This window comes from Epilithonimonas sp. (genome assembly GCF_056329745.1).
Genome location: NZ_JBWEYV010000018.1, coordinates 1 through 81,684, shown reverse-complemented (window position 1 = coordinate 81,684; position 81,684 = coordinate 1). Strand labels below are relative to the sequence as shown.

Below are 81,684 nucleotides of genomic sequence, written 5' to 3'. Positions count from 1 at the left end.
TTACAAAGTAACTAAATATGGCGCTGAGAAAGCTACCGAAGGTTTAGTTCAACATTGTATTGGCAAAATGCGGGGCTTAAATCAAAGTTGAACTTTTGGTATTTTTTTCACGCAACTGCTTTTCAATTCCGTATTTTTTTGTAAGTTTATTTCATTGAAAAAGCATTTGCTTCGTTTGGTTGAAACTGAACTTTTCGTTTATTTTCGCCCGCACTTCGCCAATACTTTTTCCGTTAGCTGCAATTACAGAAAAATTCAACGTTAATTTCACAATCCGTATAAATTTTGTATTTTTGTCCGTATAAAATATTATTATGGATACAAAGCTGACTTTAAAACTTAATGAAAGTGTTATTGAACGAGCTAAAAAATATGCTTCCAATAAAAAATTAAGTTTGTCGAGATTAATTGAAAATTATCTAGATTCATTAACTAAAGAACAAGACAATGATTTTGAAATTTCTCCATTTGTAAAAAGTATTGCAACTGGAAAAAGCATTCCTATTGATGTTGATTGGAAAGAATTGAGAGATAAATATTCGGATTATTTAGATGAAAAATATAAGTAAATGCAAAAGATTTTTTTAGATACGAATATTGTACTCGATTTTCTTGGTGAAAGAGCCGAATTTTACGATTCCGTTGCCAAAGTTTTGACTTTAGCAGACAAAAAGAAAATTAAAGTTTTTACATCTCCAACATCAATTGGAAATACTTTTTATGTATTAGCAAAGTATGAAAATGCAAAAATCGCTTTAGAGAAAATTAGAAAGTTTAAATTGCTTTGTTCAATTTCAGTAATGGACGAAGAAGTGGTAGAGAAAGCCATAAACTCAGATTTTAAAGATTTTGAAGATGCAATGCAATATTATAGTGCAATCTCAGCTAATTGCGATTTGATAATAACAAGAAATGAAAAGGATTTTAAGAATTCAATGATACCTGTAATGAACGCGGAAAGTTATTTACAAACTGTTAAAAAGTAACTACAGCTAACATTGGTAACCGTTGCACAACTTCAATTTTCAGAGAATAATAAAATATATCGCCTCGTTTAAGCCGTTTTAAGCGAGGTTTTTTTGTGGAGTAACGTGGCTGGGATGGTGGATTTTGTCACGATTTTTGGTCAAATAGACGCGCCAAAGTCTTTTGGTTCTTTTTTCTCCCCCGGTTGGCACCGGAGGCTTTTAACAGGTACGCCTACGGCCTGCGGAGTGGTGTTTTTTTGTGGGGATTATGGGAAGGTATAATTCTAATGAAAAGAAATAGTAATTTGGTTGTGGAAAAATATTGGCTGTGTTTAGATGAAATTTGACTTTGGTTCATTTTTGCACGCCGAGCCAGTACTTTTTCAGTTATCTGCAACCCGATTTGATAATTTTCCGTAAAAGCAACTTGGATAATATACCAAAACTTGGTATATTTGATTTAGTAATTAAATTGAAAAATTATGGCTAAAAATACTTCGATTTTATTGGGTGATTATTTCGACAATTTTATCAATTCGCAAATAAAAAATGGAAAATATTCTTCTGCAAGCGAAGTTGTACGAGCAGCATTGAGAATGTTTGAACACGAAGAAACTAAAAAAGCTGAATTAATAAAAGAACTTAAAAAAGGTGAAAAATCTGGATTCTCAACCAGTTTTAATCGTGAATCTTTTAAACAAAACTTACATCAAAAATATTCTGCTGAATAATGAATTACAAATTAAGTATACAAGCAGAAATTGATTTAGAGAATATTTGGCTTTATACTTTCGAAGAATGGTCGATTGAACAGGCTGACTATTATTATGATTTAATAATGGATGAAATTGAATATATCTCAACAAATCCAAAATCCGGAACAGATTATAATTGTCTAAGAAAAGGATATTTGAGATCTCGAGTAAAATCGCATTTTATTTTTTATAAAATAAATTTAAGAGAGGAAAAAGTAAAAATTATCAGAATTCTACATCAACAAATGGATATTGAATCAGATATAAATATATAACAAACTGCGATTCTGGCTGCAGATAACATTGGTAACCATTGCACAGCTCCATTTTCAGCGGAAAATAAAATGTATCGCCTCGTTTAAGCCGTTTTAAGCGAGGTTTTTTTTTGGATGATGTGGCCGGGATGGTGGATTTTGTAACGATTTTTTGTCAAAAATTCGCACAAAATCTTTTGGATTTGTGGTTCTTTTTATCCCCGGTTGGCACAAGGGGCTATTAACGGGGCACACCTACGGCGTGCTAAGTTTTTTTTATAATGTAGAAAAGTGTGATGGGGATTGAGGGCAATTTGGGTATATTTCGGTGTTAGCTGCAAGCAAATTCAAAATTGCGAATATTATGAAATCAATTGATTTAAATAGAAAAAATTGGTGGGAAAACAAAAGAAAATATTATAATATTGGATTTGTATTTGCTGGAATTATTGCATTTATTTTATACGTTTTTTTTGGTAATATTTTAATTATGCCTTATGATCCAGAATTTGAAATAAGCTTGTTTACAATTATTTTTCTAGGAATCGGATATTTATTCATGATTTTATTTGCTAATTTATTTTATAGTTTAGGAAATGTCGTTGATAAAGAGTTGAATAAGGAAAATGATGAAAAATTCCGAAAAAAATTATTTTATTCAGGCTTTATTTTTTCTGTTTCCTTAGCTTTTCTAATTCCGATAATGATTGTTATATCATATTTCATTGAATTTACATAAACAAAAACAATTTTGCCTGCAGCTAACATAGAACTATGGTAACTACCGAAATTTCTATGCAGAAATTAGCGAAAAATTTTCGCAATACGACTTCCAAGATTTCGGAACGCGAACGATTGTTTGAGCAGCGAATGCCAAATGGCAGAAGTAAGGTGGTGAAATTAATAGATGATTCAGTATATTTGGGAGTTGTCAAAAATTTTAAACCTACACGCGTCACAATGAGATTTATTATCATTTTTCTTGGAATTTCTACATGTTGCTTTTCGCAAAATTTCAGTTTCATTTATGAGACAAAATACAAGCTAAATTCACAAAATCCTGATGGCATTAATTCAGATCATATGATTTTGGATTTAAAAAACAATACCTCCCTATTTAGAGAATCACAAGATAAGAAAGCGGATTCGTCAAGACTAAATAATGGAAGAGTCATGTTTAAAATGGGTGTTGAAAACCAATTCTATGTCAAAAAAAATCTGGATGAAAAAAAAATTGAAAAAATAATATCGTACTTGAGAACAGATTATGTTCTTCCTATTGAGGAGGTGCTGAATTGGAAAATCAGTTCTGAGCAACAAGTAATTGGAAAATATAAGGCTCAAAAAGCAGAAACTAATTATGGAGGCAGAAACTGGATTGCCTGGTTTACGACAGAATTACCTTTTGGTGATGGTCCTTATGTCTTCTGTGGTTTGCCTGGGTTGATTGTTTCTATTCAAGATTCAAACAACGACTATTCATTCAATTTGATAGAAGTTAAAAAAGGCGGAAATCTTTTTGATGCACGTAAAAAAACAATTACAATTGATTGGAAAAAGTATGAAACCCTTGCTCAATCATTTTATAATGATCCATACGACGTGAAGTCAAAAATAGCAATGGGGAAAACAGTGACATTTACAGACCCAAAAGGTAATACAGTGGATATTGCTATAAAAAATAAGGAAATGCAAAATAGTATTTTACAAGACAATAATCCAATTGAATTGAATCACAAACTAAAGTATTAAATAACCTTCTACTAATTATAATGGTTTTTTTGTGGTATATTTTACATAATAATACAAATCTTCTTTAGCTTCAGCTCCTTCAATTTAGCTTTGTATCATAGAGAAATGAAAAACCAAGCAGTAAAAGCTGTTCTTGTTCTATAACTTTGCTTAGGATTAACTGGGAAGCTACGTTTGGGTAACAATGATGCTAGAACATTTTTGTAGTGTAATTATGAAGAGTAGAAGCAGCTACATCTTTTTCAATATATTTTATTCAACCGTGGCTACTCATATAGTTTGGAAATAAAAGGCAAATTGTTTAAAGCTCATTGTGAGATAATAGTGTAATGGGTTGAAATGGTTTGTTTTGTGAGAAAAAAGCACTCCTGAATAGCTTTTTTAAGTTAACAATAATTTTTATAAGCCCTTCTTGAAAGGCTTGGTAAAAGTATGATTTGCATAATATTTAAATTAAATTTGTATTGTGAAAAAGATTTGATATGAATAAGAATTTACTATGTGCATGTCTGCTAGCAAGCTGTGCAATAAGCTACGGCCAAGTGGGTGTTAACACCAATAACCCACAAGGGGTCTTCAACGTCGATGCAAAGAAGAATAATCCAACATCCGGTTCAAGTTTTTCTGAGGAAGAACAAGGGGATGATTTTGTGATTACCAATAGTGGGCAAGTAGGGATTGGAACAATAAATCCCAGCCAGAAATTGGAAATCCATACAGGTGGAACACAGGCATCACCGGTTACGGGGTTTAAGCTTGTAGATGGCAACCAGTTTAATAGTCTTGTTTTAACATCAGACAGTGATGGTGTAGGAACCTGGAAGCCGGTAAGTCTTACAACGGTAATGGGGGTTATACCTTCGGGCCCAGGGGCGGGCGATTACGCCTTTCAGTCTAATGCAACCTGGCAGTCAACCCACTCTTCCATCAAGTTGCCACAAGGTACGTGGAAGGTGGAAGTAACAGAGCTTTTGAGATATAATGGCAGCGTAAATCTAGATGCTGCCGACTATATGTGGGTTCGTTTTACTTTTGCAGACAGCGATGCGACCTTTCCTAATGATGATGGACTTACAAAAGACCTAGTAGGGTCTACCAAGTTTATCAGTGGTAATATTTTGGGTCCGTCAACAGGTGCCCAAAAGTATGGTTTAGCGCAGGGTTCTGTCATTATCAAAAATACGTCGGCCGTCGCAAAGACTTATTACCTTTTGGTAGGAAGTTCAACGTCCTCGGTCACAGATCCCAAAAAAACCATCAGCACAGTTGGTTCATCATCTTGGGGTGAAAACATCATAACGGCATTTCCTATAAGCCAGTAAGCCAATCTAATTTTATCGTTAATTACCATTCATATTGGTTTTAGAGCAAAGAAACCCCTGCCATTATTAAATGGTAGGGGTTTTTTCTAAAAGGACTTACAATTTTAGCGAATAGTTTTATTCAGATTTTTCTCAATCACTCAGAAACACAATTGCAGTTCTATGATGATTCTCCGGTAAAGTGTACCAATATAATTGATGGTTTTATCAATTTCAAAATCTAAAACTTCTTTGATTATAGAGTGCTTATTCTTGCAGGATATTCTCTATAATTGTTCACATTATGTTAACCTCGGCTAGGGCATAAATAGATTAGTTTTGCAAAAATTTTTGTAATTATTTAGCCAACTTTAATTTAAATCAATTTCTACATGATTAAGAAGTTTATCTATTTTTTGTCATTATTATTTTCTACACTTTCTTTTGCTCAGCTTTTCCCGTCCAATTACTATGACAAAGCTATCGGTTTATCTGGCTATGCCTTGAAAGACTCGTTGCACAGTATTATACACCTTGTAAATGCTAACTATAATAATAGTAGCGGATTATACAACATGCAGTCAATAGGTTATGGCTCGGGATCCTGCAAAACCGCCAATAACCCTGGGGTTTGGGGGGCGTACTGCGCCAAGAATTTGGTGATAAACGGTATAACTGTTAACAACCCGTTTATTGATAATTATTATGAAAAAGATGGCACCATCCTAGACGTTTATGAGGAAATATCCACTAAGCCGGATGTTCATCTCTACATACCGGGTTATCCTGGTGAGTTTACTGCCAATAATGGCGATATCTCTGGACCCAAAGGTGGCATGTCTAACCCGCCTAATGCTGATGGTAAATATTATGGTTATCAGCAGGGTAGTGGCGCTAATGGTTGCTCGGGTGGAGAAGGGAATTGTTATAACAGAGAGCATGTTATCCCCAAATCTTTGTGGAGGTTGACAAAGCCGGAAGGGTCCACCACGCCAGGAAATACCAATACAGCTCCGCAAATTGCAATAGGCCATGATCTGTTCTATGTTTGGCCTACCGATATGTCTGCCAATTCTACTCACAGTAATTTTCCCATTGGGAAAGTTATTCCTAATCCATATGGCATTCCTTCTGATCCCACTTATCAGGATCCTTACTCCAAGTCAGCCAATGGAACAAGGCTGGGCGCCATAGATCTTAAGTGCTATTCTGGTATCACACCCGTGAATGGAGGAAATATGCGATATACAGGTAGTGTTTGGGAGCCTACTGATGAGTTTAAAGGTGACTTTGCCAGATCTTACCTCTACTTTGCCACACGCTGGGGCAAAGATAGCACCATTACTTGGGACAGCTCTGTGCAGATTTATGATATGTTGCGTGCAGACCTTAATCAGGATCAATTCTGGAGTGATCAATTCCTAAACATCCTTCTTGCCTGGAATCAAATGGATCCCGTTTCTCAAAGAGAGAAGGATATGAATGATTTTGTTTATAATTATGTAGGAAGGGACGGAAACTCTCAAAAAAACAGAAATCCCTTTATCGATCATCCAGAGTGGGTGACGGCAATATGGGGTCAACCGCAAACGGGTATAGGGGAATTATGCCCCAATTTATCAACTGCGGATAACAGTATTTATCAAAACCAAAATGATATTTTGATTTATCCTACGCTTATTAAAGATTATCTGGTAAATATTAAGCTCACCAACAGTTCTAAGAAGATTAACCAAATTATGATTTTCAACCTATCAGGTCAGCTTGTCAAAACAATTGAAACCAACCTTTCCCAGATCGATAATATCGCCATGCCTTATGAGAAAGGTGTTTATATTATCAAAGTGGTAGGTGTTGGCCTAGAAGTTAACAGAAAGGTTATTGTGGAATAATCCACAGATATTGCTTAAGAGCTTATTAATCTAGCAATAGCCTTATGACACCAGCCTCTTCTATCAAACAGAAGAGGCTGGTTTTTTAGGTAGAATTGCATACAATGTGTGCCCATGATAAAACTTAAGATTTTAGTTGATTTTACTAGTTTTTCATTTCAGATTTAAAAAGATGACGAAGAGTTTGTGGGCAGTTTATCTCAAATATGTCGCCCATAACTGATTTTTACAATTTTCTATTAACAAGAATTAAATAAATTTGTAGCTAATATATAGACGTGGTTAGATATGGAAAGCTATACGGTTGTATTAATTTTTATTTCTCTGATGATTATCGTATCGGGAATTGCGGACAAGATCAAAATCTCTGTTCCTGTGGTGCTACTGATTGTAGGTATTTCCATAGGTTTTGTGCCAGCTATGCCTACAGTAGAACTGAATCCTGAAATCATCATGCTTCTTTTTCTACCACCATTGTTGTATGATGCCGCGTTTAATATCTCGTTTAAAGATTTTAAAACGAATGTCAATACCATCAGTACATTGGCTATTGGACTTGTATTTATCACTACTGCTGGTATTGCCACAGTAGTCCATTATATGATACCAGGTATGAGTTGGCCACTGTCTTTTGTGTTAGGTGCAATCCTTTCGGCAACGGATGCGGTGGCTGCCATTGGTATTACAAAAGGTTTGGATCTGCCCAACAAAACGGTTACCATCCTAGAAGGTGAAAGTTTAATTAACGATGCTTCGGCATTGGTTGCTTACCGTTTTGCCGTGGCGGCTGTTTCGGGAATGGCCTTTGTATGGTGGAAGGCTGCCGGAGGATTTGTACTGGTCATGGGTGGTGGATTTTTGATTGGCCTTATCACTGCCAAGATATTAGGTGTGTTACTGCGGTTTTTCAGAACCAACGAAATGGTCGTTATCAGTCTTACTTTACTTACGCCATTTGTTACCTACCTTATTGCAGAACACTTTGATGTTTCTGGCGTTATTGCAGTGGTAGTTTTGGGCTTGGGAATGTCTAGGCTAAGCCGTGAAAAATTTCCGGAGAGTATCAAGACCCAATCCAAACATTTTTGGGACATCATCATTTTTTTGCTTAACGGTTTCATTTTTTTATTGATAGGGCTTCAGTTTCCTGTGGTATTGGACAGAATGAAACCCGATGAAATAGGACTGTACATCGGATATGCTGCAATAATCACCATTGTAACGCTGGGGATACGGCTGATAAGAGTCTATATGCAGCAGTTTAACCTGGAGAGGGCTTTTAAAAAGATTCGGGGGCGGCGAAAAATCAGCGAAGATGCATTATTCGATTCCAAAACAAGTTTTATTATTACCTGGTCCGGCATGCGGGGAATTGTTTCTTTGGCCATTGCCATAGGTTTGCCGGTTACAGTAGATGGCACAGCACCTTTTCCTATGCGTAATGAAATTATTTTTTTATCTATCGCAGTGGTGTTGTTTTCCATTTTAGGGCAAGGTTTATCGCTTCCTTGGGTGGTTAAAAAGTTCGGTAATGATGATGTATCAAAATCTGAATCTTAATAAAAAGCAGCATGGTTATATACAAAGGAGTTTTAAAGACAGAATCATCAGATGGTGAAAGGCTTGTTGTATGATAGCTGCCGACAGGGCTGGTACTTTACGAAGATTTTTTCTTAATGCTTGGATCTTATGATTAGTAAAGTTTGCCACTAATTATTTCTTAGGCCCTTATATGCTTCTCATAAAAAATAGTGTGCTAGCAATTGATAACATAATGACCACGGAGGCCAAAAGTAGTAAGTAAGCGCCTGATAAAAATGGCACCAACAAAGCAGAACACACTCCTGATATTACTAAAATTATTTCGTTTAAAATAATGCCGGAGCCTAAACTGTAGATGGCAATGGTGTGGAGTAGCGCTGTTCTTTTTTTCTGATACTCCAGCATTTTCCATATCAAGAAAAGACTGATACCCATCAATAAAACAAGATGCAGATAAGCTATAATAATATTAATATTGCTGAAGGCAAAAGCACCTAAAACAGGTATTGCTGAAAAAAACTGACATACAGACTTCAGTAACAATGCCAATCCCGCAATTTTTAAGATCACACACTGTACTTTACTAAATTGTTTAGCAATGACCGACCATTGTACTTTTAGCACCCACAAAAGTTTCCCGGCGCTGTACAGTTGTAGAGCAGCCACCGCAAGAAAGAGTAAAGACCAACGGTTAATGTCCTCTATCCAAAGTAGGGATAACCCATACCCTAAAAATGTGCTGATTAGCAAACCGCTGAAAATGATCCTGTTTTGTTTCTCTGCAATGTAAATACCATGTTGTTTAAGTGTAAACAATAATATTCCGATGCATGAGAAGATAAAAAAACCATTGTACTGATAATGCAGATAGAAATAGGTAGAAGCGCGATATAGCACTTGTAATTCATCCTTTCTAGACGAAAAACAGGCCAACCCGGCTATACCTATGGAAGACCAAATGGCGAAAAAGGCGCCTGCCAGTAACCATTTTACTGCAGTATGGGTAATGTTCCTGGTGTCCCTTAGCAGCATAACAAAGTATGTAAAACTGCAAAAAAGAGCCACAGCTGAGAAAACGATGGATAACCAATAATAGCCATGATAGAGGAAAGTGACTAGCATACCGTAGGAAGCGATCTGGTTACAAAGCATGAGAACCTGGTAACGTTTGGTAGCGATTACCGGATTTTCCTGCTTAAGCCATTGTGCGACGAATAGGTAGATGGAGGAAGTCACCCAGCCATAAAATGCGAAGTGTGAATGTGACTCCTGCCAATAGATCTGCACCATGCCGGGCAAAGAAAAGGCTAGATTATACCGCATTACTACGCCTAAAATTGATACCACAAGAAAATTGAAAAGGTTAATCCTGATCCATATTCCAATATTCTTCATGACCCTGTGTTTTGTTTTTACTTTTTAGCGATGGTGTCGCATTTTTGTAGATCACCTGTTTTTATCACAGAAATATCCTGATAGAGCACCATGCCATTACTGGACTCTTCAAACTGTTTTGCCTTTTTATTGGCATATTCCGGGGTATAACCTACGCCCATTACCACTTTGTGTCCGGCGCAAGTTCCCATGGCCAGGTAAAGTAAATCCCCTCTTTTAGGAGCAATTTGTCCATTCATATTTTTTAAAATTTTGATGATTAAATATTAGTTTCCCATAACAATAGCAAACCTTTTGTAAATCGCCCTAGAGCGTCATGATTGATTCCAAAACTCATCGGGATAATCTTCTTCCTCTTTAGGATTTTTTGCAAGAGATGCTCCTATTTTCTCCAATTCAGATTGGGATAAATTTGCTTCATAATCCGGAAAAAGAACACGTTCTTCGAAACGGATATGGGCATGAAGTAGCTTTGCAAAATCCAGTAAGAGCTGCGGATCTTCAGATTCATTGATTTTTATAATCAAATTCCTGATCTCGTGATGCTCTTTCTCCATCTGCCTATAAAGGGCTTCATTTTTTAATTCGGGGAGTGCCTCATCTTCTGTTGCAAAATGCTTTTCCAAATGATGATCCCAGAAAAAACTGATGTAATCACGGATTCTGTGATATGAAATCTCCTTTTCAACACCCTGCTGAATCTTCCAGCAAAAGAGAAGTCCATAATGGTGATCCCTGGAAAGTGGTATTAGATTCTTATTTCTTTTCATTATATTCAATTATAAAAGAACTGCCGCCCGGTAGCGGCAATTCTTTTGATTTTAAGATCGATTATCTTTTCTCTTTCAAAGACCAACCGGTTTTGAGGCCTATGATAAAGATGACCAGCAATAATTCTCCTACAGCGAGCAAAATATCGCCTGGAACCCTTAACCAGCGAAGCGTATGCATGATGTCCGTTTGCATAAATTCTGCAGAACGTGCATACCAGTACCCCTCTTTAATAGAAGCTGCAGCTTGCATAATACCAATGGGCAACAAACTAATGGTTACCATTACCAGCAACCCAATATTGGTGAGCCAAAATGCCCAACCGATGAGTTTGTCATTCCATTGACGATCAGGGTAAAGCCCCCTCAGCATAAACAGCATTAGGCCGATTCCCAAAATGCCATACACCCCAAATAATGCCGCATGACCATGTACGGCCGTGGTATTAAGCCCCTGGATGTAGTACAATGCAATAGGTGGATTAATAGCAAAACCAAATATGCCCGCGCCTAAAAAGTTCCAAAAACACATGGCAATAAAGCAGTAAATCGGCCACTTGTAAGCTTGGATCCACTTGGTAGATTTGCTAATTTGATAATTCTGGTAGGCTTCAAAGCCAATGAGTACCAGCGGCACAATCTCCAGCGCACTGAAAGTGGCACCTAATGCCAATACTGCGGTGGGCGTTGCACTGAAGTATAAGTGGTGGAAGGTTCCCACGATACCGCCAGCCAAAAACACAATGGTAGAAAATAGGACGGCATTTGTCGCTGATTTCAATTTCAATAATCCCAGCCTTGTGAATAAAAATGCTGCTACTACGGTCGCAAAAACTTCAAAAAAACCTTCTACCCATAGGTGTACTACCCACCATCTCCAGTACTCTGCAATGGCCATATGTGTTTGCCTGCCATACATAAGGCCTGCACCATAAAATAGGGCTATCGCTACAGCAGAAAGTGTAAAAAGCAACAAGAGATGGCGATCACCGTCTTTGCGTCTGAGGGCTGGTAACAAAGCTCTTACCATCAAAACAAGCCACAAAATAAGACCTACCAAAAGTAACACCTGCCATACCCGGCCCAGCTCTACATATTCGTACCCCGAATGGCCCCAGAGGAAATTATCCACGTAGCCCAATTTCTGCATCACGCCCAGCCATTGGCCAGTAAGCGAACCCAAGACAACAATAAGTAGCGCAACAAAAAGGATGTTAACACCTAGTTTTTGATATTTTGGTTCGTAACCTGATACTGCAGGTGCGATATAAAGTCCTGTGGCCAGCCAAGAAGTCGCTATCCAAAAAATAGCCAGCTGTACATGCCAGCTTCTAGATACAGATTGTGGCAGAACCTGATCCAGAGGTAACCCGTAAAACGCACTTCCTTCTACACCATAATGCGCTGTAATTACACCGGCAAGCATCTGAACAAGAATCAAAAGTGCTACAATCCAAATATATTTGAGGGTTGCTTTCATCGATGGTGTAGGCTTCATATTCCTCAACGGATCTTCCAGCGGTAACGCTTCGCTGATTTCCTCCTCCTTATTACGGGCGTGGTAGAACACCAGCAAACCAACACACGCCAATAGCATGAGGACACTGAAACCAGACCACAGATGAAGTGATGTGGGTGGTACATTACCTACCAATTCGTCGTGTGGCCAGTTATTGGTATAGGATACATCGTCTCCGGGACGGTTGGTGATACAAACCCAGGCCGTCCATGCAAAAAAGGCATTCATCTTCGCCATGCGGTCTGGTGTTTTCACCGTGTTTTTAGGAATTGCATAGTGATCACGCAGTTCATCCATCTCTTTGCCACTCATAAAAATTTTGGCGTAGTATTCAGCCAATTCTGCCTGAACTTTTGCACGTTGTGGTGAAATAATTATGGTATTAGTAGCTTTGTTAAATGTATTGGTTCGCAATTCTTTTTTTAGTAAAATCTGATATTTGGCCTGCTCATCATCTGGCAGTTTGGTGTAGACTTTACCGTCTTTCTGAGCCAATTCATCCAACAACAGCAAAGATTCTCTGTGGAGATAGTCCGCGCTCCAGTCTGGGGCGATGTAGGCACCATGCCCCCATATACTTCCAACGGTTTGCCCGCCTATAGACTGCCAGACATTTTGTCCGTCTTTGATATCCTGTCCGGTCGTCACAACGGTACCATCTGTTGTGACGACTTTATCCGGAATGGGAGGTACCTGGCGGTAGATCTCCGTGCCATAGAAGATGAGAATGGCAAAAGACCCAACAATAACGGCTGCTAGCCATATCCATAACTTTTTTGGTGTCATAATCAATAATTAATGTTCAAAAACTGAGAATTCTTTTTCTAACCGAATTGCTTTTGGGAATAGAATATTATTTTCCAGATGGATATGGCGGTGCAAATCTTCTTCAAAATCCTTTAGCATGGCAAAAGCTACCCGGTATGTGTTGCATGCGTCTGCAGGAGGATTGTAGCCATCAGTCAGTTTTGAAATCTGGCGAAATCGTTCGCCTTCTTGGGAATGCTCGTCCATCATCATATGCACAGGATTTTGCACCGTCCCAAAATGAGGCTGCTCTATGGCAGTGCCACTTACTTTGGCCTTCACCATATTTCTGATAAACGGAAACAGTATCAATTCTTCTTTTTTTAAGTGCGCGCCCAGTTCTTTGGCTGATTCATCAAAAAGCGCTTTGATCTGGAACAGTTCTGGATGTCTGCCGCCGTGTACCTTACAAAGTTTATCCAAAAAAGCCTGTATAACAGGCGTTTTTTCCTCTACGTAGCGGTGATGTGTTTTTTCCACGTAATCTGCCAGCAAGTCCAGTGGCCAGCTTGTGAAATCTATTGTAGAACCATCACTTTTTGGAAGGTTTTTGATATCTTCCCTTATAGATGCTGCATCGATATTTTTGGAATCGCAGGCGTCATCAATTGTTCTGCCACCTTTGCAGCAGAAATCAATTCCGTTTTTTTTAAATATTGCAGCCGTTCTAAAATCCTGCGCTACAATGTCGCCAATATGGTCTGTATTAAGATTCATAATTAAATACCTTTTTATCTTTTATTAATATAAATTTTTTTAACTTTTTTTGAGAGAAAGAATATATTTCACCATCAGTTTCGCATTATCCTTAGTCAATCCGGCATGTGGTGTCATTGGAACTTCTCCCCAAACGCCCTTGCCACCGTCAATTACTTTTTGAGCCAGATGATCTACATCTGCATCGGTGTATTTTTTGGCTACATCCTGATAAGATGGGCCAACCAGTTTAGCATCCATCTTGTGGCAGGACAGGCAGTCTGCCCCTTCTATCAGCTTAAGGCCTTCGGGTTGTGCAGTTGTGCTAGACTGTGGTGCTGCCGTGGACTGGGCATTGCTGGCTGCCAATGCAGCGCTATCTATGGCAGGTGCCGCAGTAGTTTCGGTATTAGACGTTGTTGCTGACTGAGACGCTTCTGTTTCTTTTTTATCTGAACAAGAAACCAATGTGATGGACAGTACTAATGCTGTCATAATTACGTTTTTCATTACTATAGGATTTAAAGTTTAATTTGATTTTTAATTTCTTCTGCTGTAGCATCGTCACCGGTATCCAAGCCTTCTTTTTGAAAAGCGAGTTTACCATTTTTGGAATAGACACTAATGATGTTGGAGTGTGAAAACTCTATCGGTGTTATTTTTTTATATTTGATAGCCATTACGTTGGCCAGCGTTCGGGTATTTTCTTCGCTGCTTCTTAGGAAAAGCCATTCTTTTCCAGAAAATCCATTAGATTTGAGATAATTGCTCATAACCTCGGGCGTATCGGTGTCGGGATCAATGGATATCAGTACATAGCGGATATCCTCGGGATCTGTATCTCCCACTTTTTTTGCGATGTTCCGCATTTCGGCAGTCAGCCTGGGGCAGGCCGTTTTGCAAGATGTAAAAATCATGGCTGTTACCAATACCTTACCTTGTAAGTCTGCCAGTTTGATTTTGCTGCCATCCTGAGTTTCCCAACTGGAATCTACATTGTAAATAGAATCCGGGCTAATTTTTTGATTTTTCTGATTGCAGGAAAGCATCACTACAGCCAAAATTATATAACATATATTTTTCATTTTATTTATTTTTAGCACATCTGAATCCCAGATTATTAAGTGTGTAATTCGCTTTTATACTACCGCGAAGCGCATATCTTACAAAGGCAGCATAATTCCTTAAATCCGAAGATGTTACGGCAGCCCCTGCGCAAAAAAGTGACTCGTTGGCGGTATTGTCCTTTCTGGATTCGCCGCTCATCATCACCGAATTGAAATCATAAGTCCATTCCCAAACAGCACCGTACATATCGTAAACGCCGTAGTAATTGGGCTGGCCTTGCTTCACCTGTCTTTTTTTGAGTGATTTATCCTGATAAGCTTTCAAGATACTGTCTGTAAAAGATGGATCTTCTGATGCGTTTTTCCGATGTTCATCGGCAAGACCTACAAACTCCCACTCATCAATTGTTGGCAGCCTTTTACCAGCACTTTTTGCATAAGCTTCGGCCGCAAACCAAGAGACATTAGTTACCGGTGCGTTGGGAAGATGCCCTTTGGGGATTTCAAAATCGTTGTTCCAATCTTTGAGGTAGGTACTGTCCGCATATAATCTCAATACTTTGCTTCTGGTCCATTGGGGATTTTTTCTAAGAAAAACCAGGAATTCTGCATTAGTCACCGGTGTCTCATCTATGTAAAAGGTAGCTACTTTCACAATTCTCCCCGAGTCTTTCCCTATAAATGCTTTATAACTTCCGCCTTGTATCTCAACCATTTTTTTATCTGTGGAAATGAATCTTAAAGGTTGAATATCTGCATGTTTTTTCTCTCCTGAATCTGTTTTTGAAATACATCCAAAAGAAACAATGCTGAAAAAAATGAGGCCGAGTAGATTATAAATTTTCATTGTGTAAGTAATAAAATCCCCAGTTATGACCAGATTATAATAATAATTAAAGATCCTTATTAAGGTTTAGTCAGCTATTTATCTTTTTTGTATACGCCTGGATTGTCGGGGCCTGTAATTTTTATTTTGCCCAGAGCACCCTTGTTAAAAGCACGGAATAAGGCGTGGTCCACAATCACATACTCGCCAGGTACAGTGGCTTTGAACTCCACGATTGAGGCTCCTCCTGGAGGAATAACGGTAGTTTGCACGTTCTCATTGATTTTGCTTCCACCTTCCATGTAGACCCGATCAAATATTTCTCCGATGACGTGGAATGACGAGGTCAAATTTGGTCCACCATTACCTACAAAGAAGCGTACCGTTTCGCCGGTTTTGGCCTGCAATTCTTTATCACCTAACAATGAGGCTGTATTCCCATTGAAAACAACATATTCCGGACGTTCTGCAATAGCTTTATCCATGTCAAATTCCTGAAGGCCTTTATCCCCAAATTTTCCCTTGGTATAGAAGTCCCCCTGCATGATATAATATTCCTTATCCACTTTGGGCAATCCTCCTTCTGGCTCAATAAGAATTAGACCATACATCCCGTTGGCAATATGCATTCCCACTGGCGCTGTTGCACAATGGTAGACAAACAATCCGGGATTCAAAGCTTTAAAGGTAAATACCGCTTCTTTACCAGGTGCTACAAAAGTAGCTTCGGCTCCACCACCAGGACCGTTTACCGCATGAAGGTCGATATTATGTGGGAAAGTGTTGTTCTCATTGTTTTTAAGGTGTAGCTCTATCTGATCCCCAACTCTTGCACGAATAAAACTTCCGGGAACCGAACCATTAAAGGTCCAAAAATTATACTCGGTACCATCCGCAAGTTGTCCCACTTTCTCTATAGTTTCCAAATGAACCACTACTTTTTTTGCGGCCCGATCGCCAACTGGAGGTGGTACATTGGGAGGAGCTACCAGTTTTTCTTGCTGTGTTGTACCGTCGGTTTTAATGAGCTCCGTATTCTGAGAGCCAGAATCTGAAGTAGAAGAATTCTGTTTGCAACCAATCATTCCGAAAAGAATAAGATGAGCAGTACAGATGATAAATGATTTTTTCATGATGAAACTATTTTTGTTTTTATTTAATACTTTTTTGTCTTTTATTATAGTAAAATTTTTTTAACGGGTCAGAAATGTAATTTTAAGATCAAGATCTTCCACAAAGTGTTCAATTTTAGATTGCTCAAGCATCTCCTTTATGTCGTTTCTGATTTTTTTAAAATCATTATGAATAGGGCATGGGCGTTCTTCTGAACATAATTTAAGCCCTAAACCACAACCTGCAAAAAGCTTGTCACCATCAATATCCCTAACAATATCCGCAATTGAGAGATCCAGGTTTTCTGCATCCATATAGAAACCACCATTGGGACCCTTTGCCGACTGTACAAAACCTTTTCTGCTGAGGTCTTGCAATATCTTTGCAATAAAATATTCTGGTGAGTCTATGCCTGCAGCAATATCCTTGATACCAATCCTGCTGCCATCTTTTGATTTCTGTGCGATAAAAATCAACGCCCGTATTGCGTACTCACAAGTTTTTGAAAACATTTATTTCTCTTTTGCTGATACAAAGTTAGCAATAATTTTAAAATAAAAGATAAAAAAGTATTTTATTAAGATGATTATTATCATTGCCCATTACACAGCGTTTTGGTTGCGTCAGGTGTCAAGCAACAAAAAATAAAGGATAATAAACAAAAGAGGCCGAATAACAGTCTATGTCAATCGGCCTCTTTTTTATTGGATACTAAAAAATGTCTATTTAATGCTCTTGGAAAGATCTAGCATGGCTTCTATAGGTTTCAGGGCTTTGAGTCTCAGCTCTTCATCAATAATGATTTCTGGAAGTTCATATTTCATACACAGATAAAGTTTTTCCAGCGTATTTCGCTTCATGTAAAAGCACTCTGAGCAGTTGCAGCTCTCGTCAAATACTAGTGCGGGAATCAACGTTTTATGAGGCGCACGCTTCTTCATCTCATGTAGGATGCCCTCTTCTGTAGCGATGATAAACTCTTGACAGTCATCTTTTTCTACATAGTTGAGCAGGGCAGAGGTGGAACCTATAAAATGTGCCAGTTCCAAAACAGGCGCTTCGCTCTCGGGATGTGCAATGAGTTTTGCATTGGGGTGGTCTGCTAGTTGTTTGGCGATACGCTCCATAGAGAAAGCTTCGTGTACAATACAACTGCCGTCCCAAAGAATCATCTCCCGACCCGTTTTTTTGCTCAGGTAACGCCCCAGGTTCTTGTCCGGTGCAAAAATGATAGGCCTGTCTTTTGGTAAGGCTTCTATAATAGTTTCTGCATTGGAGCTGGTCACAATAATGTCACTTTCCGCCTTGGTTTCTGCGTTACAGTTGATGTAAGTGGCTACCAAAGCATTAGGGTGTTTTTCACGCATTTTTCTAAGGCCTTCTCCGCTGCAACCATCTGCTAAGGAACAGCCTGCCAGCGTATCAGGCAAAACCACTTTCTTATTGGGGTTCAGTATTTTTGCGGCTTCTGCCATGAAGTGGACACCACAGAAAGCAATCATGTCTGCATCGGTATCTTTGGCCTGCCTCGCCAACTGAAGGGAGTCACCAAGGAAATCGGCAATATCCTGTATGGGACCCGGCTGGTAATAATGGGCCAGGATAACGGCATTTTTTTCTTTTTTAAGATCAAGGATCGCTTTTATAAGATCATCGCCCGTTGGTATTTCCAGACCTTTAAGATCCAAAAAGCCTTTTACAGGCATATTGTCTACGGCAGTATCAAGTGTGTCTTTCATCTCAGTAATTTTCAGATTAATATAAAGAACGTTGTAATTAAGGAAACTAATGATTGATAAACTGGTTAATCACCTGCTCCACTTCGCTTTTAGCCTTTGCCAGATCGGTATTCACAATGATGGTGTCAAACTGGTCTTTATAAGCCATTTCTTCTTCTGCTTTGGCAACTCTGGTTTGGATTGTTTCGGCAGAGTCTGTTCCTCTGGAGATCAATCTCCGTTCCAACTCGGCAATGCTTGGTGGCATAACGAATATGGAGAGTGCGTGTTCCCCGAAAATCTTTTTGAGCCGGATGCCGCCTTTCACGTCCACATCAAAAATAACCACCTTGCCTTCGTCCCAGATCCGTTGAACTTCAGACTTCAGGGTACCATAATATTTATCGGTATAAACCTCTTCGAATTCTACAAATTCCTGTTCCGTAATTTTGGTTCTAAATTCCTCCGGTGTCAGGAAATAATAATCCTGAGCATGTTTTTCTTCGCCCCTTGGTAATCTGGTTGTAGCGGAAACCGAAAAGCTTAGTTGGGGCACTACAGATAAGCCATGCTTTACCAGTGTGGTTTTCCCGCTTCCTGACGGTGCCGAAAAAATAATTACTTTTCCCATACGCAATTGGTCATCATCTGATTATCAATTATCAATTATCAATTATAATATATTAAGTGTCTGTTCTTTGATTTTCTCTAGGTCGTCTTTCATTTCAACCACCAGTTTCTGGATTTGGGAATGGTTGGCTTTGGAACCCAACGTATTGATTTCGCGTCCCATTTCCTGAGCAATAAAGCCTAGTTTTTTACCATTAAAATCTTCGTTGTTCATCACATCCAGATAGTAGCGGATGTGTTGCGCCAGCCTTACTTTTTCTTCGGAGATGTCAAGTTTTTCTATGTAGAACATGATCTCCTGGTAGTAGCGGGTCTCATCAATGTTTTCAAATTCTTTCAGAGATGACTGGTAGCGGTCTTTGACATTGGATATTCTCTCTTCCTCAAAACTTGGCACTTTCGCCAGGTTGCTTTCTATTTTCAATAGGTTCTTTTCCAATTCCTTGTGCAATGTCTGGCCTTCGGTTTCCCTGAATTCAAGAAAACGATCCACAGCCTCTGTAACAACCCCGAAGAGGAATTGCCATTCCGGCTCTTCTATTTCCGACGTTTTTGTTGACAGTGCTTCCGGCATGCGCACGGCCATTTTGAGGTACTCGAAATCCGGTCCGTCTGCGGAGATGTCCTTCAACTGTGTGATGTAGTTATTGATAATATCCCTGTTGATGGTGACATCGTTGCTTTCTTCCATATTTTCGCACTGGATATAGCAGTCCACTTTGCCACGAAGGATCCGGTCGTTCAGCATTTTCCTGATTTCATATTCCTTTTCCTTGTAACGAACGGGTGTTTTTATGTTAAGGTCAAAGTTTTTGCTGTTCAGCGACTTGATGTCAACAGATACTTTTTTCCCTTGGAACACAGCCTCGGCTCTGCCGAACCCTGTCATCGATAATATCATAAGATTCTTGTAAGACTGCAAAGATAATCATTTTAATTCAGGCAAAAATCCTAAACAATTAATCGTTAGCCTGAAAAGTAACAATTAATATAATCATTATAAAACTTGGTGTTTTTTGGAATACTATTTGTGTAAAATCGTATTTTTGCGGTCTATGAAAAGATGGTATCTCTACCCTTTTTCCTTAGGTTATCATTTGGCCACTTCTATTAGGAACCGGATGTATGATTGGGGAATATTTTCTTCTACGAAATTCAAAACACCTATTATAGGTGTTGGCAACCTGTCTGTGGGCGGCAGTGGCAAATCGCCGACTGTCATGTACTTGGCAGATCTCTTGTCCCGATCTTACAGGACGGGTGTATTGTCACGTGGTTATGGCCGAATTACAAAAGGTTACAAAATCGTCAACTACGACAGCAATTATAAATTAGTTGGTGACGAGCCGATGCAGCTGTTTGAGCGTTTCCGGAATAAGTTTGTAATTGGCGTTTGCGAGGACCGAGTATATGGTGCCAAAAAGATTATTGATGAGATGGATCTGGATGTGCTGATCCTGGATGACAGCTACCAGCACAGGGCCATTAAGCCCGGGATGAATCTCTTGCTGACAGATTATAACGATCCTTATTTCAAAGATTTTATATTGCCTGCCGGAGACCTTCGCGAGAGCCGCCATGGGATGAAGCGCGCCAATATCATCATGGTAACCAAGTGCCCTGACGATCTTACCGAAGAAAAAAAACAATACTACATTTCCAGGATTCGGCCGCAGCATTACCAGAAGGTATTTTTTTCTGCCATATCGTATGACGAAAATATCCTGGGTATCAACAAAATGATGCCGGTGAAAAATCTGGATTATTATGATGTACTCCTAATTACCGGGATTGCCAATCCTTCGCAGCTTCTGAAAGAGATTGCCAAGTACAACAAAAAAGTAAAACACCTACAGTACAAAGACCATCATAATTTTACTGATGATGACATCAAAAAGATTACGGCAGAATATAAAAAAATGGGCGAGTACAAAATGATTCTCACTACAGAGAAAGATTATGTACGCCTGAAAACCTTTGATTATCTTCGGGATAAGATTTTCTACTGGCCTATCAATGTAGAGATCGACAAGCGCGAAGAGTTTAATAAAATCATTCAGAATTATGTTAGAAAAGTATAAACAGACTGCAGATTTTATCAGAAATATCATTGGCGAGACACCAGATTTTGCCATTGTGCTGGGCTCCGGGCTGGGGAAACTTCAGGATGAAGTGCAGGCCATACATGTTTTGGATTATAAAGATATTCCCAATTTTCCGCAAACCACGGTGGTGGGGCATGGCGGCAAACTGATCTATGGCAAGCTAGAAGGTAAAAACGTTCTGATGATGAGTGGCCGTTTCCATTATTACGAAGGCTATTCTATGGAAACTGTAACCTTTCCCATAAGGGTTTTCCATCTTTTAGGGATTAAGAACCTGGTTCTTTCCAATGCGGCTGGCGGTGTGAATGCTAACTTCAAAGTGGCAGATATAATGATCCTCACAGACCATATCAATATGATGCCGGAACACCCTTTGCGAGGCCGGAATATTGATGAACTCGGGCCGCGCTTTGTGGATATGAGCGAACCTTATAACCGGAAAATGATTACTGTGGCAAAAGATGTTGCCGATCAGGAAGGAATTAAGATTCAGGAGGGCGTTTATGTGGCACTTACCGGGCCAACTTTTGAAACCCCGGCAGAATATGGCATGGTAAAAGCCATTGGCGGAGATGCCGTTGGGATGAGCACAGTGCCGGAAGTGATTGTTGCCAAGCATCAAGGAATGGATTGTTTTTGTCTGTCGATTATTACAGATTTGGGAGGTCCGGATATTGCCTTTGCGGTTTCTCATGAGGAAGTGCTGGAAGCAGCTAATAAAGCCATGCCTAATGTTATTAAATTAGTAAAGGGCTTAATCAGGAATTATTAAATTAAATGATGTATCATACATAGGCGGCCAATGTGCCGTCTTTTTTATTTAATTAATATTGCCTAAATTCGTTTATAAATTAATAAAAAATGAAGAGGATTTTAACCGTTAGCTTAGCGCTGATATGTCAGTTGGGGTTTTCTCAACAGGTTCCCAATGTTCTGAAAACCAAGTTTTCCAAAGAAGCTGTTGCCCAAAAGGTACAGGATGAAGCGGGCAAGGAAATTACGATTAAGGATATTTTGCATCAGCACAAAGGCAAAGTGTTGGTTCTAGATTTCTGGGCAGGGTGGTGCCGGGATTGTATTCAGGCTCTGCCAAAGGCTGCGGAGCTGGAGAGCCATAATCAGAACATCGATTTTGTATTCCTGTCATTAGAACGTAATCAGGAAGGCTTTCTGAAAAGTTTGGATAAGTTTGATATGAAGGACAAAGAAAATTATTGGTTCGCTGCCGGCTGGAAAAATAATTTCAATAATTATATTGATCTCAATTGGATCCCAAGATATATTGTGGTAGATCAAAAATCTAATATTGCCAAATACTACGCTATATCGCCGGATGATCCGGACATTCAAGCCACTATAGACCGGCTTACCAAATAACAACATCACAATCCCGACACATTCGGGATTTTTTTTGCCTAAATTTGTTTAATTGATTTTCACCAGCCTATTCTGATGCAGCGCAAAATAATTCACGTAGATATGGATGCTTTTTATGCATCTGTGGAACAGCTCGATAATCCAGGGTTGCGCGGGAAAGCTATTGCTGTAGGAGGTGGACATCGTGGCGTGGTGGCTGCAGCCAGCTATGAGGCTAGGAAATTTGGTGTTAGGTCAGCTATGCCAAGCAAAATAGCAAAGGAGAGATGCCCACAACTGATTTTTGTAAAGCCAAGGTTTCACAGATACAAGGAAATTTCTGCTAAAATCAGGGCGATTTTCCACGACTATACAGATTTGGTGGAACCATTGTCTCTGGACGAAGCCTATCTGGATGTTACCGAAAATAAAAAAGGGATAGAATCTGCCAATGATCTGGCAAGGGAAATCCGTCAGCGGATTTTTGAGGAAACAGGTTTAACAGCTTCGGCGGGCATTTCTGTCAATAAGTTTCTCGCCAAAGTTGCTTCTGATATTAACAAACCCAACGGCCAAAAAACGATCCACCCAACCAAGATTCAGGATTTTTTGGAGAAACTCCCGATTGAGAAGTTTTATGGCATCGGGAAGGTGACTGCCAACAGGATGCACGAGCTGCATATCTTTAAAGGTGCTGATCTCAAAGCCAAATCAATGGAACAGCTGGAAGGGCTTTTCGGCAAGTCGGGGCGGTATTACTACAATGTGGTTCGTGGCATCCACAATGGGGAAGTAAAACCCAACAGGATTCAGAAAAGTGTGGCTGTGGAGCGTACGTTTTGGGATGACATCAATGAAGATGAAGAGATTGACGAAAAACTAAAATCACTGAGCGAAGAACTGGAGGAACGCCTAGGTAGGAAAGAGATTAAAGGAAAAACACTGACCCTTAAAATTAAATATAAAGATTTTTCCCTCTTTACCAGAAGCAAAACGCAGGATGTTTACTATGAGAATGCGGCGGCATTTTATGCTACTGGCAAGCAACTGTGGGAACTCCGCCCTTTTGACAAAGCTATCCGGCTTCTTGGCTTGTCCCTTTCCAATCTGAATACCGATGAAAAAAAACAAATTTCGGTACAGCTGAAAATTCCTTTTGAAGAGTTTGATATGTAAGCTTTTCAATCGGTTGGCTTAATATTTTCATAGGTCAACGGTCTTTAAAATCATTACTAACAGAAAATATCTACTCAACTATGAATGGCACCATGATTCAATTTTTCCACTGGTACACACCCGGTGATTCATTTTTGTGGAAACACGTAACCGAATCTGCTTCTTATCTGTCTGGCCTTGGCATCACGGCTGTTTGGTTGCCTCCCGCTTACAAAGGGGTAAACGGCGGTTTTGGTGTGGGCTATGGTCCATACGATCTATTCGATTTGGGTGAATTTGACCAAAAAGGGACCGTACCCACAAAATATGGCAATAAAGACGAATACCTTGCGGCCATTAAGTCCCTGAAAGACCAAAACATGCAAGTGATCGTGGACGTGGTGCTGAATCACAAGGCTGGAGGCGATGAGCTGGAAAAATTTCAGGTGGTGCAGGTGGATAATAATAACCGGAACAAGGTGATTTCCGAAGTGATGGAAATCGAGTCTTATACCAAGTTTACCTTCCCCGGACGGCAAAAAAAATACTCTGACTTTGAATGGAATTTTACCTGTTTTACCGGCGTGGATTATGCCGAAGGCAAGGATAATGGTATCTACAGGATTATTAATGATTATGGGGATAATTGGGATGAGATTATCAATGATGAAAAAGGCAATTACGATTTTCTGATGTATGATGACATAGAACACCGTAACCCTTTTGTACGCAAGGAGCTGAATTATTGGGGCAAGTGGTATCATGAGCAAACCGGTTTTGATGGCGTTCGCCTGGATGCCGTTAAACATATTTCGCCCGATTTTTACAGAGAATGGCTCAACAACCTTCGCTCCAATGTAGGTAAAAACATCTTTGCTGTCGGCGAGTATTGGGCACCGGGCTATCTGAAGCTTTTAGAGGCTTACATCGATTCTACTGATGGTTGCATGAGCCTTTTTGATTCTTCTTTGCAGAATAATTTACATACCGCTTCTAAAAACCCAGATTATGATTTGATGGAAATTTTTAAAGAAACTCTGGTTGGTTCACATCCCGATAAGGCCGTAACTGTCGTTGATAATCATGATACCCAACCGCTTCAGGCTTTGGAAGCACCGGTAGATACTTGGTTCAAACCGATTGCTTATGCTTTGATCCTGCTGAGGAAAGATGGTTATCCCTGCGTATTTTATCCGGACTTATATGGTGCCAGCTACAAAGACCACGGAAAAGATGGTAACGAGTACGAGATATTTTTGGACAAAGTAGATGCGATAGAGGAATTGATCAAAGCAAGGAAAGATTTTGCTTATGGCGGGCAGAAGGACTATTTTGATGATCCCCACTGCGTTGGCTGGATTCGCGAAGGTGATGATGCGCATGCCGGATGTGCAGTGGTTTTAAGCAATAAAGACAAAAATCAAAAACCTATGGAGATGGGTAAACTTTATGCTGGCAAAACATTCTATGATTTTACAGGCCACTTGCCAGACAAAATCACCATCGATGACAATGGCTGGGCAAATTTCTCTTGTCCTGCGGGCAATGTCAGTGTTTGGGTGGCAGAACAATAAAGGCTATTTTTACATTTGATATGTCGGTCAGTTTTGAGTTTAGAAAGATTAATCAGGATGAAGCTTTGTTTGACTTCGTTTACAGCTTCTCTGCTTTAGAGGCTGTTTCCGAAATTTCGGATGGTGTCATTATTCCCAACGGCAGAATTGACCTTCATTTTTATAAAGCCGATAGTGGCGAATTCCGCATCAGTCTCGTAGGGCTGGAAACGATGCCGAAAAAGATGAGGGAAGAAAAGATTGGCAAATTGTTTTCAATCAGTTTTAATCCATTAGGCGTAGAATATATTTTGCAACGCAACATTTCCGGGATCCTGAATCATGGCGAAATGATTTCCACTGATTTTTGGGGTTTTAATGAAGCTGATTTGGATCATTTCGAAGGTTTTTGCGAAAAGGCAGTTTCCAAAATGATGTCATTGATTCCTGCTGACACAGATCCCAGAAAAAGACAGCTCTTTGATCTTGTCTTCAAATCGAATGGTGAGATCAGTATCAAGGATGTTTCCCAACAGATTAAATGGAGCGAGCGCCAGATCAATCAATATTTCAGCAGGCAGTTTGGGCTTTCACTCAAAGCTTATTGCAATATATTACGGTTTCAGGCTTCACTGGCTCATATCAGTAACGGGCAGTTATTCCCCCAGCTCAACTATTATGACCAGTCTCATTTTATCAAAGAAATCAAAAAACTTTCCGGTGCTTCGCCAAAAGAATTATTCAAAAACGAAAACAGCCGATTTTTACAATTTTTGCATCTGGGTGCCGATTAATTTTGCAGCATAAAATAGAAATTATGCTGTTAAAAAATAAAAAAGTTGCCATTGTTGGTGGCGGGCCTGCAGGTTTGGCACTTGCCAGGCTTTTACAGATGAATGATGCAGATGTTAAAGTATATGAACGGGATCTTAACCGCGATGTGAGGGTGCAGGGATCTACGTTGGATTTACATCCAGGAACAGGATTAGAGGCTATCAAGCGCGCCGGGCTTTTAGAAGAATTCTATCAGCATCACCGTCCTGATGCCAGCAAAATGATTTTGGTGGACAAATTGTTAAATGTCAAATTTGATGAAAGTTCTTTTGCCGACATCACTTCCGAAACTCGTCCCGAGATAGACCGTGCGCCGCTGCGTGATATCCTTCTTAATTCTCTAAAGCCCGATACTGTGATCTGGGACAGCCACTTTCTTTCTATCGAGAAATCTGATGGTGGATGGTTATTGTCATTTAAAAATGAGACAACTGCGTATGCAGATTTGGTAATTGGTGCAGATGGGGCTAATTCAAAAGTGCGTCATTATCTTACTGATATTAAACCGGTTTATTCCGGAGTAACGCTGATAGAAGGTAATATTCATAATGCCGGGAAATATATACCTCAATTTTTAGCATTTGCAAAAGGCGGGAAAGTCATGGCTTTTGATGAAGAGAAATTTATAGGATTTGGTTCCAAGGAAGATGGTTCTGTCATGTTTGTCCTTAATTTTAAAACGCCTGAAAATTGGCTCGCCCAATCCGGTATTGATTTTAAAAACAAGTTGCAGGTTTTGGATTGGTTCCGAAAAGAATTTGCGGATTGGAGTCAAGATTGGGAAGAATTGTTGGCCAATGATGATGTTTATTTTATTCCGCGCCCACAATACTATTTTCCTTTCGACCAAAGTTGGGAAACCCAGCCCAATCTCACCATTATTGGCGATGCGGCGCACCGGATGCCACCTTATGCAGGCGAAGGAGCCAATGTGGCCATGCAGGATTCTTTTGAACTGGCAGAGGTCTTGACGGGAAATTCCTTTAAAGATTTAAAATCAGCCATTGCCAATTACGAAAAAGGAATGGTAAAAAGAGGTGCCGAAGCTACTAAGGAAACACTGGACAATCAGGAAAGAATGTTCTCAAAAGATGCTTTGGATCAGATGACAACATTCTTTAATCATGTTAGGGATCAGGCGTAATGCCTAATATCCACCTTCTGCATGACCGTCGCCAAGCAGGGCTTTTGCAGAGGATGTCCCAATTCTTTGGATGCCCATTGTAATCATTTGCTCTGCATCGGCAGGTGTTTTTACGCCTCCGGCCGCTTTTACAGGAAGTTTCCCGGCGTTGTCTAGCATGATTTTTACACCCTCGAAGGTGGCTCCGTTGGGTTTGCCGCCTTCGGTTTTATAAAAGCCTGTGGAGGATTTCACAAATATTTTTGGGAAGTCTTTGTCTTCAAAATTCTCCTGAGCCCATTTCCAGATATGAGCCGTTAAGTCCCCAATCTGTTGATCTGTAAGGGCGGCAATCTCGATAATCCACTTAACGGTTTTATCAAAGTGCAAACCCAATTGGGTGCCTTCTAGAAATTCTTTTTCAACCGTTGCAAGGTCGCCGGCTTTGTAAGCCTCATAATTGATCACATAATCCAACTCATCGGCACCGTCCAAGATAGCTTGGTTGGCTTCTTTCAGTTTTTCTTCTAAAGAATAAGTACCTTCATGAAAACCGATGACCGTACCAACCAAAACATCAGAATCTTGAGATACAAGATAGTCTTTGATCAGTTTTACAAAATTGGGGCGAATCATCACTTCTTTGAAATGGTAGGCAATCGCTTCATCGGTAAGGTTTCTGACTTTTTCGAGAGTTTGTTCATCATTCAGCCCGGCCTGTTCAGGCGTTTTGAGATAGGTAGAGTCCAGATATTGATTAATTTCCATAAGCACAAAAATAAAAAAAAGGACTTCATATTGAACTCCTTTTTTAGAATTTTATAATATTAAACCCGCAGTTGCCTGTTAATACTCTGCTCCAGCGATATGAAAGTCTCTGTCCTGGTAACACCTTTCAGTTTTTGGATTTTATTCAGGATCTGCATCAGATGGTCATTATCTTTACAAAGCACTTTTAGGAAAATGGTGTAATTGCCTGTCGTGTAATGGGCTTCTACCACTTCATTCACTAGGTTGAGGTTTTTGATAGCGTCCTGATAATGGCTGGGCTGCTCCAGGAAAACCCCAATGTAGGAGACTACCTTGTAACCAATTTTTCTGGGATTAAGGAAAGAAATCGAGTTCTCTATCACACCGGCCTGCTCCAGTTTTTTGATTCGCTGATGGACAGCGGTGGTAGAAATTCCAACATTTTTGGAAATTTGCGCAAGCGAAGTTTTAGCGTTGTCCATTAGCATGTAGATAATCTCTTTATCCACGCCATCCAGATGGTATCCGCTTTCAGAAGCACTCTTCATATCTTAAGTAATAGTTAGTTCTAAAATTTAATCATTCAATTTGATACAAAAATTTTCAAATTGACTGAAAATAATGTTTATTATTTTTTAATCTTTGGTAAAAGTAAATAAATTAATAGAAAATATAAAAAATAATGTTAATATTCTATAAATATTCTTAGTCTTAGAAATAATAGTTAATGTTAGTTGTGGTTAACTTTTGGTTAATGTTAAATTAATATAATTTATAATTTGACAAAAAACTGTAATTGTAATTTGTTGACAATTAACGTTTTAATTAACTGTAATGTTCATAATTGCGAAATGTTTGGCGGTTCGTTAAAAAGTATATATTTAAACCATATATACAGACCTTATGAAACAATTTTATAACCTGATCGCACTTTTTGTTGCGATCCTTACTTTTGCGCAGCAGCAAAATGTAAGCTATTCGGTAACGCCGACCTCTTTCAATGAGGATGAGCAGATTACGATTACTTTTAACGGTAATAGCATTGATGAATCCACTTGGAGTGTGACTAATCATGCCCTGTATTTGTGGGCATGGTCATACGATATCAATGGTGCTAATGCTCAAAACTGCCCTACTAATGGTGCGTGGGAGTCATCTGATGAAGCCAATAAACTGGTTTATAATTCGGGAAATGATACCTATTCTATTTCTTTTATTCCAAGAACATTCTATAGCAGGACAGGACTGGGTAAAATTGGCTTCCTGCTGAAAACAAAAACCGGCAATGGCCAGTCACAGGATATTTCTGTAGAAGTTGGAAAATTGCAGTTTTTGTCTGCTACACCCAAGAACGGTAGCGTTAGTTTTGTAGATTCCGGTAGCAATGTTCCTATTTTGTACAGCACAACGGTTCCGGCAAATTTTGTTCTTAAAGCCAACGGAAATGTCATCCAAACACTATCAAATGCAAGCACATTTTCAACCTCCTATCAGGTTAATGGTGACAGCCATTTTGAACTAGTAGCTACAGGCGTGGCAGACGGAACGGTTTTGACTTCAGGCTTTTCTATCAGCCCTACGCCGGTTGTTCAGACTTCAGCGATACCTTCTTATATCAGGCAGGGCATTAGCTATGATCCCAATGATGCCACAAAAGTCGGGTTGGCACTGTATGCACCACACAAAAGCTTTGTGCATGTGATTGGTAGTTTTGACAATAATAACTGGCAAATATCCTCCAACTATCTGATGAAGCGAGATGCCAGCAATCCGGATCTTTATTGGCTGGAAATTACTGGGCTGACACCTCAGAAAGTTTACACTTTCCAATACAGAACCAGCGATGGCGTAAAGGTGGCAGATCCTTATTCCACAATAGTTTTGTCTCCGGATGATGATCCCGGGATTTCGCCAGCAACTTATCCTAATTTGCCATTGTATCCTTCTGGCCAGCAGTATGACGTCTCTGTAGTACAGACTGCAAAACCTAAGTATAACTGGACTGTGACCAATTTTCAAAAGCCAGCCAAGCAAAATCTGATTGTTTATGAAGCCTTGGTAAGAGATTTTACCGAAGGAAAAAACTGGCAGGCCATGATTGATAAAATCCCTTACATCAAAGGCCTTAATGTAAATGCTATCGAGTTGATGCCGATTATGGAATTTGATGGGAACAACTCCTGGGGCTATAATCCGGGATTTCATTTGGCTTTGGATAAAGCTTACGGAACACCTGAAAAATTAAAAGAATTTATAGATCAATGCCATCAGAATGGGATTGCCGTTATCTTGGATGTGGCTCTTAACCATGCCACGGGACGCTCGCCATTAGAAAGGCTTTGGTCAACCAGCACAAACGGAGGTTATGGTGATGTGGCTGCCAATAACCCATATTTTAATCAGGTCGCCAAACATACTTACGGTGTTTTTTATGATTTCGACCACTCCAAACCAGAAACAAAATATTATGTCAATCGTGTTTTGGAGCAATGGATTTCCGAGTATAAAATTGACGGTTTCCGTTGGGATCTTACCAAAGGTTTTACGCAGAATTGTACATATTCGAATTATAACTGTACAGATTCTTATCAGCAGGACAGGGTAGATATTTTGAAAACCTATTCTGATTATCAATGGTCATACGATTCGTCTTCCTATATTATTTTTGAACACTTGGGATCTGATGCCGAAGAGCAACAATGGGCCAACTACCGTGCTAATGAAGGCAAAGGCGTTATGATGTGGGATAAAATCGTAACACCATTTAACCAGAATACTATGGGATATGATTCTGATAGTAATTTTAACAGGGTTGATTTTGAAAACCACGGATTTGCAGAACGTCGGAATATGGCGTTTGGCGAAAGCCACGATGAAGAACGCTTGATGTTTAAAAATCTGGCTTACGGTAATTCAACCGGCTCATACAATATCAAAGATCTTAACACAGCTTTAGAAAGACAAAAGGCTTTTGGTGCGGTATTTCTTACGGTTCCCGGCCCCAAGATGATTTGGCAGTTTGGAGAGTTGGGCTACGAATTCAGTATCAACCGTTGCGAAGATGGTTCTATAAAAGACGATTGCAGGACATCTCCAAAACCTGTCGCATTTACACTAGGTTATGATACCAATGCCAATCGCAAAGCGGTTTACGATGTTTGGTCTAGGATCTTGGCTTTGCGCCTTTCTAATCCTGTCTTTGATACCACCACATTTACTGTAGAATCTGGCAATCTGTTACCTAGAATTTACATCTGGAGAGACGATTTCTCTGCTAATCAGTTAAAAAATGTCGTCATTGTGGCCAACTTTACCACCATGGCTCAGACAGTAACACCGAGCTTTCCTTTTGCTGCAGTATGGTACAATTTGCTGGATAATTCCACGCTGCCTGGCGATAGTAATACAACTGTGGTTTTGCAACCCGGAGAATTTAGGATTTATGGAAACCAAAGCACGTTGGCAAGTGACGAAACTAAAATCGATGTGAACAAAACCTCACTCCAAATCATCCAAAACCCGGCAACTGACGGATTTTTGAAAATTAGATACAACAAAGCTAAAAACGGACAAATCAACATATTCGACCTTAGCGGAAAACAGGTAAAAACGTTTGGGCTAAAATCTGCCAAAGGCGACGAATCATTCTCTTTGAACGGAATTCCGGCAGGTAACTACATGGTACAATTAAAATCAGATGAAGGTTTGGCCGTTTCCAAACTCATTGTTAAATAGTAAACTATCAATTATTGTTTTACAGCTTCCCTTGCCGGAAGCTGTTTTTGTTTATATGATATTTTGGGCGTCTTTTCCGCGCTCCACTCCCGCTTTTTTGTCCTTCGTTCCTCAGTCAAAAAGAGCTTCGTTCAGCTCGGGACGCAATTTTGTCATACTTTCAACTTTAGGTATTAAATTTGAGCTTTCTAAAAAGTTAGGTAAACTAAATTTTATTCAATATGATGAATCCACTTTTAAAAAAATTCGATAAAAAATATGCATCATCGCCTTTCGAGGATATTAAAGAAGAGCATTATCTTCCGGCCTTCCAAGAATTGGTGAAAATTTCTGAAAAAGAAATTGACGATATTGCGGAGAACTCCGATAAACCGACTTTTGAAAACATAATCGAAGCCTTGGCTTTCTCGGGTGAGCAACTGGACAGGGTTTCCAATATTTTCTTTAATATCAATTCGGCGGAAACTAACGATGAGATCCAAAAAATAGCGCAGGAAGTTTCGCCGCTTTTAACCGAATTTTCTTCTAAAATTTCTCAAAACGAAAAGCTGTTTGAAAGAATAAAAACTGTTTTCGATGAGAAAAATAATTATAATTTGAACGAAGAGCAGAAAACTTTACTCGATGAAACTTACAAAGGTTTTGTAAGAAGCGGTGCATTGCTAAATGAAGATGACAAGAAAAAGCTTGAGAAAATCAATATGGATTTGTCTATCAAGTCGCTTCAGTTCGGGCAAAATGCGTTGGCATCTACCAACGCTTATTTCAAACATATCAGCAATAAAGAAGATTTGATAGGAATTCCTGATGCAATTCTCCATCAGTACGAGGAAGAGGCGAAGGATAGAGGTCTGGAAGGCTACGTGATTACCTTGCAATATCCAAGTTACCTTCCCGCCATTACCTACGCAGAAAAGCGGGAACTGAGACAAGAGCTCGCTCTTGCCAATGGCAAAAAATCCTTTGACGGCGGCGAATTTGATAATCAAAATCTGATTAAAGACATCGTAAAACTCCGTCAGGAAAAAGCAGAATTGTTAGGATATAAAAACTTTGCAGATTTCGTTTTGGAAGAAAGAATGGCACAATCGCCGGAAAAAGTGTTCGCCTTTCTGAAAGAATTATTGGAGAAGGCAAAGCCTTTTGCTCAAAAAGAAATCGAAGAACTAAAATCTCTGGCAAAAGCGGACGGCATTGATGATATGCAAAGTTATGACCACGCTTTTTACGCCGAGAAGCTGCGTAAGCAAAAATTCGATCTGAATGATGAAGAGCTCAAACCTTATTTCCAACTGGAGAAAGTGCAGGAAGCGGTTTTTGGATTAGCTGGTAAATTATTTGGTTTAAAATTCGAAGAAATCAATGATGTTCAGAAATATCATCCGGATGTTAAAACCTACAAAATAACAGAAAATGGCCATTACAAAGCTTTGCTCTATGCAGATTATCATCCCAGAAAAGGCAAACGTGCCGGCGCATGGATGACAAGTTATAAAAACCAATATAAAAAAGACGGTGAAAACTCCCGTCCGCATATTTCGGTGGTGTGTAACTTTACAAAACCAACAAAGGATACGCCTAGTTTATTGACCTTTCAGGAGGTTACCACCTTATTTCACGAATTTGGGCACGCCCTTCACGGTGTTTTAGCAGACACGCAATATCCTAATCTTTCCGGGACTTCGGTTAAATGGGATTTTGTGGAACTGCCTTCCCAATTTTTGGAAAACTATTGTTACGAACCCGAATTCCTGAAAACATTTGCCAAGAATTACCAGACCGGAGAGATACTCCCAACCGAAAAAATTGAGAAACTGTCGCAAAGCAAATCGTTTATGGAAGGCTACCAGACCATGAGACAACTTGGTTTTGGCTTACTGGATATGGCATATCATACAAAATCTGATAAAGTTATCGATATCAAAACGTTTGAGACAGAAGAAATCAAAGCCACAAATCTTTACCCTAGCAATCCGGAAACCGCAGCAAGCCCTAGTTTTTCCCATATCTTCCAGGGTGGCTATTCGGCGGGTTATTATTCCTATAAATGGGCAGAGGTTTTGGATGCGGACGCTTTCCAATATTTTAAAGAAAATGGCATTTTCAACTCGGAAATTGCTTCCAAGTATAAAGTCCTCTTGTCTTCCGGCGGAACAAGAAACCCAATGGAACTGTATAAAAACTTCCGTGGCAGAGAACCGAAGGTAGAGAGCTTATTGAAGCGTGCTTTTGGATAGGCGCTCAGATGTATTCAATCAAAAAAGGGTTGCCAAAAAATTGGTGACCCTTTTTATAATGAGATTTATTGACTACATTGTCATTCCGCCGTCCACGGCTAAAGCTTGACCGGTAACGTGTTTTGCTTCTGCCAAGAATAGTACGCCTTGTGCAATATCTTCAGGGCTTTGGTCAACGCCTTGAGGAATAAGAGATGTTTTGTTTCTTTCCCAAGATTGCTCCTCGGTTTCGCCTTCTTTTTTCCATCTGTCGGCAATTCCGCCTTCGCCACGCCACATTCCTGTTCCGATAATTCCCGGACAGATGGCATTAACCGTTATCCCTGTTTGGGCAACTTCTTTGGCGATGCTGTTGGTAAACCCAATCACTGCAAATTTTGAAGCCACATAATGTGAAAGGTGCGCCATTCCCATTTTACCAGCAATAGAGGCTGTGTTTATAATGGCTCCTGATCCCTGAGGTTTCATCACTTCCAAGGCTGCTTTTGTACATACAAAAACGCTTTTTGCATTGATTCCTACCACACGATCCCATTCTTCAGGTGTTAGTTCCTCGATGCTGCCGATGCCTACCACGCCGGCATTATTGCACGCTACATCTACCGAACCCAATTTTGAAGCGGTTTCCTGAAAAATGGCTCTTACCGTTTCATAATCCGATACATCACCACCAAATGTTAGAGTCTTAGCACCCAATGCTTCAACATCATTTTTGACCTTGTTCAAGAATTCTTCCTTCAGATCAACCAATGCCACATTGGCACCTTCTTTTGCAAACGCCACTGCAATGGCGTGGCCCAATCCACCTCCAGCACCAGTTACCAAAACAACCTTGTTTTCAAATTTTTTCATAATGTCTGATTTTAACTTTCACTTTTTATTGATGGTATGAAGGTAGCAAAAATCAGTATTAATAGGAAAAATATGGATGCGACAAATGTCAGTTTTTGGGAATTAAGCAGTAAAAACTTAAAAATAAATTTTATAAAGTAATTAACTATTTTGATAAAGATGAATAATTCAATAAAAATCAATATTTTTGTAACTGAAAAATAGATTGATATGAAAAAATTATACACATTTTTGATCATGATTTGTGCTCTTTGCAGTATGAGTGCTCAGGATACAGCAATTTGGAATGGAACAGATTGGGTTGATGGTATTGAGCCGACTTGGGAGAAAAATGCTATTATAAATGGTAATTTTACTTTAGAATATGATTTGGAGGCGAAGGATGTCACAATCTCATCTGGTTTTACTTTGACTATACCAGCCAATAATTCCTTAACAATTTATGGTGATGTGGAAAATAACGGGAATATTGTTATCGAGAATGATGCTAATTTTTGGCAAAAAGCTTCAGCTTCGAAATACTCTGGATCTGGTACAGCCACGGTAAAAAGAGAAGCACGTCTCAAAAAAAATGATTTTAATTATTGGAGTTCTCCGGTTACGGGGCAAAATTTGTATGCTTTTTCAGAAGGTTACAATCAGGCAGATCCCTTAGCTAATACACAGGGTACACCGTGGTATGATTTTTATGTATATGATGAAAAGACTGATTATTTTGTAACAATGGGTCTTGATGCCTCCAGTCAATTTGATGAAGGTAGAGGTTATGCCATCCGCGGTAAAAACAAATATGGAAACATTCTGACTACCGAAACGTTCTCTTTTAATGGGAAACTTAACAATGGTTCTATTGATATTGTATTGGATTGGTCTGGTGTTGACAATGGATATAATTTAGTAGGAAACCCTTATCCTTCTAATATTGATGCAATTGCATTAATGAAGAATAATTCCAAAGCGATTAAATCAAACTTGTGGTTTTGGACTAATACCAATGAGGTTACTTCCCAGCAGGGGTCTAATTATCAGGGTAATAACTACGCGACGAGGAATTTGGCAGGAGGTGTACCCTCAACCTATGTTGCTGGCGGAAATGCTAGTGCTACACCAACACAATATATCAAAGTAGCACAAGGGTTTATTGTGCAGGCAAAAAGTAATGATGCTGTCTTAAAATTTACTAATAATATTCGTAGTAACAACACCAGTTCCAATTTTTATAATAAATCATCAGATGAAGAAGATGATGAAACTAAAAAAGACCGCTATTGGTTAAAATTAATCTCTCCGCAAAATATTGTCAATACGATATTGATTGCTTATGTGGATGATGCTACTAATAACTACGAAGATGGTTATGATGCGGATCTGTATGTGGAAGGCTCAGATTCTTTTTACTCGGTATTGGGTGCGCATAAGCTTCAGATCCAAGGTAGAAAAGCAGGACTTGATCTGGATGATGTGGTTGCTTTGGGTAACAAGCATTATGTTGCCGGTAAAAATACCATTGCGCTGGATGACAAAAATGGGATTTTTGCCAACGGACAAGCTATTTATCTAAAAGATAAAATTACAGGAAAAATCACCAATCTTCAGGATGAGAGTTATAGTTTTGATTCTGCGGCAGGGGAATTTGCGGATCGGTTTGAGATTGTGTACAAAACAACTTTGGCTGTGGGCGATACCCCGTCTAAAAAGATTAGTGTTTTCAAAGACCAATCGGATTTTGTAATCAGAACGCCAAATAAGGTGCAGAGCGTTGATCTTTATGATATGTCTGGCAGAATGATCCAGTCAATCAACGCTAAAAATGCTTCCGGTGCAGATATAAGGATTAGCCATACACAACTGAATAAAGGGGTTTACATCATTAGAGTGAATCAAAATGGTGAGATCTTTACACAGAAGGTCATCAAATAAAATTTGGCCATAAAGTATTAAAAAAGGTCAGCTTCGAAAGCTGACCTTTTTTATGACTACATCCAATAATTGTGTTAATTTTTGATAATAATTTTGTACGCTGTTTCTTGTCAAAATCTAAAATCCAACATATTTCATGTGTGTTTTCCATTTAATGGCACAGCGTTTGCAAAATGTTAAAATGTTAAATATTAACTTAAAAATTATACATATGAAAAAAATACTTTTGGGTGCAGTTGTTTTAGCAGCAGGATTGTTTTCAACTGCAAACGCACAGATTCAAGAAGGTAACTGGATGGTAGGTGGAAATTTAGTTGGTGCTAATTTCGGTTTAAATTCAGGAAGTGGATACGACTTTTCTATCCAGCCAAAAGGTGCTTATTTTATCAAGGATAATGTAGCTGTTGGTGGTTATGTTAATTTGGGCTTTAGTGGTGCAAAAGATGCTCCTACAACATTTGTCTATAATGTTGGTGCTTTAGGTCGTTATTATCTTGCGCCGGGACAGGAAGGTGTAGACAATCTACTTAACCACGGACGTTGGTTTTTTGAAGCCAATGTAGGTGTGGGTGGTACATCAATTTCAAAAGGAGGTTCATCTTCTAACGGATTAAATTTCGGTTTCGGGCCAGGTTATTCTTACTTCATTACACCTAATATTGGTTTGGAAGGTTTGGTTAAATACGATGCGAATGCCGGATTTGGTAATGGTGGGTACACTAACAGAATTACCTTCGGTCTAGGTTTTCAAATTTATTTGCCAACATCTCAGGCAAAAAGAATTGCAAATGATGTAAAATAATTTTCAAATCATTTTAATATATTTAAAACCGGCTTTTGGGTCGGTTTTTTTTATTAAATCTTTTTATATGGAATATTTGCACACTGTTTATGCAGTTTTGGAACGATGGTACATTCGGTTCGCTGAGCTTACCCCGCGATTGATTGTCGGGATTTTGGTTTTTCTATTTTTTTTAACAACGAGTACTTATCTCAGTAAGTGGTCTGTAAAGCTTTTTCACAAGTTTTTTCCAAAAACCAAAAATGACTCTGTTGTAACGCTGATCGCCGTGTTTAAGTTTCTTATTATCTTAATGGGCACATTTATCGCTTTGGAGATTATGGGCTTCAGTGGCTTTTTTATGAAGTTTTTGGGAAGTTTGGGTGTCGCGGGTGTTATTGCCGGTGTGGCTCTCAAAGATTTGGTGTCAAGTATTTTCTCGGGGATGTTGGTTGGGATAGATAAATCATTCAAAATTGGTGATTACGTCAATATTGGTGGTAACTCGGGCACAGTACAGGATATTGGATTGCTTACTACAAAACTGATTACCGATGACGGTAAAAAAGTATATATCCCGAATCAGGTTATTTTTAGTTCCCCGTTTTTTAATATTACCGCATCTCCACAAAGGCGTATTATTTTGGATTTTTCTATTCCTGTGGGGGAAGATATTGCCAGGGCCAAAGCTGCAATCCTGGATGAAATTAAAGGATTAGAACATATTGACCGTGCCGAATCAGCAGATGTTCTTTTTACAAATGTTGGACAGGGTTTCTTCAATATTCAGGTTAAGTTTTGGCTGGAAATTGGACAGGATTTTTCAAGCATCAAGAGTGATGCAATTTTGAGAATTAATGACCGATTGGCAAAAGAGGGAATTAATCTGGTAACGCCTACCAGCATTAGTATTACCAATGCAGGGAATGCAGAAGGAAAATCAAATAATGGAATTTCTTAAATAAAAAATTTGTCGCATTAAAATAAAAAAAAACCGCTTTGTAATAAAGCGGTTTTTTTTGATATTTATAAGTATGGTGATTAAGCCAAAACTTCTTTTACTTTGTCAGCAGCTTCTTGAAGGGTAATGGCTGAGTGAATTGGCAAACCTGCTTCATCAATCAGTTTCTTAGCTTCTTCTGCGTTGGTTCCCTGCAATCTTACGATCAAAGGAACTGGGAATTTTCCGATTTCTTTGTAGGCATCTACAACACCTTGTGCTACTCTGTCACATCTCACGATACCACCGAAAATGTTGATTAAAATAGCTTCCACATTTGGATCTTTCAAAATAATGTCAAACGCAGTTTTTACACGTTTTGCATCCGCAGTACCACCTACATCAAGGAAGTTGGCAGGGTTACCACCAGATAATTTAATCATATCCATGGTTGCCATCGCAAGTCCGGCACCATTCACCATACAAGCTACATTACCGTCCAATTTTACAAAGTTAAGTCCGGCGTCACCAGCTTCTACATCCATAGGATCTTCTTCTCTTTTATCTCTCAGTTCAGCAAGATCTTTGTGTCTGTACAGTGCGTTGTCGTCCAAAGTTACTTTAGCATCTACCGCAATAATCTTGTTGTCAGACGTTTTAAGAACCGGGTTGATTTCAAAAAGTGAAGCATCAATACCTGTGTACGCATTATAAAGTGCAGTGATGAATTTCACAAAATCTTTGAAAGCATTACCTTCCAATCCAAGGTTGAAAGCTATTTTTCTAGCTTGGAAAGGCTGAAGCCCATAAGCCGGGTCAATCACTTCTTTGTGAATAAGGTGTGGCGTAACTTCTGCAACATGCTCAATGTCCATACCACCTTCGGTAGAATATACAACAGTATTCTCTCCAAGAGCTCTGTCCAAAAGGATGGATACGTAGAATTCTTTGGTCTCTGTCTCACCTGGGTAGTAAACATCTTCTGCAATTAGCACAGAGTTCACTTTTTTACCTTCAGCAGAAGTCTGTGGTGTTACAAGCTGCATCCCAATAATGTTCCCTGCGTTTTCTTTAAGTTTTTCCATTGTTGGAGAAAACTTAACACCGCCACCTTTACCACGTCCACCAGCATGGATCTGAGCTTTTACAACCCATCCCTGCGCACCGGTTTCGGCTGTTAGTTTTTCAGCAGCAGCTACTGCCTCGTCCACATTGTTTGCAACAAAACCGCGCTGGATGTTAACGCCGTATTTTGCTAAAATCTCTTTTGATTGATACTCGTGAAGATTCATAATATTGTATTGATTAATTTTTAAATTTTATAAGACGGACAAATTTAATAAAAAGTGATGAATTATAGGATATAATTGTCTGATTGAAATCAGTTTTGACAACAGCCTTGTAATTAGTCATAAAATGATTTTCTAAGCTCAAAAAAACCTGTGTTAATTAAATAATTTGGAATATTTTACAAAACCGTTGAAAGCCCAGTTGGCGGTGTAATACATAGATTTAAGCGTAGAAAATTTCATATAATCTTTGTAAACCAGATATTGGTCTTTCATCACATCGGTTTTCTTTCGAGAAATGCTGTTGGGCAGCATCCGGTATTTTGACAATGTTTTTTTTAGCGGTTTTCCTTCCGGAATTTTTTTTAATAATTCCAGCCACATCACGTGGTCTTCGCGTTTGGTGCCTTCTGGGAAATAAAATTTACCCACTCTTTTAGAATCATACATCGATGCTAATAAAGAAAGCCTGCAGGTTTTCAAAAGATTACTAAAAGTCACAATTGTATCCGCTTCGAAATCACCAATTTTTGTAGGATTGAGGTTTTCATCAGAACGGGAATAAGTGGAGTAGGCGAGTTCTGCATTCTCAGATTTCATAAAGCTCACCATTTCCTCAAGGAAAGTGGGTTCCCAAAAATCATCTGCATCTAAAAATGTTATGAATCTTCCCGTCGCATTTTCCAGAGAAATATTCCTGGCGTGGCCGGCGCCGCCGTTTTTCTCAGCTTTAAAAACTTTGATTCGGGAATCCTTTTGATTTTCTAAAATCTCTATTGAATGATCTGTTGAGCAGTCATCTGTAATCAGCCATTCCCAATCCTGGAAAGTTTGGTGGAGGACAGAACTGATGGTTTCCTGAAGATATTTAGCAGAATTGTAACAAGGTGTGATAATTGAGATTTCCGGCACTTGCGATTTTTTGCAAAGATAATAAAGACAGGAAGATAAAAGAATAAAGAAAAAAGACTTCCTCATTATGTCAGTTTGAGCCTTTCGGCAGGCTCAGGCTAAACTTACTTGGAGGCTTTTTGATCATTAGATTTTTTTGTTTCTGGACAAAACCCTTTCAGAGTTTTAAACTCTGAAAGGGTTGCAATTGACGTTGGTTTAAAAGCTGTATTTTGGTACAAATGGTGAATAGAAGTGGGAAACCGCGCCCCGGCCTAAGTGGAGCTCTTTTTATTTTTTAGCTATGGGAAAAGGCTCTGGAGAAAATTAAAAAAGCGGGAACGGAGGACGGATATAGGCGCTCAAAAAATTTAGATTGTCATTTCCTCCCAAAATCTTAACTTTGTGAATCTTAAAAAAATTATTCATTATTAATTCCTTATTCAGAGAATGTTTTACGACCATCAGCAGATAGAAAAAAAGTGGCAGAAATATTGGGAAGACAACCAAACTTACAAGACTTCCGACTCAACAGACAAACCGAAATTTTACGTCCTCGATATGTTTCCGTATCCTTCCGGAGCGGGTTTGCACGTGGGACATCCACTCGGTTATATTGCTTCTGATATCTACGCGCGGTACAAAAGGCATCAGGGTTTCAACGTTCTGCATCCGGTAGGTTACGATAGTTTCGGGCTTCCGGCAGAGCAATATGCGATCCAGACAGGGACGCATCCTGCTGTTACAACAGAACAAAATATCACGAGATACGAGGAGCAATTAAGGAAAATTGGTTTCTCGTTCGACTGGAGTAGGGAAGTGAGAACGTCTGACCCTTCTTATTATAAATGGACGCAATGGATTTTTATCCAGTTATTTCATTCTTGGTATAATAAAAATACCGATAAGGCAGAGCCTATCGAAACTTTGATTTCTCAATTTGAAACGAAAGGAACAGAAGGTCTTAATGCCAATCAAAATGAAGAACTGAATTTCTCTTCCGAAGATTGGAAATCCTATTCTGATATCAAAAAAGAAGAAGTTTTACTCAATTATCGTTTGGCTTTCCGCGCAGAAACGAGCGTGAACTGGTGCCCAGCTCTGGGAACGGTTTTGGCAAATGACGAGATTAAAGACGGGAAATCAGAAAGAGGCGGTTTCCCGGTTTACCAAAAGAAAATGATGCAGTGGAGTATGAGGATTTCCGCCTATTCCGAGAGGTTGTTGCAAGGTCTTAAAACTTTGGATTGGCCACAACCTTTGAAAGATGCTCAGGAATATTGGATTGGGAAATCCCAAGGTGCTCAAGTTAGATTCTCCACTGAAAATGGAGAAACGATTGAGGTTTTCACAACACGTCCTGACACCATTTTTGGGGCTACATTTATGGTTTTGGCGCCAGAAAATCCTTTGGTTCAAAATTTAACGACTCCGGAACAAAAAGCTGAGGTTGATAATTATATAGAACAAACATCGAAAAAAACAGAACGTGATAGAATGGCTGACGTGAAAAACGTGAGTGGTGCTTTCACGGGAAGTTATGCGATTAACCCTTTTACAGGGAATAAAATCCCGGTTTATATTTCGGATTATGTGTTGATGGGTTACGGAACTGGTGCTGTGATGGCTGTTCCTGCGCATGATGAGCGCGACCATAGATTTGCGAAGAAATTTGGTTTAGAGATTATCAAAGTGGTGGAATCTGATGTGGACGTTCAGGAAGAAGCATTTGATTCCAAAGATTCGGTTTGTGTGAATTCTGATTTCTTGAATGGTCTTAACTATAAGGATGCGAAAGCTAAAATAATTGCTGAAATCGAAAATAAAGGAATTGGTCACGGAACAACGAATTACAGACAGCGTGATGCGATTTTCTCAAGACAAAGATATTGGGGCGAACCAGTTCCTGTATATTATAAGGAAGGAATGCCTTACACTTTGCCCAACTCTGCTTTGCCTTTGGAATTGCCGGAAGTTGAAAAATATTTGCCTACAGAAGATGGCGACCCGCCATTAGGAAATGCAAAAACATTCGCTTGGGACGAGGCGAATCAAAAGGTTGTTGATACCAATTTGATTGATGACAAAACTATTTTTCCATTAGAATTATCAACGATGCCGGGTTGGGCGGGAAGTTCTTGGTATTTCTTAAGATATATGGATCCGGACGATGATGAGGTTTTCTGCAGAAAAGAACTGTCGGATTATTGGGGACAAGTCGATTTGTACATCGGAGGAAGCGAGCACGCCACCGGACATTTATTATATTCCCGTTTTTGGAATATGTTCTTGAAAGACCGAGGTTATATTGAACAAAATGAGCCTTTCCAAAAGTTGATTAATCAAGGGATGATTTTAGGAATGAGTGCTTTTGTTTATAGAATTGATGGCACCAATCAATATGTTTCTAAAAATTTAGCAAAAGATTATACAACTCAAGCTATCCATGTTGATGTCTCTTTATTAAAAGGAACAACTGACGAATTGGATACTGAAGCTTTTAAAACTTGGAGACCAGATTTTGCCAATGCAGAATTTATTCTTGAAGACGGAAAATACATCACAGGTCGTGAAGTAGAGAAAATGTCCAAATCAAAATACAACGTCGTAAACCCAGATGATATTTGTAATGAATATGGTGCAGACGGCTTAAGATTGTACGAAATGTTCCTTGGGCCGCTGGAACAATCCAAACCTTGGAACACGCAAGGTTTGAGTGGTGTTTATGGTTTCTTGAAAAAATTCTGGAACCTATATTTTGATGGCGATACTTTCTCCGTTTCTGATGAAGAGCCTACGAAAGAAGAATATAAAGTGTTGCATACATTAATCAAAAAAGTGGTTTACGATATTGAGAATTTTTCTTTCAATACATCGGTGTCATCTTTTATGATTGCCGTGAACGAATTGCAAAAATTGAAATGCAATAAAAGAAAAATTTTGGAGCCTCTTGCGGTGATTATTTCACCATACGCCCCACACATATGCGAGGAGGTATGGAATTTGTTAGGTAATGAGACTTCGGTAGAGTTTGCAGCGTTTCCTGTATTGGACGAGTCTTACTTAGTAGAGAATGAGATTGATTATCCGGTAAGCTTCAATGGGAAGATGAAACTGAAGATCAAGCTGGCTGCTGATTTGGAAAAAGAAGCTGTTGAGGAGGCTGTAATGGCAAATGACGAGGTGAAGAGGCTTTTGGGAGCAAATTCGGTGAAAAAATTCATCTTTGTTCCGAAAAAAATCATTAATATTGTTAGCTAATTAAGTGATTCTTGGGAAATGTTAAGAAAAATTATTATTCTGAGAAGTGTATTGATTAGAAATTAAAATGATAATAAATACAAATCAATTTTAATAATTTTATCTTAATGTCCGCAGAACAGATAATAATTTCACAAAAACGATGTTTTAATTTAATTAATAATTAAAGTTCTGTCTTTTTGTAGATAAAAAAATCAGAACTCAAAGCCAAAATATTTTTGCATTTTTAAAATATTTGACTTTATTTTACACGATAAAATTTAACAATTATAATTTAGTTTTAATATGGAAATGAATGTTTCAAACACAGATGAGCAAGTAGTTGCTAGAAAAAAGGGAGGTCTTAATCCTGCGATTGTTATTCCAATTTTACTTTTAGTTGGTATCGCAATTTATTTATTTATTTTAGGAAATCCATCTAATTTCCAACAGGAAGCACAAGATGGTGGCGCTTCCGTGGCATTTTCAAGTATTGCACACGAAAAACTTGCACCACAAGGGCTAGGTATTATTTACATGGGGGGCTTCCTTGTACCTGTTCTTATTACATTCATGATCATTGTAATCGTTTTCTCTATCGAGCGTGCTTTTGTTCTTAGCAAAGCAGCAGGAAAAGGAAATGTTGACAATTTTGTAGTGAAAGTAAGAGGTCTTTTAAACAACAACAAGGTTGATGAAGCATTAGAAGAATGTGACAGACAACAGGGGTCAATTGGTAATGTTGTAAAAGAAGGACTTACTACTTACAAGGCTTTAGCTCACGATACAACGTTGGATAAAGAGCAGAAAATGGCTGGTCTTAACAAAGCGATCGAAGAAGCAACAACATTGGAAATGCCAATGCTAGAAAAGAATATGAATATTTTATCTACCCTAGGTACAGTAGCGACATTGGTTGCACTATTGGGAACGGTAATCGGTATGATTAGATCATTCCAGGCTCTTGGTAACGCTGGTGGTACTCCAGATGCGGCAGCTTTGTCTATCGGTATCTCTGAAGCTTTGATGAATACGGCTCTAGGTATTGGTACTTCGGCTGTAGCGATCATCCTTTACAACTATTTTACATCTAAGATTGATAGTCTTACTTACAAGATCGATGAGATCTCAATGAGCGTTCAGCAGTCTTTTGCAGAATTTCATTAATTAGTGATTGGGAAAATCCCCATCAATGTATAGAGGTGTTATTATGAACATTTCTTAAATAGTATAAATAGTAAATAAGGTATTCAAATAATGGCGAGAATAAAACCAAAAAGACACGGTGTGGCTTTGGATATGACGGCGATGTGTGACGTAACGTTCTTACTTTTGACGTTCTTCATCATGACGACGCAATTCAAGAAGCCAGACGTGGAACAGATAAAACCGCCTTCCTCAATATCTGAAAAGTTACTTCCCGATGCCAGTCTAATGACAATCAATGTTACAAAAGATGGTGTATTCTATTTTCAACCTGTAGACAACGGAACTGAGAAAATTCAGTTGTTGGAAAAAATGGGTCAAAAATACAGAATGACTTTTACAGATGCAGAGAAAGTTGCTTTCTCTAAGCTGACAGCGGTAGGCGTTCCTATGGGACAACTAAAGAGTTTTCTTGATCTTCCTGCTGATAAACAGAAAGAGTATAAGGCAACCGAAGGTGTTCCTATGGAGGATACAAATAAACAATTAATTGATTGGGTACAGCAAAGCCTTGCGATCAATCCTAACTACAAGTTGGCGATCAAAGGTGATGTAACCACAAAATATCCAAAGGTTAAAGGTTTGTTTGAAGGTTTAAGAGATATTGATTTTCTTAAATTTTGGCTGATAACATCACAAGAATCTAACCCAGGAAATTAATTCTATAGAAAATGGCAGAAGTACAGGTTAAAGAAGATAGCGGGAAAGGCGGCAAGGTCCGTTCGAAAAAGCATAACCCCCGCGTAGACATGACGCCGATGGTAGACTTAAACTTCCTAATGTTAATGTTCTTTATGTTTACCACAACGTTTAGCAAACCCAATGTAATGGATCTTGGTCTTCCTGCGAAACCAAAGGAGAACCAAAAACCACCAGATACAGAGATTAAATTAAGTAATTCCATTTCAATCATTATAGGGAAAGATAATAAGGTGTTTTATCATCAACAAGATCAACAAGGTCTTAATGATCAAACTCTTATACAAACCAATTTTGATAGAGATGGTATTAGAAAAGTAATCGAGCAGGCAAAAGCCGGAGCAGCTGATAAAGACAAATTTACTGTTATTATCAAGCCAACCGATGATGCTGTATATAAGAATTTTGTAGATATTCTTGATGAGATGGCTATTACCAAAAACGAAAGATATGGGGTGACCGATATCAAACCTTGGGAGTTGGCTGTGTATAAGAGAAAAGTTGGAGAGCAATAATCCATCTGCAAGTATCACTTTAAATTTTTAATAATGACAGAAGATAATGTGAACTACAATCCATCCTTGGATGAAATTGTATTTCAGAACAGAAATAAAGAGTACGGCGCATATGACTTGAGGACGCAATACCCCAAGTTGCTTACGAGATCTTTTATTATCGGGACTATATTATTTCTTCTTATTGCTGTATCACCTTTGATTTACCTTAAAATTCAGCAGATGAATGCTAAGGAAAAAACAGAAGTTGATGCCAAGCTGGTTAACATTCTAGAAGAAGAACCAGTGCTAGAGCAACCAAAAGAAGAAACACCACCACCTCCACCACCTCCAAAAGAGGAAGAAAAGCAAGAGGTGATTCAAAACGTGGTTCCTGAGCCTAAAAGGGTTCCTAAGATTGAGACACCACCGCCGCCAATTACAAAACAATTGGAAACAACGACAGGTTTGCAAAATCAGGAAGGTGTGAAAACACCAACTTATACACCACCGCCACCGCCACCAAGTACTGGTACAAGAACTGGAACTGCAGAGGTGAAACCGGTAACCAACGAAGTGTATGAGTCTGTTGACCAGTCTGCGGAATTCCCAGGTGGTACCAACTCTTTCCGTACAAAATTCCAGAACAATTTTGATTCTGGCAATTTGGAAGGTGAAGGAACACTTAAAACAGAAATTACCTTTGTAGTTGAGAAAGATGGTTCTATCACTCAGGTGAAGGCTACTGGTTCTAATGCTGATTTTAACAGAGAAGCAGAAGCTACAGTAAAAGGAATTAGAACAAAATGGACACCTGGTAAGGTTAATGGCCAGCCGGTAAGATCCAGATTTAGATTCCCTGTTACGATGAATTTCCAATAAGAGATTAATTAGTAACATATTATATAAAAGAGAAGTTTTTATAACTTCTCTTTTTTTATTAGATTTGTAGTATGTTTAACTGGCTTTCTTTATTAACCGGCTTCTTTTATATCGTATTGGGAGTGGTTGTGATACTTTACAAATTTTTCGTAATTACCCTGGAGCAGAATGTAGCCTATATGTTGGGTGCACTGCTGATTGCCTATGGTATTTTCCGTATTGTTAGGGGGATAATTAGAATAAAAAATAATCAATAATCTGTGAAAAAATGTATTTTTTTGTTGTTGGTTGCTACAACAATACTTTTCTCCTGTTCCAAAACAAAAGAGAAAGAAGTTGATAATCCTAATAAAGGTGTTATTACTATAGAAGCAGATGAATCCTTCAAAAGCGTAACCGAAGCTTTAGCAGAACGTTATGTAGCACTCAATCCTAATACAAAGATTAATGTTGTAATTAAAAAAGAGGATCTGGGGTTTCTTGATCTTTTAGACAAAAGGGCTAGGGTTGTTGTTATGTCTAGGGAATTATCTAACGAGGAAAAAGCTGCTTTTGACACTAAGGTAGATTTGCCTTGGCAGCCCGCTAAATTTGCTGTTGATGCGGTACTTTTTGTAGTTCCAAAGAATTCCCCATTAGAATCTATTTCGATGCAGGAGATTTACAAAGAACTTACATCACCTGATAAAAAATTGATTTTTGACGGTACTAATGCTAGCAACCTTAATTTCGTTGCACAAAAATTTAAAAAAAGGCCAGCGGATCTTAAGTTTTCTATTATAAGTGGTAATGAAAATGTGGTAGAACAACTTAAAAACTTTCCTGGAAAAATTGGTGTGATTAGTTATAATACCATTAGTCGACCTTTTGGTGAAGAGGCGCAAAAATTAAGATCAGAACTGAAGATCTTGAAAGTTGTAGATCATAGTAAGGTTTTTGAACCTTCATTAGACAATTTAAGAACGATGAATTATCCGTTTACACGAGTACTATACTTTCTCACGAATGAAACTTACTACGGGTTAGGCAACGGTTTTATCCGTTTTTCGTGCCAGCAATTGGGACAAATTGTGGTAGAAAAAGAAGGCCTACAACCCTACAATATATTTAAGAGAGAAGTTCAGATGCGTTGATATTTTTAATGTTTTTTTAATCTGAAAGACTTTTTTTTATGCTATATTGGTCTAAATATTGTGATTGGTTTTGTCGGTTTATTTAAGAATTATAACGAAAACAGAGAATATAATGAATTTATCAAAAAAAATAGCTATTACTGCTGCTGTAGGTTTTTTTGTGAACCTTTCTTTTGGACAAAGTGTTCAGGAGGGTATTAATTATGTAGATAGTCAGAAATATGCTAAAGCTAAACAGAATTTTACGGACCTGATTAATCAGAATCCTAAAGATGCCAATAATTACTTTTATTTAGGTAGCACTTATCTGACGCAGTTCGAACCTAATTTTGAGCTTGCCTTAGAAAATTTCAACAAGGGACTTGCTGCAGACCCTAAAAGTTATCTTAATAAACTTGGTTTGGCAACTGTTAAATTAGGAAAAGGTGACAAATCTGCTATTGCAGAGATCCAGCAAATTGTTAAAGATTCTAAGGAGAAAGATGCAGAAGTTCTGTTCCGTGCCGGTGAAGCTCTTACAACATTTGAAAAAAACAGTTCGCCAGATTTGGCTATTGGTTTTCTGAATAAAGCGATAGAGAAAGCTCAAAAAAATGGTGTGCCGGCTAATTATTATTATTCATTAGGAGATGCCTACCGTTTGAAAAAAGATCCAGGTAATGCCATGTCAGCATATGACAAGGCAGAAGCTGTCGCTAAAAATAAGGCTTCCGTTTATACAAGGATGGGAACACTTTGGATTGCGGCGCAACAGTGGCAAAGGGCTAAAGAAAATATCGATAAGGCTATTGCTGTAGATCCTACATATGCGCCGGCCTACAAAGCTTTGGCTGGATTTAATATCAAGTATCAGAAAAATGCTGAAGCTACTCAGAACTTAATTAATTATACTAAGTACGCGGACGAAGATCCTTATACTCAATTGGAAATTGCAAAATTGTATTTTACTAATGAGGATTATGCCAATGCAAAAACGACATTGGACTCTGTTTTTGACAAAGTAGATGATCCAATCAAATACAGATTGAGAGCCTATATCCAGTATGGCGACGGTGATTATGCCGGTGCTCAGCAAAATATCAGCACATTTTTATCAAAGGCTGACAAAAGTAGGGTACAGCCTTCTGACGAAGGATTACAGGGACTTATCGCTGCCGGTTTGGCAAAGAATGAAAAGGATGCCGCTAAAAAATCACAACTAGAAACTACCGCTCAGCAAAAAATTGCTATCGCCAAGGCCGCCAAAGATGAAACATTAAACTGGGATGAGGAATTAGCTAAGTTGAAAGGTGGCATTACTACAGGAGCTGCTGATCAAGGTGCAACCTCACCAGAAATACAGGCTCTTAAAGCTAAAGTAGCTGCCAATCCTCAGGACACAGATGCTTTATATAAATTGGCACAAGCATATCAAGAAGTTAAAAACTGGAGTGGAGCCATACTTACTTGGGGCAAAATGTCGGCAGCATTGCCTGATTGGGCACCAGCTTATTATAGTCAGGGTTATGCTTATCAACAAGCGGGAAATAATGATATGGCCAAAACATCTTATGAAAAATTTATTTCTTTGGTAAAACCTGCAGAAATTGAAGCCAACAAACAAAGCTTGGGCTATGCTTATTTCTTTGTAGCATTCATGGAAAAAGATGCTAACCCAGAAAAAGCAAAACAGGATGTGGCTAAATCTTTGGAGTATGAGCCTACTTATCCCGATGCTATCAACCTTCAAAAAACATTGAATAAATAATAGTTATCAATACTAATACAAGCTTCCCAGTTATATTAATTGGGAAGCTTTGTTTTTATTAAATTTGTATTGTAAAAACTGAAAACAATTATGAAATTAGATATATTGGCAATTGGGGCTCATCCCGATGATGTAGAACTAGGTTGTGGCGGAACGATCATTAAATTAATTGCTGAAGGTAAAAAGGTAGGGGTCATAGATCTTACCGAAGGCGAGTTGGGGACAAGAGGGACAAGAGAAACCCGCGCTACTGAAGCCAAAAATGCGGCTGATATTTTGGGAATCAGCAGCCGTGAAAACCTAAAGCTCAAAGATGGATTTTTAAACAACTCTGAAGAATATCAACTGAAGATTGTTGAAAAAATAAGAAAATACCAGCCCGATATTGTATTGGCCAATGCTATCGATGACCGGCATCCAGATCATGCCAAAGCCGCAAAATTAATTTCTGACGCATGTTTCCTTTCCGGTCTTAGAAAGATTGAAACTCATGATAATGGCAAAACTCAGGAGGTTTGGCGACCCAAACATATTTTTCATTATATCCAGTGGAAGCATATTGTCCCGGACTTTGTAATAGATATAACAGGGTTTTTGGATCAAAAGATTGACGCTTGTATGGCCTACAAAACCCAATTCTATGATCCTAATTCGGATGAACCTGTTACGCCGATTGCTACGAAGGATTTTTTGGAAAGCCTCACTTACAGGGCGCAAGATCTTGGCAGGCTATCCGGTGTCGCGTATGCAGAAGGTTTTACAACAGAAAAATTGCTGGCATTTAAAAATTTTGACGGAATTATTTGTTAATAACGGAGAAAATATTATATATTTGCACACGCAAAAACGGTGATTGTAGCTCAGTTGGTTAGAGCGTCGGATTGTGGTTCCGAAGGTCGTGGGTTCGAGACCCATCATTCACCCCAAAAAATCGCTTCTACAAGAGAAGCGATTTTTTTATGCCATAATTTTTAAAATTAAACGATAAAAAAAGCACACCTTAAAGATGCGCTTTTCATTTTATTTAGACCTCGTCGTCAGACTCAATCGTGTAAGATGATTTGGTTTTGTAATCCTTGTCATGCCTTTCTGATATTACATCTTCGCCCTTCTGCTGAATGATGAAATCTGTGGATTCGTTAAACAATTCCTGAAAACTTTTAAAATCCTCTTTGTAAAGATAAATTTTATGCTTTTCAAATGTTGCTTCGCCGTTTTCCCCAAAGTTCTTCTTGCTTTCTGTAATTGTCAAATAGTAATCACCTGCTTTTGTCTCCCGCACATCAAAGAAATATGTTCTTCTGCCTGCTTTCAACACCTTAGTGAAAATCTCATTCTCATGTCGTTCCTTAAATTCACTCATTGTTAAATATTTTTTAGAAATCTGTATAAACAAATATAACAGAATTCTCGGAATTTCAAAATATTTTGTTAAAAAAAGATGTTAAATCCTGCTTTTTCTTAAATTTTTAATAAAATCAAATTAAAATCTAGTTTTAAGATCAATTTAAATGAAGGATAGAATCAGCCCGCTTGGCACTTGATTCTCTGTGAGTTATTATGATAGAAGTCGTGGTCCTGATGTCACTATCGATGTTATGGAGGATGTTTTCTTCCGTCTCGGTGTCCAGTGCAGATAGGCAATCGTCAAAAATTAGAATGTTGGGTTGTTTTATCATCGCACGGGCGATACAAATCCTCTGTTTCTGCCCGCCAGAGAGCATTACACCGCGTTCCCCAACCATTGTGTCGTATTTGTTTTTAAACTCTTCTATATTTTTATGGACATCCGCTTTTTTTGCCATTTCTACTACCAGACTGTGTGTTGGATGATCTACTGCAAAGCCAATATTGTTTTCTATCGTATCAGAAAAAAGGTAACTTTCCTGCGGTGTATAACCGATTTGGTCCCTGTATAACTTGAGATTGTGCGTTTTCAGGTTTTTGCCGTCAATCAGGATTTCACCTTCATCAGGATCTATCAGGCGGCAAAGCAATTGGGCGATTGTGGATTTTCCGCTACCCGTTTTTCCCATAATAGCCATAGATTTTCCCGCATCAATTTTAAAACTGAGTTTGTCCAATGCCTTAATCCCTGTATTGGGATAAGTATAACTGACATTACGGAATTCGATTTCACCAGTAATGGAATAGTTATCGTTGTTGGTGTTGATAATCTCGGATTTCATATCCAAAAATTCATTTACACGCTGCATGCTTGCTTCAGCCCTTTGATTGACTGATGTAACCCAACCCAGCATAGAGAAAGGGAAAATCAGCATATTAATGTACATGAAGAAATCGGCAATGGTCCCCACGCTCATCTCCCCGGCAATATATTTTTGTCCGCCGATATAAAGGATTGCCACATTCAGAAGTCCGATTACAAAGATGATAATGGTGAAGAAGTAAGCTTCTGTACGGGCAAGATCCAATGCCTTGTCCTGATAATCTTTTACCTTGATTCCATAGTTTTTCTCGATATAACGCTCCTTGCTGAAAAACTTCACCACGCGAATGCCCGAAAAACTGTCCTGCACAAACGTGGAAATCGCAGACTGGCTTTTCTGCATAATCTTTGATTTTTTGTTGATGATATCGCTGACTTTATATATTCCGTACGATAAAATAGGTAACGGAATCAAGGTCCACAAAGTCATCTGGAGATCGGTCATAAACATGTACACGCTGGTGATGATCAATAATATCACAAGGTTTACCACATACATAACGCCTGGGCCAAGGTACATTCTGATGGCCACAACATCTTCGCTAAGCCTGTTAAGGAGGTCACCAATCGTTGTTTTTTTATAATCCGTTACAGATAATTCCTGATAATGGCGGTAGATTTTATTCTTGAGTTCATATTCTATCCTTCGCGAGGCTACAATAATCGTCTGACGCATCATAAAGGTAAAGAAACCGGATAATAGGGAGCAGACTATCAATATCCCCGAATTGATAAAAATAACCCGGAAATACGTCCAGTTATTTTTGACGTTGTCGATGATGTTGAGATCGGGCGACAGCTTGAGTGTCGAGTAGTTTTTCTCAATAATATTAATGGTTTGCCCAATGTACTGGATCTTGTAAATCGCAAAAAAGTTGCTCAGGATAATGAAAAGAAATCCTAAGAACAGTAGCGATCTGTGTTTCCAGAAATAGGGGTTGAGTGTTTTTAAAGCCTTCATCTTATAAGCCTTGATTTTCCAAAGCTGCTGCAAAATTAATAAATATAAATTTCAGAATCGGTTTTAGAATTTATTTTGGAGTTTATTAATAATTATCGAGATTTTTATGCTGAAAATCGGGTCAAAATTGACATTTATGAGTTAATTTTGTAGCTGCAAAAATCTAAACAAGATATGACTCCTAAACCAAAATATGACGTCGCATTAATTGGAGGTGGTATAATGAGTGCAACATTGGCAACAATGCTTCATGAGTTTGACCCCAATCTAGAAATTGTAATTTTTGAAAGACTTGGCGAGGTTGCAAAAGAAAGTTCATCTGCGTGGAATAATGCCGGAACAGGACATTCCGCTTTTTGTGAACTTAATTACACGCCTGAAAAGGAAGGTAAAATCGATATTAAAAAAGCTGAATATATTGCTGAGCAATTTGAGGTTTCTAAACAGTTTTGGTCTTACCTAATTAATAAAAATATTATCCACAGCCCTAAAGAATTTATCAACTCGTGTCCACATATGAGTTTTGTTTTTGGCGAAAAGGATGTCGAATTCCTTAAAAAAAGACATCAGGCATTGCAGAAATCTCCATTATTTCAAGGGATGGAATTTTCTGATGACCACAGCCAACTTAATGAATGGATACCGCTGATGATGCAAAAAAGGATGGCAACAGACAAACTGGCTGCCACCAAAATGGATATGGGTACCGATGTGGATTTTGGAATGTTGGCGACAAAGCTTATTCAGCATCTTAATACAACAGAATCTGTAGAAGTTTTTACCTATCATGAGGTGAAGGATATTAATGCAGATGGGCATGGTGGCTGGGAAATGAAGGTGAATGACCGTAAAAACCTCCATAAGCAAACAATACATGCAGATTTTGTCTTTATAGGCGCGGGAGGTTATGCGCTTCCGCTTTTAGAGAGTTCTGGGATCGATGAAAGTCGTGGTTATGGCGGTTTCCCGGTAAGTGGGCAATGGCTTGTTACAACCAATCCAGAACTTGTAGAGAGACACCACGCCAAAGTTTATACGCAAGCAACGGTGGGTGCGCCACCAATGTCCGTTCCGCATTTGGATCTTAGGATTATTGATGGTCAAAAAGCTTTGCTTTTTGGTCCGTTTGCCGGTTTTTCTACCAAATTCCTGAAAGAAGGCAGCTACCTTGATTTGCCGGAAAGTATTAATTTTAAAAACATCAGGTCGTTATTCGGAGCATGGTGGCACAATATGCCGCTTACAAGATACCTTATCCAACAGGTGACGATGAGCAAATCCCAAAGGATGTCGCACTTGAGGGATTTTGTAAAAGATGCCAAAGAAGAAGACTGGGAACTGAAACATGCCGGGCAACGCGTTCAGATTATCAAAAAGGACCGTTTCGAAGGTGGCCGACTAGAGTTTGGAACCGAAGTGGTGGTGAACAAGGAAGGAAACATCGCGTCACTTTTAGGTGCATCGCCGGGTGCCAGTACATCAGCTTTTGCCATGATTATGGTTTTGGAAAAATGTTTTGGAAAAAAACTGTCTTCCGATTGGCATGACAAACTACTTGAAATGATCCCGAGTTACGGTAAAAAACTCGCAGAGCATCCCGAACTGATTAATACAATCCGAGAATATTCCAAAGAGAAACTGGAGCTGGAATATTAAATTTTCAGTTTATGGAAGAAACCATTGTAAAACCAGCGATTGCGGAAGAGATTCTGCTACAGCTAAAATCCTCAACGGAGCAAGAGAAGCAGGTTATTTTGCATTGTGGTTATCAATCCAATATTTATCTGGAAGAGAAGATCAGGATTTGGCCTTCCACTTATCTTGTAGATAGGCATTCTGACCATTTTTCTAAACTGATCCATTGTGAAAATATCAGCCTTTATCCAGATTGGACAGATTTGCCTTTTGGCAAGCAATATTGGTTTACACTCGTTTTTTCGGGATTGCCGTCAGATTGTACGGTGTTTGATTTTATAGAACATATCCCACAATCCGGTGGTTTTTTTCAGGAAGGCATTACCAGAAATGCTACTGATGTTTATAAGATTCAGTTAGATTAAATTAAATAAAAAAAGGTTTAGATATGTTGTCTGAACCTTTTTGTTTGTATTAGTTGGCAAGTTTTTGCATCTGCTCTTTTATTTTTTCCTGCAAACTTTCCGATGCCTGTACCAATGGCAGACGAAGATAATTTTTGATAATCCCTTTTTCTGCCAGGATGGTTTTTACACCACAAGGGTTGCCTTCTGCAAAAATCAGGCGGGTGATTTCTACCAAAGAGTTGTGAATTTTGTAAGCCTCATCCACTTCCCGGTTAAGTGCCAGCTTAACCATTGTAGAAAACTCTTTGGGGTAAGCCTGACCAATGACTGAGATTACACCGTCTCCGCCAGCCAACGTTACAGGAACTGTATACTCGTCATCACCGGACATAAGGGAAAAGTTTTCAGGTTTTTGTCTCAGGATGTCAAAATACTGCAGGATGTTGGGCGCTGCTTCTTTGATCATAAAAAGGTTGGGGAAATCATTTGCTAATCTTAGCGTTGTAGAGGCTTCCACATTCTGGCCCGTTCTTCCGGGTACGTTATATATGATGATTTTGGCACCAGTCTCCGCCAAGGCTTTATAATGTTGATAAAGGCCTTCCTGATTGGGTTTGTTATAATAAGGCGATACTGATAAAACAGCATCGAAATCTGAAAGGTCGGTTTCCTTGATCTGTTTGACAACTTCGGCTGTATTGTTTCCGCCAATGCCCAGAACAAGAGGTAGCCTGTTGTTGTTAATCTTGGTGATATGCGCAATGACTTTTTCTTTTTCTTCCTTAGATAGTGTTGCTGCCTCTGCAGTAGTTCCCAAAACTACCAGAAAGTTGGTCCCGTTGTCGATATTATAGTCAATCAATCTGGTAAGAGCATCATAATCTACAGACAGATCTTCATTGAAAGGTGTTACCAGAGCTACACCCACGCCTTTTAACTGAGTCATTTTAAATAAAAATTAATTTTCCAAAGTTAAAATTTTTCGTTAGATAGATCATAGTTGGTAATTGTTTTTTTGGATGGATAAAGTAACTTAATTATTTAAGATTGTAAACAGATATAGAATCATATTCTTTTTGGTAAGTTTTTATAGGATTTAAATAAGATTTATAGAGAATAAAATTGTTAATTATTATAGGGGACACAACTCTTTTTGTCAATGGATTTCTAATTGAATAAGTTGGTTGCTTTTTAAATAACGAGACAGAAATTCCTAAATAGTAAGGCACATCATTTCCTGTGAAAGCAGAGGGAAGTATGATATAACTGATTTTATTGTTTCTGAGAAAAGTTTCAAAATCCAAGTTAGTAATATCTTGGAAATATTTTGTATTGGCAACCAAACCGTCAGCAGGGATTATCTCCAAATCCGAATAAAAAGCAAGTTTTCCTGGAAAATCATAAGTAAAAGCTCTGGCGTTTTTTGGTAATTTGGTTCTTAATTCTTTTGCAAAATTCTGGACCTTATCTTTGCTGTCATCTTTGTAATTTGGCTTTTTTATAAGAGTGTTTTGTAAACTAAAATTGCTTGTTGCTTTCAAATAACCAATAGAGCAAGAGATCAATAAGCTAATTGTAATTAGAGCATAATTAAAAAAACGGACACTATTCTTATTTAGAATTAGATTTATAGCATCATAAATCAAAAATATGAGCACTAGCATTTGAGCTACATAATACCATTGCCCTATTTGTGATTGAAAAAGCAGGTTATATAATAATTGTAATAAGACACCAAGGGTAAATGATAACTTCAGCAAGCGGAAGGGGATGTTTTTTCCTACACTTAGAAATACGGTATAAATTAAACTAATAGTTATGAAAAATATGCTGAGATTATTGAATGAGATTTGTGTAGGGATTTCTGGGAAAGAACTTTTTATTCTTCCGCTGATTGGTACAAAACCACCAAACCAATACCAGTTGGTCCACAGGTATGCGCTACAAAAAAATAATATAGGGAATCCTGATTTCAAGAAACTCTGGAAGTGCCATTTTCTTTGATAAAAATAGTATAATGACAGGGTTGTTAAGAGAAAAATATTATCCAGCCTGCTAAGAAAAACTAACGAAAATAGAACACCAAACAGCCAATCATTTTTTTTATCAAAGGCCAAGAAAGATAATAACATTGAAAAACAGAATAAATTAAGATGAGCTTCTATAAGGTATAAGGTTCCTAAGCTGAAAAACAGGACACTGATTGTAAAGTACGCTACAATTTTGCCAGTTAAATTATTCTGAAAAAAAATATCTAGTTTTCTAAAACTTCCAATAACAAGTGAAACCTGAAAAAACCAAAGGATGCATACAACGTTCTGTTTTCCAAAGGGATTTATTAGCTCTGCAAAAACACAAACAAGCATCCATAAGGGATGATAACCGTTTGTTAAATATAAATCATTAAAATATGATCCTTTTCCATGAATAAAGTTATATGCAATCTGAGGATAAAAAAAACCGTCGTCTGAAGGAAATTTGGCAGGATTAAGGAGAAAAAATACTGCAGGGATACAAAAGCAAATATATAGGGTAATATTGTTTTGCAGTAAATACTTCATTGGAGTTAATTTTTTAACAAAGATATAGTATAAGAAATTTAATTAGAAGCTGGAATTAGAGATTAATTATAAAATCATATTATTAATTAACTTTATCCACTTTTATTCAAAACTAGATTATGAAAACAAAAAGCTACATTCTCCTCTGGATTTTCTTAATTCTTAATGTTGCAATTGCACCATTATTCATTCCCAACGGAGGGCTTGTAGGCGATATCCAGCATTATATAAGGATTGCGTATTATTGGCCGGAAGTTAAATGGAGTCTTTATCCAATTGGATATCCGCTATTGCTAAGAGCGTTTTATAATATTCTAGGCGATTATTTTTGGGCCGGCCGGCTTATTAATATGCTGTGTTTTTTAAGTATTGGACTTTTTGCTTACATAAAGAATTTCCATTTTAAAGAGACTGTCATTTTGTTATGTACAAAAACCTGTATTTTCTCTTATTTTAATATTCTTTCGGAAGGTATTTTTTTATGCGTGATGTATTTTTTGTTCTATCTTTTTTACCAATATTTTTATAATAAGAAAGCAAAACAACTGGTAATTGCAGGGTCTGTATTAATGATTCTACTTTTTACAGTCCGTTACTCTGCATTATATATTTATTTGGCGTTATTAGCTTATTATGTTTTTTATTATTACTTCAAGTTAAAGAGGCAAGGCTACTCATTTTTTAAAACGTTCTATTCTAATTTTTTATTGATTTCTGGGCTTGGAATTTTTCTTTACATCTCATTTAATTACATGAAGTTTGGTGATTTTATGGGCGAAAGTTTCAGGAATCCTTCTGATCTCAAACTTTTTACAGAGGCATTTTATATTGCTGTTCTAGGTTTTTTTAACGCATTCAATCCTGTACTGGGAATAAAATCTGTAAAACTTACCCCTTCGGCTATTGCTATAGAGATATTTTTGTTGATTATAAATATAATGTTCATCTGGTATTTTATCAGAATCTGTAAAAGATATTTTAAAAAGACCAAGGATTTCTTCTTTTATGGATTAATTATTTTTATAGGTATTTCTTATCTTTTGTTGATTTTCTTTTCTTCGTTTTATCAGGGGATAGACAATATGGACATGAGGATCTTGTGCGAAGGTTCATTTTGCATTTTCTATGCCTTCATTTTTATATTATATAAAGAAAAACACAATGAAAAGGTGATTTTTATGATGGCAGTGTTGTGTTTAGCTTTCAATACCGTTTATGCCATTAAAATCCCTAAATTTTATCTAACTCAAAAAAAAGAAACGGAAAGTGATTTAGCCGCTGTAATTGATGGAAAAAAATATTTTTACAATGATACTGCGGAAATACCGGAAATGACCACTTATAAGATTCCGTTCATTGGTAAGGAAATTAAAAAATCGAATCCCTATTCGCAAAGTGGTTTTATCAATGCGTACATCATCATGGCAAAATATCCTGAGATTTCGGAACTTCGGGATGAGAAATCTATCGTTGATAAGAAACTGATTATTTACAATTCTGATTTGCAAAAGGCACATGATGCAAAAGAACCGGATAACAAATAAGTTGTTGGATTTGTCCTTTGAGATGCAGTTTAATTTTAATTAATCTCATATAAACATTATCAGTTTAATTATTAGCTTTGTATCTCATTAGTTAGAAATGAAAAACAAATTATTTACACTGGCTTTGGCTGGTATGCTGATAACAGCTTGCAAAACGCCTGTTAACCTGGCCAGTGTTCATACAGAGAAAAATATTTACATTACCGGTGATCTTGCGCAAGACAAGGCGATGGATGATGTGATACAACCCTATAAACATGAGCTGGATGGGCAAATGAACACCAAGTTGTCTCATACCAACACCGAACTTAATAAGTCTGGCGACAACAGCAGTCTCGGTAATCTACTCGCAGATTATACCTTTCAGGGGGCTGATGAATGGGCCTCAAAAAATCATCTACCGCCAGTGGATGCTGCTGTCATTAATATTGGTGGCATCAGGACAATTATCCCCAAAGGCGAGATTCTCACCAAACAGATTTATGAGGTGATGCCTTTTGAGAATGAAGTAGTGATTGTAAAACTGACTGGCAAAGATGTAGAAGGCCTTTTTGATTATTACTTGTCTACACAAAAAAACAATCCTGTCTCACATTTGGTTATAGAAACCGATAATTCCTCGATATCCAGGAAACTCATCAATGGGAAACCGGTAGATTATAATCGGGATTATTATATTGCAACATCTGACTATCTGGCTTTAGGCGGTGATAATATGTCATTTTTTGAAAAAGGAAAAATGATAGATACCGGAATCAAAATGCGTGATCTTTTTATAGAAAAATTCAGGCAAAATCCCGAGATCTCTGCACCGGATGATGTAAGATTGATTTTTAAAAATAAAAAAGTAGAGGAGTAGTTTTTACACTTTTTCAAAACTTATGAAAAGAAAAGAATTTCTAAAATATATTGGTGGTGGTAGTCTTGCACTATCCTTGGCGCCCAATCTGCTTTTTGCAGATCAAAACGTAGCATTGGAAAAATCGTCTTCTTATAAACTGACGATCTTACATACCAACGACCAGCACAGCAGAATCGAACCCTTTGATGCGTCTTATACCAAAAATCCCAACCAAGGTGGTTTTGCTAGAAGGGCATCATTAATCAAAAAAATCAGATCCGAAGAAAGCAATGTCTTGTTGTTGGATTCAGGCGATATTTTCCAAGGGACACCATACTTTAATTTTTTTGGGGGAGAGCTAGAATTCAAACTTATGAGTATGATGAAGTATGATGCCTCTACCATGGGCAATCATGATTTTGACAATGGCTTGGAAGGGTTTCTCAAAGTTTTGCCTAATGCCAAATTTCCTTTCATCTGCTCTAATTACGACTTTAAAAACACCATTTTGGAAGGTAAAACCGAGCCTTATAGAATATTTATTAAGAATGGAATTAAGGTTGGTATTTTTGCTGTGGGTATAGAGTTGAACGGCTTGGTTGGTAAGAAAAATTACAAAGAGACTGTTTATCAGGATCCTATAGAAGTGGCACAACATTATGCTGATTTTCTAAGAAACGAAAAAAAGTGTGATTTGGTGATTTGCCTCTCCCATATTGGCTTTGACTATATAGACGAACCTTCTAAAATTTCGGATAAGCATCTGGCGGCTAAAACATCTGGGATTGATCTTATTCTTGGTGGGCATACCCATACATTCCTCAAAGAACCGCTTGTTTTCAGGAATATAAATGATAAAAATGTCATTGTCAATCAGGTAGGCTGGGCCGGGATACTGCTGGGCAGACTGGACTTCTTTTTTGACAAAAATAAAGGAGTGAAAAATATTTCGTGGAATAATCAGTTAATAGATGAACGGATAATTGTTTAGGATGAAGAAAATTTTATTGATTTGGGCTGTTTTGTCTGGCCTCTGTTACAACGCTCAGAGCTCCGGAAAATGGAGTGACCTGTTTTCTTTTAATAATGTAAAATACATTCGGGAAGATGGGGAAAGGCTTGTGGCAGCTACCGAAAACGGCGTTTTCTATTATAACCTGAACAGTGGAGAAATTAAAAAAGTAACTAAAGCCAACGGCTTGCACGACGTTAAAATTTCTGCATTTGATTATGATTCTGCTTCCCAAACAGGCATTGTAGGTTATCTAAACGGGTCTTTGGATGTTATTACCTCAAGTGGGATTTATTATATTGTAGACATTCCTCTGGCTACAAGTTATAGCGGATCCAAAAAAATTAATCATATATCTATCACCGGCAACAAGGCTGTAATCTCAACAGGTTATGGCGTTTCGATTTTTAATATTCCTAAGAGAGAATTTGGGGACACCGCTTTCTTTGGCTCTGCATCATCTTATCTTACAGCCAATGCAGCGGTTATCAAAGATAATACAGTATATGTGGCAACAGATTCTGGTATCAAATATCATGATTTAACATCTACTTTTTCTGTTTTTACATCCTGGAGTAGTTTATCTATTAATGGCAGTTTTAAGAAGATCGATTACAAAGACTTTATGGTTGCCGCAACCAGTAATCAGGTCTTTTACGGAACACCTAATTCTTTACAGCAGCTTCCGAAAAGCTTTGATACTGTGAAAGATATTAAGGTTGTAAACAATAACATAGTAATTGCAGACAATATGCAGAGCTATGTTTACTCGGCAACAGGTACATTGCAAAAAAATATTAATGCAGGGGAAGTGATTAATACAGCTTATCTCTACAATAACCAGCTTTACGCGGGTACACAACTTTCCGGTTTGTATAATGAGCAGAAAACCAGCTACAAACCTGATGGGCCTTACAACAATACCTCTTATAAGATTTCTGTTTTGAACGGTCAGGTTTGGATATCCTCCGGCAAAAGAACTAGTTACAATATTCCAAATATAAGTTATTTGGGCTATTATCATTATAATGGTAGTAACTGGATCTATCCGGAGTATTTTAAGTCGAATACCAATTTTAATATTCTTGATGTAGTTCCCAATCCCTCCAATCCCTCTGAAATATATTTTACCAACTATATTCTTGCTAGAGAAAAGGGGATTTATAAAATGCAAAATGATGAGTTTGTTAAAGGTTATATGACAAATGATGATGCTAATACCAGTTATAATAGACCCGTGGGATGTGTCTTTGATGAGAATAATGATATAATTTGCAGTGCGGCATTTATGGATACTTCGGCAAAATCTGGCTATTATTACTTGGATAAAGCTTCGGATAAATTCATATCGAAAAACCTGAATGTAGAAGCGCGAGCTCAGAAACCCTTTGCCAAAGATGGCATATTATATTTGCCATTACCATTGGGAGGAATAATGGTTTATAATTACAATAAAACGCTTCCTAATAATTCCGATGATAGTTTCAAATTTTTGACAACCAGTAATAATCTTCCTTCTAATATTTGTTTAACGGCAGCTGTTGAAAAAAATAATGAGTTATGGATAGGCACATCTGCTGGTCTTCGTATACTGTCTAACCCCAAATCAGCAATTCTGGAGTCTTTTCCTCAGACAAGTACTATTATAGTGGAAGACAAAGGTTTGGCCGAGGAGTTGTTTCGTAATGCAACTATATTGCAGATTACAGTAGATTCGGGGAATCAAAAATGGGTTTCTATAGAGGACGGGGGTGTTTTCTATTTGAGCCCTAGTGGTGACAAAACCATTTACCATTTCACCAAAGATAATTCTCCTTTGCCTAATAATACCGTTACCGATATTCAGATTGATGAAAAATCGGGCAAAGTCTATTTTGCGACAATAGATGGCGTGGTTTCTTTTCAGGGTGATGTGACCGACGTTAATGCCAATTTTGGAAATGTATTGGTTTACCCTAATCCCGTTATCTATGCACAATACAAAGGTAATGTGAGAATCCGTGGTCTTGCACAAAAAACCAATATTAGGATTACAGATGCCGCCGGGAATTTGGTAAACTCATCAGTTGCCAATGGTGGTTATTTTGAATGGAATCTCGCCAATCAAAAGGGAGTGAGGGTGGCATCAGGAATATATTATGTTTTGATGACCAACGAAGATGGTACAGATACAGCTACAGCTAAGATTGCCGTGGTTAATTAGCAGGTAATGACGCAAGAGGTTTTTCTTTTATCTTATATCAAATATGGAGATCACGATGCTGTTCTCCATTGTTTTTGCAAAGAAAAAGGCTATAACAGCTTTTTTGCAAAAGGTATTTACGCGCCAAAAAACAAAAAAAAAGCCTTCTTGTTTCCACTTAACCAATTGCAGCTTCAGATATCGGACAAGAAAAAATCGATACAAAATGTATTGAAGATAGAGCAGGCTAATGTCTCTCTTTTCAGCTTGGATGTCAGGAGAAATAGTATTCTTTTTTTTGTTGCAGATTTACTCAACCAGATTTTAAGAAACGAGAATCAAAATCAGGAGATTTATCAGGAAATTGGCACTTTTATCCAGCATCTACAGTCAGATAACTTCCATTCTCACCTCGTTCTCATCTTTTTGTTGATAAAAAGACTTGGTCTGCAGCCTCTGTTTTCCGATAATATTTTTCTTAATCCGGAGACCGGCATTTTTGAAAATGCAGAATCACATCGAGATTTTGATGATGAAGTTTCTTCCGCATGGAAATTCTTGCTCCTTTCGGCAGATGTTTACAGCATCAAGATGGATCGGGCGATGAAGCAACGTTTCCTTAATTCTTTAATCATTTATCTGCATTATCACATTTCGGATTTCAGGGAGCCCAAATCCTTAGGAATTATAAAAGAAATATTTTAGATATGATTAGACAAGCCCAAGAGAAAGATATTGAGATCATCCGAGAACTGGCCAACAAATCATGGCATTCTGCTTATGCCAATATTTTGGATCAGGAACAGATCGATTATATGCTGGAAATGATGTATTCTCAACAGATGCTGGAGCAACATTTCCAAAATCCTAATTTTGAATATTATCTAATCTATTCAGACAATAACCCTTTGGGTTTTATGGGTTTTGAAAAACAATATGAAAATCTGGTTACAAAGTTGCACAGGATTTATTTTTTGGATGAAGCGCGCGGAAAAGGCTTGGGCAAGTCAAGCATCGATTTTCTAAAGAAAGAAACAGCGAAAAATGGTGATCTGCGCATTATTCTGACTGTTAATAAAAATAATGCCGCACAAAAATTTTATGAATCTCAGGGCTTTGAAATTTACAACGAAACCGTGTTTGATATTGGTAATGGTTATGTGATGGATGATTACCTGATGGAGTTTTTAATTTAATATTATTCGAGTTAATATTATTCGAGAAATAATACGAATAAAAAGATGATCATGAAAATTAATGGTTTGATTAACAGACTAGTCTTTCCGATTTGTCATAAAAATTCATAATAGTTTGCTTCATATATACAATTGTTGTATTTTTACGGGGCGTTTGAGACAATCACTCAAAAGCAATAAATTTTTTTTCATCATTTGTGTTTTTAGAATCGTACTTTTTGTACGATTCTTTTTTTTATAACTCATAAATAAGCACCAGTTGGGCAAAATAGGAGTAAGTCACACTGCCGGCCTGTTGGTTGGATTTTAAAAATAAATCGTTGGTTAAACCAAAAAAATCACTAACGATTCCTTCATTATTAATAAAGAATTTCTGCTCAATTGATCTGTCTAGTTTCATTTTTGGGGAATATTGCTCCAGGATATTTTTTACAAACTGCGGGTTTTTATTAGAGAGCGCTTTTAGGAGACTTTTTAGTACATAAAGCTGAACGCTGTATTGCAGTTCTTTGTTTTCCGAGTCTTTGCCACAGAGATAGGCGACAAAACTGGCTTCCTGCTCTCGCGCAAATCCTAATTGGTGAGACATTTCATGCGCTAGAGTAAAAGGCAGTTGCGATGTGGGTATATGGGCATTATATTGTGCTTCCGCCGTAAAAGGGTTGTAGTAGCCAAATATCCCGGTTTTATTCATAAAAGATCCAAATAGGCTTGGTTTTACTGATGGTTGGTCAACCGCCATCTTTTCACCAATTATTGCCGGAAGCTTCGTTTGTTGTGAAACGATTTCTTGTTCTAATTGTTTAATGCTTGCTACTTTAATTCTGTGATTTGTATCCTCTTTAAGCGTTTCACGTGTTATTTTGCAAAGATTAAGATATTTAACGGCCAGCTTCTGAATATCCATATCGGATATTTTCTTGTTATCCAATTGTTGTGAGATAGGCTTTTGAAAATATAACATGCCCCAAAAAGATTGGTATACAAAATAAAAAATATTAATAGTAATAAGGATGTATTTTAGAAAAACCCATGACTTTTTCAGGATTAAATGAATCAAAAAATAAATCAATAAAATGGAAATTAGTATATAAAAAACATCGCCTACAGACCAATTAATGCCAGCGAAAAAATTGGTGTGCACTTGTTTCTTCCATTCAAAAAGCTTGGAAAAAAAGTGGATGGCAAAATCAAATTTTGATAATACATAAAATAACAAAAATTGGACAACCAAGATGATTGCCCAAGATTTATTATTTGAAAATGTTTTATTTCTAATGTCCACCTCCCGAAACTTTTGTCTTATCTAGGCGTATTCCCTGTTTTTTTAGGATGCTCGTTACCTTTACCGCATAGAAGGCAAGGTATACAAAACATACAACGCAAACAACGTAACTGGTGTGGATAGAAGTAAGATCTGCAATATAGCCCTGTAGCCAGCTAACAATTCCACCACCCATAATCATCATAATTAGCATGCTGCTGCCTTCATTGGTATGTTTACCCAATCCGTTGACCGCACATGAAAAGATACAAGGCCATAACGTACTACAGAACAAACCAACACTTGTAAAAGCATATACCGAAAACATCCCTTCTGTAGACATTCCCAATATTAGTGCGATAATCCCAGCTATAGAGAAAATGAAAAGCATTCTTGCAGGATTTCCCTTGCTTAATACATCAGCAATGATCATCACCAGTATAATGAAAGGGTAGATGTAAAATGGTCGGAGATCATGTTGAGCGATAGCGTTTACCAACAAAAATACACCAAATGCCAGATAAGGTGCTAGAAAGCGAAGGATCTTTTTAAAACCACCAGAGACATCAAAAGCTTCTACAGCTCCTGTCCAACGGCCGATCATGAGACTTGCCCAATATAATGATACGTATGGCGCTACGTCTTTGGTAGAAAATCCCAATGATTTTTCCATGTATGCAGGTAAGTTACTGGCTGTAGAAACCTCGACACCTACGTAAAGGAAGATCGCCAACATACCAAGCAACAGTTGTGGATATTTAAGTGCTGAGGTCCTATGTTCGCCTGGTGTATTATCCTCTGTATTTTCTGTACTTACCTCGGTTCTTTGCGGTAAAGAAGAAAATTTGAGTAGAATAGCAACCAAAACAAATGCTCCGCCTAAAATTAGATATGGTATTTTAACACTTTCTATGCTTGCTGTGGTGTTTTCAGCCGAGGCGGAACCAAAAATAGCAAATGATACGATTAATGGTCCTATTGTTGTTCCAAGATTATTAATTCCGCCTGCCATAGTAAGCCTCTGGGCTCCAGTTTCCGATGGACCTATTTCTATAGCGAGAGGATTTGCTACAATCTGCTGCAGCGAAAATCCAAGACCCACAATAAATAATCCCGAAATCATAAGCGTAAAAGATCCGGTATTGGCAGCCGGATAAAATAATAGGGTTCCCAATGCAGATATAAGTAATCCCAAAATTAAACCGTTTTTGTAACCTATTTTATTGATGAGATCTTTCTTCATGCTTTTAGATATAAACATGTAGATTAAAGATCCCACAGTGTAGGCAACATAAAAGGCAAGCGAAACCAACTGGCTTTGGCTTTGGGTAAGATGAAACGCTTCTTTGAAAACGGGGATCAGGATATCGTTACTTGCTGCAACAAAACCCCAGAAGAAAAAAACTGTTACAAGCGGAACAAACTGTCCCCAATTGGTTTTTTGTGTTGTCATGGATTAATGTTTATTAATATAGAGTTAATGATTATGAAACAAAAATAATTAAAAGTTCTTATTGTTTCCATAATTATTTGCGTGATGAGTTTAAAGAATGTTTAATCTCGTTAAAAGCTTCTTCTTTCAGATCTTTAATTTTGGCATCAGGCTGTAAAATTCGGTTAAAAAAAACAGTCACTACACCGGGATAACCTTTTGAGTTGTCAAAAGGGAACATTTCTTTCAATCCTTTGAAAGTAAAAACGGCAATAGGAAAGCGGTGTTTGCTGGCAAGGATAAAAGCACCGTCTTTAAACTGATCCAGTATAACGCTGGTGTCATCAGGTACACCACCTTCGGGGAAAATTACAATACTTTGTCCTTCCTGCATACGTTCTGCACAACGTCTGTAGACGTCGGCGCGGCTTCGGGCACTTTTCCGGTCAACCATTACGCAGACACGTTTGTAAACGGTCCCAAAAATGGGGATTTTTACCAGCTCTTTTTTACCGACATAGCATAAAGGATGATCTGGGAAAAGGATGCATGGCAACATAATATCCATAAGGGATGTATGGTTGGCAATAATCACATAGGGCTGGTTTTTGTCGATCTGCTGTTGCGTTTCTTTGATTAGTTTGTACCGGAAACCCATGCCATAAAACATCCCGATGGCCCATAGCCTTACAAAAAAGTAACAATATTTGTAGTCCTGCTTCCTAATAGAAAGAACATAGACAGGGAGGAAAAAGATTAATGTAAGAACAGTGCCCAGTATCACCATCCAAAACCGCCATGCATACACCAATATTGTTTTCATCAAAGCTTTTACGTCGTTTTTATCAAACCAAAAATAGCGATTTATCCGTTAAAAATAATTTTTTTCTTGATGGAGTAATTAAGCATCGATACCAGCAAAATAGCTGTTATCTTACTCATCATTTCTTGGGAAAGGACATAAAAACCAAGATTAAGAGTATCCCGGAAGACAAACCTGTACAACAGCTGGAACAATAATAAGCTGATGAGTGTTGAGACTACAGAAACGGAGATAAAATAAACAAACTCCTTTCTTTTTGAATGTTTGCCACGCTCAAATACAAACCAGATACTCAAAAAATAGTTGGTTATAATCCCACAACATGTAGATAGTATATTACTGAATGGATATCGAATCCCATAAAGATTATACTCCCAGGTAAAATATTTCGGCAGATAAACGCTGAACAATTTAAAACTTCCAATCTCTACAATAGCACTCAGGCCTCCGGCAATGACGAAGAAAATAACCTGTTTTTGTCTTATCAGCAGTTGTCTCATTATTTTGCAAATGTATAGTAATTGTTAAATCTTTTAAAATATTAGTTAAATAATTTTTTTGTATCATAAATATTTTTACTTTTATTTAATGATAACGATGTGGTGTTTTAGTTGAATTATCAGTTTTTAATAGTGCTTTTTTTTGTGAAAATGTCAATTTTGGCATTTTTTAAGAATGGGATTAATGATTATAAGCACATTTCCTCACCAACACATACCAATTTCAAAATATTAATGTAAAAAATGAAAAACTCTAGCAGACCGTACAGAAAATTTCTGCCTCAGCAAAAAAAGATTGAGGAGTTGGAAAAGAGTAGCTCACGGTTCCGAAGAATCTACTCAGAATATGAGATGATGTCCGACGAACTATGGAATCTTGAGAGCAGCGAGACCACAGAAAGTGTTCCCGATGATTTTATTAATGCTATAAAACTTCAGACCTCCTATCTGGAAGATGAGATCCAGGACTGGCTCATCGATGATCAGGAGTAATAATTAGTTTAAAAACCAAGCTAAAAATACTACTTTAGCGTTTTCAAAATTTAAACTATGATTGCGATCGTTGACGGCGGGTCTACAAAATGCGACTGGGTTATCCTAGATAATAATGGTGAAGAAGTCCTGAAAACAGAAACAGTAGGTTTTAACCCCAATATCATTAATGCTGAACTTATCCCGTTGGAACTTCTCAAAAATGAAGCTCTAATTGAGGTCTGTGGTAGACTTGATAATATTTTTTTCTATGGGTCTGGTTGCGGAACGCCAGAAAACCGCTTGGTGGTAGAGCGCGAGATACAAAAAGTATTTACCAATGCGCAGATCCTGGTAAAAGAAGATCTTTTGGCAGCAGCCTACGCAGCGTACAGAGGCGTTCCGGCTATTGTTTGCATCTTGGGAACCGGTTCCAACGCCTGCTATTTTGACGGCGAAACGGTAAAGACAGAATTGCCATCTTTGGGCTTTCTGATTGGTGACGAGGGTAGTGGCAGCGCTTTGGGAAAGCAGCTCGTGCGTCATTATTTTATGAAAAAGCTTCCGCCGGATCTTCATGAGCAGTTTACTGAGATTTATCAGTTGCATATTGATGAGCTGCTGAAAAACATGTACCACAATCCGAGGGCGAATGCCTACATGGCAGATTTTACAAAGTTTATTGTCGACAGGAAATCGCATCCCTATTTTCAGAATTTTGTCTACAAAGAACTGAGCAATTTCCTTGAGTATCAGGTAATGCCCTACGAAGAATGCCGCTCCAGCGAAATCAATTTTATTGGCTCCATTGCCTACTTTTTTCAAGATTCTTTAAGGGCCGCCGCCGCCGATTTTCATTTTAAAATAGGCACAGTAGTTCAAAAACCAATCGAAAGCCTCGTAAATTATCATCGCCAATATATCATACCAAAACTTTAACTTTGCAAATGGTTTGGGCGTATCGCTTTGTATTTGCCTGATTATCGCTGGGGTATAACAGGATATTTTCAGCAGGCAAAAACAAGCGGGTCGGTCTGCGGGCAGTCGCTTTTTTTGTTTTTTTCTTAGAGGTTCTCAAAATGAAATCACATGGGAACTTCGCAAAAGAGGGAAAACAAAAAAGAGCTCCAACAGTGCCCTTCGCCCTTACGCATATTGAGTAAAAACCAGTGATTTGTAATCATATACAAGATCACACCAAAAAGTAAATTCATATAATGTCAAAAAATTCAAGAGATCAAAATGCTTTTGATAAAGCTGCTTTAGATTATCACAGTCAGGAACCCAAAGGTAAAATCGAGGTTATCCCATCCAAACCGCACTCGTCGCAAAGAGACTTGTCACTGGCTTATTCGCCGGGTGTTGCGGTGCCTTGTATGGCCATCCATGATAATCCACAGAGTGTATATGACTATACATCCAAGGGGAACCTAGTTGCCGTAATCTCTAACGGGACGGCAGTGCTTGGGCTGGGAGATATAGGTCCAGAGGCTTCCAAACCGGTGATGGAAGGTAAAGGCCTTCTGTTCAAAATTTTTGCAGGCATCAATGTTTTTGATATCGAGATTAATGAAAAGGATCCTGACAAGTTTATAGAAACCGTAAAGGCTATCGCCCCGACTTTTGGTGGAATCAACCTAGAGGATATCAAGGCGCCGGAAGCATTTTATATAGAACAAAGATTGAAGGAGGAACTCGACATCCCATTGATGCACGATGACCAGCACGGTACGGCTATTATCTCTGCAGCAGCATTGATTAATGCGTTGGAGATTGCGGGCAAAAAAATTGCGGAGGTAAAAATGGTAATTAATGGTGCCGGTGCGGCCGCTATTGCCTGCGCCAAACTTTATATCTCCCTCGGTCTAGATCCTAAAAACATCCTGATGTGCGACAGCAAGGGCGTCATCAATCATACAAGAGAAAACCTGACGCCCGAGAAAATCGATTTTATTTCCCAAACCGATATTTCCACACTTGAGGAAGCGTTGAAAGACGCTGACGTTTTTGTAGGTCTTTCAAAAGGGAACGTAGTGTCTCCGGAGATGTTGCTTTCTATGGCAGATCAGCCTATTGTATTTGCTTTGGCCAATCCAGATCCCGAGATCAGTTATGACCTGGCAGTTGCTACAAGGCCGGATGTGATGATGGCAACAGGCCGTAGCGACTATCCTAACCAGGTGAACAATGTTCTTGGTTTTCCTTACATTTTCCGTGGGGCATTGGATGTCCAAGCTAGAGGGATTAATGAGGCCATGAAGTTGGCTGCTGTTTATGCGTTGGCAGAGATTGCCAAAGAACCTGTGCCAGAGATGGTAAAGCTAGCTTACAATGTAAGAGATCTTGGTTTCGGTAAAGATTATTTCATCCCAAAACCATTCGATAACAGGTTGATTACAAAAGTGTCTATTGCCGTGGCAAAGGCAGCAATGGAAAGTGGTATTGCCGGTAAATCCATCGATAATTTTGAGGAGTACGAAAACCAACTGCTGGACAGGATGGGTCGCGACGAGAAGCTCGTAAGAATGATGCAAAACCGCGCCAAAGCTAACCCAAAAAGGGTTACGCTGGGCAATGGTGAAGAGTATAATATCCTGAAGGCAGCACAAATCTTACAGGAAGAAGGGATTGCCTATCCAAGTCTTTTGGGTAATAAAAAACTCATCAAGGAAAAAATGGAAGCCTACGGTATAACGCTGGATATCCCCATTATAGATCCTAATGATGAAGAACAAAAAGAAAACCGTAAACAATATCGCAAAACCCTTTGGGATAAACGAAACAGAAAAGGGATCAACGAGTACAAGGCCAAAAGATATGTGAGGCAACGTGACTATTTTGGGCCATTAATGTTGGAGCATGGTGATACTGATGCCCTGATTGTTGGCTTCTCTAAAAGTTATGCCTCGGTGCTGAAACCCATATTGGAAATCGTTGATAAAAAACCGGGCGTAAACAAGGTAGCGGCCATGATGATGATCTTAACCGATAAAAAGCCTCTGTTTTTTGCCGATACTTCCATCAACAAAAACCCTACTGCAGAAGATCTGGTGGATATTGCCAGGATGGCGGAAATCACCGTTAAGTCCTTTGCAATCGATCCAAGGATTGCCATGCTAGGCTATGAGAATTTTTCTGCCAAAGCCGATACGTCCAAAAAAGTGGCTGCTGCGGTAAAGATGCTGCATGAGAAATTTCCAAAGATGGTGGTAGATGGCGAGATTCAGCCGGATTTTGCGCTTAATGCAGACCACCTGGCAGATTATCCGTTCTCCAAACTGGGGACTAACCCGGCCAATGTTTTGGTATTCCCTAATCTGGAAAGTGCCAATCTCTCCTACAAAATCATCAGAGGAATGAAAGCGGCGCAAACCATTGGGCCTATCCTGATGGGGCTGAACCAGCCGGTGCATGTTCTGCAGATGAGATCTAGCGTAGATGAGATTGTCAACCTGGCTACCATTGCCGTTTTGGATGCGCAGATGAAGGATGAAAAATAGATTGATCTCTATTAATATAAAAGCAAAAGCCATTTTAAGTAATTAGAATGGCTTTTTTTTAACATAATTTATATCTTCGCAAAACCCAAATTTTAAGAAAAAATGATTTATTCTCTAAGAGGCAATGTTCAAGAACTGACACCTACTTTTGCCGTGATAGAGGTGGGCGGCGTTGGCTACTATGTTGGTATCAGCCTGCAAACCTCACAAAACTTATCCCAAGGGAAAGAAGTCCTTCTCTATATCCAGCAGATTATCCGTGAGGATGCCCATCTGCTTTTCGGTTTTTTTTCCAAAGATGAAAAAGATATGTTTAACCTGTTAATAAGTGTTAACGGTGTTGGGCCTGTTTCTGCGCTTATATTGCTGTCTTCACTCAGTCTTTCCGAGGCTGCCAATGCCATACTCTCCGGCAATAGCGCCCTTATCCAAAAGGTAAAAGGTATAGGCGCAAAAACCGCCGAGCGGATTATCATCGACCTTCGGGATAAGGTAGGCCAGTTCGGCAATTCTGAAGCAAAACTTTCTGCGCTGGCAGACAATAAAATCAAAAATGAGGCGTTATCAGCATTAGAAGTTTTAGGAATTTCTAAGAAGGTGAGCGAGAAATTGGCTGACCGGATCATGAAGCAGAATGCCGAAATCTCCGTTGAAGAATTGGTGAAGGAGATTTTAAAAAACATTTAACATCTGATAAAGATTTGTTATCAGAATCTTAAAAAAATATAAGTGAAGAAAAATTATTACCTCTATAAACTCAGTTTCCTTTTTCTGTTCATTATATCCTGTACCAGTGTCATGGCGCAGGAACGCCCATTGGACAGCCTTAGCATAAGAAAAGATTACGGCCTTGCAGACCCTGTGAGGTACGATGCGTTCTATGATCTCAAGACCGGCATGTATTATCTCTATCCCAAGATTGGAAACACCGTTGTAGGGGCACCAATTGCCATGACATCGGAAGAGTATAAGAACTATGTAATGCAAAACAACCTTCGTTCTTATTATGCAGAAAAATCTTTGCTTAATGATTTAGGTCGGAGGAAAGACCAGACCGATGCCAAGAAAAAAGGCCTGATACCAGCCATTACCGTCAAAAATAAAATGTTCGAAAATATTTTTGGCAGTAATAAGATTGAATTGATTCCGCAGGGGTTTGCTTCGGTTGACCTCGCTGGGCTTTACCAGAAGATAGATAATCCTTTAATTCTCCCTCAAAACAGAACCAGTTTTGCCATCAATATTCAGCAGAGGATTCAGTTGGGTCTTACCGGGAAGGTAGGCGAAAACCTCCAGCTGAAAGCTAACTATGATACCCAAAGTGGTTTTGCTTTTGAAAACCGCATGAATATGGTTTGGCAAGCCAAAGGTACATGGAAAGACCTGCAATCCAGAGGATTAAATGAAAAGGGACAGGATCCCGAAGATAAGATTATTAAAAGAGTGGAGGTAGGTAATATCAACATGCCGCTTTCTACAAGTCTTATCCGCGGATCACAATCGCTTTTTGGTCTTAAAACCGAGTTCCAGTTGGGTAAAACCACAGGGACACTTGTCTTTTCTCAACAGCAGGGCGAAGCAAAGACTATTGTTGCCCAGGGCGGCGGGATGATGAGCAGTTTCAAGATCAATGCTATAGATTATGAGGATAATCAGCATTATTTTCTAGGCCGTTACTTTTTGTATAAATATGACGGAGCGCTGGCGAATTATCCGTTGATCAATTCCCGGGTTAATATTACGAGGATGGAAGTTTGGGTATTGGACCAGGGAGGCTCCAACCTCGAATCTCAAAAGCCTATAGTTGCAGTGCGAGATTTGGGAGATCAGGATGGTGTTAACCCAAGTAATGCTAATCAGGGGCTTTACACGGCTATTTCTGGGGCGTTAGGCACTAGTAGGGTAGGCATCTCGCCACCGGGACTTTTGAATGGCAACACATTCCCCGGCAGTTCTACACCCTACAGTAATGACGGTGAACAGTATATCTATAACGGGAAAGCCAGAAAATTATCATCATCAGAATATAAATTCAATTCCCAGCTGGGTTACCTGTCTTTGAATCAAAGGCTTAATGACCAACAATTTTTAGCCGTTTCTTATTCTTACACCTTAAACGGCTCTCCCACGGTTTACAAAGTAGGGGAATTTTCTGAAGAAAACAGTGTGCTGATCACCAAGATGATTAAGTCCAATGTGGCTGTTAAAACCACATCGCCAATGTGGGAACTGATGATGAAGAATATTTATTCCCTTAATACCAGTCAGATTCAGGCACAGAACTTTTTATTAAATGTTTATTTCAAGGATCCAGCGTCTGGAGGTAAAGTGAACTATCTGCCAGGTGCCAATACCACTGTTAATAATAATGATAGCAATTTGCTGCGCCTTTTCAATTGGGATAGGCTTAATGCCAATAATGATGCGCAACAGAGCAGCACAGGTTTGCCGGGTGATGGTATTTTTGACTTTGTAAACGGCATCACGGTAGATGCGGAAAACGGAAGGCTGATCTTCACAAAGGCGAAACCGTTTGTGGATTATTTACAAAGCGTGATTACCAATACCGACAAATCACCCTACATAATCAAGGATCTCTATACCAAGTTTAAGGCACAATTGCCACAAGAGCAACGATATACCATAGAAGGTCGATACAAAGGCAGCCAGGGACAAGGTATCTCTTTGGGTGCCATCAATGTGCCGCAAGGTTCGGTAAAAGTTACGGCTAACGGAACCCAATTGGTAGAGGGTGTAGATTACACCGTAGATTACATGTTGGGAACCGTCAATATCATCAATGAAGCGATCAAACAGTCTGGCCAAGCCATTAATGTGCAATTGGAAAATCAATTGACCTTTAATACACAGCGTAAAAGTTTCTGGGGTATTAACCTCGAGAGAAAATTCAACGAACATTTAACCATTGGTGCTACGGCTGTTAATTATACAGAACGGCCTTTGACACAAAAAGTGAATTATGGTCAGGAAGCAGTCAGCAATACCATGGCAGGCTTCAATGTGATGTATAACAATGAGTTACCTTTCCTTACCAGGCTTACAGATAAAATTCCGTTTGTAAATACAGAGGCTCCATCCAACCTTAATTTCAAAGCAGAAGGTGCCTACCTGATTCCCGGACAGAGCAAAGGCATCAACAATCAGTCATATATTGATGATTTTGAACAAACTACTTCAAAAATATCTTTGAAAGAACCTTCTTTGTGGAGTTTGGCGTCCAGACCGGAGAAAAATATCGGTGATCCCATATTCCCTCAAAATATGAGTGATAACAACCTGTCCAATGGTAATGGGAGAGGACTTTTATCTTGGTACACGATTGATCCTAGATTTTATGGTGTTGGAGGCCGCGCTCCCAATGGTATTAATGCGCAGGTATTATCTAACCATGCTTCCAGAAGGGTTCAGATGCAGGAGCTTTACAACAACAGGGATTATGTGGCCGGAGAGCAGACTTTGCTTAACACATTCGATATCACTTATTATCCGGAATTGCGAGGTCCTTACAACGTCAATAAAAATGATGAAGCACCTTCCCAAAGGTGGGCGGGGCTGATGCGTCCTATTTCGGTAACCAATTTTGTCACTTCTAATATTGATTATGTCGAGTTTTGGTTGATGGATCCAAGAGCAGACGGCAATACTTTAGGTAACGATCCTAAGTTAATCCTTCAGTTAGGTAACGTATCAGAAGACGTGCTGAAAGATGGTAAGCTACAATACGAAAACGGTTTACCTACCGCAAGTACACCTGCCAATACCTCTACAACCAATTGGGGAACGCAGCCAAGCCAGCAGCCAATCCTGTATGCGTTCTCATCCGAAGGTGATGACAGAACCCAGCAAGATCTTGGCTACGATGGGTTGAACGCTGCGCAAGAGCAGCAGAAATTTGGGGTAGATTTTGTAAATCCTGTGACCAACGAACTGGATCCGGCATCAGATAACTTCTTGTTTTATATGTCAGACAAATTTCAGGGAGATATGGCAACATCGGTGACCGAGCGATACAAGTACTTCCGTGGACCGGAAGGTAATTCGGCATCCAACTCATTGGAGGTGGCTACACAAACGCCGGATGCAGAAGATATCAACAGGGATTATAACCTGGATCAGACAGAGAATTATAACCAGTACAGTATTGATCTTTCCCCTGCTAGTATGGCATTGGGCGCTGATAACAAAATTGTGGATATCAAGGAGGTAGATGTAAAGTTTGAAAATGGTCAATCTGGGAAAGTAAAATGGTACCTCTTCCGTATTCCTGTTGCCAACTATGAAAAAACAACTGTAGATGGCTCTGATGTATCAGTTCTTAATAACGTCAGATTTGCGAGACTTTTACTTAAAGGCTTTAACCAGAAATCGACGTTGAGATTTGGATCTTTTGATCTTGTAAGATCGGACTGGAGAAAATATACCAATAAAATCTACAGTACAACAGTTCCTAATATGGACGAGGGTAACAATGGTGCAGAAAGTCTTAATTCTAATTTTGACGTTGGAAGTGTAAACCTAGAGGAAAATGCTCTGGGAACACCACCGTATGTTTTGCCTCCGGGGATAGATCGTCAGGTTCTTAGCGGTAACTCCGGTGTACAAAGACAGAATGAGTCTTCACTTTACATGAAAGTAGATCGTTTGAAAGGTGAGTCCAGAGGCGTGTTTAAAAATACAAGCCTGGATATGCGCCGTTACAAAAAATTGGAATTGTTTGTGCACGCAGAGAATCAAACCAATCAAACTACGGCTAACATTAGTGCGCTGGATCCTAATGCCAAATTCTTCATCCGTTTTGGTAGTGATGCCACCGATAATTATTACGAGTATGAGTCATCTCTTACCTATACGGCCAAAAATGCGACATCGCCATTGGATATTTGGCCAGATGCCAACAATGTCAACCTAGAAATAGAAAATTTCGTAAATGCTAAACTCAAGCGCGATGAGTTGCTGAGAGCAGGGGGATTCCAGATCAATGAGCGTTTTACCTATGCAGATTATGGTGATGCCAACAAAAAGATTTATGTGAAAGGACGACCTAGTATTGGTAACGTTACAACCATTATGCTGGGGGTAAGGAACAATGATAACTCCAATGCAGAAGGTAAAACCCTTGTGCTGTGGGTCAACGAAATCCGACTGTCTGAGATCGAGAATAAAGGAGGTTACGCCGGTAATGCCAGCCTTAATTTTAATTTGGGAGATTTTGCTTTGGTTAATGCCAACGCTTCCTACGCCTCTATTGGCTTTGGAGCAATAGATCAGAAACCATCGGAACGGTCCCAAAATGAGAACTCTGCATTCAGTATCAATACGACTGTGAATGTCGATAAATTTTTGCCGGAAAAATCTGGAATTAAGATTCCGTTGAATTATTCCTATACCCAAACAATTACCGATCCCAAATATAATCCTCTGGATAACGATGTTGAGCTGAAAAAGGCTTCTAACGAAGCCGAGCTGAAAAAAGTGGTTAGAACCTATACCCAGCAGCGTAGCATTGGTGTGGTAAATATGAGGAAAGAAAGGGTGAATCCGGATAAAAAAGCAAAGTTCTATGATATAGAGAATGTGAATGTTACCGCGATCTATAATGATGATTTTTACCGCGATATCTATACCAAGAGAAATTATCAGCAATATCTGAAAGGTTATCTGGAGTATAATTATACCTTCAAACCGTATGTTTTGAGACCATTTAACAAAATGATCAGCGATACGGCCAAATCATACAAATACCTGAGATGGGTAAAAGAATTCAATTTCAATCCTGTTCCTACAAGATTATCCTTCAGAACAATATTGGACAGGAATTATAACGAGTTGGAGTACCGTAATGTAGACGCATTGCTTAGTGGTACCGGTGGATCGGATTTTGATGTGATCCGCAACAGGAACTTCTTCTTCGGGTGGCAGTATAGTTTAGGCTTTAATTTTACCAAGTCGCTAAAGCTTGAGATTAATTCTGAGACCAAAACGCTGAATGATCAAATGGATGTCAATAGTATGAATAACAGATCCATCTTTAGCAACCCGTTCAGGGCAGGCCGTCCGGTGTTGTACAATCACAGGGCACAGCTTAATTACAGATTACCGTTTGAGTATTTGCCATATTTGGATTTCATCAATGCAGAAGTGAGTTACCAGTTTCAGTACAACTGGAACGCCAGGTCTACTGCGGTGCGCAGTTTCCAAAACCCGGATACCGGAGCTTGGGAAAACCTGGGTAACATTTCTCAGAATACCAATGCGATTATCGGAACAACAACTATCGATATTCCAAAATTCTTTGGTAAGTTCGATTACTTTAAAAAGATTAATCTAAAACTGCAAAAACGTCGGCAGGAGATTGATTCTCTTAATAATGTATATAACCAAGCATTTACTAAGAAGAACAGTAAGTTCAAATTCAAATCTTACAAGTTTAAAAATAGGCTGACCCCAATCCAGGCGGCTGCCTATGCGCTGACATCCTTTAAGCAGATCAATTTTAACTATAACGAAAACAACGGTATTGTTTTGCCAGGATTGTTATCTGCGCCTAACTTCTTTGGTTATGGGCAAACTCTTGGTGGACCAACACTGGGCTTCTTACTGGGATCTCAGGCAGATATCAGAAGAACGGTGATAGAAAATGGCTGGGCATCCAACTCCAGATTGATGAATGATGCGTACTCAGAGCTTAATAACAGAACCATCACAGGGGATCTACAAGTAATGCCAGCAAATGACTTGCGTATTGATTTTAACATTCTCCAGAATTACAGCCGTAATTATGTACAGGGTGGCTATAACGTTGTCGATCTTCAGAATAATTATTTTGGTTTTAGAGATGCATTTGGTACAGAATCGATTACTTACTCAAATACATCGTGGACTTTCAATACTGCCTTTAAAGAGGGCAATGCGCTGTACCAGTCCATCAAAGAAAATGCGTTGGCAATCTCGCAGCAATATGATGGTATTGTAGATAGGGAAGGTTATGTGGCTGGTTATTCTAGGAGCAATGCCTATGTGTTGATTCCGGCTTTCAAAGCAGCAATAGAAGGTAAATCTCCTAAAAAATTGGGCAATCCTACTAAAGCTGGTGTGCCATTGCCAAACTGGAAACTGGTGTATTCTGGCCTTAGGAATATTCCGATTGTCAACAGTCAATTTTCCAAATTTGATATCTTGCACTCCTACATTTCAACATTCACAATGTCTGGCATCCAGTCCAGCATCGATTATTATAATAGGAATGTGAATGATGTCAACACGGTTTATGATTCCAATGGGAACAGGTATAATCCTTACACCTTCACACAGGTGGGTTATGTAGAAGCATTTGCGCCACTTGTTGGTTTTGATGTTACCATGCGTAACAATATGCAGTTCCGTTTTAATTATAATAGAGATAGGACTTATCTACTGGGATTAACCAATACAACACTTACCGAAGAGTACGGCAATGAGTTTGTGGTAGGCTATGGTTATATCCTCAAAAATCTGAAACTAAGAATTAATTATAAAGGAAAACCAAGAGATATCAAAAGTGACCTCAATATGAGAGCGGATTTATCAATGCGGGATAGTAAAACAACGCTAACCAACATCCTGATAGACGATTCTCAGGTCACCGGTGGGCAGAAGATTTTTAGCCTCAAGCTTTCTGCAGACTACAATATGTCTCAAAACCTAAACCTTAAGTTTTTCTATGACCAGATGATGACCAGGTACAAGATTTCCACGGCATTCCCGCTGTCCACTATTCGTGCTGGCATCACCGCCACGATGACATTTGGCGGATCAGGAAATTAATTGTAAACACATACCAATACAAAAAGAGTAAACTCAGTTTACTCTTTTTTTTGTAATTTATTTTTAATCTATTGTTAGATCTTAATTATATAATTAAATTTGCCTAAACCTAATTAAAGAAAATGAACACACCAGCAGAACTTAAATACACCAAGGATCATGAGTGGATCAAGGTAGAAGGCGATACCGCAACCATTGGCATTACAGACTATGCCCAGGGAGAATTGGGGGACATCGTTTTTGTAGATGTAGACACCGTGGACGAAGAACTTAACGAAGGCGATGTATTCGGAAGTGTAGAAGCCGTTAAAACCGTATCGGATCTTTACTTACCTGTTGCAGGAACCGTTTTGGAAGTTAATGCAGAGCTCGAAGATCAGCCAGAACTTCTTAACTCAGACCCATACGGGAAAGGCTGGATCATCAAATTGAAAGTTGCAGACGCAGCAGACCTTTCCACATTATTATCTTCAGAAGAATATCAGGAAGTTGTTGGATAGTCAGCGCATTTATCAGTACAGTAAGATTATATTGCCCATTTATTGGGCATTTCTTACTTATATGCTTTTACGCCCTGGCGTAGAAAACAAAGAGTATTTCTTCATGATCCCAAATCTAGACAAGCTCATTCATTTTTCAATATTCTTTTTGTTGGGATTTATCTTCAGGGTCAGATTTCCCAAAACGCAATTTTTGCAATTCTTTCTCATCCTAGTTTCGTATGCACTACTTACCGAGATTCTGCAGGACACCATGCAATTGGGCCGCTCGCTGGAACTTCTCGATGCTGTTGCCGATACATTAGGGCTTTCACTCGCATTCTACTTATATAATATATATACAAAATATAGAGACAAGCTGAAGCTTCGTCAATAGAAGTGTATTATTTTGGGCGGCTGCCAAAAGCCATACCGTTCCCAACGCTGTTTTGTCACCGGGCTATCCGCTCATATCTTTTGCTTCATTGCCTTTTTTATATTACAACATTCAGGCATATATAATAGCAACATTATATTAATTCGTTGTAGTTATAAGCAAAAGGATAACCGCTTCTATCCCTGCCGCAGCCTCAATCTGTTTAACACATTTAGTTGTTATATCTTGATTTAACATAATGTGGATAACTTTACAAGCCTTGTATAACATTGTTATATAGGTGTTTATTGAACCAAGTTTTACACAATTGTAAATTTATTGTTAACAAGATTTGCAAGTAGAGTTTATTTCAACATACATTTGCAGAACCAAAACGAAAGAATTGGCAGCGCAGGAGACGGTTAGATAAAGAAGATTAATAATAAGAAGTTGAAAAAAGCTTCAAAAAAATTAATTATAAAAAGTTTGGCTGTTAAATAAAAAGCACTTACATTTGCA

General features: G+C 38.6%; 70 protein-coding genes and 1 tRNA gene. 45 read left to right on the top strand and 26 right to left on the bottom strand.

The genetic code is table 11. From position 1 onward, the window contains the following. Positions 1-314: 314 nt before the first annotated feature. From AC00Y6_RS12795 to AC00Y6_RS12755, 9 genes are all read left to right on the top strand, one after another. Positions 315-569, top strand: a complete 255-nt coding sequence (locus AC00Y6_RS12795; RefSeq protein ID WP_474491005.1) for a DUF6364 family protein — start codon at positions 315-317, stop codon at positions 567-569. Then, positions 570-986, top strand: a complete 417-nt coding sequence (locus AC00Y6_RS12790) for a type II toxin-antitoxin system VapC family toxin (protein ID WP_474491004.1) — start codon at positions 570-572, stop codon at positions 984-986. It begins immediately after the preceding gene. Between the two features lie 464 nt (positions 987-1,450). Next, positions 1,451-1,699 (top strand): type II toxin-antitoxin system ParD family antitoxin, encoded by a 249-nt coding sequence (locus AC00Y6_RS12785; RefSeq protein ID WP_474491003.1) that lies wholly within the window; start codon positions 1,451-1,453, stop codon positions 1,697-1,699. Continuing rightward, positions 1,699-1,998 carry a type II toxin-antitoxin system RelE/ParE family toxin gene (locus AC00Y6_RS12780; RefSeq protein ID WP_474491002.1) on the top strand — a complete coding sequence of 100 codons (300 nt, stop codon included), beginning with the start codon at positions 1,699-1,701 and terminating at the stop codon, positions 1,996-1,998. The genes AC00Y6_RS12785 and AC00Y6_RS12780 overlap by 1 nt, the downstream gene beginning before the upstream one ends. 343 nt (positions 1,999-2,341) lie before the next feature. Next, entirely contained in the window at positions 2,342-2,716 is a 375-nt protein-coding gene (locus AC00Y6_RS12775; RefSeq protein WP_474491001.1) for a hypothetical protein, read from the top strand. A 35-nt stretch (positions 2,717-2,751) separates the two neighbouring features. After that, a complete protein-coding gene (locus tag AC00Y6_RS12770) occupies positions 2,752-3,729 on the top strand; it encodes a GLPGLI family protein (protein ID WP_474491000.1) in 978 nt (325 codons plus the stop codon). Between the two features lie 482 nt (positions 3,730-4,211). Next, positions 4,212-5,051, top strand: coding sequence for a hypothetical protein (locus tag AC00Y6_RS12765; protein WP_474490999.1), 840 nt, complete (start codon positions 4,212-4,214; stop codon positions 5,049-5,051). A gap of 371 nt (positions 5,052-5,422) precedes the next feature. Continuing rightward, the gene (locus AC00Y6_RS12760) at positions 5,423-6,922 is read left to right on the top strand and encodes an endonuclease (RefSeq protein ID WP_474490998.1); all 1,500 of its coding nucleotides are present in this window, start codon (positions 5,423-5,425) and stop codon (positions 6,920-6,922) included. A gap of 288 nt (positions 6,923-7,210) precedes the next feature. Then, positions 7,211-8,482, top strand: a complete 1,272-nt coding sequence (locus tag AC00Y6_RS12755) for a Na+/H+ antiporter (protein WP_474490997.1) — start codon at positions 7,211-7,213, stop codon at positions 8,480-8,482. A 168-nt stretch (positions 8,483-8,650) separates the two neighbouring features. Here AC00Y6_RS12755 and AC00Y6_RS12750 read toward each other — a convergent pair whose 3' ends face one another. The 13 genes from AC00Y6_RS12750 to AC00Y6_RS12690 form a co-directional block, all read right to left on the bottom strand. Then, positions 8,651-9,859, bottom strand: coding sequence for a hypothetical protein (locus AC00Y6_RS12750; RefSeq protein WP_474490996.1), 1,209 nt, complete (start codon positions 9,857-9,859; stop codon positions 8,651-8,653). 17 nt (positions 9,860-9,876) lie between these two features. After that, positions 9,877-10,098, bottom strand: a complete 222-nt coding sequence (locus AC00Y6_RS12745) for a hypothetical protein (RefSeq protein ID WP_474490995.1) — start codon at positions 10,096-10,098, stop codon at positions 9,877-9,879. Positions 10,099-10,173: 75 nt separating this feature from the next. Beyond that, a complete protein-coding gene (locus AC00Y6_RS12740; RefSeq protein ID WP_474490994.1) occupies positions 10,174-10,629 on the bottom strand; it encodes a hemerythrin domain-containing protein in 456 nt (151 codons plus the stop codon). A 61-nt stretch (positions 10,630-10,690) separates the two neighbouring features. Continuing rightward, complete coding sequence (locus AC00Y6_RS12735; protein ID WP_474490993.1) at positions 10,691-12,934, bottom strand: nitric-oxide reductase large subunit; 2,244 nt, start codon at positions 12,932-12,934, stop codon at positions 10,691-10,693. Between the two features lie 9 nt (positions 12,935-12,943). Beyond that, a complete protein-coding gene (ric, locus tag AC00Y6_RS12730; protein WP_474490992.1) occupies positions 12,944-13,672 on the bottom strand; it encodes an iron-sulfur cluster repair di-iron protein in 729 nt (242 codons plus the stop codon). A gap of 39 nt (positions 13,673-13,711) precedes the next feature. Then, a complete protein-coding gene (locus AC00Y6_RS12725; protein ID WP_474490991.1) occupies positions 13,712-14,161 on the bottom strand; it encodes a c-type cytochrome in 450 nt (149 codons plus the stop codon). Between the two features lie 11 nt (positions 14,162-14,172). After that, entirely contained in the window at positions 14,173-14,736 is a 564-nt protein-coding gene (locus tag AC00Y6_RS12720; RefSeq protein WP_474490990.1) for an SCO family protein, read from the bottom strand. A 1-nt stretch (position 14,737) separates the two neighbouring features. Continuing rightward, positions 14,738-15,565, bottom strand: coding sequence for a formylglycine-generating enzyme family protein (locus AC00Y6_RS12715; protein ID WP_474490989.1), 828 nt, complete (start codon positions 15,563-15,565; stop codon positions 14,738-14,740). A gap of 74 nt (positions 15,566-15,639) precedes the next feature. Further along, positions 15,640-16,677, bottom strand: a complete 1,038-nt coding sequence (gene nirK, locus AC00Y6_RS12710) for a copper-containing nitrite reductase (protein WP_474490988.1) — start codon at positions 16,675-16,677, stop codon at positions 15,640-15,642. Positions 16,678-16,737: 60 nt separating this feature from the next. Next, complete coding sequence (locus AC00Y6_RS12705) at positions 16,738-17,169, bottom strand: RrF2 family transcriptional regulator (protein ID WP_474490987.1); 432 nt, start codon at positions 17,167-17,169, stop codon at positions 16,738-16,740. 210 nt (positions 17,170-17,379) lie between these two features. Next, the gene (nadA, locus tag AC00Y6_RS12700; RefSeq protein WP_474490986.1) at positions 17,380-18,396 is read right to left on the bottom strand and encodes a quinolinate synthase NadA; all 1,017 of its coding nucleotides are present in this window, start codon (positions 18,394-18,396) and stop codon (positions 17,380-17,382) included. Positions 18,397-18,442: 46 nt separating this feature from the next. Beyond that, positions 18,443-19,006: a guanylate kinase gene (gene gmk / locus AC00Y6_RS12695; RefSeq protein ID WP_474490985.1), complete on the bottom strand. Its 564-nt coding sequence runs from the start codon at positions 19,004-19,006 to the stop codon at positions 18,443-18,445. Between the two features lie 42 nt (positions 19,007-19,048). Next, a complete protein-coding gene (locus tag AC00Y6_RS12690; protein ID WP_474490984.1) occupies positions 19,049-19,894 on the bottom strand; it encodes a YicC/YloC family endoribonuclease in 846 nt (281 codons plus the stop codon). 166 nt (positions 19,895-20,060) lie between these two features. Between AC00Y6_RS12690 and lpxK the strand changes: the two genes are divergently transcribed. From lpxK to AC00Y6_RS12655, 7 genes are all read left to right on the top strand, one after another. Further along, complete coding sequence (gene lpxK, locus AC00Y6_RS12685) at positions 20,061-21,086, top strand: tetraacyldisaccharide 4'-kinase (protein ID WP_474490983.1); 1,026 nt, start codon at positions 20,061-20,063, stop codon at positions 21,084-21,086. Continuing rightward, positions 21,070-21,882, top strand: coding sequence for a purine-nucleoside phosphorylase (locus AC00Y6_RS12680; protein WP_474490982.1), 813 nt, complete (start codon positions 21,070-21,072; stop codon positions 21,880-21,882). Before lpxK ends, AC00Y6_RS12680 begins: the two co-directional genes overlap by 17 nt. A gap of 89 nt (positions 21,883-21,971) precedes the next feature. Then, on the top strand, positions 21,972-22,487 hold the full coding sequence (locus AC00Y6_RS12675; RefSeq protein ID WP_474490981.1) for a TlpA family protein disulfide reductase: 516 nt from the start codon (positions 21,972-21,974) through the stop codon (positions 22,485-22,487). Positions 22,488-22,562: 75 nt separating this feature from the next. After that, entirely contained in the window at positions 22,563-23,642 is a 1,080-nt protein-coding gene (gene dinB / locus AC00Y6_RS12670) for a DNA polymerase IV (RefSeq protein ID WP_474490980.1), read from the top strand. A 92-nt stretch (positions 23,643-23,734) separates the two neighbouring features. Then, positions 23,735-25,195 (top strand): alpha-amylase, encoded by a 1,461-nt coding sequence (locus AC00Y6_RS12665; RefSeq protein ID WP_474490979.1) that lies wholly within the window; start codon positions 23,735-23,737, stop codon positions 25,193-25,195. A gap of 20 nt (positions 25,196-25,215) precedes the next feature. Beyond that, positions 25,216-25,968 carry a helix-turn-helix domain-containing protein gene (locus AC00Y6_RS12660; RefSeq protein ID WP_474490978.1) on the top strand — a complete coding sequence of 251 codons (753 nt, stop codon included), beginning with the start codon at positions 25,216-25,218 and terminating at the stop codon, positions 25,966-25,968. Between the two features lie 23 nt (positions 25,969-25,991). Continuing rightward, positions 25,992-27,152 carry an FAD-dependent oxidoreductase gene (locus AC00Y6_RS12655; protein WP_474490977.1) on the top strand — a complete coding sequence of 387 codons (1,161 nt, stop codon included), beginning with the start codon at positions 25,992-25,994 and terminating at the stop codon, positions 27,150-27,152. Between the two features lie 3 nt (positions 27,153-27,155). Here AC00Y6_RS12655 and deoC read toward each other — a convergent pair whose 3' ends face one another. Beyond that, a complete protein-coding gene (gene deoC / locus AC00Y6_RS12650; protein ID WP_474490976.1) occupies positions 27,156-27,899 on the bottom strand; it encodes a deoxyribose-phosphate aldolase in 744 nt (247 codons plus the stop codon). Positions 27,900-27,958: 59 nt separating this feature from the next. Further along, a complete protein-coding gene (locus tag AC00Y6_RS12645; RefSeq protein WP_474490975.1) occupies positions 27,959-28,429 on the bottom strand; it encodes an Lrp/AsnC ligand binding domain-containing protein in 471 nt (156 codons plus the stop codon). 355 nt (positions 28,430-28,784) lie between these two features. Here AC00Y6_RS12645 and AC00Y6_RS12640 point away from each other — a divergent pair, with 355 nt between their 5' ends. Then, positions 28,785-31,616, top strand: a complete 2,832-nt coding sequence (locus tag AC00Y6_RS12640; RefSeq protein ID WP_474490974.1) for an alpha-amylase family glycosyl hydrolase — start codon at positions 28,785-28,787, stop codon at positions 31,614-31,616. A 224-nt stretch (positions 31,617-31,840) separates the two neighbouring features. After that, positions 31,841-33,853 (top strand): M3 family metallopeptidase, encoded by a 2,013-nt coding sequence (locus AC00Y6_RS12635; RefSeq protein WP_474491009.1) that lies wholly within the window; start codon positions 31,841-31,843, stop codon positions 33,851-33,853. Positions 33,854-33,925: 72 nt separating this feature from the next. Here AC00Y6_RS12635 and AC00Y6_RS12630 read toward each other — a convergent pair whose 3' ends face one another. Next, positions 33,926-34,705 (bottom strand): SDR family NAD(P)-dependent oxidoreductase, encoded by a 780-nt coding sequence (locus tag AC00Y6_RS12630; RefSeq protein WP_474490973.1) that lies wholly within the window; start codon positions 34,703-34,705, stop codon positions 33,926-33,928. Between the two features lie 210 nt (positions 34,706-34,915). Between AC00Y6_RS12630 and AC00Y6_RS12625 the strand changes: the two genes are divergently transcribed. From AC00Y6_RS12625 to AC00Y6_RS12615, 3 genes are all read left to right on the top strand, one after another. Further along, positions 34,916-36,625, top strand: coding sequence for a T9SS type A sorting domain-containing protein (locus tag AC00Y6_RS12625; RefSeq protein WP_474490972.1), 1,710 nt, complete (start codon positions 34,916-34,918; stop codon positions 36,623-36,625). A gap of 211 nt (positions 36,626-36,836) precedes the next feature. After that, a complete protein-coding gene (locus AC00Y6_RS12620) occupies positions 36,837-37,427 on the top strand; it encodes a hypothetical protein (RefSeq protein ID WP_474490971.1) in 591 nt (196 codons plus the stop codon). Between the two features lie 67 nt (positions 37,428-37,494). Continuing rightward, the gene (locus AC00Y6_RS12615; RefSeq protein WP_474490970.1) at positions 37,495-38,367 is read left to right on the top strand and encodes a mechanosensitive ion channel family protein; all 873 of its coding nucleotides are present in this window, start codon (positions 37,495-37,497) and stop codon (positions 38,365-38,367) included. An 80-nt stretch (positions 38,368-38,447) separates the two neighbouring features. Here the strand turns inward: AC00Y6_RS12615 and sucC are convergent, their stop codons facing one another. Both sucC and AC00Y6_RS12605 read right to left on the bottom strand, forming a co-directional pair. Next, complete coding sequence (gene sucC / locus AC00Y6_RS12610; RefSeq protein WP_474490969.1) at positions 38,448-39,638, bottom strand: ADP-forming succinate--CoA ligase subunit beta; 1,191 nt, start codon at positions 39,636-39,638, stop codon at positions 38,448-38,450. 153 nt (positions 39,639-39,791) lie between these two features. Further along, complete coding sequence (locus tag AC00Y6_RS12605) at positions 39,792-40,547, bottom strand: glycosyltransferase family 2 protein (protein WP_474491008.1); 756 nt, start codon at positions 40,545-40,547, stop codon at positions 39,792-39,794. A gap of 429 nt (positions 40,548-40,976) precedes the next feature. Between AC00Y6_RS12605 and leuS the strand changes: the two genes are divergently transcribed. The 9 genes from leuS (at position 40,977) to AC00Y6_RS12560 (ending at position 50,853) form a co-directional block, all read left to right on the top strand. Then, entirely contained in the window at positions 40,977-43,787 is a 2,811-nt protein-coding gene (gene leuS / locus AC00Y6_RS12600; protein ID WP_474490968.1) for a leucine--tRNA ligase, read from the top strand. 285 nt (positions 43,788-44,072) lie between these two features. Continuing rightward, positions 44,073-44,933: a MotA/TolQ/ExbB proton channel family protein gene (locus AC00Y6_RS12595; protein WP_474490967.1), complete on the top strand. Its 861-nt coding sequence runs from the start codon at positions 44,073-44,075 to the stop codon at positions 44,931-44,933. A gap of 90 nt (positions 44,934-45,023) precedes the next feature. Next, positions 45,024-45,632: an ExbD/TolR family protein gene (locus AC00Y6_RS12590; RefSeq protein WP_474490966.1), complete on the top strand. Its 609-nt coding sequence runs from the start codon at positions 45,024-45,026 to the stop codon at positions 45,630-45,632. 11 nt (positions 45,633-45,643) lie between these two features. Then, the gene (locus AC00Y6_RS12585) at positions 45,644-46,186 is read left to right on the top strand and encodes an ExbD/TolR family protein (RefSeq protein WP_474490965.1); all 543 of its coding nucleotides are present in this window, start codon (positions 45,644-45,646) and stop codon (positions 46,184-46,186) included. Positions 46,187-46,219: 33 nt separating this feature from the next. After that, the gene (locus AC00Y6_RS12580; protein ID WP_474490964.1) at positions 46,220-47,047 is read left to right on the top strand and encodes an energy transducer TonB; all 828 of its coding nucleotides are present in this window, start codon (positions 46,220-46,222) and stop codon (positions 47,045-47,047) included. Positions 47,048-47,307: 260 nt separating this feature from the next. After that, a complete protein-coding gene (locus tag AC00Y6_RS12575; RefSeq protein WP_474490963.1) occupies positions 47,308-48,180 on the top strand; it encodes a PstS family phosphate ABC transporter substrate-binding protein in 873 nt (290 codons plus the stop codon). A 112-nt stretch (positions 48,181-48,292) separates the two neighbouring features. Then, positions 48,293-49,927 carry a tetratricopeptide repeat protein gene (locus AC00Y6_RS12570; protein WP_474490962.1) on the top strand — a complete coding sequence of 545 codons (1,635 nt, stop codon included), beginning with the start codon at positions 48,293-48,295 and terminating at the stop codon, positions 49,925-49,927. A 90-nt stretch (positions 49,928-50,017) separates the two neighbouring features. After that, positions 50,018-50,737, top strand: coding sequence for a bacillithiol biosynthesis deacetylase BshB1 (gene bshB1 / locus AC00Y6_RS12565; protein ID WP_474490961.1), 720 nt, complete (start codon positions 50,018-50,020; stop codon positions 50,735-50,737). A 39-nt stretch (positions 50,738-50,776) separates the two neighbouring features. Further along, a tRNA-His gene (locus tag AC00Y6_RS12560) sits at positions 50,777-50,853 on the top strand. A 98-nt stretch (positions 50,854-50,951) separates the two neighbouring features. On the opposite strand, the gene AC00Y6_RS12555 is transcribed toward AC00Y6_RS12560, so the two are convergent. Both AC00Y6_RS12555 and AC00Y6_RS12550 read right to left on the bottom strand, forming a co-directional pair. After that, positions 50,952-51,290: a DUF3276 family protein gene (locus AC00Y6_RS12555; RefSeq protein WP_474490960.1), complete on the bottom strand. Its 339-nt coding sequence runs from the start codon at positions 51,288-51,290 to the stop codon at positions 50,952-50,954. 139 nt (positions 51,291-51,429) lie between these two features. Then, entirely contained in the window at positions 51,430-53,118 is a 1,689-nt protein-coding gene (locus AC00Y6_RS12550; RefSeq protein ID WP_474490959.1) for an ABC transporter ATP-binding protein, read from the bottom strand. Between the two features lie 153 nt (positions 53,119-53,271). Here AC00Y6_RS12550 and mqo point away from each other — a divergent pair, with 153 nt between their 5' ends. Together mqo and AC00Y6_RS12540 are read left to right on the top strand one after the other, a co-directional pair. Further along, positions 53,272-54,774, top strand: a complete 1,503-nt coding sequence (mqo, locus tag AC00Y6_RS12545) for a malate dehydrogenase (quinone) (RefSeq protein WP_474491007.1) — start codon at positions 53,272-53,274, stop codon at positions 54,772-54,774. Positions 54,775-54,785: 11 nt separating this feature from the next. Beyond that, a complete protein-coding gene (locus tag AC00Y6_RS12540) occupies positions 54,786-55,178 on the top strand; it encodes a hypothetical protein (protein ID WP_474490958.1) in 393 nt (130 codons plus the stop codon). 49 nt (positions 55,179-55,227) lie between these two features. On the opposite strand, the gene dapA is transcribed toward AC00Y6_RS12540, so the two are convergent. Next, on the bottom strand, positions 55,228-56,106 hold the full coding sequence (gene dapA, locus AC00Y6_RS12535; RefSeq protein WP_474490957.1) for a 4-hydroxy-tetrahydrodipicolinate synthase: 879 nt from the start codon (positions 56,104-56,106) through the stop codon (positions 55,228-55,230). Positions 56,107-56,197: 91 nt separating this feature from the next. Continuing rightward, positions 56,198-57,721 (bottom strand): hypothetical protein, encoded by a 1,524-nt coding sequence (locus AC00Y6_RS12530; protein ID WP_474490956.1) that lies wholly within the window; start codon positions 57,719-57,721, stop codon positions 56,198-56,200. A gap of 119 nt (positions 57,722-57,840) precedes the next feature. On the opposite strand from AC00Y6_RS12530, the gene AC00Y6_RS12525 reads away from it, so the two are divergent. From AC00Y6_RS12525 to AC00Y6_RS12500, 6 genes are all read left to right on the top strand, one after another. Continuing rightward, positions 57,841-59,265 carry a hypothetical protein gene (locus AC00Y6_RS12525; protein ID WP_474490955.1) on the top strand — a complete coding sequence of 475 codons (1,425 nt, stop codon included), beginning with the start codon at positions 57,841-57,843 and terminating at the stop codon, positions 59,263-59,265. A gap of 97 nt (positions 59,266-59,362) precedes the next feature. After that, complete coding sequence (locus AC00Y6_RS12520) at positions 59,363-60,124, top strand: 5'-nucleotidase C-terminal domain-containing protein (RefSeq protein ID WP_474490954.1); 762 nt, start codon at positions 59,363-59,365, stop codon at positions 60,122-60,124. Positions 60,125-60,146: 22 nt separating this feature from the next. Next, positions 60,147-61,097, top strand: coding sequence for a bifunctional metallophosphatase/5'-nucleotidase (locus tag AC00Y6_RS12515; protein WP_474490953.1), 951 nt, complete (start codon positions 60,147-60,149; stop codon positions 61,095-61,097). A 1-nt stretch (position 61,098) separates the two neighbouring features. Further along, on the top strand, positions 61,099-63,321 hold the full coding sequence (porZ, locus tag AC00Y6_RS12510) for a type IX secretion system anionic LPS delivery protein PorZ (RefSeq protein WP_474490952.1): 2,223 nt from the start codon (positions 61,099-61,101) through the stop codon (positions 63,319-63,321). Positions 63,322-63,327: 6 nt separating this feature from the next. Next, positions 63,328-64,005 carry a DNA repair protein RecO gene (gene recO / locus AC00Y6_RS12505; protein ID WP_474490951.1) on the top strand — a complete coding sequence of 226 codons (678 nt, stop codon included), beginning with the start codon at positions 63,328-63,330 and terminating at the stop codon, positions 64,003-64,005. Between the two features lie 2 nt (positions 64,006-64,007). Next, positions 64,008-64,496, top strand: coding sequence for a GNAT family N-acetyltransferase (locus AC00Y6_RS12500; protein WP_474490950.1), 489 nt, complete (start codon positions 64,008-64,010; stop codon positions 64,494-64,496). Positions 64,497-64,731: 235 nt separating this feature from the next. On the opposite strand, the gene AC00Y6_RS12495 is transcribed toward AC00Y6_RS12500, so the two are convergent. From AC00Y6_RS12495 to AC00Y6_RS12480, 4 genes are all read right to left on the bottom strand, one after another. Next, positions 64,732-65,781: a DUF3810 domain-containing protein gene (locus tag AC00Y6_RS12495; RefSeq protein ID WP_474490949.1), complete on the bottom strand. Its 1,050-nt coding sequence runs from the start codon at positions 65,779-65,781 to the stop codon at positions 64,732-64,734. Then, the gene (locus tag AC00Y6_RS12490; protein WP_474490948.1) at positions 65,771-67,213 is read right to left on the bottom strand and encodes an MFS transporter; all 1,443 of its coding nucleotides are present in this window, start codon (positions 67,211-67,213) and stop codon (positions 65,771-65,773) included. The genes AC00Y6_RS12495 and AC00Y6_RS12490 overlap by 11 nt, the downstream gene beginning before the upstream one ends. 73 nt (positions 67,214-67,286) lie before the next feature. Beyond that, on the bottom strand, positions 67,287-68,015 hold the full coding sequence (locus AC00Y6_RS12485) for a lysophospholipid acyltransferase family protein (protein ID WP_474490947.1): 729 nt from the start codon (positions 68,013-68,015) through the stop codon (positions 67,287-67,289). Positions 68,016-68,056: 41 nt separating this feature from the next. Beyond that, complete coding sequence (locus tag AC00Y6_RS12480) at positions 68,057-68,515, bottom strand: GtrA family protein (RefSeq protein ID WP_474490946.1); 459 nt, start codon at positions 68,513-68,515, stop codon at positions 68,057-68,059. A 243-nt stretch (positions 68,516-68,758) separates the two neighbouring features. On the opposite strand from AC00Y6_RS12480, the gene AC00Y6_RS12475 reads away from it, so the two are divergent. The 7 genes from AC00Y6_RS12475 (at position 68,759) to AC00Y6_RS12445 (ending at position 81,186) form a co-directional block, all read left to right on the top strand. Continuing rightward, positions 68,759-69,007 (top strand): hypothetical protein, encoded by a 249-nt coding sequence (locus AC00Y6_RS12475; protein WP_474490945.1) that lies wholly within the window; start codon positions 68,759-68,761, stop codon positions 69,005-69,007. Positions 69,008-69,064: 57 nt separating this feature from the next. Then, a complete protein-coding gene (locus AC00Y6_RS12470; protein ID WP_474490944.1) occupies positions 69,065-69,925 on the top strand; it encodes a BadF/BadG/BcrA/BcrD ATPase family protein in 861 nt (286 codons plus the stop codon). Between the two features lie 275 nt (positions 69,926-70,200). After that, the gene (locus tag AC00Y6_RS12465) at positions 70,201-72,486 is read left to right on the top strand and encodes an NADP-dependent malic enzyme (protein ID WP_474491006.1); all 2,286 of its coding nucleotides are present in this window, start codon (positions 70,201-70,203) and stop codon (positions 72,484-72,486) included. A gap of 102 nt (positions 72,487-72,588) precedes the next feature. Beyond that, positions 72,589-73,173 carry a Holliday junction branch migration protein RuvA gene (gene ruvA / locus AC00Y6_RS12460; protein WP_474490943.1) on the top strand — a complete coding sequence of 195 codons (585 nt, stop codon included), beginning with the start codon at positions 72,589-72,591 and terminating at the stop codon, positions 73,171-73,173. 42 nt (positions 73,174-73,215) lie between these two features. After that, the gene (gene sov / locus AC00Y6_RS12455) at positions 73,216-80,310 is read left to right on the top strand and encodes a T9SS outer membrane translocon Sov/SprA (protein ID WP_474490942.1); all 7,095 of its coding nucleotides are present in this window, start codon (positions 73,216-73,218) and stop codon (positions 80,308-80,310) included. Positions 80,311-80,432: 122 nt separating this feature from the next. Next, positions 80,433-80,810, top strand: coding sequence for a glycine cleavage system protein GcvH (gene gcvH / locus AC00Y6_RS12450; protein ID WP_474490941.1), 378 nt, complete (start codon positions 80,433-80,435; stop codon positions 80,808-80,810). Further along, the gene (locus AC00Y6_RS12445; protein WP_474490940.1) at positions 80,746-81,186 is read left to right on the top strand and encodes a VanZ family protein; all 441 of its coding nucleotides are present in this window, start codon (positions 80,746-80,748) and stop codon (positions 81,184-81,186) included. Before gcvH ends, AC00Y6_RS12445 begins: the two co-directional genes overlap by 65 nt. The last annotated feature ends 498 nt before the right edge of the window (positions 81,187-81,684 follow it).

What these genes read in the sequence shown, in the direction of transcription:
- AC00Y6_RS12795 (WP_474491005.1), top strand. Translation starts at nt 315, where the DNA reads ATGGATACAAAGCTGACTTTAAAACTTAATGAAAGTGTTATTGAACGA.
- AC00Y6_RS12790 (WP_474491004.1), top strand. Translation starts at nt 570, where the DNA reads ATGCAAAAGATTTTTTTAGATACGAATATTGTACTCGATTTTCTTGGT.
- AC00Y6_RS12785 (WP_474491003.1), top strand. Translation starts at nt 1,451, where the DNA reads ATGGCTAAAAATACTTCGATTTTATTGGGTGATTATTTCGACAATTTT.
- AC00Y6_RS12780 (WP_474491002.1), top strand. Translation starts at nt 1,699, where the DNA reads ATGAATTACAAATTAAGTATACAAGCAGAAATTGATTTAGAGAATATT.
- AC00Y6_RS12775 (WP_474491001.1), top strand. Translation starts at nt 2,342, where the DNA reads ATGAAATCAATTGATTTAAATAGAAAAAATTGGTGGGAAAACAAAAGA.
- AC00Y6_RS12770 (WP_474491000.1), top strand. Translation starts at nt 2,752, where the DNA reads ATGGTAACTACCGAAATTTCTATGCAGAAATTAGCGAAAAATTTTCGC.
- AC00Y6_RS12765 (WP_474490999.1), top strand. Translation starts at nt 4,212, where the DNA reads ATGAATAAGAATTTACTATGTGCATGTCTGCTAGCAAGCTGTGCAATA.
- AC00Y6_RS12760 (WP_474490998.1), top strand. Translation starts at nt 5,423, where the DNA reads ATGATTAAGAAGTTTATCTATTTTTTGTCATTATTATTTTCTACACTT.
- AC00Y6_RS12755 (WP_474490997.1), top strand. Translation starts at nt 7,211, where the DNA reads ATGGAAAGCTATACGGTTGTATTAATTTTTATTTCTCTGATGATTATC.
- AC00Y6_RS12750 (WP_474490996.1), bottom strand. Translation starts at nt 9,859, where the DNA reads ATGAAGAATATTGGAATATGGATCAGGATTAACCTTTTCAATTTTCTT.
- AC00Y6_RS12745 (WP_474490995.1), bottom strand. Translation starts at nt 10,098, where the DNA reads ATGAATGGACAAATTGCTCCTAAAAGAGGGGATTTACTTTACCTGGCC.
- AC00Y6_RS12740 (WP_474490994.1), bottom strand. Translation starts at nt 10,629, where the DNA reads ATGAAAAGAAATAAGAATCTAATACCACTTTCCAGGGATCACCATTAT.
- AC00Y6_RS12735 (WP_474490993.1), bottom strand. Translation starts at nt 12,934, where the DNA reads ATGACACCAAAAAAGTTATGGATATGGCTAGCAGCCGTTATTGTTGGG.
- ric (WP_474490992.1), bottom strand. Translation starts at nt 13,672, where the DNA reads ATGAATCTTAATACAGACCATATTGGCGACATTGTAGCGCAGGATTTT.
- AC00Y6_RS12725 (WP_474490991.1), bottom strand. Translation starts at nt 14,161, where the DNA reads ATGAAAAACGTAATTATGACAGCATTAGTACTGTCCATCACATTGGTT.
- AC00Y6_RS12720 (WP_474490990.1), bottom strand. Translation starts at nt 14,736, where the DNA reads ATGAAAAATATATGTTATATAATTTTGGCTGTAGTGATGCTTTCCTGC.
- AC00Y6_RS12715 (WP_474490989.1), bottom strand. Translation starts at nt 15,565, where the DNA reads ATGAAAATTTATAATCTACTCGGCCTCATTTTTTTCAGCATTGTTTCT.
- nirK (WP_474490988.1), bottom strand. Translation starts at nt 16,677, where the DNA reads ATGAAAAAATCATTTATCATCTGTACTGCTCATCTTATTCTTTTCGGA.
- AC00Y6_RS12705 (WP_474490987.1), bottom strand. Translation starts at nt 17,169, where the DNA reads ATGTTTTCAAAAACTTGTGAGTACGCAATACGGGCGTTGATTTTTATC.
- nadA (WP_474490986.1), bottom strand. Translation starts at nt 18,396, where the DNA reads ATGAAAGACACACTTGATACTGCCGTAGACAATATGCCTGTAAAAGGC.
- gmk (WP_474490985.1), bottom strand. Translation starts at nt 19,006, where the DNA reads ATGGGAAAAGTAATTATTTTTTCGGCACCGTCAGGAAGCGGGAAAACC.
- AC00Y6_RS12690 (WP_474490984.1), bottom strand. Translation starts at nt 19,894, where the DNA reads ATGACAGGGTTCGGCAGAGCCGAGGCTGTGTTCCAAGGGAAAAAAGTA.
- lpxK (WP_474490983.1), top strand. Translation starts at nt 20,061, where the DNA reads ATGAAAAGATGGTATCTCTACCCTTTTTCCTTAGGTTATCATTTGGCC.
- AC00Y6_RS12680 (WP_474490982.1), top strand. Translation starts at nt 21,070, where the DNA reads ATGTTAGAAAAGTATAAACAGACTGCAGATTTTATCAGAAATATCATT.
- AC00Y6_RS12675 (WP_474490981.1), top strand. Translation starts at nt 21,972, where the DNA reads ATGAAGAGGATTTTAACCGTTAGCTTAGCGCTGATATGTCAGTTGGGG.
- dinB (WP_474490980.1), top strand. Translation starts at nt 22,563, where the DNA reads ATGCAGCGCAAAATAATTCACGTAGATATGGATGCTTTTTATGCATCT.
- AC00Y6_RS12665 (WP_474490979.1), top strand. Translation starts at nt 23,735, where the DNA reads ATGATTCAATTTTTCCACTGGTACACACCCGGTGATTCATTTTTGTGG.
- AC00Y6_RS12660 (WP_474490978.1), top strand. Translation starts at nt 25,216, where the DNA reads ATGTCGGTCAGTTTTGAGTTTAGAAAGATTAATCAGGATGAAGCTTTG.
- AC00Y6_RS12655 (WP_474490977.1), top strand. Translation starts at nt 25,992, where the DNA reads ATGCTGTTAAAAAATAAAAAAGTTGCCATTGTTGGTGGCGGGCCTGCA.
- deoC (WP_474490976.1), bottom strand. Translation starts at nt 27,899, where the DNA reads ATGGAAATTAATCAATATCTGGACTCTACCTATCTCAAAACGCCTGAA.
- AC00Y6_RS12645 (WP_474490975.1), bottom strand. Translation starts at nt 28,429, where the DNA reads ATGAAGAGTGCTTCTGAAAGCGGATACCATCTGGATGGCGTGGATAAA.
- AC00Y6_RS12640 (WP_474490974.1), top strand. Translation starts at nt 28,785, where the DNA reads ATGAAACAATTTTATAACCTGATCGCACTTTTTGTTGCGATCCTTACT.
- AC00Y6_RS12635 (WP_474491009.1), top strand. Translation starts at nt 31,841, where the DNA reads ATGAATCCACTTTTAAAAAAATTCGATAAAAAATATGCATCATCGCCT.
- AC00Y6_RS12630 (WP_474490973.1), bottom strand. Translation starts at nt 34,705, where the DNA reads ATGAAAAAATTTGAAAACAAGGTTGTTTTGGTAACTGGTGCTGGAGGT.
- AC00Y6_RS12625 (WP_474490972.1), top strand. Translation starts at nt 34,916, where the DNA reads ATGAAAAAATTATACACATTTTTGATCATGATTTGTGCTCTTTGCAGT.
- AC00Y6_RS12620 (WP_474490971.1), top strand. Translation starts at nt 36,837, where the DNA reads ATGAAAAAAATACTTTTGGGTGCAGTTGTTTTAGCAGCAGGATTGTTT.
- AC00Y6_RS12615 (WP_474490970.1), top strand. Translation starts at nt 37,495, where the DNA reads ATGGAATATTTGCACACTGTTTATGCAGTTTTGGAACGATGGTACATT.
- sucC (WP_474490969.1), bottom strand. Translation starts at nt 39,638, where the DNA reads ATGAATCTTCACGAGTATCAATCAAAAGAGATTTTAGCAAAATACGGC.
- leuS (WP_474490968.1), top strand. Translation starts at nt 40,977, where the DNA reads ATGTTTTACGACCATCAGCAGATAGAAAAAAAGTGGCAGAAATATTGG.
- AC00Y6_RS12595 (WP_474490967.1), top strand. Translation starts at nt 44,073, where the DNA reads ATGGAAATGAATGTTTCAAACACAGATGAGCAAGTAGTTGCTAGAAAA.
- AC00Y6_RS12590 (WP_474490966.1), top strand. Translation starts at nt 45,024, where the DNA reads ATGGCGAGAATAAAACCAAAAAGACACGGTGTGGCTTTGGATATGACG.
- AC00Y6_RS12585 (WP_474490965.1), top strand. Translation starts at nt 45,644, where the DNA reads ATGGCAGAAGTACAGGTTAAAGAAGATAGCGGGAAAGGCGGCAAGGTC.
- AC00Y6_RS12580 (WP_474490964.1), top strand. Translation starts at nt 46,220, where the DNA reads ATGACAGAAGATAATGTGAACTACAATCCATCCTTGGATGAAATTGTA.
- AC00Y6_RS12570 (WP_474490962.1), top strand. Translation starts at nt 48,293, where the DNA reads ATGAATTTATCAAAAAAAATAGCTATTACTGCTGCTGTAGGTTTTTTT.
- bshB1 (WP_474490961.1), top strand. Translation starts at nt 50,018, where the DNA reads ATGAAATTAGATATATTGGCAATTGGGGCTCATCCCGATGATGTAGAA.
- AC00Y6_RS12555 (WP_474490960.1), bottom strand. Translation starts at nt 51,290, where the DNA reads ATGAGTGAATTTAAGGAACGACATGAGAATGAGATTTTCACTAAGGTG.
- AC00Y6_RS12550 (WP_474490959.1), bottom strand. Translation starts at nt 53,118, where the DNA reads ATGAAGGCTTTAAAAACACTCAACCCCTATTTCTGGAAACACAGATCG.
- AC00Y6_RS12540 (WP_474490958.1), top strand. Translation starts at nt 54,786, where the DNA reads ATGGAAGAAACCATTGTAAAACCAGCGATTGCGGAAGAGATTCTGCTA.
- dapA (WP_474490957.1), bottom strand. Translation starts at nt 56,106, where the DNA reads ATGACTCAGTTAAAAGGCGTGGGTGTAGCTCTGGTAACACCTTTCAAT.
- AC00Y6_RS12530 (WP_474490956.1), bottom strand. Translation starts at nt 57,721, where the DNA reads ATGAAGTATTTACTGCAAAACAATATTACCCTATATATTTGCTTTTGT.
- AC00Y6_RS12525 (WP_474490955.1), top strand. Translation starts at nt 57,841, where the DNA reads ATGAAAACAAAAAGCTACATTCTCCTCTGGATTTTCTTAATTCTTAAT.
- AC00Y6_RS12520 (WP_474490954.1), top strand. Translation starts at nt 59,363, where the DNA reads ATGAAAAACAAATTATTTACACTGGCTTTGGCTGGTATGCTGATAACA.
- AC00Y6_RS12515 (WP_474490953.1), top strand. Translation starts at nt 60,147, where the DNA reads ATGAAAAGAAAAGAATTTCTAAAATATATTGGTGGTGGTAGTCTTGCA.
- porZ (WP_474490952.1), top strand. Translation starts at nt 61,099, where the DNA reads ATGAAGAAAATTTTATTGATTTGGGCTGTTTTGTCTGGCCTCTGTTAC.
- recO (WP_474490951.1), top strand. Translation starts at nt 63,328, where the DNA reads ATGACGCAAGAGGTTTTTCTTTTATCTTATATCAAATATGGAGATCAC.
- AC00Y6_RS12500 (WP_474490950.1), top strand. Translation starts at nt 64,008, where the DNA reads ATGATTAGACAAGCCCAAGAGAAAGATATTGAGATCATCCGAGAACTG.
- AC00Y6_RS12490 (WP_474490948.1), bottom strand. Translation starts at nt 67,213, where the DNA reads ATGACAACACAAAAAACCAATTGGGGACAGTTTGTTCCGCTTGTAACA.
- AC00Y6_RS12485 (WP_474490947.1), bottom strand. Translation starts at nt 68,015, where the DNA reads ATGAAAACAATATTGGTGTATGCATGGCGGTTTTGGATGGTGATACTG.
- AC00Y6_RS12480 (WP_474490946.1), bottom strand. Translation starts at nt 68,515, where the DNA reads ATGAGACAACTGCTGATAAGACAAAAACAGGTTATTTTCTTCGTCATT.
- AC00Y6_RS12475 (WP_474490945.1), top strand. Translation starts at nt 68,759, where the DNA reads ATGAAAAACTCTAGCAGACCGTACAGAAAATTTCTGCCTCAGCAAAAA.
- AC00Y6_RS12470 (WP_474490944.1), top strand. Translation starts at nt 69,065, where the DNA reads ATGATTGCGATCGTTGACGGCGGGTCTACAAAATGCGACTGGGTTATC.
- ruvA (WP_474490943.1), top strand. Translation starts at nt 72,589, where the DNA reads ATGATTTATTCTCTAAGAGGCAATGTTCAAGAACTGACACCTACTTTT.
- gcvH (WP_474490941.1), top strand. Translation starts at nt 80,433, where the DNA reads ATGAACACACCAGCAGAACTTAAATACACCAAGGATCATGAGTGGATC.